This window comes from Sphingopyxis sp. GW821-FHT12C06 (genome assembly GCF_058807415.1).
This window is the reverse complement of the sequence record NZ_JBXAQR010000004.1, coordinates 393,596-504,081: the sequence shown is the minus strand read 5'-3', so window position 1 is coordinate 504,081 and position 110,486 is coordinate 393,596. Positions and strand designations below refer to the sequence as shown.

Sequence of the window (110,486 nt, the reverse complement as noted above, 5' to 3'; positions counted from 1 at the left end):
GTTTGACCATCGCCGGGCGGTTGATGCGGCCGCCCTCGTGATACCAGCTGCCGTCGGCGCGAATCTCCATCGCACTGTCGCCGGTACGCTCGGGATGCCACTCATCGACTGGCGGCAACTTGCGCGCCGCGAGCAGCTCGGCGGCCTCGGTCAGCGACAGTTGCGAAAAAGCTTTGGGGAGCGACGGGGCGGGGCTGACCATCCGTCCGACATAGGCGGACGGGCGCGCGGTGCAACCCCCGCGCGGATCAGCGCGGCCCGATCATCCCGGCCGCCATCGGCAGGTCATGCCCGTTCACCGCGCGCGCGAGCAAGCGGCGGCGCTCGAACGGGCCGGGCAGATCCCACGCACCCGTCGCATCGGCGTCGAAGCCGAAGAAGCGGCCATAATATTCGGGGTCGCCGATCATCATCAGCGCGCCGTCGGCTCTGGCTTCTGCGGCCTCCAGCATATGCGCCATCAGCGCGCGGCCATGCCCGCCGCGCTGGACGTCGGGACGCACTGCAACCGGACCGACCATCACCAGCGGCGTCTCGGTGCCATCGGCGTCGCGATGCGCGACCGGCCAGCACTGGATCGTCCCGACCAGCAGGCCGTCCTCGACCAGCGCGAAGCTGAGGTCGGGCACCGCCGCGCTTCCTTCGCGCAGGCGATAGGCGGTGCGACCGAAACGATCGGCACCAAAGGCCGCATCGAGCAAATCCTCGACCGCCTGCACATCTATCTCTGCCAATGGAAGTAACTCGACCAACGCGCACCCTTTCGCTAATGCGGCGGCGCTTTAGGGTCCGGCGTCGGTATTGCAAAGCCGAATGTCGCCCTCGTTCGACAGGATGATCGCGTGACCGACACATTGTGGCTGGAAGTGGACGGGCTGACCGTCCAGGTGCTGACCGGCATTTACTCCGAAGAAACCCATTTACCGCAGCCGCTGCGCATCTCCGTGCGCGCGAAGCTGGCGATGGCCGATCATTATGATCCGACCACGCCGCTCAGCGCGTCGAAAAATTACATGCACCTGAAATTCGCGGCGACCGACGGCATTCCGAAGGATGTCCATTTCGTGCTGATCGAAAGCGTCGCCGACCATATCATCGACACTCTGTTCCTGCAGGACGAAAAGGTCGAGGAGGTCGAGGTCAAGATCGTCAAACTCGCGATCGCCGAGGAAGGCGAACAAATCGGCATCACGATGCGGCGAACCCGGCCGGGTTCGCGCAAGTGACGCAAAAGCTGGCGCTGGTCACGGGCGGGCTGCACCGCGTCGGCGCCGCGATTGCGGCGCGGCTCGCGCACGAAGGCTATGCGCTGGCGCTGCACAAACGGACCGCGGCAGAGGCCGATCCGGTACTTGCCGACGCGCTTGCCGCAACGGGCGCGCCAAGCCACCGCTTCGCCGCCGACCTGTCCAATCCGGCCGAGGTCGATGCGCTGATCCCCTCGGTCGTCGAAAAATTCGGCCGCGCGCCCGATCTGCTCGTCAACAATGCGGCGCTGTTCGGCGAAGGTGAATGGACCGACCTGTCGGCCCACGCACTCGCGGTTATGATGCAGGTCAACCATCATGCCCCGGTGATGCTCGCCAAGGCGCTGGTCGCGGCGAGCGACGGAAACCGTCGCCCTGCGATCGTCAATATCGTCGATCAGCGCGTCGCGCAGCCGGTGCCCGACCAGATTGCCTACAGCCTGTCGAAAGCCGCGCTGTGGCAGGCGACCGCGACGCTGGCGGTGGCTTTCGGGAACAAGGCGCGCGTCAATGCGGTCGCGCCGGGACTGACGATCGCAACCGACGACTATAGCGCGGCGCAGGTCGAACGACTGGCGGTGCGGATGCCGCTCGGCGCGCTGCCGACTCCGGCGCAGATCGCCGATGCCGTCATTTATCTGGCGCGCGCCGAGGCGGTGACGGGACAGACGATCTTCGTCGACGGCGGCGCCCATCTGGCACCGATGGGGCGCGATTTCGTGGCGCTGGATCGGGATTGATCTCCGTCGCCCCCGCAAAGGCGAGGGCGACGATTTCTCAGTAAATATGCACCGCCTTGGTGACGAGATAACCCTCGAGCCCCTCGGGCCCGCTTTCGCTGCCGAAGCCCGATTCCTTGATGCCGCCGAACGGCGCATCGAGCGCCGAGATCAGGAAGCTGTTGATCCCGACCATGCCGCTTTCAATGCCATCGGCGATCCGGTTGATGCGGCGGCCATTCTCGGTGAAGGCGAAGGCGGCGAGGCCATAGGGGAGCCGGTTCGCCTGTTCCAATGCCTCTTCTTCGGTGCCGAAGGGACGGATCAGCGCCATCGGGCCAAAGGGTTCATTGTTCATCGCATCGGCGTCGAGCGGCACGTCGGCGATCGCGGTCGGCTGGAAGAAATAGCCGCCGTCGCCCGCCTCACCGCCCGCGATCACGCGCGCGCCCTTGGCCTTTGCATCGGCAACCATCGCCGCAAGCGCGGGGACGCGGCGCGCGTTGGCGAGCGGCCCCATTTGCGTATCGGCGTCGAGGCCGTTGCCGGTCTTCACCTTCGCCGTCCGCTCGGCAAAGCCCTTCACAAAGGCGTCGTAAATCCCTTCCTGCACATAGAAGCGCGTCGGCGAGATGCATACCTGCCCCGCGTTGCGGAATTTCTGCCACACGACCTTGTCGAGCGTGCTCTCGAGATCGCAATCGTCGAAGATCAGCACCGGGGCATGGCCGCCGAGTTCCATCGTGATCCGCTTCACGCCGTCGGCGGCGAGCTTCATCAGATGCTTGCCGACCGCGGTCGAACCGGTGAAGCTGACCTTGCGGATCACCGGGCTCGCCAGAAGATGGCGGCTTATCATGTCGGGGTCGCCATAGACAAGCTGGACGGCATCGCCCGGCACACCCGCATCGACGATGCAGCGCATGATCGCGCTGGTGCAGCCCGGGGTTTCCTCGGGCGCCTTCGCGATCACGACGCAGCCCGCCGCGAGCGCCGGCGCGATCTTCTTGACCATCAGATTGACCGGGAAATTCCACGGGCTGAAACCTGCGACGGGGCCGACGGGCTGTTTCAGCACCATCGCGCGCTGTCCCGCCGGACGCTGAAGCACGCGGCCGTCGATGCGTTTGCCCTGTTCGGCGAAATAGTCGAACAAACCCGCCGCTGACAGTACTTCGCCGCGCGCTTCGGCGATCGGCTTGCCCTGTTCGAGGGTCAGCAGCGTCGCGATATGGTCGGCGCGCTCGCGGATCAGCCCCGCGACCTTGTGCATCAGCGCCGCGCGTTCGTCGGGGGTCTTGGCGCGCCATGTCGGCCACCCGCGATCCGCCGCCGCGAGCGCCTCGTCGAGGTCGGCCGCGGTCGCCACCGGCAGTTCGGCGATCGTGCCCGCGGTCGCGGGGTTATAAACCGGCCGCCCCTCGCGCCCCTCGCCGCTCCGCCATGCGCCGGCGATGAAAAGTTGCAGGTCGGCGTCATAGGTTGCGGTCATGGGGGGACTTTCGTTCTAGAGCTTCGTCATTGCGCAGCGCCGAAGGCGACGTGGCAATCCAGCGTGGCGCAAACCGCCCTCGATTGCTTCGCTTCGCTCGCAATGATGAAGTGGATATAGTCGCGCTCAGCGATAGTTAAAGCTGATACTAATCCGTTCGCCCTTGCCGCTGTGCGGCATCACTTCGTGGCGCAACCAGCTTTCCCACAGGAAGACACGGCCCGCGGCGGGTTCGGCATAGACGAAGGGCAGCAGGCTTTCGGGCGCGCCGTCGGTGCGGCCCGGCGCTGCCATCAGCATGGCGAGCCGCGGATCCTCGAGCTTCAGCGCGCCCGATCCGGGCGGAACGGCGACATAGAAGGTCCCCGAGACGATGCTGTGCGGGTGGATATGCCCGCTGTGCGTGCCGCCGGGTTTCATGACATTGACCCACAGGCTGTCGAGCTTGAGCGGCTTGGCGAGGTCGAAGTGGCATAGCTTGGCAAAGGCCTTCACTTCCTTGTCGAGCAGCCGCTTCAAATCGTAAAACGCCGGATCGCGCTCGGGCAGGTCGCCGAGGCTCGCGTAGCTCGTATAGCCCTTATAGCCATGCTCGCGGCTCCACCGCCGCCCCGCGCCATCCTCTTCGGCGAACAGACGGCTGCTTTCCTCGAGCTCCTCGAGCAAGGCGGGCGAGCCGATATCGGCTTCGTAGAAATTTGTGGCGAAGAGCGTGCGAACGGGCATGATGGCCGCAAAGCACAGCAAGTGCGCGCACGCAAGGGAGACGAGGATGGCCGAGTTTGAATTGATCGCCGACGGATTGCGTTTCCCCGAGGCGCCGGTGGTGATGGACGACGGCAGCGTCATTCTCGTCGAGATCGAGGCGGGGCGGATCACGCGTTGCTGGCCCGGCGGAAAGAAAGAGGTGATCGCGAGCCCGGGCGGCGGCCCCAACGGCCTCGCCTTCGGCCCCGACGGCAAGCTTTACTGCTGCAACAATGGCGGCTTTCACTATGTCGAATCGAACGGCTATCTGGCACCGCACGGCATCGCGCAGGATTATTCAGGCGGACGGATCGAGCGCATCGACATCGAAACCGGCGTAGTCGAAACTCTCTACAAGTCGGGCGATCATGGCGTGACCTTGCGCGGCCCCAACGACATCGTCTTCGACACCCACGGCGGCTTCTGGTTCACCGACCATGGCAAGATCGATTATGCAGCGCGCAGCCACGACATCGTCGGCATCTTCTATGCCAAGGCCGACGGCAGCTTCATCGAGGAAGTGATTTTCCCGTCGAACAACCCCAATGGCGTCGGCCTGTCACCCGATGGCAGCACGCTCTATGCCGCCGAAACCTACACCTGCCGCCTGATGAAGTTCAACATCACCGCGCCGGGCAAGGTCGCCCCCGACGCCGGCCCCGGAGGCCCCGGCATCCCGCTCTATCGCCCGGCGGGCTATAAATTCTTCGACAGCCTCGCGATGGAGGCATCGGGCAATATCTGCGTCGCGACGATCGGCGAATGCGGGATCAGCATCGTCTCGCCCGCGGGCGAACTGGTCGAATTTGTCGCGACCGACGATATTTTTACGACCAATATTGCCTTTGGCGGGCCCGACCGGCAGGACGCCTATATCACCCTGTCGGGCACCGGCCGGCTGGTGAAGACGCGCTGGGCGCGGCCGGGGCTGCAATTGCAATATTGAGGGAATATGCACGAAGAAACCCACGCCGTTACGCGGATTGGCTGGCTGCGCGCCGCGATCCTCGGCGCCAATGACGGGATCGTATCGACCGCGAGCCTGATCGCGGGCGTTGCGGCGGCGGGCGCGTCCGGGTCATCGATCCTCGTCACCGGCACCGCAGGCCTCGTCGCGGGCGCGATGTCGATGGCGGCGGGCGAATATGTGTCGGTGAGTTCGCAGGGCGACGCCGAAAAATCCGATGTCGAGTTGGAGAAGCGCCACCTCGCGGCCGATCCCGAGTTCGAACTTGAGGAGCTCACGCAGATCTACGAGCAACGCGGGCTCGACCGTGCGCTCGCCGAGCAGGTCGCGGTGCAGCTCACCGAACATAACGCGCTCGACACACATCTGCGCGACGAGCTGGGCATGACCGACGCGATGGCGGCACGGCCGGGACAAGCGGCGGCGGCTTCGGCAGCGAGCTTCGCGATCGGCGCGGCGCTGCCGCTCGCAACCGTACTGCTGTTTCCGGGACCGTCGCTGCCGTGGATTGTTGCGGCCGCGTCGCTCGTTTTCCTCGCCATTCTTGGTGCGCTCGGCGCATGGGCGGGCAATGCGCCGATGGCCCGTCCGGTGCTGCGCGTCACCTTCTGGGGGGCGCTGGCGATGGCGGCGACGATGGCGATCGGGTCGCTGTTCGGCGCCGTCGGCTAGCGTCCTTCGAGCCACTCGCGAAGCGCGACGGCATTGTTCCGCTCTTCGCTCTTCGCGGCATAGAGCAGGGTCACCGGCCCCGCTTTCGCTGCGGCATCGAGGACGAAAAGCGCCGCCTGGACCTCTTCTCCGCCGGTGTCGAGTTCAGCGAAATAGTCGCGGCGGAACGCGTCCCATGCCGCGTCCGAATCGGCCGTTTCGCCATGATAGATTTTACGCAGAGCATCGCTCGGCGACAGCGGCTTCAGCCACGCCGCCAGCGCCGCACGTTCCTTCGACACCCCGCGCGGCCATAACCGGTCGACGAGGAAGCGCGCGCCGTCCACGGCGTCGGCGGGCTCGTGGATGCGCTTGACCGCGATTGTCATATATTGGTCCTCTTCGGCGATTGTCAGTGGCCACCGCTTCTGCAACTGTATCGGCCTTCCCGCGTTCGCGGGCAAGATTCTCGAATGGGAGACAGAGATGAGCGATGCCGCCTGGGCGATCGATATCGATCGCGACGACATCACCCACGCCGTGCTGTTCGCCGAACCCGCCGCGCCGCTCGAACCGGGCCAGATCCGGGTGGCGATCGACAGCTATGCGATGACCGCGAACAACATCACCTATGCGGTGTTCGGCAAACCGTCGGGCCTGTTCGGCAACGATCAGGGCTATTGGGATTTCTTTTCCGGGCGCGGCGAACCGGGGCGATTGCCGGTCTGGGGCTTCGCCACCGTGACCGAAAGCGCCACCGACGGCGTCGCGGTCGGTGACCGCTTCTATGGCTATTATCCGATGGCGAGCCATGCGGTGCTGACGGTCGGCAAGCCGGGGGCCGGCGGCTTCGTCGATGTGACGCCGCGGCGCACCACACTGCCCCCGATTTACAACAATTATCAGCGGCTGGAGGCATTGTCCGACTATCGCGCCGCCGACCATGATTATTGGCCGGTGTTCCGGCCCCTGTTCCTGACCGGCTGGCTGATCGCCGACCAGTTCGAGGACGAAGGCGACTATGGCGCCGGGCAGATTTTGATCGCCAGCGCGTCGAGCAAGACTGCGATCGGGCTGGGCTTCGCGCTGGCGCAACGCGCCGAACGGCCCGAAACGATCGGGCTGACCAGCACCGCCAATGTCGAGGCGCTCGCCGCGCAGGGCATTTACGACCGCGTCATCAGCTATGACCAGATCATGACGCTGAACGCGGCGAATCCCGCCGCACTCGTCGATATGGCGGGCAATGGCGCGGTGACGCGGACGGTGCACAGCCATTTCGGCGACCAGCTCAAAGCCTCGATCATCGTCGGCAAGTCGCATTGGGACGCGCAGGCCGATGCCGAAGGACTGCCCGGCCCCGAACGGCAGGGCTTCTTCGCTCCCGGGCGCAGCCAGAAACGTATCGCCGACTGGGGCGGCGCGGCCTTTGGACAGAAGATCGCCGAGGCGTGGCTGGCGTTCATGGAGGTCGCACCGCGCCTCGCGACCATCGACACGCGCAGCGGCGGCGAGGCCGCGCTCGCCGCCTATCAGGAAATGCTGTCGGGTCAGGCCGACCCCAAAACGGGAATTGTCATCACGCCATGAATTACACCCACGTCATTTTCGACTTCGGTGGCGTCATCACCGCCTCGCCCTTCGAAGCGTTCAACCGGCTGGAGGCGGAACGCGGCTTGCCGCGCGATTTCGTCCGCCGCGTCAACGCCGCCGACCCCGATCACAATGCCTGGGCAAAGTTCGAGCGCGCCGAGATCGACGCCGCGACATTCGACACGCTCTTTGCGGAGGAGGCCCGCACGATGGGCCATGAGCTTGAGGGCGAGGCCGTGCTTGCGGTGCTCGCTGGCGCAGTGCGCCCTGCGATGGTCGCCGCGCTCGATACGCTGAAGGCCAATGGCTTTACGGTCGGCTGCATCACCAACAATGTCCCCTCGGGCAAGGGCGCAGGCATGGCGCGTAGTGAGGAAATGGCGGCCGAAATCGCAGCGATCATGGCGCGCTTCGACCATGTCATCGAATCGAGCAAGGTCGGGGTGCGCAAGCCCGACCCGCGCATCTATCAGATGATGTGCGAAGCGCTGGGCGTCACGCCCGAAGCCTGCATCTATCTCGACGACCTCGGCATCAACTGCAAGCCCGCCGCCGGGCTCGGCATGCACGCGATCAAGGTGACGAGCGGCGAACAGGCGCTTTCCGACCTGTCCGCCGCGCTGGAGATGCCGCTCGTTTAGGCCTTGGGCGGCACCGGTCCGCCCAGACTAATGCGCCAAAAGCAGCGGAAATCCGCTGTTTTTCAGCATGTTTTGCGTCGTGCCGCCAAATAGCGTCTCGCGCAGCCGGCCGTGGCCGAAGGCGCCCATGACGATCAGCCCGGCATCGAGCGAGCGCGCTTCCTGTTCCAGCCGTTCGGCGACCGACGCGGCTCCGCGATCAAGGAGATCGAGTTCGGCGTGGATGCCATGGCGCGACAGGTAACGCAGTGCATCGGTGCCGGGAAAAGCACCGTCCTCCTCAGCGCCCACTGCGGCCAGCACGACCTGACGTCCGCCGCCGAGCAGCGGCAATGCGGCGCGCAGCGCCTGCGCGGCCTGCGCGCTGCCATTCCACGCGACCAGCGCGGGCGCGTCGAAATCGATCGCCTTTGTGGTGCCCGGCAGGGCCAGCACCGGAACCGGCGTCGCCAGCGCGAGGTCGCCGGCGAGCATCGGCGGGCCCTGGCGAAGATCATGTTTCGGACCCGTCAGGCTGACGATGGTCAAGTCGGCCAGCGCCGCCGCGCCTGCCAGGCCGCCGATGATATCACCGTCGGCCATCTCGATCGTCCACGGCACATCTTCCTTGGCGAGGCGGTCGGCCAGCCGGCTTTCGAGCGCGAGATCGTCCGCCTGCGCCTTCGCCAGCGCCTCGGCGGCGAAATAGGTGCCACCAAAAGGATCGAAGCTGACGAACTGCTGGAGCGGCGTCGCGATCATCAGCGTGACATGACCTTCGAAGTGCCGGGCGAGGTCGAGCCCGACCTGATAGCGTCCCTCGGACGCGGCGTCATTGTCGGCGTGGACCAGAATCGAGCGCATATCGGCCTCCTTTGGTTGTCTGATAATAGGCTAATGCACGGAGACGCGCATCAGTTCATTGATCGGCGTCAAAGTCCCCGCGCACCGTCGTCAGGCGCAGCCGGGCAGCCTCGTCAAATATCCGCATCAGCACCGGCTCGGTATCCGCGACGCGCATCGCAACATGGAATTCGACCGGTGCCAGCGCAGGCATGTCGGCCAGTTCGACCAGCGCGCCGCGTGCCATATCGTCGAGCACCATCGGTTCGGGAAATATGCCGACCCCGCCATCAGCCTTGGCGATGTCGATCATCATCCGGGCATTGTTGCACAGGTTCAGCGATTTCTGCGCGATGCGCGAGGCCTGAATCGCATCGCGCATCCGTCCGTGAATCGGCGAATGGCTGGCGAGCGACCACACCGGAACCGGGCCAGTGTCGCCGTCGCCGAACGCCGCTGCGACCGCGGGACTCGCCAGCCAGACGAGCGCGACCGCGCCGATCGGGCTGGTCTTGAGCGCCGGGTGCGCGATCGGTCCGGCCGCGAAAGCCAGATCGGTGCGGCCGGTGAGCAGTTGCTGGATCAGGTTCGCGGTCAGGTCGATCTCGATCTCCAGCCCGACATTCGGCATCTCGGCCTTCAGCCCGGCGACGAAGGGCGGAAGACAACTCGCCGCTGCTATCTCGCCCGCACCGATTCGTACCACCCCGCTCGCCTCGGCGAATCCCCCGCTGCCGAGCAACGCCAATTGCATGTCACGGAGCAACGGATCGCAATCGCGCACCAATTTGCGCCCCGCCGCGGTCAGCGACATGCTGCGCCCGTCGCGGCGGAACAGCTTCGATCCGAGCCGTTGTTCGAGCTCGCGCATCCGCGCCGATACCGCGGGCTGGGTCGTGTTCAGCCGCTCGGCCGCAGCCGAAAATGTCCCGAGCCGATCGATCCACAGCAATGTTTCGAGATGGTAGAGCGAGATACGATTGATAGACATTGTTTATGAATAATCTAAAATTACTAAGATTAGAATTGATGATTTAGATGCGCCACAGTCACCCCCGACAACAGGAGGAGCCCGTTTTATGGCGAACAAACGATATCCCGACGCCGCCGCCGCGCTCGAAGGCCTTCTCTTCGACGGCATGCAGATTTGCGCCGGGGGATTCGGCCTTTGCGGCATCCCCGAACGGCTGATCGACGCGATCCGCGATGCGGGCACCAGGGATCTTACCATCGCCAGCAACAACGCCGGGATCGACGGCGAGGGGCTCGGCAAGCTGCTCCGCACCAAGCAGGTCAAGAAGATGATCAGCTCCTACGTCGGCGAAAACAAGGAATTCGAACGCCAGTATCTGGCGGGCGAGCTCGAGGTCGAATTTTGCCCGCAGGGCACGCTCGCCGAGCGCTGCCGCGCCGGCGGCGCGGGCATTCCGGGCTTCTACACCAAGACCGGCGTCGGCACCGCAGTCGCCGAGGGCAAAGAGATCAAGAATTTCGACGGACAGGATTATATCCTCGAACGCGGAATCTTCGCCGACCTTGCGATCATCAAGGGCTGGAAAGCCGACGAGAGCGGCAATCTGATTTTCCGCAAGACCGCGCGCAACTTCAATCAGCCGATGGCGACCGCGGCGAAAATCTGCGTCGCCGAGGTGGAGGAAATTGTCCCCGTCGGCAGCCTCGACCCCGACTGTATCCATCTGCCCGGCATCTATGTGAAGCGCCTGATTCTCGGCGCGCCTTACGACAAGAAGATCGAGTTCCGCACCGTTCGCCAGAAGGAAGCCGCATAATGGCCCAAGAAATCAAGGGGTGGACCCGCGACGATATGGCGGCGCGCGCCGCGAAGGAACTGCAGGACGGCTATTACGTCAACCTCGGCATCGGCATCCCGACGCTGGTGGCGAACCACATTCCGGCGGGGATGGAAGTCACGCTCCAGTCGGAAAACGGCATGCTGGGCATCGGGCCCTTCCCTTTTGAGGGCGAAGAGGACGCCGACCTGATCAACGCGGGCAAGCAGACGATCAGCGAACTGCCGCAGTCGGCCTATTTCAGTTCTTCCGACAGCTTCGCAATGATCCGCGGCGGGCATATCGACCTCACCGTCCTTGGCGCGATGGAAATTGCCGAGAACGGCGACATCGCCAACTGGATGATCCCGGGCAAGATGATCAAGGGCATGGGCGGCGCGATGGATCTCGTCGCCGGGGTCAAGAAGATCATCGTCGTGATGGAGCATAATGCCAAGGACGGCAGCCCGAAGTTCATTCCGGCATGCACGCTGCCGCTGACCGGTAAGAATGTCGTCGACATGATCATCACCGACCTCGCGGTGTTCAAACGCGACGATCATGACAGCCCGTTCAGGCTGATCGAACTGGCACCCGGCGTGACCGCCGAGGAAGTGGCCGAAAAGACGACCGCAAGTTATAAAGGATTAGGATGAGGCAATAGATTGCGCCAGGGTGGACAGATGAAAAACAAAAGCCGTTCGGGTTTGGCCGCCATGCTGGTCGCGGGACTGGTGATCGGCTTGCCGGTTCCGGGCGCCGGTCTTTCAGCCAAAACGGTGGTGAAAAAGGCTGCGGTAAGGAAGCCGGTCAGGCGCGTTCTTCCTCCTCCAATGCCCGAAGCCCCAATGCTCGTCCGCGACGATCCGGAGACGACACCGCCGCCACCGGTTCCGCTACGACTGCCAAAAGGGTCTCCCGCAATCCTGGTGTCGCCTCCCGCCCACTATCCGATGGGCCTGGCGCCGCCGCCGCCGCCGATTCCGGCGAGCAAGGAGGGACCACAGATCAAGGAATTGGGCACGCTTCAGTTTGCGCCGACCGTTGCCGACGTCGAGGCGGAGGGCTGGACCGGCAGGGAAAATGAAGATGCCGACCTGATGCTCACCGTCCGGCCCGATGGCAGGGTCGAAGATTGTAAAAAGATAGAATTCTCGTCGTCCTTCAGCACCGCAATATGTGCGCTCATCATCAAGTCGGCGCACTTTCAATGGGCCGGCGAAGGCGACCGGCCTCCCTATGGTTATTTGTTCGTATCGACGCAGTGGGACATCTCACCCGATATCGATGCAAAGCTTGACCTGATGCCTGAAGATCAGGGATTGCCGGTCGACATCATGTTGCGACGCGGTAATTTTAACGATGGCTGCAACGTACTGATAAGGGGCATGTCCGCCGATCAGGAGCGCAACTTGTGCGCCAAGGTCAAGCGCACGATCGCAGGTTATGGCGGCAAAGGAACCAACGGCGTCCTGTTCGATCCGGATGATTCGGATGTCAGCGTGTGGCTGCGCCGCCGGCCGGCTGGCGAAGAGCCGACGCTGACCGTCAAATGGAATGCATTCTGGCGTGGCGGTTTTCCCGGGCCGAAATAATGCCGTTGGCGATTGATGGGGAGGCAGTGCTGACCACAATACCACCGAACCCCGGCACCGGCTTGCTGCGATTTGGCGGCTGGTTGTCGGCGGGAGCAGCATTGCTCCACTTGGGCTGCATCTTCGGCGGGGCCGACTGGTATCGTTTCTTCGGCGCGGGCGAGGGCATGGCGCGCGCCGCCGAACGCGGTGACTGGACGCCGACACTGATCACATTGGCGATCGGCGCAATCCTGTTGATCTGGGCGGCTTACGCCTTTTCGGGCGCGGGGCGCTTGCCGCACCTGCCCTTGCTGCGGACGGGGCTGATCGTCATCGCTGCCATCTATCTGCTGCGCGGGCTCATTTTTGTGCCCCTCCATATGTGGCGTCCGCAACATACGGACAGTTTCGCAATCTGGTCCTCGCTGATCGTCTTCATCTACGGCGCGGTTTACGCCTTCGGGACATGCAAGGCCTGGCGCCATCTTGCTCCCTAGATCGCTCCGAGGGTGACGACGGAGGAACTCGCAGCTAAGACGACGATCACATATAAGGTCGCATTCCAAGTCACGGGTCCATGAAGCGCGTTTTACTTGCTCTGATCGCTATCGTCGCGCTGGGTTCGGCGGGCTGGTTTGGTGTTCACGCCCTTGGCGGGAAGCACTCCCTTGCGAGTGTCCTGATCCCGATCAGGGCCGCTGAGAACCTGCCCGATACGCCCGCGGAATGGCGCGGCCGGATCGACTATCGCGCGCTCGACAAGCAATTGTCCGACCTCGCCCAGCGGCCCGAAATGGCGGGGCTGGCGGTGGCAGTCGTCGAAGACGGCGAATTGCGCTTCGTCCGCACCTATGGCGTCGCCGACAGTTCGACCGGAGCGCCGGTCACACTGAATACGCTGTTCCGCTGGGCCTCGGTTTCGAAAACCGCAACCGGTGCAATGGCAGCCGCACTGGCCCATGATGGCACCGTCGATCTGGACCGCCCGGTCGCCGACTGGCGCACATCGCTGCGCTTGCCGGGTGGCGCCGAGACGCGGGTCACGTTCGGCGATCTGCTGGCCCAGCGCAGCGGCCTCACCAAAAATGCCTATGACGAAAAGCTGGAGGAAGGGCAGAGCCCCGCCCTGCTACGCGCGAACCTTGTCGCCGCACCGCTGCAATGCGAACCCGGCACCTGCCACACCTATCAGAACGTCGTCTTTGATACCGCGAGCGAGATATTGGGCAAGGCCGCAAACAAACCCTTTTCCGATGCGGTCGAGGATCGTTTTTTCCTCCCGCTCGGGATGGTCAGCGCGGGTTACGGGATGGAGCGGCTGACGGGCGCCAAAGATTGGGCAAAGCCGCACCGCGGCGCACACGTCCTCCCGGTCAAGGAGGCCTATTGGCGCGTTCCTGCGGCCGCTGGCGTCGAAAGCGATATCGTCGATTTCGCCAAATGGATGCAGGCGATGATGGGCAGCCGCCCCGATGTGCTGTCGCCCGCCGTGTTGCAGCTTGCCCATCGCCCCCGCGTCGGCACGGCGCGGCTTTATGGCGGCGCCTTGCGTCAGGCGATTAGCGATGCGAGCTACGGCCTGGGCTGGCGGAGCTTCACCTATAATGGCCACCGGCTCGAAGGCCATTCGGGCGCAGTTTCGGGCTATCGCGCGACGATGATTTTCGAACCATCCACGCGGACCGGTGTTGTGGCCATGTGGAACAGCGATTGGGGATTTCCATTCCGCATCCCGTTCGCGGCGATCGATAGCTATCATAAGCGCGCGGACGCGCGCTGGCTCGACCTCAGCGAACTGCCCCCGCAGACCGGCGGCGCTGCCGGAGCCAATCCGGTTCCCGCCGATTCGAAGGGGTTCGCTCCCTCGCCCTGAAGTCGGATTGCACGGGGCACGCTTGTCCCCCGACCCTCTGCCTGTGTATGAGGCGCGCGTCCAAGACGGAGAGGAGAATCATCGATGCGCGTACTGCTGACCGGTTCGTCTGGCTGGCTGGGGCGCTATCTCGCTCCGCTGCTCACGGGAAACGGCCATGAGGTCACCGGCCTCGACGTCGTATCCGGAGCGTATACGCAAGTCATCGGAACCGTTGCCGATCGCGCGCTGATCGACCGGACGATGGGCGAGCACGGCATCGAGGCGATCATCCACGGCGGCGCGCTGCACAAGCCCGACATCGTCCGTTATCCGCGGCAAGCCTTTGTCGACGTCAATGTGACGGGCACGCTGAACCTGATCGAGGCCGCGGTCGCGGCGGGCAACGACCGTTTCCTCTTGACCTCCACCACCTCGCTGATGATCCGCGCCGATGTTCGCGCGGGCGCGGGAGACGACGGTGCGTGGTGGATGGACGAGGATTTCGGTCCGATCGAACCCCGCAACATTTACGGCATCACCAAGCTCGCCGCCGAACAGGCGTGCAAGCTGGTCCATCGCGAGCATGGCATATCGGTGGCGATCCTGCGCACCGGCCGCTTCTTTCCCGAGGATGACGACACGCATGCAGTGCCAAGCGGCCCCAACCTCAAAGCCAACGAACTGCTGCACCGCCGCCTGACCGTCGAAGATGCTGCAGCCGCACATCTCGCTGCGCTGGACGCTGCGCCGTCGATCGGCTGCGACACGTTCATCCTCTCCGCCCCGCCGCCTTTCGCGCGCGAGGAAGCCGAGGAACTCGCCCGCGACGCCCGTGCGGTGATCGCGCGCCACCATCCCGATGCCGCCGGAATATATGCCGCGGCCGGCTGGATACTCCCCGAAACGATCGACCGCGTCTATGACCCGTCACACGCCGAGCGCCGCTTCGGCTGGCGCGCCGCGACCGAGTTCGGCAGCGTGCTCGCCGCGCTCCGTGAAGGCACCGAACTGCCCTTCGCGCACGATCCCGATTACACATCCCCCATTGTCGCACAGGAGCAACAGCCATGTATGTGCTGATCACCGCCAATCGCAATTATTCGAGCTGGTCGCTGCGCCCGTGGGTGTTGATGACGGCCCTCGGCATCCCCTTCGACGACCAGATCGAACCTTTCACCAACCCGATCAACTATGATGAATTCCGCAGCTTTTCTCCGACCGGACAGGTGCCCGTGCTGCTTGACGAAGGGCGGACCGTTCACGACTCGCTTGGTATCGCGCTTTACCTCGCCGACCGGCACGAGGGCGTGTGGCCGACCGATCCCGACGCCCGCGCATGGGCGCAGTGCGCGGCCGCGGAAATGCACAGCGGATTTTCAGCCCTGCGCAACGATTGCACGATGAATGTCGGGGTCCGGGTGACGCCCAAGCCGGCCTCCGGTGCGCTCCGGGTCAATGTCGCCCGCATCCGCGAATTGTTCGAAGAGGGTCTGTCGCGGTTCGGCGGCCCCTTCCTCGCGGGCGACCGCTTTACCGCCGTCGATGCCTTCTTTGCCCCCGTGGCCTTTCGTATACGCACCTATGGCCTCGGCGTCGGCGCTGGGCAGGCATGGGTCGACCACATCCTCGCGCATCCGGCGATGGCAGAATGGGAGCGGCAGGCTCTACTTGAGAACTGGCGCGAGGAAAGCCACGAGGCCGAACTGATGGCGGCAGGCCTCATTACGGCAGATTACCGCATCGCCTAGTCGGCGAGCGCCTCACGGACCACCGCAATCCCTGCCTCGCGCTGCGCCTTGAGCTCGGCTTTGAGCTTTGCGGGGTCTCGCGCAAAGACGAAGCCGAAACTGACCCCGCCTTCCTTGCCGATTGTGGCATGGTGGAGTTTGTGCGCTTGCACCAACCGCTTCGCGTAGCCGCGCCTTGGCACCCAGCGGAAATAGCGCTGGTGAACCAACCCGTCGTGCACCAGCGTGTAGATGATGCCATAGAAGAGGACGCCAAGCCCGATCCACGTCCCCGGTTCCCATGCCGCCGCACCCATGATCATCGGGCTGCCGACCACGAACATCGAAATGCTCATCGCGGCGCCGAAGATCGCGAACAGGTCGTTCTTTTCGAGCCGCTTGTCGTGCGGTTCATGATGGTCGCGGTGCCACGCCCAGCCAAAGCCGTGCATGATATATTTGTGACTCGCCCAAGCGACACCCTCCATCGCCCCGACGGTGGCAAGAACGAGCGCGAGGATAGCAAGCGTGGACATGGGAGGATTATAGGCTTGTTGGGTGCCTGAAACCACCTCCCCTCTTTCGTCATGCCGGACTTGATCCGGCATCCATTCCGTCGGCCGCGCATGGCCCCCGGATCAAATCCGGAGTGACGAGACAATAGAGGCAATCTCGCAGATCCCGCGACCGAAAATTGCGTTTTCCTTCGCCACTCGCTTGCAAACTTGTGCGACAGGCTTAAGTGATCCCCATGAACCGCCCCCGCACCCTGTATGAGAAAATCTGGGACGCGCATGTTGTCGAACAGCGCCCCGACGGAACCGCTTTGATCTTCATCGACCGCCATCTGGTCCATGAAGTCACCAGCCCGCAGGCCTTCGCCGGACTACGTGCGAGCGGACGCACGGTGCGGCGCCCCGATCTGACACTCGCGGTCCCCGATCACAATCTGCCGACGACGGCGCGCAAGGATGCAGCAGGCAACAAGCTGCCGATCACCGACACCGAAAGCGCGGCGCAGCTCGCCGCGCTCGAAAAGAACGCGCCCGAATATGGCATCCGCTATATCGACGCCTTCGCGCCCGAACAGGGCATCGTCCATGTCGTCGGCCCCGAACAGGGCTTTTCGCTGCCCGGAACGACGATTGTCTGCGGTGACAGCCACACGGCATGCCACGGCGGCATCGGTGCGCTGGCGTTCGGCATCGGGACGAGCGAGGTCGAGCATGTGCTCGCGACGCAGACGCTGTTGCTCCAGCCAGCGAAGACGATGGAAGTGCGCGTCGAGGGCGAAGTTGGCCCCGGTGTTTCCGCGAAAGACATCATTCTCCACATCACCGGCAGCATCGGCGCCGCGGGCGGCACCGGCCATGTCATCGAATATACCGGCAGCGCGATCCGCAAGCTCAGCGTCGAAGGTCGTCTGACCGTCAGCAATATGGCGATCGAGGGCGGCGCGCGTGCGGGCCTGATCGCCCCCGACGAGACAACCTTCGAGTACCTCAAGGGCCGCCCTTATGCGCCGAAGGGCGCCGATTGGGATGCCGCGGTCGCTTATTGGGAGAGCCTCGCCACCGAGCCGGGCGCGACCTATGACAAGAGTGTCGTGATCAACGCCGCCGATATCGCGCCAAGCGTGACCTGGGGCACCAGCCCCGAGGATGTCGTGCCGATCACCGGCGTCGTTCCCGATCCGGCGAGCTTCGCCGATCCGTCGAAGCAGGCCGCGGCCGCGAAATCGCTGGCCTATATGGGGCTGACCCCAGGCACCCCGATGCGCGAAGTTCCGGTCGAGAATATCTTCATCGGCAGTTGCACCAACAGCCGCATCGAGGATCTGCGCGCCGCCGCCGCGGTGCTCAAGGGCCGCCACAAGGCCGACAATGTCAAATGGGCGATCGTCGTCCCCGGTTCGGGGCTGGTGAAGGCACAAGCCGAGGCGGAGGGGCTCGACCGCATCTTTACCGACGCAGGGCTCGAATGGCGCGAGCCAGGCTGTTCGGCGTGCCTCGCGATGAACCCCGACAAGGTGCCCGCAGGCGAACGCTGCGCCAGCACCAGCAACCGCAATTTCGTCGGGCGCCAGGGCCCGGGTGCGCGCACCCACCTCGTCAGCCCTGCGATGGCGGCGGCGGCGGCGGTGACCGGCAAGCTCACCGACGTGCGGGAGCTGATGGCATGACCCCGATCGAAAAAGTCGAAGGCCGCGCGATCCCGTTCGGGCTTAAAAATGTCGACACCGACGTCATCATCCCGGCACACTGGCTGAAGACGGTCAGCCGCGAGGGCATGGGCCAGGGCGCGTTCGAAAGCCTGCGCGCCGATCCCGACAATCTGTTCGACAGCGCCGAATTCAAAGGCGCGCCGATCCTGATCGCAGGCGATAATTTCGGTTGCGGGTCGAGCCGCGAGCACGCCGCATGGGCGCTTGGCGATCTGGGCATCCGTGTCGTGATCGCACCGAGCTATTCGGACATTTTCTCAGGGAACGCGATCAAGAACGGCATCCTGCCCGTCGTGCTGCCGCAGGCGGCGATCGACCGGCTGATGGAGGTCGCGAAGACCGATCCTGTCCATGTCGACCTCGACACCCAGACGGTGACAACGCCCTTTCAGGACCGATTCACCTTCGAAATCGACCCGTTCCGCAAAATGTGCCTGCTCGGCGGGCTCGACGAGATTTCGCTGACCGAAAAAAGCAACGCAGCGATCAGCGCCTATGAGGCCAAGATCGCCAAAACCCGGTCGTGGCTCCAGCCCGCAGTGGTAGGAAACTAACGATAACAACAAAGAGGAGAAGATGATGAAGGCTCTCTTGTCGACGCAAACCGGCGGCCCCGAAACACTTGAGCTCGGCGAATTGCCGCGGCCGACCGCAGGACCGGGCCAGATCGTCGTCGATGTAAAGGCCTGCGCCGTCAACTATCCCGACGTGTTGATGATCGTGGACAAATATCAGTTCAAGCCGCCCCGGCCCTTCGCGCCCGGCGGCGAAGTTGCCGGCATTGTTGCCGAAGTTGGTGAGGGCGTAACCTCCTTCAAGACCGGCGACCGCGTGATCGCCGCGTGCGGCAACAGCGGCATGGCCGAAGCCGTCGTCGTCGGCGCCGCCAATGCCTATTCCCTGCCCGAAGGCCGCGACTTTGCCGAGGGCGCATCGCTGTTGATGACCTATGGCACCAGCATCCACGCGCTCGACGATCGCGGCCACCTGAAAGAAGGCGAGACCTTGCTCGTCCTCGGGGCATCGGGTGGTGTCGGAATCGCGGCGGTCGAGCTGGGCAAGGCGATGGGCGCGCGCGTCGTCGCGGGCGTGTCGAGCGAAGCCAAGGGAGACATTGCGCGCCAGGCGGGAGCCGACGAAGTGGTTGTTTATGGCCATGCGCCGTTCGACAAGGACGCGTCAAAAGCGCTCGCCGAACAGTTCAAGGCCGCAGTCGGCCGCGATGGCGCGAATGTTATTTATGATGCCGTGGGCGGCGATTATTGCGAACCTGCACTGCGTTCGATCGCCTGGGAGGGCCGCTATCTGGTCGTCGGTTTCCCCGCCGGCATCCCGCGCCTGCCGCTGAACCTGACCTTGCTCAAAAGCTGCGACGTTGCCGGCGTCTTCTGGGGCGCCTTTGCCGCGCGCGAACCCGAGCGCAACCGCGCCAATATCGCTCGGCTGTTCCAGCTGTGGGAACAGGGCAAGATCAGCCCGCGGGTCACCGAGACCTTTGCACTGGCCGATGGCGGCAAGGCGATCGCCAAGCTGGAAGATCGCAGCGCGGTCGGCAAGCTGGTCGTCACCATCTGAAATACCGCCCCGACCCCGTATTGACGGCGGCGCTGCACGATCTGGCAGCGCCGACCGGACGGCTGGAGGTGCGGGTGACGCCGGGCGCAAACCGCGACGCGGTGGCCATTACCGACGGCGTCGTCCAGCTGCGTGTCACCGCGCCGCCCGCCGATGGTGCGGCGAATGAGGCCGTGCTGCGGCTGCTCGCCGCCGCGCTGGGCCGTCCGCCGCGCAACCTGAGTTTGCTGCGCGGCGCGACAGCGCGGATCAAGCTGATCGGGATCGCAGGCTTCGGTTAACGCTTTGGCAGGAGCTCCGCGCTATCAAGGAGCACAGGACTAGCTGGGCCAAGGTTGAAACAATGGCAATTCGCCGTTCCAAACGTGAATATAGTGACGCGAGCATCGCGAATATTTCGCGTACCCGCCGCGCGCAGCTGGTCGCCGAATTCGAGGGCGAGCTCGGCATCGACCACAAAGCCCGCGCCAAGGCGGCCGCCGACGAACGCCGCTGGATCATCATCAAGACGATCATCGTCTGGTCGATTGCGCTGATGTTTTTCAGCATTGCGTGTCAGAGGCTATGGCTGATGAGCCAGAATGCCGAGCATCCCTTCGCCGAGATCAACCCGTTTGAGCATTGGTTCTGACAGGCGCCCCGGCCGAAACCGGAGCGCCCCCGTCTGTCCTGATCAGTAAACGCGCGCCTTCGGCTTGATATACTCAACGTCGTCCGAGAGCGTATATTCGTGGACCGGACGGTAATCGAGCTTCACGCCGCCGCCCTTGCCGCCCCAGCCGTCGAACCAGCTGATCGTGTGCTTCATCCAGTTCGGATCGTCGCGGCTCGGGAAATCCTCGTGCGCGTGGGCGCCGCGGCTTTCCTTGCGGTTGAACGCCGAATGCATCGTCACCGTCGCCTGAGCGATCAGATTGTCGAGTTCGAGCGTCTCGATCAGGTCGGTATTCCAGATCAGACTGCGGTCGGTGACGCCGATATCCTGCATCCGCGCATAGGTCTTCGCGAGCTTTTCCTTGCCTTCGGCCATCAGCTCGTCGGTGCGGAACACCGCGGCGTGGGCCGACATGGCGCGCTGCATCTCGACGCGAACCTCTGCCGTCGGCGAGCCGCCGTTGGCGTGGCGGAAATGGTCGAGACGGCCGAGCGCCAGATCGGCGCTGTCGGTCGGAAGCGGCGCCTGTGCCGCGCCGGGCTTGACGATGTCGCGCAGACGATGCCCCGTCGCGCGGCCGAAGACGACCAGATCGATCAGGCTGTTCGAGCCGAGACGGTTCGCGCCGTGGACCGACACGCACGCCGCTTCGCCGACCGCGAACAGGCCGGGGACGACCGTATCGGGGCCGTCCTTGCCCAAGGTCACGACTTCGCCATGATAGTTACAGGGAATGCCGCCCATATTGTAATGGACCGTCGGCACGACAGGCAGAGGCTGACGCGTCAGGTCGACGCCCGCGAAAATCTTGCCGCTTTCGGTGATGCCGGGCAGGCGCTCCGCCAGCACAGCCGGATCGATATGATCGAGGTGCAGGAAGATATGGTCGCCGTGCGGGCCGACACCGCGGCCTTCGCGGATTTCGAGTGCCATCGAACGCGACACGACGTCGCGCGACGCCAGATCCTTGGCCGACGGGGCATAGCGTTCCATGAAACGCTCGCCCTGACTGTTGGTGAGATAACCGCCTTCGCCGCGCGCGCCCTCGGTGATGAGGACGCCGGCGCCGTAAATACCGGTCGGATGGAACTGGACGAATTCCATGTCCTGCAAAGGCAGGCCGGCGCGCAGCACCATCCCGCCGCCGTCGCCGGTGCAGGTGTGCGCCGAGGTCGCGGTGAAATAGCAGCGACCGTAACCGCCGGTCGCGAGCACGACGGCCTGCGAACGGAAGCGATGGATACTGCCATCCTCGAGGCACATGGCGATCACGCCGCGGCACACACCATTGTCCATGATCAGATCGAGCGCGAAATATTCGACGAAGAAGTCGGCGTCATATTTCAGCGACTGCTGATAGAGCGCATGGAGCATCGCATGGCCGGTGCGGTCGGCGGCGGCGCAAGTGCGCTGCACCGGGGGACCTTCGCCCATATTCTGCATATGGCCGCCGAACGGGCGCTGATAGATGGTGCCGTCCTGATTGCGGCTGAACGGTACACCGGCGTGCTCGAGCTCGTAAACCGCCTGCGGCGCTTCGCGCACCATATATTCGATCGCGTCCTGGTCGCCGAGCCAGTCGGAACCCTTGACGGTATCGTACATATGCCATTGCCAATGGTCGGGGCTGTTGTTGCCGAGGCTGGCGGCGATGCCGCCCTGCGCCGCGACGGTGTGGCTGCGCGTCGGGAACACCTTGGTGATGCAGGCGGTTTTGAGGCCCGCTTCGGCGCTGCCCATCGTGGCGCGCAGGCCCGAACCACCAGCGCCAACGACGACGGTGTCATAAATATGGTCGATAATCTTGTAGGCGTCGCTCATGCCGGCGCTCCCCCGCCAAAGGCGATACGGGCGATCGCGAACAGGCCATAGGCCGCGCCGCCGATCGCGTAGAAATTCAGGACGACCAGCGCAAACAGACGCGCCGCTTCGCCATGGGCATAGTCCTCGATCAACACCGTCAGGCCGAGACGCAAGTGCCAGAAGACGCTGACCACCATCAGCATCAGCGCGAGCGCGACGGTGGGGTTTGCAGCCCAGCGCAGCACTGCGGCATGGTCACCCAGCGGCAAACGGACGAGCGAGACGAAGAGGAAGCCGACGAGCAGGATATTGGCCAGCGCGGTCAGCCGCTGCTGCAACCAATGTTGCGAACCATGGCCCGACGAGCCGAGCCCGCGAACTTTTCCAAGATGCGTTCCGTTGCCCATCAGAGTGCCCCTGCGAGGATATAGAGCCAGGTCGCAGCGGTCGCGAGGACGCCGCTGACCATCACGACAGTCGACCAGAGCTTGTTGGTCTTGAGCTCATAGCCCGCGCCGGTGTCGAGCACCAAATGGCGCAGTCCCGAGAAGAGATGCTGGAAAAAGGCCCAAGTCAAGCCAACCAGCACGATCTTGCCGAGGATGTTGGTAACCTGATGAAAGGCGCCGCCAGCCGGATCGTGCCAGACGCAGGCAAGGAAAGCCGCATAGGCGTCGGGGCCAGCGGCGAGCGCACCGAGCCACCAGAGAAACATGCACGCGCCCACGATGGCGAGCCCGTCACCGCTGACGCGATGGAGGATCGAGACCGTCATGTGCGGCCCCCATTTATACACCTGTAAATGCGGTGCGCGCGGTCGTCCGCTTGTTTCTTTGCCAGCCATATCAGCCCCGTTTTGTGACTCTCATCGGTCGATGGGCGCCGGTTTAGCGCCGTGGCCGCGATATGCAATTGCTTAGGGCACAAATATGCGCCCCGTCGCCATACAAAGGCAGGGGGCGTCATCGACCGGGACCAGGTCCGCGGCGCGCCCTGCCTTCGCAGGGCCGACGCCGGGGATTTCGCGTCTATTTCTTGTCGCGGTTCGCGTAAAGCAGCGCGGCGAGCACCGCAGCCGATCCGATGCCGATACCGGCTGCGGCAGTTTTCCAGCCGCGACCGCGCTTGCCCGCCTTGGCGTCGGCCTCGGCGGCGTCGGCGGCGTCTTTCTGCTGCTGGCGCTCACGCGCGGCGCGCAGCACCTCATTTTCCTCGTGCTCGCCTTCCTGCCCGGGGAGGGGGTCATTTTGGTCGGTCATTATCTGTTCTGCATCCTTTTGTCAGACGAGCGCCTGTTCGACAGGCACATAATCGGTTCCGACCGCTTCCGCCACGGCTTCGAACGTCACCTTACCATTCCAAACGTTCAAACCCTGCGCAAGATGCATGTCGCGTTTCAATGCTTCTTTCCACCCGAGATCGGCGATCCGCAGTGCGTGCGGCAGGGTGACATTGTTGAGCGCATAAGTGCTGGTGCGCGCAACCCCGCCGGGCATGTTGGCAACGGCATAATGGACGATGCCGTCGACCACATAGGTCGGTTCGGCGTGGGTGGTCGCATGGCTGGTTTCGAAACAGCCTCCCTGATCGATCGCAACGTCGACGAGCACCGATCCCGCCTGCATCGTCTTCAGCATGTCGCGGGTGACGAGTTTCGGCGCCTCGGCCCCCGGGATCAGCACCGCGCCGATGACGAGGTCAGCCTCGGCGACGCATTCGGCGAGGTTGGCGCGGTTCGAGAAACGGGTCTTGGCGCGCGCCTCGAAGAAGGTGCCGACGCGTTCGAGGACTTCGGGGTCGCGGTCGAGGATGGTGACGTCGGCGCCGAGGCCCGCCGCCATCTGCGCGGCGTTGAAGCCGACGACGCCGCCGCCGATGATGCACACCTTGCCCGGCGCCACGCCGGGAACGCCGCCGAGCAGCACGCCGCGGCCGCCGTGCGCTTTCTCGAGCGCGGTCGCGCCGGCCTGGATCGACATGCGCCCCGCGACCTGGCTCATCGGTTTGAGCAGCGGCAGACCGCCATGCGGGCTGGTGACGGTTTCATAGGCGATGCACACCGCGCCCGATTTCATCAGGTCGCGCGTCTGGTCGGGATCGGGCGCGAGGTGGAGATAGGTGTAGAGAATCTGGCCTTCGCGCAGCATCGCGCGTTCAGCGGGCTGGGGTTCCTTGACCTTCACCACCATGTCGCATTGCGCGAAAATTTCAGCAGCGGTCGCGACGATTTCGGCGCCCGCCTCGACATAATAACGGTCGTGCGCGCCAATCCCCTCGCCCGCCCCCGTCTGCACCAGGACGCGGTGACCGTGGGCGTGCAGTTCGCGCGCGCTTTCGGGGGTCAGCCCGACCCGATATTCGTGATTTTTGATTTCCTTGGGGGTGCCGATGATCATCTGCCGCTCTCCACGCTGGTTTCACCCGCGACAATAGCCGCGAGGCACACGGGCTGTATAGCGCCGCGTGAAAATTCGCGACGCTGGTTAACGACGCTTTTACTATCGGCGCCGCATAGCTGACCGGTCATTCCGCCGACCAGATGCGGGCACAGACCCGCGCGTCGCAAAAGATCGTCCAGGGGAAACAGGATCATGGTGAAGGAAAATCCGATTCACAGGCAGCAAATCGATCCGGTGCTGATGGCCGATCGTTTCCCCTTTTACGATCTCGACGGACAGCTGGCCGCGAATGCCGCCGAAATTCATGCGATCATCGCCGGACGCGAAGAAGCGATCGGAAAAGCCTATTGGGATGCCTTCAACGCGCTTCCTACCATTGAGCGCCGGGTCGATGGCGAACTGCTCGCCTCCTATGTTCAGGGCAGCTCTCACCACGCCGCCGCAAAATATGCCGACCCGGCCGGGCAAGAGGTCGCAACGATCGCGTGTCAGAACACCCATATGGCGCGCCGCGTGAAAGTGCCGCTTGCGTCGGTCCTGTCGTGCCTCGCCGAAAGCCAGCGGCTGGCGATCGAATATGTCGTCGAAGCCTGCGCGGGCGACGGGCCACGGATCGCGCGGCTGACCAGCACGATCAATCGCCTCTCGATCCTCGAGGTCGATATCATGCAGCGCTACGCCGAAAAACTCGACCGCGCTGCGATTTCGAGCGACCGTCAGGCGCTGGCGGGCGATTTCGACCGCTCGATCGCATCACTGGTGCAGGACAGCGACGGAGTGCGCCAGCAGCTCGCCAAGCAGGCGGCCTCAGCCGACCAGGCGGCGAAGGGCATGATCGCCAAGACCAGCGAAGTCGCTGCGGCATCTGAACAATCAGCAATGGCGATGCGCGAAGCCGCCTCCACCGCCGCAGGGCTGATCCGCGCGATCGAGGATGCACGCAGCGAAGTCGAAGCCTCGGCGAGCGTCGCAACCCGTGCCTCCGAACAGGCCGGCGAGGCCGTCGCCATGTCCGAAACATTGTCGCACCACGCCGAATCGATCGAGTCGATTTTGGGCCTGATCCGCGAAATTGCGGGACAGACCAACCTTCTCGCGCTCAACGCCACGATCGAAGCGGCACGCGCCGGAGATTCGGGGCGCGGTTTTGCCGTCGTCGCGCAGGAGGTAAAGAGCCTCGCCAACGAAACGGCGCGCGCGACCGACGATATCGCGGGCAAGATCACCGCGATCCAGCAGGCGACGCGCGGATCGGTCAGCGCCAACCAGTCGATTCAGGCGACGATCGTCGAGGTTCAGCAGTCGGCGCAGCGCATCCGCGACGCGATGGACGCGCAGGCGCAGACGGTCACCTCGATCACCGCCGCAGTCGACGAAACCGCACTCGCCGCCGATTCCATGTCGTCGACGATCGCCAGCATCCGCAATGATTCGGGCATGGTCGCGGGCGAAATCAGTACGCTGAGCGCCGAGTTCGGCAAAATGGGCCAGCGGCTCCAGTCGCTGGAAAAGGCCGCGAGCGAGTTCAGCCGCCGCGTCGCCTGACGGCGGCTTGGCAAGCCCGCCCCCCCTGCCTAAGGCGGGGGGATGTCCACCAGAATCGCCCTCTTCGCCGCGCTTGCGCTTGCCGGCTGCGCGCCGCAGCCATCCATCGCCTCCCCCGCGCCGACCGGAAAAGCGCTCGCCGCCGCCTGCGAGGGGCGCGACGGCTGGAGCGACGCCGCGCCACCCGCGAAGATTTTCGGCAACGCCTATTATGTTGGCACCTGCGGCATTTCCGCGGTGCTGATCGATGCGCCGGGCGGGCTTGTTCTGATCGATGCAGCGACCGAGGAAGCCGCGCCGGCAATCCTCGCGAATATTCGTACGCTCGGTTTCGATCCCCGGAAAATCAGCGCTCTGCTGGCGAGCCACGAGCATCTCGACCATGTCGGCGGGCTGAAGGCCTTGCAGGACGCGACGGGCGCGCGGGTCTTTGCGCGCCGCGCGGCTGTTGCCGCACTGACCAGCGGCGAACCCGACGCGACCGATCCGCAGCGCGGCGAGATTCCGCCATTCAAGGGGGTGACAGTTTCGGGCGAGCTGCGCGACGGCGAAGCCCTGCCGATCTCCGGCATCAACCTGACGCTCCACGCGACCCCCGGTCACACGCCCGGCGGCACCAGCTGGACGTGGAAAAGCTGCGAAGGCGCCGACTGCCGCACCATCGCCTATGTCGACAGTCTGAGCGCCTTTTCCGCTGACGGTTATCGCTTCACCGACCATCCCGAATATGTTGCGGTGCTGCGCGCGACGCTGGACAAGGTCCCCGCGCTGCCCTGCGACATTTTGATCACCCCGCACCCGGGTGCGAGCAATTTGTTCGCGCGGCTGGCGGGCGATGCGCCGCTCATCGAGCCGACCGCATGCCGTACCTATGCCCAGGCCGCACGCGAACGTCTGGACGCGCGCCTCGCCAAAGAAGTTGAAGCAAAACCATGAGCTGGATCGTCTCGCTCCCCTGCACCCGCGCCGAAGCCGAAGCGCTGAACGACGACATGTCGGCGCTCGACGCGCTGGCGCAGGCGCCGGTCGTGGTGACGCACGAACTCAACGAAGATCGCGACGAGTGGCAGGTCGATGCCTATGTCGACGACAAGCCCGGCGCCGAACTGCTCAAGACGCTGCTATCGCTGGTTGCGAGCGCGAAGGGCAAAAAACCCAAGGTCGAGGAATTGCCCGAAGAGGATTGGGTGACGCTGAGCCAGCAGGGACTCGAGCCCGTGCAGGCGGGGCGTTTCTTCGTCCACACCAGCAGCTATGCCGACCGCGTCCCGCCGGGCAGCACGTCGTTCCTGATCGACGCGAGTCAGGCGTTCGGCACCGGCGGGCACGACACCACTGCGGGCTGCCTCGCGATGCTCGACCAGCTCAAGCACGCCGGCGCGAACCCGCGCAACATCGCCGACATCGGCACCGGCACCGGGCTGCTCGCCTTTGCAGCGATGGCGCTGTGGCGCCAAGCGAAGACGATCGCGTCCGATATCGACCCCGCGAGCATTTTCGTGACGCGCGACAATGCAGGGATCAACGGCGTCCCGCTGGGGCGCGGTGGCGGCGGGCTCGCCCTCGCGGTCGCGCCGGGGACCAACCATCCGTCGATCAAGCATCGCGCGCCTTATGACCTCGTCATCGCGAACATCCTCGCCGGGCCGCTGATCACGCTGGCGCCCGACATCGCCGCGGTCACCGCGCCGGGTGGCCATGCGATCCTCGCCGGGCTGATCGCGCGACAGATGGAGCCGGTGCTCGCCGCCTATCGTGCGCAAGGTTTCCGCCTCGCCGCGCGCGGCGGAAGCGCAGAGTGGCCATGCCTGTTGCTGATCAAGCGCCACCGTTACGGCTGGCGGCGGAAGGAGCGTGCGTACCACCGGGCGAGCCCGTCGGATGCGAGTTTCGGGAGCTGGTGAGGAGTCCTCCTCCTACCGCTTACGGGAGGGGATGATCGCTCAGGCCTTCGCCGTCGCATATTCCTGCGTACCGCGGGTGATCACCGCATCGTCGGGCAGGATATCGGCAATCGCGATAGGCGGCAGCGCGGCGTTGGCGACGTAGAGCGGCGCGAAATCGGTGTTCACTGTGGTGTCGAGAAGCTGATCGAGGCTGTCGATGACGAAATAATTCTGCTGGAAATCGTCGATCCGATAGTCGGTGCGCATCACGCGTGCGAGGTCGAAGCCGATGCGGTTCGGGCTGTCGCTATCGAGCGCGAACAGGCTTTCGGCAAAGGAGGAGACGATCCCCGCGCCATAGATGCGCAGGGCCCCATCTTCGCGGATCAGGCCGAATTCGACGGTATACCAGTAGAGCCGTGCGAGCTGTTTGAGCGCGTCATATTTCAGGCTGCGCAGCCCGCCCTCGCCATAGGCAACCATATAATCGGCAAACACCGGGTCGGCGAGCATCGGGACATGGCCAAACACGTCGTGAAAGACGTCGGGCTCCTCAAGATAGTCGAGCTGATCGGGCGTGCGGATGAAATTGCCCGCAGGGAAGCGGCGGTTCGCCAGATGGTCGAAAAACACCGCGTCGGGGACCAATCCCGGCACCGCGACGACCTGCCACCCCGTCGCCGCCGTCAGCCGCGCATTGAGGTCGCGATAGTCCGGAATCCCCGGCTTTTCGAGCCGCAACACATCGATCCCGCGCAAAAAGGCTTCGGACGCACGGCCCGGCAGCATGTCCGACTGGCGCGCGAAGAGGCGGTCCCACATCGCATGTTCGCCGGCCGAGAAGGCATCCCAATTTTGCGGACAAGTCCAGTCGGACGCAGCACCCGGCGGCGGATTTTGATGGACGTGGGTACCGGGCTTTTTCATGCGCGCGAACCTAGCATAAAATGGTCTCAAGTGAAACTTTACCCATCGAGCGCAATGACCTGTGTTGCCAGCCGGCCAACCTCGGCGCGGTCGTGGCTGACATAGAGAATCGGCAGTTTCAGCGTGTCGCGGATCCGCTCGATCACCGTCATGATATCCTCGCGCCGCGCGGCGTCGAGCGACGACAGCGGCTCGTCCATCAACAGACATTGCGGCGCTCGCAACAAGGCCCGACCGATCGCGACGCGCTGCGCCTCGCCCCCCGACAGGCTGCGCGGCCAACGGTCGAGCAAATGGCCGATGCCGAGGAAATCGACCGCCTCGTCCAAGCCCATCCAGCGATCCGCGGGATCGGCGAGATTGTGGCCGTAGAGCAGATTCGCACGGACGCGGCGATGCGGGAAGAGCCGTCCGTCCTGAAAGACATAGCCGATCCGCCGCGCCTCCGGCGGCAGGTCGACACCGTCGCCGAACAGGGTGCGGTCGCCGATGCGGATATGGCCACGATCAGGCTTGAGCAGTCCGGCGACCATGCCCAGAATGCTCGTCTTGCCGGCACCCGATGGGCCGAACAGCGCGGTCAGCCCTGCCCCGGCGGTGAAGCGCACACCGATGCTTCGGTCGCCCAGCCGGCGCTCGACGTCGATATCAAAGGACATGGCGATCCTGTCCCCGATGGCCGCGCCGCACCAGCCACTCCGACGCGACGAGCGCGGCGAGCGACAGCGCAACCGACAGCAGCGCGAGCCGCGTCACCATCGCCTCACCGCCCGGCACCTGCAGCGCCGAGTAAATGGCGAGCGGCAGGGTGCGCGTTTCGCCCGGAATGTTCGAGACGAAGGTGATCGTCGCGCCAAACTCGCCGATCGAGCGCGCGAAGCCGAGCACCAATGCGGCGAGGATGCCGGGGAGCGCGAGCGGCAGGCTGATCGTCCGGAAGCTGTGCCACGGACTAGCGCCAAGGGTGCGTGCAGCACCCTCGAGCCGCCGGTCAATCGCCTCGATCGACAGCCGCATCGCGCGCACCATCAGCGGCAGTGCCATGATCGCTGCCGCGAGCGCGGCGCCGGTCCAGCGGAACATCAGGCTGACCCCGAACGCACTTTCGAGCCAGCGCCCGACGGGGCCGAACGGGCCAAAGGCGATGAGCAGCAGCCAGCCGGTGACGACGGGCGGCACGACGAGCGGCAGATGAACGAGCCCGTCGAGGAGCACGCGGCCCGGAAAACGTTTGCGCGCAAGCAGCCATGCGAGCGCGAAGGCGATCGGCAAGGTGGCGAGCACCGCGACGCCGCCGACCTTCAGCGACAGCCCGACGATCCCCCATTCCTCGGCTGAGAGCATCAAGGGGCCGAAAAGCCGTGGCGAGCGAAGATCGCGCGCCCCTGCTTCGACAGCAGGAAGGCGCGGAAACCCCCAGCATCCTTGTGCTGCGACGCCTTGAGCAGCGCGACCGGATAGCGGATCGGCGGGTGGCTCGACTCGGGAAAGGTTCCGACAACGCGAACACTGCGCGACGCGCGCGCGTCGGTCGCATAGACGATGCCGAGCGGCGCAGCGCCGCGTTCGACCAGCGCCATCGCCGCCCGGACATTCTCCGCCGGGGCGACCTTCACCGCGACACTGGTCCACACGCCGAGCGCGGTCAACGCCGCCTTCGCATATTTACCCGCAGGCACCGCGTCGGGATCGGCCAGTGCGAGCCGTCCGCCACCGAGCGCCCGCGCCAGCGGAAAGCCGCGCGCGGGGGTCAGTTTCACCGTGCTGCCGGTCGGCGCGATCAGCACCAGCCGATTGCCGAGCAAGGTCGCACGGCTTTTCGCGCGCAGCAGCCCCGCCTTGGCGACCGCATCCATCCAGGGTTCGTCGGCCGACAGGAACAGGTCGGCGGGAGCACCCGCAAGCAACTGCCGCGCGAGCGCCGACGAGGCAGCGAAAGAAATGACCGGTTTCGGATGCCCCTTTGCAGTCCAGGCCTCGGCGGCTTCGGTGAGCGATTCCTGCAGGCTCGCCGCCGCCATCACCAGCGGCCCGCGCTCGGCCGCCATCGCAGCGGGGGTGAGGAGGAGGGCGAACAGGGCGAGAATGAAGCGGATCATTGCCGAGCTATAGAATGGACACCGCTGCGCGCCTAGGCCTTCGCCGCCACCCCCAGCCAGCGCGCCGCGCGCGGGAGGCGCGGTACGACCAGCCGGTCGACGATCCAGAGCAAAATCAGCGACGCCGCGAGCAACGGCAGCACCGCCGCGAGCAGCAGGACGATCGCAGCGACGCCCTTCTTCTTCGCCGGATCGCGCGCGCTGGGCGGGGCGCCGAGCGCATCCTCGGGCTTGCGGCGGCGCCACATCAGGAAACCCGACACCGCCAGCGTCATCAGCATCAGCGCAGTGAGCGCGCCGATCAACTGGCTGACGATCCCGAACAGCGCGCCTTCGTGCCACGCGATGCCGATGCCGACGATCCGGTCGATGACATGCTTGTCGGCAAAGCCGCTGCGCGACACCTCGATCCCGGTCACGACATCATAGCTGACCTTGCGGACCAACGGCCGATTCTGCGTCTGGGTGGTCAGCGTCCAGTTCTTGCCATTGGGCGGACCGAACATGTTCGGCGCGCCCGGCGGCTGGATGATTACCGGCGCAGGCAGTTTTTCGTTCCGCGCGCGCAGCACGATCCGGTCGAGCGCAACGCGCGGTTCGGACGCGGTGGCGGCGGGGCCCGGCATCGCCTTGGCCATCGCCCGATGATCGTGCGCGGCATGGTGGTCGCTCGCTCCACCCTTCCAGTCCTGTGTCCCCGCGACCCAGCCCATTTCCGCACGCACCGCGCGAAAGCCGCTCGCCCAGACGTCGGTCCACGGCAACGCCGTCAGCAGCAGCACGAGTGCGAGGCCCGATACCCAAAAGCCGATGACCGCATGCAGGTCGCGCAGCGCGGTGCGCCCGCCGCGCGACAACCGCGGCCAAACCACCCCCGCCGCCCCGCGCCCGCGCGGCCACCAAAGATACAGCCCGGTCAGGACCATCACGATCGCCCAGCTCGCCGCCAGCTCGACGATGATGCCTCCGGGCCTGCCGATCAGCAGGCTGCCATGAATTCTGGCCAGCCACGCCGAAATGCAATCGTCGGGATTGGCGCTGCCGATCACCTTGCCCTGCGGCGAGACGGCGACATCGCGCATCGCGCCGCCCGGCAGGCCGATATGGACGATGGCGGCATCGCCCGCTGCCTCCGGGATGCGGTAATAGTGAAAGCCCGCGCCCGGGAAAGCGGCGAGCGCGGCCTTCACCTGCGCGTCGGCGTCGACCGCCTGACTCGTCGGCAGCCCGCGCCATGCGCGCTCTTCCCACCGGTCGATCTGCGGCTTGAAAAGATACGCCGCACCGGTGACCGACAGGAGCAGGATGAAGGGGATGACGAACAGACCGGCATAGAAATGCCAGCGCCAGATCGTCCGATAGAGCGGAATCCGGTTGATGTCGGCCATCCCCTGTCCCCTCCGATCAGAAGCGCGCGCGAATGCCGGCCGACACGGCGCGGCGTTCGACGGGGTAATAGATCGCCGAGGTGCCGGTCACCGTGATCGCGGCGCTGATATCGCCGATCGCCTTCTTGCCGGTGATGTTGCGGACATCGACGAAGGCATCAAAACCTTCGGCAATCCGCGCACCACCGGTCACACCGATCAGCGCATAGCCGGGAGTGGTCACCCGGTTGCTATAGTCGGCGAACGGGCCGCTTGGCACCCACTCAAGGTTCGGGGCGATGTGCAGCGCGTCGGTGCCAATGCGGAGTTCGGCGCGGTACACATGCTTCGGCACGACCGGCAGGCGGTTGTCGCCATAGCTGGCGTCGCCGCGGAAGCGGAAGTTGCTGTAGGTGTATACCTGCCGCAGCCGGAGCCAGCCGGTTGCTTCCAGCTCCAGCGCCGCCTCGACGCCCTCGTGCCGCGTGCGGTAGGCGTTGAAGGTCGATGCCGGAATGTCGGGCCCAAGAGCATATTGCAGCATCTCGCCCTTGATGTCGGAGCGGTAGAAGGTCAGGTCCCAGTTGACCGGGCCTTTCGTCCCGCGCGTCCCGATCTCCGCCGTCCATGCGCGCTGTGGGTCGAGCGCGACGAAACTCGCGATTTGGGCGAGTTCGTTGAAGCCGGGGAATTCGACCGAGCGGCTGTAGTTGGCGTAGACTTGAACGTCGGTTGCAGGTTCGAACAACAGCCCGATCTTGGGCGAGAAGGCGTTGAAACTGGCGCGGCCGACCGTGCCCGCCTGCACGGGAGCGGCGGCGTTGAAGTTGATGAGCTGCCTGCGCATGCCGTCGGCGTAGATGCCACCTGCGACGAGCGTGAGGGTTTCGATCGGACGGACGCGCAGCTCGCCATAGAGCGTCGCGGTGCGCGCATCCTGATCGGCGTTGAAGCGGAGCGCGCCGCGCGTGCCCGCGAGATTGACGAAACGCTTCGAGCGGATGTCACCGATGCGCAGCTCGCCGCCCAGCGTAGCCTCGACCCGGTCACCGGCATAGTCGAGGCGAAAATAGCCACCGCGATCGAGGCTTTCCTGATCGATCACCTCGAAGATCGGATGATAGAGCGACTTGGCATTGACGAAGCCGCCGACGTCAAGCTTCACCGCTCCCCAGTCGAAGCTCGTGCGGTTCTGGATGCGCAGCGAATCGACGTCGCGCGCCTGGTTGCCCGCAACGGCGCCCGCATTCGCCATGCGCGGGGTTGTCAGCGCATCGGCCTTCGTCAGCGCACCCGGGATTTGCTGGTCGATGGTGTTGAAGCTGACATAGAGGCGGTTCGATATCGTATCGCCAAGCCGCATCCCGACATTGCCGTGGAAGCGGAAGCTGCGGCGTTTGGCATGATCGCGGTCGCCGTCTGACGTGTCAGCGCTCAGCGCGCCCCACGCATCGACGCGCTCGCCCGCGACGCCCGCCGAAACGAGGCCGCGGACACCGTTGAAGCTGCCGACATCGCCGCGCAGATAGACGCCCCCGGCGGTGCGCCCGGTCGGGGTGACGCCATTGACCGCGCCGCCGAGCGTTCCCGACCCGAAACGCAGCGCATTGGCGCCGCGATAGACTTCGAGATGGTCAAAGAAGATCGGCTCGAGTTCCTGGAAATCGCCATTGTCGTCGGCAAGGTTGATCGGCACACCGTCCTGAAGCAGCGTCAGCCCGCGCATATGGAAACCCCGCGAGAGGCCCGATCCGCGGATTGCGATGCGCACCTCCTGCCCGTAGCGCGGCTGAAGATAGACGCCAGGCGAGAAGGCGAGCGTATCGCGGAGGCTGACGATCGACTTGTCGGCATAATCCTGATGGCTGACGATATCGGCGCCGCCGGGCGTCCGGGCGACGCGCACTTCGGCGGCGTCGGTAATTTCGGGAGCGGTGACGATGATCGTCGAGTCGGCTTCCCCGGCGTGAGACGAAGCCGGGACGAACGAGAGGGCGAGCGCCAGCAAGGGCGCCGCGCGATAGGCGTGCAATGTCATGAATATTCCTTCGGAAGATACAGAATTGGGCCGCACCGCGCGGGTGCGCGAGCGGCCGGTCAGGCTGGATCAGGCGAAGGCGGGTGGTCCGGTACTCGGCGGCAACGGCGAGGCGATGCCCGGCGCATAGCCAAGCGTCGGAACCGGTGCAGGGGTCGGCTCGGCAGCCAGCGGCGCGGCGGGCAGCACCGGCGTTGCGGGGACGATCGGCGCAGCGGCGAGAGCGCCCCATGGGCAATGCTGGTCGCTCGCGGCGATATCATGGTCACCGACCTTTTCGATCGGGATGGTGATCGTGCCGCCGGGGTTGGCCGGGTCCGAACAGACGCGGACGGTGATCGAACCGCTCGCGTCGCTCTCGATCATCCAGCCCGGCGCGACGAGCACGCGTGCGGCGAGCGCAAGCAGCAGCGGCAGCAAAAGCAGGATGCCGGGGCGGCGGAAGGCGGCGAGCAGGCTCACGGGCTGGGCCTTATGCCCGTCGTCACCGACTGACAAGCGGCTATTCGGCCGGGGTTTCGTCGTTCTTCTTGCCGGTGCGCGTCCACGGATAGAGGAACTGGCCCCAATAGTTACGCGGCACATCTTCGGGGATGCCGTAATTTTCGGGCCAGCGATCCTTCGGCAAGTGGAAGGTGCCGAACATCTTGTCGATCCACGGGAAGTGGATCGCGAAATTGACGTCGAACGCCTCGCGTTCCAGCCCGTGGTGCCAATGGTGAAAACGCGGGGTCGCGATCCAGTGGCCGAGCCGGTTGAAATTGCCGCCGACATTGGCGTGAAGCAGCGACGACCAGACATAGACGAAGCCGATATAGGCCTGCATCACCGAAGGCGCGAAGCCGAGGGTGAAGAGCGGCAGCGAGGTGATCGAGCGCAGCAGGATGATCTCGACGAAATGCATCCGCGACCCCGCGAGCCAGTCCATCGACTTGGCGCTGTGGTGCACCGCGTGGAAACCCCAGAGGAAGGGATAGCGGTGGAAGGTGCGATGGAACCAGTATTGCGCCATGTCCGACGCGACGAGGACGATCGCGAACTGGACGAGCCACGGGAGGCTGGCGACCCCGGCGCGGAACGCATCCCAGCTGTTCGTGCTGTCGTTGATGATCGTCGACGGCGCGAGCGCGAGGAAACCAAGCACCTGCACGAACATCGTGCTGACCAGATAATAGAAAAGATCCTCGCGCCATTCGGTGCGGAACAGGCGCTGTTTGCGGCGATGCGGAAAGGCGCGTTCGAGCGGCGCGAACATGAATCCGGTGACGAGCAGATTGACGACGAAGAAATCGAGCCCGAAGAAAATGCCCCAGCTTTGGGTCTCGTCGGGCTGGACATTGGCGCCGCCGATCAAAGTCGCGGCGAGCCCGATCATCAGCGCGGTCGCGCCCAAGGCCTTGCGCGGGCGAAGCAACAGACTGAGCAATGCGAGCGCGTAGCTGGCCAGCAGGATCAGGTGAACGGCGCCGCGGAACCCGCCCCAATTTTTGACGATCGCGAGTTCGGGGGTCGCGAACCAGTCGGGAAAGCGCAGTGCGATGACCATGAAGAAACCGGCGACCGCGAAAAGCAGGCCGAAAAAGCCCGAGAGCCAGCCGCTACCGAAGCGCCGCACCTCGGTATGCGATTCGAGGTCGCGCATGAGTGCGTCCAGATAGTCACGTTTGGCCATGTGGTTCCCCATCCTCTCGATCGTCATGCCGGACTTGATCCGGCATCCACTGCTGCCCCGGCGTCATGGACCCCGGATCAAGTCCGGGGTGACGAGGGTAATAGATCATCTTACCCCGACGTCTGTGATGACGCGCATCATCCTTACTATCCCGCAGCGGCGACGATTTCCGCCCATTCAGCCTCGTCTATCACGCGGATGCCGAGCGCGCTGGCCTGCTTGAGTTTCGATCCCGCTCCCGGCCCCGCGACCAGCAGGTCGGTCTTTGCGCTGACGCTCCCGGCCGCCTTGGCGCCGAGCGCTTCAGCCTGTGCTTTCGCCTCATCGCGGCTCATCGTCTCGAGCTTTCCGGTGAACACCACGGTCATTCCCGACACTTCGCTGGCGCGGGTTTCGACGACATATTGCGGCGGCGAGACTTCGGAAAGAAGATCGTCCCACAGCGCGCGGTTGTGCGGCTCGTGGAAAAAATCGCCGAGCGCCTCTGCGACCGCAGGGCCGATGCCATCGGCGCGGACTTCGAGGATCGCTTTAATCGCTTCCATCTTGCGCGTCATATATTTGCCGTCGGACTCGCCCTCGCCCTGCGGATTCGCGTCGAGCCACGCCTGCATCTCCGCCGCCTTGCCCGGAAGTCGCGCGATATCGCCGAGCCCCTTGAGCAGGTCGCGCGCGGTCACCGCGCCGATGTGGCGGATGCCGAGCCCGAACAGCAGCCGCGCGGCATCGGGCGACCGTTTCGCTTCGACGGCAGCGAAGAGATTGTCGACCGACTTTTCCTTCCACCCCTCGCGCGTCAGCAGTTCGGCGCGGTGGTTCTTCAGGCGGTAGATGTCGGCGGGGCCATTCAACCAGCCCGCCTCGATAAATTCGGCGATGCTCTTTTCGCCCAGTCCCTCGATATCGAGCGCGCCGCGGCTGACAAAATGGCGGAGCCGCTCGAACTTCTGCGCGCCGCAGATGAGCCCGCCGGTGCAGCGCACGTCGACTTCGCCCTCTTCGGCGACCGCTTCGCTGCCGCATACCGGGCAATGATCGGGGAAGATGTAAGGTGCGCGATCCTCGTCACGGGTCAGGTTTTCGACGACCTGCGGGATGACGTCGCCCGCGCGCTGGACGACGACGCGGTCTCCGGGGCGGACGCCAAGGCGGCCGATCTCGTCGCGATTGTGCAAGGTGACGTTCGACACGACGACGCCGCCGACGGTGACGGGGACCAGCCGCCCGACGGGGGTGAGCTTGCCGGTGCGTCCGACCTGAATGTCGATGGCTTCGAGCGTCGTCTGCGCGCGCTCAGCGGGGAATTTATGCGCGATCGCCCAGCGCGGCGCCTTGGCAACGAAGCCCAGCCTTTGCTGCCAGTCGAGCCGGTCGACCTTGTAGACGACGCCGTCGATATCATAGGGCAGCTCGGCGCGCTGACGCTCAATGTCGGCATAATGGGCAAGCACGGCCTCGACATTTTCGAAGCGCCCGAGCAGCGGCGACACGGGGACGCCCCAGCTTTCGATCAGCCGCATCATCTCATATTGCGTCGCGACGGGAACGGCGCTGACTTCGCCCCAGCCATGCGCGAGGAAGCGCAGTGGACGCGCAGCGGTGACGCTGGCGTCCTTCTGGCGCAGCGATCCGGCGGCGGCGTTGCGCGGATTGGCGAACTGGCGGGCCTTTTCGGGATCGTCGGACTCGGCAAGCAGGCGCGCATTGAGCGCAGCGAAGTCGTCCTTCGCCATGTAGATTTCGCCGCGGATTTCGAAGATGTCGGGGATAGTTCCGTTCAATTGTTGCGGAATATCGCCGATCGTCCGCACATTCGGCGTCACATCCTCACCGACACTGCCGTCGCCGCGCGTCGCCGCCTGAACGAGAACACCCTTTTCATAGCGCAGCGAACAGGACAGCCCATCGATCTTGTCCTCGGCGGTCAGCGCAACAGCGGCATCCTCGGCGAGGTTCAGGAAGCGCCGCACCCGCGCCGCGAACTCGGCGACGTCTTCGCCGTTGAACGCATTGTCGAGGCTCATCATCCGCTGGGCGTGGGTGATTTTCGACAAGGGCGACGCCTCGACCGCCGCGCCGACCAGATTGTTCGGGCTGTCGGCGCGAACGAGATGCGGGAAAGCGGCCTCGAGTTCATTGTTGCGACGCACGAGCGCATCATAGTCGGCGTCCGAAATCTCGGGCGCGTCGTCGGCATGATAGCGCTTGTTGTGATGCGCAATCTGTTTCGCCAGCCGCATCAGTTCGTTGGCGGCTTCGGCTTCGGAAATCATCGTCACGTCCATCATATCAATTCTGCGCAGCCACCGGCTTGAATTCCGCCCGCATGCCGAAGCCTGCGATCAGCGGACGGCCTTTGGCGATCGCGGCCTGAACCACGGGGAGCTTGAGCGATGCGGTGTGAGCCGCCTTATCGGTCCAGATTTCGACGATCCACAGTGCGTCGGGGTTCGCGCTATCTTCGCCGACCAGATAGGAGAGGTTGCCCGGCATTTCGCCGGTGCCTTCGGACAGAATCGCCGCGAGCGCAGCGCGCTGGCCCGGCCGGGCGATCATCTGTCCGATCAGGCCATATTCGGGTGTCATTTCTTCCATCTGCGCCTCCAGCGCCTTTAGCTTGCCCATAGGGAGAAACATCGCCGCCATCGCGGTCAGCGCCGCCAGATGCTGGCGCCGGCCCATCATCGCGCCAGCACCAGCACATGCATCTCGCGGCGGATGCGGAAACCCAACGCTTCATAGAGCGCGATTGCGCCCGCATTGTCGGCGTAGCTGTGCAGGAAGGGCTGTTCGCCGCGCAGGGCCATTGCGCGCATGCCATGGCCGATCAGCGCACGGGCGAACCCGCGGCCGCGACAATCAGCCCAGGTCGAGACGCCGCTGACCTCGGCCATCCCCGGCATCAACATGCGCTGCCCCGCCATTGCGAGCAGGCGGCCATTCTCGCGAATCCCGAAGAAGGGGCCGTAAAGATGCGTCTTTGGCCCCCATGGGCCGGGTTTGGCATGTTCGGCGAGCGCGGCCATTTCGGCGGCATCGGCGTCGGTGAGCGCGATGATCCCGGGGTCACCCGGACGCGGCTCGGGCGGCGGGCCCTCGGCGACCATCTGCGCGAGCACTGCACGCTTTATTTCGCGCGCGCCGGGAGGAACCGGCCAGGGCTCGCCCTCGACGATCCACAATTCGCCGTCATCGGGGATGAGCGCTGCAAGTGCCGACTGCGCCTCGGCGCTCCGGTCTGTGGCTGCGCCAAACGGCCCGTAATCGCGATCGATCCGCACCGCGCGCGCGTCACCCTCGGCAATATGTGCTTGCCGACCAGTGAGCATGTTCCAGATCGGGCGGTCGAGGGGGTGCGCATCGCTCACGCCGCGACCTCCAGCAAGCGCTCCGCCTGCGCGCGCGCTTCGTCGGTGACTTCGGCGCCCGACAGCATGCGCGCGATTTCCTCGCGGCGGCCGGCATCGCTGAGTTCGTGGACGCTGGTGCGGGTGACGATGCCCTCGCTCGACTTGGCGATGACGAAATGCGCGGCGCCCTTGGCGGCGACCTGCGGGCTGTGGGTGACCGCGAGCAATTGCTTGCCCGCGCCCGCGAGGCGCGCGAGCCGGTCGCCGATCGCCGACGCCACTGCGCCGCCGACGCCGCGATCGATTTCGTCGAAGATGATCGTGTCGGCCCCGCCCTCTTCGGCGAGGGCGACTTTCAGCGCGAGAATGAAGCGCGACAATTCGCCGCCCGACGCAATTTTGGCGAGCGGCGCGAAGGGCGCGCCGGGGTTTGTCGAAATCAGGAACTCAATGCGATCCATGCCGTCAGCACCCCAGCGTTCGGCGGGCAGCCGCTCGACAAGCGTCTGAAAGCGCGCGGCGTCGAGCTTCAGCGGCACCAGTTCGCCCGCGACTGCGGCGTCGAGGCGCACCGCGGCCTTGGCGCGGAGGTCGGAGAGCGCGGTCGCAGCGTGGGTGTAAGCCGCCGCTGTTTCGGCTACGGCAAGCTCAAGCTTCGCGAGCCCCGCGCTGCCGCCCTCGATCGCGTCGAGTCGTGCCGCGAGTTCGCCCGTCAATTCGGCGAGCGCGTCAGGCTGGACATTGTGCTTGCGCGCCATCGCGCGGAGTTCGAACAATCGGGTCTCGGTCGCTTCGAGCCGCTCGGGGTCATATTCCATCGCGCGCGCGGCCTCGTGGAGCCTCGCCTCGGCCTCGTCAGCCTCGATGATCGCGCGGTCGAGCCCGGCGAGCGCTTCGGCGAGCAACGGGTGGTCGCCTGCCAGCCGGTCGAGCCGCCGCGCCGCGCCGCGCAACTGGGCGGGACCACTGTCGCTGCCCTCGAACGCCGTCATGATCGCACCGAGGTCGCCGGCAATCTTCTCGCCCTTTTGCATCGAAGCGCGCTCTTCGGCGAGTTCTTCCTCTTCGCCGGGCTGCGGGTTCAACGTCTGAAGCTCGGCAACGCAATGCATCAGCCATTCGCGGTCGCGCTCGGCCTCGGCCAATGCGCTGCGCGCCGCCGCCAGCCGCTCCTCGGCACCGCGCCACGCGGCATGGGCGGTGGAAACCCCGGCGGTGTCGGCGCGGGCATAAGTGTCGAGCAGCGCGCGGTGTCCGGCGGGCGCGAGCAGGCCGCGGTCGTCGTGCTGGCCGTGGATTTCGACGAGATAGCTGCCGACTTCGCGGAGCAGCGCCGCCGAACAGGGTTGATCGTTGAGGAAGGCGCGGCTGCCGCCATCGGCTTTCAGCGTGCGGCGGATCAGCAGTGGCTCGCCCGGCTCCTGTGCGACATCATTGTCGGCGAGCAGCACCGCGAGCGAGGTTCCGGCGGCGGGCGGCGCAAAGCTTGCAGTCACCTGCGCCTTGTCGCACCCCTGTCGCACCAGCGCATTGTCGGCGCGCATTCCGAGCGCAAGCCCGAGCGCATCGAGCAGGATCGACTTGCCCGCGCCAGTCTCGCCGGTGAGCACACCCAGCCCGGCCTCGAAATCGAGGTCGAGCCGTTCGATCAGAACGATATTGGCGATGGACAGGGCGGTCAGCACAATTCGCCCCTTACATTAGAACAAAGCGCGAATCCACGCCCTGCAAGATCAGGCGGTCGGCGCGTGCTTCTGCATCAGCTTGTAGGCGCGGTCGTACCATTTGGTGCCCGGATAGTTGGCGCCCAGCACCGCGGCCGATTTTTTCGCCTCTTCGGGAATGCCGAGCGCGAGATAGCATTCGGTCAGGCGATAGAGCGCCTCGGGAGTGTGGCTGGTGGTCTGGAATTTCTGCGTCACTTCGCGGAAACGGATCGACGCGGCGAGCCAGTTCGAGCTGCGCTGATAGAAACGGCCGATCTCCATCTCCTTGCCCGCGAGGTGATCCTGAACCAGGTCGACCTTCAACCGCGCATCGGCGGCATAGCGGCTGTCGGGATAGCGGCGGATCACTTCACCGAGTGCGTTCGACGCCTGCTGGGTGATTTTCTGGTCGCGGGTAACGTCGCTGATCTGCTCATAGTAACTGAGCCCGATCAGATAATAGGCGTAGGGCGCGTCCTTGTTGCCCGGGTGAATCGCGAGGAAACGCTGCGCCGATTCGATCGCCGGGGTATATTCGCGGTCCATATAATAGGAAAAGCTGCTCATCAGCTGCGCGCGGCGCGCCCAGGGCGAATAGGGATGCTGGCGCTCTACCTCGTCGAACAGCGCCGCGGCGATCCGGTAATTGCCCTGATCGAGCCGATCCTGCGCCGCGCGGTACAGCGTGTTGACGTCGCGCGCGACATAACGCGTGTCTTTTTTGACCCCGGCACCACCGCCGCAGGCCGCCAAAAGCGGCGTAATCACAAGAGTGGCGGCGAGCAGGCGCGTCATGGCACGCGAGGAGGAGCGCTGAGTCATGCGGGCGGTATAGACACAGCGCGGATGAACGCAAAATAAATGATCGCGCTTTTCTGAGCTCGGGCGCCGCTCCGCCGGATAATCACGGCGTCATGACGACGCAGCCCTTCGGCGCGTCGGCCGGAGCCGGAACGCGACGCGCCGATTTGATCGTCACCATCGGTGCGAGCATCTGGCCCTTCATCACGCCTTCGCCCAGCGTTTCGGACACCGGGGCGGCATAAATTTTCTCCGCCACCTCGCCGCCCGCGACGATCTCGCCGAACACCGCAAAGCCCGCATTGTCGCCGCCGAGCTTGGGATCGGCATCGAAACTCTTGATTTCGCTAAGCAACAAAAAGAAATCGCTCGTCGCGTCGCCGGGCGCCAGCCGCGCCATCGACAGCGCACCCTTGCAGTTGGTGAGGCCTGTGACGTTGGTCGGCTCGTGCGCGATCGGGGGATAGTTGAGTCGCGGATCCCCGCGATTGCCCGCCTGGATCAGCTGGCTCGCCGGCCCCCAGCTGCGCGTCGAGCGATAAAATTGAAACCCGTCCAGTCGTTTTGCATCGACATAGCGCAGGAAATTTTTCGCGGTGACCGGCGCGCGCTTGTCCTCGAGCCGCACAATCATCGTGCCGAGGTCGGTGGTGAGCGCGACATAGGGCCGCGTGTCGGGCACGCCGGGCACTTCGGGTTTGGGCGGCACAGGCAAGGGCGGCGGGGGTGGCGGCGGCGCAAAGGTCGGCATCGGGTGCATCCGCGGCGGCGGGGCAGGGGCCGGTTGTGCCGCTACGGCGGCGGTCAGGGCGAGCGCGGGCAAGAAGATGGTCAGCATGGCCCGAGCATAAACGAAAAAGACGGACGGTGGCGAGTCCGCACACATCATTCAACCAAGTGGTTGACATTAGCCTGAGACAGCTCATATTTAACCACATGGTTGAACATGATTCGCAAACACTCGATACAATCTTTCACGCGCTCGGCGACGCGACGCGGCGTGCGATGCTGGGCGAACTCGCCGCCGGCGAACGCACGGTCGGCGAGCTGGCCGAGCCCTTCGCCATGTCGCTCGCGGCGGCGTCGAAACATATCAGGGTGCTGGAAAGCGCCGGGCTGATCCGCCGCGACGTGCGCGGGCGAACGCATCATTGCAGCCTCGAGCCGGTGCCGCTGGCGAGCGCCGACCAGTGGCTCGGCATGTATCGCCGCTTCTGGACCAACCGCCTCGACACCCTCGAACAGCTGCTCCGCGCCGAGGATGCCGCCACCCATACCCCGAAGACGCCCCTTCCCCCGAAAAAAGGAGAATGACGATGAGCACGTCCCTGGCCCACGACAATTACGGCCTGTTGACCGAACCCGCGACGCTGACGATCGAGCGCCTGCTTCCCGGCCCGATCGCCCGCATCTGGTCCTATCTCACCGACGGCGAGCTGCGCCGCCAGTGGCTCGCCGCAGGCGCGATGGAAGAAAAGGTCGGCGCGCCGGTCGACTTCGTATGGCGCAACGACGAACTGACCGACCCTCCGGGCGCGCGCCCCGAAGGCTTTGGCGATGAGCATCGCATGACGAGCGAGATCACCGCAATCGACGCCCCGCGCCTGCTGTCGATCAGCTGGGGCAGCACCGGCGGCGTCACCTTCACACTCGCAGAAAAGGGCGATGAGGTTTTGCTGACGATCATCCACCGGCGCGTCGAGGACCACGGCGTACTTCTCAATGTCAGCGCGGGCTGGCATGCCCATGTCGATGTGCTGGAAGCCAGGCTGCGCGGCACGACGCCAATGCCGCACTGGGACAATTTTGCGCAGTTACGCAGCGTCTATGCCGAGCGGCTGTTCGACTGAGCGTGCCGGTATCGGATTGCGGAGGGGCCGCGAGAGCGGTCCCTTCCTTGTGTCAGGAAACGACCGGCAGGCGACATCCATATGTCGTCACCCCGGACTTGATCCGGAATCTATGGCAGTCCTCGCCTTCTGGACTCCTGATCAAGTCCGGGGTGACGCGGGTTCAAGGATAGTGACTGCTTCCCACCCTGTAGCTTCCGGTCACGGCGATCCCGGTCGCCATGCGTACAGCAGAGCGCTGCAACGTAATCCGGCCATTGAATTTGTACGCGCAAAGCCTATGTCAGGATTGCGGGCCGGGCCCCTCTGACGATCGCATCGATCGTGATGTCGGACCGCATCGAGGATACTCGATGTTGGCTCGACCTATATGCTTCCCAAGCCACATCGGTACCTCGGTTGGATCACAACCCGGAGTCTATGTGATGTCGCATTTATTTTTCGCCTCTGCCTATGGGCAGAAACCCGGCAATCGGTTTGGGCCGGCCAGCGGGAGGGCCGCGCGATGACCGGTCCCGCTGTGGGCATGCCCTGCCCCGTCTGCAAAGTGCCGCTGTCGATGAGCGACCGGCAAGGCGTCGAGATCGACTATTGCCCGCAATGCCGCGGCGTGTGGCTCGATCGCGGCGAACTCGACAAGATCATCGAGCGCAGCGTGGCCGCCGAACCGGCGCCAGCACCATCCGCCCCGCCCCCGCCGCAGCAGCCCTATCCGCAAGCCGCACCGCCCCCACCCTGGGGTCATGGACACCAGGGACATCACAAGGGATATCCCAAGCGCCGGAAATCCTTTCTGGAAGAGCTGTTCGACTAGCATAGCGGACGGGACCGGCTTGGCCGGTCCCGTCCTGCGGCGCCTTTGCCGCCCTTCCCGCAGAGCATAAAAAAGGGGCCGCTTTCGCGGCCCCTTTCTTTTATCCGATGTCGGAAGACTTAGTCCTTCAGGAAATCAGGCACATGGCCCTGATCTTCCGGACCCTCGTTGCGCTCGCGACGCGGACCGCGGTCGGCACCGCCGTCACGGCGCGGGCCACGGTCACGACCGCCACCGCCGCCACGCGGGCCGCGATCGCCACGGTCGCCGCCTTCACGGCGGGGGCCACGATCGCCGCGCGGTTCGCGGGCTTCACGCGGCGGGCGCGTGTCTTCCAGCTCTTCGCCGGTTTCCTGATTGACGACGCGCATCGACAGGCGAACCTTGCCGCGCTGGTCGATCTCGAGGACCTTGACCTTGACTTCCTGGCCTTCGCTCAGGACGTCGGCGACCTTTTCGACGCGCTCGTTGGCGATTTCGCTGACGTGGACGAGACCGTCCTTGCCGCCCATGAAATTCACGAACGCACCGAAATCGACGAGGTTGACGACCTTGCCGTCATAGATCTTGCCGACTTCGGCTTCCTCGACGATGCCCGAAATCCACGCGCGCGCGGCTTCGATCTGGGCCGGATCGCTCGACGAGATCTTGATCAGGCCTTCGTCGTCGATGTCGACCTTGGCGCCAGTGGTCGCGACGATCTCGCGGATCACCTTGCCGCCGGTGCCGATGATGTCGCGGATCTTCGACTTGTCGATCTGCATCGTTTCGATACGCGGGGCATAGTCCGACAGCTCGGTGCGGGCTTCGCCCAGCGCCTTCGCCATTTCGCCGAGGATGTGCGCGCGGCCTTCCTTGGCCTGGGTCAGAGCGGCTTCGAAGATCTCGCGCGTGATGCCCGCGATCTTGATGTCCATCTGCATCGTGGTGATGCCTTCGGACGTACCAGCCACCTTGAAATCCATGTCACCGAGGTGATCTTCGTCACCCAGGATGTCCGACAGGATCGCATAATCCTTGCCTTCGAGGATCAGGCCCATCGCGATACCCGAAACCGGACGCTTCAACGGAACGCCGGCGTCCATCATGGCAAGCGAACCGCCACAAACCGACGCCATCGACGACGAGCCGTTCGACTCGGTGATGTCGCTGGTGATGCGGATCGTGTAGGGGAACTCGTCCTTGGTCGGCAGCACGGGGTGCAGCGCACGCCATGCCAGCTTGCCATGACCGACTTCGCGGCGGCCTGGCGCGCCAAAGCGGCCGACTTCACCGACCGAATAGGGCGGGAAGTTATAGTGCAGCATGAAGTTCTGGTACGACAGGCCGTTCAGACCATCGATCATCTGCTCGCTGTCCTTGGTACCCAAGGTGCAGGTTGCGATGGTCTGGGTCTCGCCGCGCGTGAACAGCGCCGAACCATGCGAACGCGGCAGGAAGTGCGTTTCGGCAACAATCTGGCGAATCTGCGTGGTGGTGCGACCGTCGATGCGCTTGCCGTCCTTGAGGATGGCGCCGCGAACGATTTCGGCTTCGAGCTTCTTCATCAGCTTGGACGCGGCCAGCTGATCCTGCGGAGCGGCGTCGGCGAAAGCGTCCTTGGCCTTCGCGCGCGCTTCGTTGAGCGCGTTCGAACGCGCCGACTTGTCGGTCAGCTTGTAAGCGGCGGCAATATCCTTGCCGATCAGCTTCTTCAGCTTGTCCTTGGCGGCGGTCAGATCGGCCTGTTCGGCCATCGCCCAAGGCTCCTTCGCAGCCTGCTCAGCAAGCTTCACGATCGCCTTGACGACTTCCTTACACGCGTCATGCGCGAACAGGACGGCGCCGAGCATGACCTCTTCCGACAGCTCATTGGCTTCGGATTCGACCATCATCACCGCGTCGTATGTAGCAGCAACAACGAGGTCGAGATCGCCTTCGGCAACCTGCGCATCGGTCGGGTTGAGGATATATTCGCCGTCGATATAGCCGACGCGTGCCGCGCCGATCGGGCCCATGAAGGGAACGCCCGAAATCGTCATCGCGGCCGACGCGGCGACGAGCGCCAGAATGTCGGGCTCGTTATGGCCGTCATAGCTCAGAACCTGGGCAATGGCGTTGATTTCGTTGTAGAAACCTTCGGGGAACAGCGGGCGGATCGGGCGATCGATCAGGCGGGAAACCAGCGTTTCCTTTTCGGTCGCGCCGCGTTCACGCTTGAAGAAGCCGCCCGGAATGCGTCCGGCGGCCGAATATTTTTCCTGATAATGGACGGTGAGCGGGAAGAAGTCCTGCCCCTCCTTGACCTTCTTGGCGGCGGTGACGGCGCACAGGACAACCGTTTCGCCCAGCGTCGCCATCACGGCGCCGTCGGCCTGACGGGCAACCTTGCCCGTTTCGAGGGTCAGCGTTTCACCGCCCCACTCGATCGATACTTTTTTCACGTCAAACATGAGATTTCCTTCGCCCGCCGGGCCCTATGCCGGGCGGGGCCTCTAGTTCCGGGTAATCCGACCCGGGGCGGTGCGGGGCGTCTGTCTGCCCCAATGGCGGTCCCGCCGAATGCGGGAGAGCCCGTTTGGCGCCGCCATTTGCGGACGCCAATATGACAGCGGCCCCGGAAATCCGGGGCCGCCGAAAATTTCTTACTTACGAAGACCCAGCTTCGCGATGAGAGCCTGATAACGGCCCTCGTCCTTCTTCTTGAGATAGTCGAGCAAGCTGCGACGCTTGTTGACCATCATCAGGAGGCCGCGGCGGCTGTGGTTGTCCTTGTGGTGTGCCTTGAAATGATCGGTCAGGGTGTTGATACGATCGGTCAGGATTGCAACCTGGACTTCCGGCGAACCGGTATCGCCCTTTGCGCGGGCATTGTCGTTGATGACTTCGGTTTTGCGCTCGGCAGTAATCGACATATATTTTTTCCTTCGAACATCCTGATCTAAAGATTGAAGCCGCGCACGACCTTCAGCGTTCCCGCCAAAGCCTCGATCAGGGCGATGGGACGCATATCGCTGTCCCGTCCCCAATAGAGCCCGTCATCCGTGCTACCCCCGGTCCAGACGCGACCCTGACGGATCGCCCCTGCCGCTTCCGGGGAAAGGTTCAGAGCCGGGATGTCGACCAGCCCTGCCTCAAGCGGCAGAATGATTTCTGATTGGGCGGCGCCTTGGCCGAAAGCGTTCAATTTGTCCAGCGAAATCGCCTGTTCAAGCGCGAACGGGCCCGCTTTGGTGCGGCGCAGCATCGTCACATGGCCGACGCTGCCGACCGCATGGGCGATGTCGCGCGCGAGGCTGCGGATATAGGTACCTTTGGAGACATGGGCGGTGAGGGTGATGGATTCGAGCGGCCCCTCCCCTGCTTCGTCACCCCGAACTTGATCCGGGGTCCATTCTTCCGGCGCCGATATGGATGCCGGATCAAGTCCGGCATGACAAAGAGAGTGGATCGTCACCGCCCGCGGCTTCATCTCGACCACCTCGCCCTTGCGCGCCAGGTCATAGGCGCGCTGGCCGTCGATCTTGATCGCCGAAAAAGCGGGCGGTACCTGTTCGATCGGTCCGGTGAAGCGCGGCAGCACCGCCGCGACTTCGGCCAGCGTCGGCCGCACATCGCTCGTCGCGACGACCTCGCCCTCGGCATCGAGTCCGTCGGTCTGCACGCCGAACTGAATGGTAAAATCATAGGTCTTGCTTGCGTCGAGCATCCGCCCGCAGAGCTTGGTCGCCTCTCCGAGCGCGATCGGCAGCACGCCGGACGCGAGCGGATCGAGCGTGCCACCATGGCCAACCTTAACCTTGCCCAGCCCCGCCTCGCGGCACACGCGCTTGACCGCGCCGACCGCTTGCGTCGAGCCGAGCCCCAGGGGTTTATCGAGAATGATCCAGCCGTTCATGCCGCGCCGCTAGAGCATTTTCAGTCCGGGTGAAACCGGACGGTTCGCAAAATGCGGGAACAGACGCTCCGCATCGACGCGACTTGTCAATTTTGCGTGGGCGCCTTGGCGGCTTCGGCGGCCTTGCGCGCTGCCGCCTTGTCTTTCTTGGACGGCGGCGGGGCCGAGGTGACGAAGGAGCTTAGCTGACAGCGCTCACCACGCACGACGATCGACGCAAAGCGGTCGAGCCGCGAGATGCCGCGGGTATCGACCCCGATCACCTGCGCAAAATCGAGATCGCGGCAGAAGCCGGCGAAGGTGCCATAATACCAGTCGCCGCGGCGATCCTGGATCCAGATGCCGCGGTCGCGGTCGGCGCGCCAGTTGCGGATCGAGCTGTCGCTCGGAAAGACGATGCTCGATTCGACGCCGAGCGCACGCTCAGCCTTGGTGTCCTGGGGAGCGGATGCGGTGGCGGCGGCGCCGAGGGGAAGCAGCGCGGCCGCAAGCAGGATGGAAAGTGTCTTTTTCATGCCACTATCCTTAGCAACGCAGGGCTTAACCGGCTCTGACCCCCTTGTTAGGCGCCGTTCATCTACGCCGCAATCCATTCACCGACGAGCAGCGACCAGAGCCCGGTGTCGCGGGTATAGCCGGTCCAGGTGATGCGCTCCGAACGCAGCACGCCCTCCTTCGTACAGCCAAGCTTCGCGACCGCCGCCTGACTCCGCTTGTTGCGCTCATCGATGCGGAATTCGATGCGGCGGATGCCGACATCGAACGCATGGTCGATCATCAGGCGCTTCACACGTCCGTTGAAGCCGGTGCCGCGATGATCGGGGTGGATGAAGCTGTTGCCGATCTCGACTGTCTGCGCCGACGCGTCGGGACGCAGCCAGGCGGTCATGCCGACGAGCGTATCACCGTCCATGATCGCATAGGGCATTCGGCCGCCCTTTCCGGTCAGCACATCGAAGCTCGCGTCGAAATGATCGGGGTCGAAACTCGACGAATAGATCGCCCAGACGTCAGCATCGGCAGCGCAAACGGCGCCGAGCGGCGCGCGGTGCGCCTCGGTCAGCTTGACGAGTTTCAAATCGCCGTCGGCGAGTTCGGCATAAAGACGGTCAAGCATCGAGCAGTCCCCCGGCGGCCTCGCGCCGTTTTTGCATGAAGTGGCGGCGGCACATTGCGACATAGCGGTCATTGCCACCAATCTCGGTCTGCGCACCCGCGACCACCGCGCGCCCCCGTTCATCGACGCGGAGATTCATCGTCGCCTTGCGCCCGCATTCGCATACCGCCTTCAGCTCGACAAGCGCGTCGGCGATGCCGAGCAGCGCCGCCGATCCCGGAAAAAGCTCGGCCGAAAAATCGGTACGCAGGCCATAGCAGAGCACAGGGATGCCCGCCTCGTCGGCGAGCCGCGCAAGGCCGAGCACTTGCTCGCGCGTCAGGAATTGCGCTTCGTCGACCAGCACGCAGGCGAGCGGGCGTTCGGCATGTTCGGCATTCACAGCGGCCCACAGATCGCTGTCGGGATCGAATTTATGCGCCTCGGCGATCAGCCCGATGCGGCTCGTCACCTGTCCCGCACCATAACGGTCGTCGAGCGCGGCGGTCCACAGCATCGTTTCCATGCCGCGCTCGCGATAGTTGAAATCCGCCTGCAACAGCGTCGTCGATTTGCCCGCATTCATGCTGGCGTAGTAGAAATAGAGCTTGGCCATGGGGACGGCGATAACCTGTCCAGACAATCTCGTCACCCCGGACTTGATCCGGGGTGACGAAGAGAGGGGAGCCGGCTTGACTCGTTCTCTGCCCCTGTCATGCTGCCCCCAACAGAAGCAGCACAAATAGTGGGGAGAGCTGCCATATGCGCTTGATGCCGGTGAGCGACGCGATGTTCCTCGTGGGGGAGAGCCGCGAAATGCCGATGCATATCGGCGGCATCAACCTCTACACCCTGCCCGACGATGTCGATGAGACCGATTGGCTCAACGAACAGCTCGCGCTGCTGCGGCAATCGGAAGGCCTCAGGCGCCCGTTCAGCGAGGTGCTGAAACTGACCCCATTCGGCCAATATGGCCCGATCCGCCTAGAACCCGACCGCGACATCGACATGCATTACCACGTCCGGGCCGCGGCGCTGCCCAAGCCCGGGCGCTATCGCGAGATGTTCGAGCTCGCCTCGCGCCTCCATTCGGGCCTGCTCGACCGCACCCGGCCCTTGTGGGAAATCACGTTGATCTCGGGCTTGCCCAATCGGCAGATCGCGACTTTCAAAAAAGTGCACCACGCCCTGATGGACGGCGCGGCAAGCATCCATTTCTATAATTCGATGCTGTCCCCCGACCCAAAGGAACGGCGCACCTGTTCGCCGCTCTCGGTCGAGGCGTATGAAGCCTATAAGCGTCAATTCCCCATGGCGAAAAAGCCGCCGCGCCCCAGCCTGACCGACATCAAGGCGATCGGCGATTTCCTGAAGGAGCAATGGGGAAACAGCGTCGGGGTGACCAAGGCACTGAACCAGTATGTCGCGGCGATGTTCGGCATCGGTGGCGACGGGCTGACCACACCCTTCAGCGGCGTACCGCGCACCAGTTTCAACCGCAACATCACCGGCGCGCGCCGCTTCGTCGCGCAAAGCTGGTCGCTCGAGCGCGTCCGCGCGATGGGCAAGGCCTATGACGGGACGATCAACGATGCGGTGCTCGGCATGTGTGCGGGGGCGATGCGCAAATATCTGCAATCGCTGAACGAATTGCCCGACAAGCCGCTCAAGGCCATGGCTCCGGTCTCGATCCGTCCCAAGGGCGATGTCGATTCGGGCAATTCGGTTGCATCGGTCACCGCCAATCTTGCGACCCATATCGACGACCCGGCCGAGCGTATGGCGACGATCCAGGCGTCGATGAATTCGGCAAAGGCCCAGTTGCGCGCGATGACCGCGGGGCAGATTCAGCTCTACACCGCGATCACCAGCTTCCCGATGATGCTGACCGCACTGACGCGCACCGCGGACCGCTTTCCCGCTTACTCAGTGACGATTTCGAATGTGCCGGGACCGCGCGAGCAAATGTACTGGAACGGCGCCCGCCTCGACGGCATGTATCCCGCGAGCATCCCGGTCGACGGCATGGCGATGAACATCACCCAGGTGTCGAACAACAAGAATATCGATTTCGGCATCACCGCCTGCAGGCGAAGCGTGCCGCATGCGCAGCGGATGATCGATTATCTGGAGGAAGCGCTGGTCGAACTGGAGCAAGCCGCGGGGATCAAGAAATAAGCGCCGCCCCTGCGAAGGCGGGGGCGAGGGCAATTATTCGTCGCCGTCGCGTTCACCCAAATCACGTGCGACCTTCGGGTCGCGCAGCAGCTTGTCGATGTGGCTCGCCTCGTCAAAGCTTTCGTCCGACAGGAATTTCAGCTTCGCGGCATATTTCATCGTCATTTTTTCGGCGACGCTCTTTTGCAACCAGGCAGTGTTGGTGCGCAGCGCCTTCAGCACCGCTTCCTCTTCCTTGCCGAGCAGCGACTTCACGAACACCGTCGCGTGGCGCAGATCCGATGACATACGCACTTCGGTAACGCTGACCGGATGCTTGACCAGAAGATCGTCGTGCACGTCGCCGCGCGCGAGGATTTCGGACAGGATATGACGCACCTGTTCGCCGACGCGCAGCGCGCGGACCGTGGGGCCCTTTTCATTTTCGGTTTTCATCGGGCGTCCTTTGCCTCTTCGTCCAGTTTTGCGACGATCCGTGCGATCGAGCGCATGTTGCGCGCGGTGCCTTTGTGGCCAAGGCGCTTTTCGATCCACGCACCGGTCAGCTTGCTGTCGGCCACCCCGTCGCCAAAATCGATGAATAGCGCACGATCGCCCAGCGCCAGCTTTTCATTGCCGCGCCCTTTGTGATCGGCAACCAGCGTGTCGAATTGCGCCTGCGTCGGTTGGCCGTCGAGAAACATCGTGTGGACGAATTTGTCCTCATTCGTTCCCGCGAACGGATTGTCGGCAATCGCGGCAGCGAGTTCGTCACGGCTGCGCACCAGGGCGGCGGTGGCCATGTCGAAACGCTCGTCGACCATCAGCGTCAATTTCTCTTCGAGCCCGCGCGTCGGCCGTTCGTCATGGTCGAACAGGACGTTGCCGCTCGCAACGACGGTCTCGACCGAGGTGAAATCCTCGGCCTCGAACGCCGCGCGCAGATCGGCCATCTTCAGCCGGTTTCCACCGACATTGATGCTGCCGAACAATGCCACATAGCGAGCCATGCAGGCGCCTCCTGACCCGCGCGGAGCGGACGCCTTTTATAGCGTCCGGTCGCGCAGTTCGACTTCGAAGACTTCGAGGTTGTCGCCCGCCTTGATGTCGTTGGTATCCGACAGCACGACACCGCATTCGAGACCGGCGCGCACTTCGGCGACATCGTCCTTGAAACGACGCAGCGAGGCGATGGTCGTCGCCGAGACGATGACATCGGCACGCGTGAGACGCGCATGGAGTCCCTTGCGGATGACACCTTCGAGCACGAGCAGGCCTGCGGCCTTGTCGCGCTTGCCGGCGGGGAAGACATCCTTGACTTCGGCGCGACCGACGACGGTTTCGATCCGTTCGGGGCCCAGCTCGCCGGCCATTTCCTTCCGGATTTCATCGGTCAGGTGATAGATGACGTCATGATACATGAAGCGCACTTTTTCACGCTTCGCGATATCGCGCGCCTTGGGGTTCGGACGGACGTTGAAGCCGATGATCGGCGCATTGGTCGCCGCCGCCAGCGTCACATCGCTCTCGGTGATCGCACCGGCGCCCGACTGGAGCACGCGGACGCGGATCTCGTCGGTCGACAGCTTGTTCAGCGCATTGACGATCGCTTCGACCGACCCCTGCACATCGCCCTTGATGATCACCGGGAACTGGATGACGTTCGCCTTGTCGGCGAGCGCCTCGAACATGCCTTCGAGGCTGACCGGCGCCTGCACGGTGCGCTTCTTGAGCGCCTCGCCATGACGATAGGCCGCAACTTCGCGGGCGCGGGCTTCGTTCTCGACGACCGTGAGCGTATCGCCCGCCATCGGAACGCCGCCCAGACCGAGCACTTCGACCGGCATCGATGGCGTGGCCGATTTGATCTGCTTGCCCTGATCATCGACGAGCGCGCGGACGCGGCCGCTTTCGGCACCGCAGACGAAGATGTCGCCGACCTTGAGCGTACCACGGCGGACGAGGATCGTCGCGACGGGGCCGCGGCCCTTGTCGAGCTTGGCCTCGATCACCGTGCCTTCGGCGGCGCGGTCGGGATTGGCCTTGAGCTCCATGATCTCGGCCTGCATCGCGATCGCTTCGAGCAGCTTGTCGAGACCGGTCTTTTTCAGCGCCGAGACTTCGACATTCTGGACGTCACCGCCCATTTCCTCGACCACCAGTTCATGTTCGAGCAGGCGTTCGCGGACGCGCTGCGGATTGGCGCCTTCCTTGTCGACCTTGTTGATCGCCACGATGATCGGCACGCCAGCCGCTTTCGCATGCTTGATCGCTTCGATCGACTGCGGCTTCAACCCGTCGTCGGCCGCGACCACCAGGATGACGATGTCGGTGACATTGGCACCGCGCTGACGCATCTCGGTAAAGGCTTCGTGGCCCGGAGTATCGAGGAAGGTGACGATGCTGCCATCGGGGGTTTTCACCTGATAGGCGCCGATATGCTGGGTGATGCCACCGGCCTCACCCGCAACGACATTGGCGCCGCGGAGCGCATCGAGCAGCGATGTCTTGCCGTGATCGACGTGACCCATGATCGTGACGACCGGGGCACGCGGCTTCAGATGCTCGGCATCGTCGACGTCCTCGTCGTGACGGATGTCGACGTCGCCTTCGCTCACGCGCTTGATCTCATGACCGAATTCGGTGACGAGCAGTTCGGCGGTGTCCTGATCGATCGTATCGACGCTACTGGCCGGGCTGCCCATTTTGAACAGCGCCTTAGTCAGGTCGGTGACCTTTTCGGCCATACGGTTGGCGAGATCCTGCACCGTGATGCTTTCAGGCACGACGACTTCGCGGACCTGCTTCTCGCGCGGGCCCGACGAAGCGGTGTGCGAACGCTTTTCCTTCTCGCGGGCGCGCTTCAACGCCGCGAGGCTGCGTGCACGTGCACCCTCGTCCTCGTTAAGCGCGCGCGTGACGGTCAGCTTGCCCGACTGGCGACGGCTGTCGCCACCACGGGTTGCCTTCGGCTCGGGGCGCTTGGGTTCGGGGCGCGGCGGCGCAGCAACGGGCGTGAAGCGGCGCGGCGCAGGCGCGGCGCTGGTCGTGGCACGCGGTGCGGGAGTGGAGGCAGGAGCCGCCGCAGCAGGCGCAGCAGCCGTTTCCGCCTTGACGACGGGAGCCGGCGCAGCGGCGGCCACGGGTTCGGCGGCGGGCGCAGCCGCAGCCGGCTCCGGCGCAGCGGCAGGTGCTGGCGCTGTCTTTTCGGCGGCGCGTGCCTTTTCTTCCTCAAGGGCACGGGCGCGCGCAGCTTCTTCGCGGCGGCGCGTTTCCTCGAGCGCGTTCATGCGCGATTCCTCGGCCTCGCGCAGCAACTGAACCTGGCGCTCCTGGCGCGACATCAGGCTGTTCGCTTCGCTGACGCGCGGCGCTGCAGCCGGCCTCGGCGGCGGCGGCGGAGCTACGGGAGCGGCAGCGACCGGTGCGGGCGCAGGAGCGGCGGGCGCCGGAGCCACCTCAACCTCTTCCATTTCGGGCGCGGCGGTTTCGCCGGGACGGCCGAGCACACGGCGACGCTTCACCTCGACCACCACCGTGTTGCGGCGGCCATGGCTGAATTGCTGTTGCACCTGGCCGGATTCGACCGTCCGCTTCAGCCCCAGCGGCTTGCGGGTCAGCGTCGGCTTGTCCTGTTCGTCACTCATCGAAAACCATCATTCCTTCAAAACGCGTCCGAAGCGGCGGTGCCAGCTGGCGCCGTCCCAATTTCTTCCTCGCCGGCGGGCGGCGGAGTCTGCGGATCGGAATCGCGGTTGGACGCGTCCCTACTCCATCCTGTGAAAAACTGCCAGCGGCTCAAATGCGCAAGCACACGGGCCGCGGCGCGGGCGTCGGTCAACGCCAGATGCACCGCATTCTCGCGCCCTAATGCCATAGATAGGGTGCCGCGGTCCACCGGCAAGACCAGACCCTCGCGGCCGGAGCCTTCGGCATCCTCGCCGACGCGCCATGCCTGCGCCAATTTCTTGCGCCCGTCCTCGCCTGCATCATTGGCATGAAGGAGCAGGCGAACCTGTCCCTTGCGCGCCGCCTGCTCGATGCGCTCGTTGCCGCTGATCAACGTACCGGAGCGTGCCTCGAGCCCCAGCCGGTCGAGCGTCGCGCGCATTAACTGCGCCTCGATCCGCGCGCCCAGGTCATCGGGAATGACCATGATATTTTCGTGCAAGGCGCGGGCGAGCCCGCCTTTCAGCTTGCCCTTTGCCTGCGCGGCTTCGAGTTCGGCGCGCGGCACGCCGATCCACGCGCCGCGTCCGGGCGCCTTGCCATGCACATCGGGCGCGATCTGACCATCGGGGCCCAGCGCCAGACGCACGAGCTGGCCCGCCGGCGCAACTTCGCCGGACAGCACACAGCGCCGCTCGGGCACATGTTGGCCGCGCCGACCAGCGCGGTCTGGTTCGCTCAGCTGATCATTGTGCGGGGTCCGCATCGGCGGCCTCCCCGGCTTGCGGCGCAGCTTCCTCAGCCGGTTCGTCGTCGAACCAGTGAGCGCGCGCCGCCATGATGATCTCGTTGCCCTGCTCTTCGCTCAGGCCATATTCGCCCAGAACGCCGCCCCGATCCTCTGCGCGCTCGGCGCGTTCACCGCGCGGCGGACCGCGGCGGTTGTCGGTGCGCTTCTTGGCGATAAGCTCGTCGGTCGCGAGATCGGCGAGGTCGTCGAGCGTCTTGATCCCGGCCTTGCCAAGGATGACAAGCATCGCCTCGGTCAGGTGCGGAATTTCGGCCAGCGCATCTTCGACGCCCAGTTCGCGGCGTTCGGCGCGCGCGGCTTCTTCACGGCGCTCGAGCCCTTCGGCGGCGCGGCTTTGCAGTTCCTGCGCCAGTTCCTCGTCGAAGCCTTCGATGCTCGCGAGTTCGTCGATGCCGACATAAGCGACTTCTTCGAGTTCGCCGAAGCCTTCGGCGACGAGCAGCTGGGCGAGGGTTTCGTCGACGTCGAGTTCTTCCTGGAACATCGACGAACGCTCGACGAATTCGCGCTGGCGCTTTTCGCTGGCGTCGGCCTCGGTCATGATGTCGATCTGGCTGCCGGTCAGCTGACTGGCAAGACGGACATTCTGGCCGCGACGGCCGATCGCGAGCGACAGCTGGTCGTCGGGAACGACGACTTCGATGCGGCTGTCATCTTCGTCGATGACGACGCGCTGGACCGTTGCCGGCTGAAGCGCGTTGACGACGAAAGTCGCGGTATCTTCCGACCAGGGGATGATGTCGATCTTTTCGCCCTGCATTTCCTGGACGACCGCCTGAACGCGGCTGCCCTTCATGCCGACGCAGGCGCCGACGGGATCGATGCTGCTGTCATAGCTGATGACGCCGATCTTGGCGCGCGAACCCGGGTCGCGGGCAGCAGCCTTGATCTCGATGATGCCGTCGTAGATTTCGGGCACTTCCTGCGCGAACAGCTTCTTCATGAAGTCCGGGTGCGCGCGGCTCAGGAAAATCTGCGGACCGCGGGTTTCGCTGCGCACCGACAGGATAAGCGCACGGACGCGATCACCGACGCGCATCAATTCGCGCGGGATCTGCTGGTCACGGCGGATCACACCTTCGGCGCGGCCAAGGTTGACGACGATGTGGCCGAATTCGACCGACTTCACCACGCCGGTGATGATTTCGCCGGCGCGATCCTTGAACTCCGCATATTGGCGCTCGCGGTCGGCTTCGCGGACCTTCTGGAAGATCACCTGCTTTGCCGACTGGGCGTCGATGCGGCCGAGATCAACCGCGGGCAGCGGATCAACGATGAAGTCGCCGATCTTGGCGTCCTTCTGCAGCTTCTGACCAGCGGCCAGGTCGACCTGCTTGAAATAATCCTCGACCTGCTCGACCACCTCGACGACGCGCCACAGGCGCAGGTCGCCGGTCTGGACGTCGAGCTTGGCGCGAATGTCATTTTCGGCGCCGTAACGGGCGCGCGCGGCGCGCTGGATCGCTTCTTCGATCGCCTCGATGACGATCGCCTTGTCGATCATCTTCTCGCTGGCGACGCTGTTGGCAATCGCCAGCAGTTCGGCGCGGTTGGCAGAAATGGCAGTGGCCATCAGTCCTGTCCTTCTTCTTCCAGTTCATCGGCGCCGTCGCTCGACAGCGGGATGGTTGCGGCAATTAATTTGTCGGTGAGAACGAGCTTTGCGGTGTCGATCGCGTCGAAAGGCAATTTATGCTCGACCCCTTGCGTATCCTGTATCGTCACGACATCGTCCTCGATGCCGATCAAAATGCCACTGAAGCGCTGGCGCCCGTCGCGCTTTTCTTTAAGCGCGATCTTGGCCTCATGCCCCGCCCAGTCGGCGAAGTCGGTGCGGCGCGTCAGCGGGCGGTCGATGCCGGGCGACGACACTTCCAGCCGGTACGCCTGCTCGATCGGGTCCTTGCCCGCTTCCTCGAGCGCGTCGAGCTGGGCCGAGATGCGGCGCGACAGGTCGGCGCAATCCTCGATCGTCAGCTGGCGCGTCGCGGGACGCTCGGCCATCACCTGCAGCGTCGGGTCGCTCTCGCCGCCGAAAAAGGCGACGCGCACGAGCGCAAGGCCCATCGCCTCGGCTTCGGGTGCGATGATCGCATTCAGGACGTCGAGATTGGCCAATATATTATCCCAAAAACCATGATCGAGAAGCCATGCAGGAATAGCCGCCGCGGCCCGCGGCCCCGACGTCCCAACTGGCTAACCATGTCAAGAAGTAGGCGGCATATAGGCCGGGGCGCGTGAGTCGGCAAGGGGGAATGCGGATTTGCCTCCGCCCGTCGGGACAGAATTGCCCCGACATATTTTATAGGATAGGGGGGTATCCTATGTCGCATACACACGCCAACAAGAGCCAGCTTCTCGCACGCACCCGGCGGATCGCCGGACAGATGGCAGCGATCGAGCGCGCGATCGCCGACGACGCGGGATGCGCGATCATATTGCACCAAGTCGCGGGGGTGCGCGGCGCGGTGCTCGGACTGATGGACGAACTCGTCGAAGACCATATGCGCGAACATGTCGTCGCCCCCGCCCTGACCGACGCCGAGCGCGCGCAAGGCGCCGACGAACTGCTCGCGGCAATCCGCCGTTATGCGAAATAGGGCCAACACGAATGTCATTCGATGACGAGGTTGAGGCGCTGACCCACGACCATATGTTTCTGGGCGCCCGGCACGACGAAAATGCGCGGCGGACATTGTGGGTCGTCGCGCTGACCGCGGCGATGATGGTCGGCGAAATCGTCGCAGGCATCGCCTTCAACTCGATGGCGCTGCTCGCCGACGGCTTTCACATGGCGACCCATGCCGGCGCGCTCGGCATTGCCGCCATCGCCTACGCCTATGCAAAACGCCACGCGCATGGCGGACGCTATAGCTTCGGCACGGGCAAGGTCGGCGATCTTGCCGGCTTCGCATCGGCGCTCATCCTCGGGCTGGTTGCGCTCGGCATCGCCTTCGAATCGGTCCTGCGCCTTGTCGACCCGAGCCCGGTCGCCTTTACCGAGGCAACGATCATCGCCGCCATCGGGCTGGCGGTGAACCTCGCCAGCATCGTCCTGCTCGGCGGGCACGGGCATCATCACGGCCATCATCACGATCATGACCACGCCGATCACCACCACGGCGACGACAATAATATGCGTTCGGCCTATATGCATGTCATCGCCGACGCCTTTACGTCGCTTCTCGCGATCGCCGCATTGCTCGGCGGCCGCTATCTTGGCTGGGCCTGGCTTGACCCGGCGATGGGCCTTGTCGGCGCGGTGGTTATCGCCGCCTGGGCATGGTCGCTGATGCGCGACACGGCATCGGTCCTGCTCGACGCCACCGACACCGGGCTCGAGTCCGAGATAAGGCAATTGGTCGAAAGCCCCGGCGACGCCCATATCGTCGACCTGCATGTCTGGCGCCTCGGCCCGGCAGCGCATGGCGCGATCATCGGCGTCACCGGCGCCGACCGCGACACCATCCGGCAGCGCGTCCGGCCGGTGCATGAAATTGCGCACCTCACCATCGATGTGCGGCAACCCTCGATCCGGAGCTAGCCGCCGCGACGCAACCAGCGCTTCGCCGCGAGCGCGACAAAGCCGGCGAGCAGCCCCCAGAAGGCCGAACCCAGACCAAAGGCCGCGAGCCCCGATCCGGTGGCGAGGAAAGTCAGGATTGCGGCATCGCGTTCGTCGACGCGCGACAGCATCGTGTCGATCGCGCCGACCAGCGCCGGGATCAGCGCGACACCGGTCAGCCCCGCAATCACTTCGGGCGGCAGCGCAAGGAACAGGCGCACGAGTGCGGGAGAGAAGAGCGCAAGGAGAAGATACAAGCCCGCATAGATCATCCCGACCACCCAGCGCCGTGCGTGATCGGGATGCGCATCCTCATTGGTGCAGATCGCGGCGGTGATCGCGGCGAGGTTGACCGCATGGGCGCCGAAGGGCGCCATCAGCATCGACATCACCCCTGTCCCAACAATCAATTTGCCCGCAGGCGGCACATAGCCCGCAGTCCTGAGCACGACGATCCCGGGAAGATTCTGCGACACCAGTGTCACGAGGAACAGCGGCACCCCGACGCTGAGAATCGCGTGCGCATCGAACTGCGGCCAGACCGGAAGCAGCGCGCCGAAAACCGGCCCCGACGGAAGATACGCCCCATCGCCGCGCGCCAGTGTGAGCAGGAATCCGGCACCGAGCACCAATAGCAGCGCATAAAGCGGCACCCGCTGCCGCGCGATCACGAACACCCCGACGAGCAGCGCGACGAGCGCGGGGTCGCCGGTGCCGACACGGAAGAGCCCAAGACAAAAGGGCAGCAGCACCCCCGCGAGCATCGCTGACGCAACCGACGCGGGAATCCTCCCGGCGATTCGGCCCAGCACGGGAATCGCACCAAGCCCAAGCATCAGCAACGCTGCGGCGAGAAAACAGCCGACGGCGACCGGCCACGGCAGGCCAGGGACCGTCGCGGCGAGCAACGCGGCGCCCGGCGTCGACCAAGCAAGCACCACCGGGATGCGCAGCCGCAGCGACATCAGCGCGCCCGCGACCGCGATGCCGAGGCACAGCGCGGTCACCGCGCTCCCGGTTTGCTCGACCGAGGCGCCGAGCGTCCGCATCGCCTGCACGACCAGCGCGATCGTCCCGCCGAATCCGACCAACGCCGCGATCAGCGCGGACGACCAGGCATTGACGGGAGGCGATCGAAGCATCGCCATCCCCCTAGCCATGTGGTAGATGACGGGATAGCCCCGCCGTCGCCATAACTGCCATAGCACCACACATCTCCCGCGCGCCCGGGCCAATGCCGGGCGCTCACCGGTAAATATTCGCACGAGAAGCCGGGCCGATTCGTCCGAATTCGCAACGAACCTTGACTTTTCGGCAAAATAACGCCAAGTTACTCGTGCTAACGTCGCCTGCGACGGAAATTTGATGCCTCCAGGCTGATCCTTCCCTTCACACGCTACCAGCTCCGCCGGTGCTTTTGCCGGTGGATACCCCTGTTTTCGTGAAAGGAAACATCCATGCCCATCGGCACCGTAAAATTCTTCAACTCGGACAAAGGCTATGGTTTCATCGCCAATGAGGACGGCTCGGGCGACAGCTTCGTGCACATCACCGCCGTCGAGCGCGCCGGTATGGCGACGCTGAACAAGGACCAGCGCGTTTCGTACGAACTGGAAACCGACCAGCGCGGCAAGACTTCGGCTGTCAATCTTCAGCCGGCCTGATCTTGGCCAAAGAAGAAATTATAACCTTCGATGGTGTGATTGACGAAATCCTGCCCGACGCCCGTTTTGGTGTCGTGCTGGAAAATGGTCATCGCATCATCGCCTATACCGCCGGCCGGATGCGACGCTTTCGCATCCGGTCGGTCGTGGGCGACGCGGTTCGCGTCGAAATGACCCCCTATGACCTGACCAAGGGTCGCGTGATCTATCGTGAACGCGGCGCAGGGGCCCCTGTCGGCGCGCAGCGCAAGCGCCGCTGACCAACAACAAAACAAGACGTAAAATTACAGGAAAACATGATTCATCAATACCAGGACTATCCGCAAAATTCCGCGGGCCGGCCGGCCCCTATGGCGACAACCGCCAAGCCGGCCCGGCGATCGCCGACCCTCTCGCGCCGCGAGCTGCAACGCCTGATCGCCCATATGATCGACTGAACGCCACACGGCGTTCGGTGTAACCCCAAAGGAGCAAGGCCGTGTCGACCACCAGCGACTATTATCTGGCGCAAGCCGCCAAATGCGCTACCGACGCGGCCGCTTCGTCCCTGGTTCAGGTACGCGATCGCAGCCTGCGCGCCGAACAGGCGTGGCTGTCGATGGCCGACCGGCTGATCCGCACCGAAGAGGCCCGCGCCGAAAAGGAAAAAAAGGCGGCCGCCGCCGGCGAATAACGCCGGACCGCGGCCGACCTCAAAGCTCCGGCACTCCGCTCCGCGCCCCTCTGCGGGCGTATCAAATTCCCGTTTCTCGATGCCCGCATCCAAGCCCGACCAAGGCTATGGACGCTCTTGCTGCCCGGGACATTCGCTGCCCCGGCACCTCCTTTGCGAAAGGGAGCGCTATTACCGCCCGCACCGACCGGCCCCTCAACGACGAACAAATGAAATCAGCTATACTGTGATCCGATTCGGATATTCTGCGCCGGAAATATTCGAAGACTATTGCACCGTCGGCGATCGATACACTAGTTGTGGCCGCATCCCGCTCGCGATTCCCATGTAACTTGATGTTAATCCGCGTTCTTTATCGTCGTCGCGGACATTCGGAAGGCGAGAATAAAGACGATGCGAACTCCGAAAATCAGCGTCGTCATGTCGGTGTACAACAACGCCCCCTATCTCGCGAAATCGATCGAGAGCATCCTGGACCAGACATGCGGCGATTTTGAATTCATCATTATCGACGATGGCTCGACCGACGGTTCGGGCGCGATCATCGACGGCTATGCCGCCCGCGACGCACGGGTGCGCGCGGTGCATCAGGAAAACCGGGGGACCATCGCCGCAGCCACCCGCGGGCTGGAACTGGCGCAGGCCGAACTGATCGCGCGCATGGATGGCGACGATATTGCCGATCCTGTCCGATTCGAAAAACAGGTCGCCTTTCTGGATGCCCATGACGATGTCGGCGCGCTGGGAACGTGGATTTGGGTGATCGACGAAGACGACGCCCCCCGCTTGCCCGGCGGAGACCCCGCAACCGACCCGGCGGTGATCGCCGAATCGCTGCGACACAGTAGCCCGATCATGAATCCGACCGCGATGATGCGCAAATCGGTGGCCAACCGGATCGGCGGGTATCGCCCGGCGTATCGGCATTGCGAAGATTATGACTATTGGCTGCGCTTTTCGGAACAAGCGAAGCTCGCCAACCTGCCCGAACGTCTGCTCCTCTATCGCTATTATGGCGGGCAGGTCAGCCAGAAGCACGCGACCACCCAACTGGTTGGCACCGTCATCGCCTATGCCGCCCATCAGGAGCGTATTGCGGGACGCAGCGACCCAACCGAAGGCCTGACCGAAATGCCCCGTGTCGACGCGCTTCCCGGCTTGTTCGGTCGCGACGACCTGCCCCGCCTCGCTCGCGAATTCGTGCTGCCACAGATCGAATATCGCCCCGACGCTTTTCAAAATGGCGGCACGGAATTGCTGGTCGAAGCACTACGCCAGCGCGAGGTGACCGACCTTCCCCGCACGATGAAGGTCGCGGCGCGACTGCTGCGCGCGGGACAATATGGCAATGCAGTCCGAATCGCCAAAGCGGCGATATTAGGGTAAGGGGCGGCAACCCGGCCATGAAACCCGAACTGAACCTCACCGCCCGCGCGACGTGGCGCGACCCGGTGCCGGAAAAGCCTGCGGGGCCGGGGCGCAATTTCTGGGCGGCGCTGGCGGCTGCGGTGGTCGTCGCCTGCCTTGCGTTCCTGCTGTCGAGCGGGCAGCTGCGTACGCCCGCCGGTTTCGGCCCATATAGCGTCAGCGTTCCGGTCGCCTTCAAACCCTATGACCCCGCACGCTGGGCGATCATGAATGCCGAGGATTATGCGGCAGCATTGAAAATCGACCCGACGCTGCCCGATCCGAACAGCGTCGGTTATGGCGATGCTGCCGCATTGCCGCCGACCGATCCCGCCCTGCTGCGCGACGAGGCCTTTGTTGGCCCGCCGGCCAAAAGCTACGCCTTCCGCGGGGTCACCGCGCTCGACCGCGAGCGCGCCCATTATTGTCTGACTGCCGCCATTTATTACGAAGCCGCATCCGAAAGCGACGACGGGATGCGCGGGGTCGCGCAGACGATCATAAACCGCGTTCGCCACCCGAGCTTCCCCAACACCGTGTGCGGAGTAGTCTTTCAGGGGTCGCAGCGTGCGGGCGTGTGCCAATTCACCTTCAGTTGCGACGGCGCGATGGCGCGAGCTCCGAGCAAGCCCAACTGGCTGCGCGCGAGCCGCATCGCGTCGGCAGCGCTGGGCGGATATGTCTTTCCCAAAGTCGGGCTGGCCACTCATTATCACACGCAGGCGATCTGGCCGCGCTGGGGCAAGAGCCTGGTGATGACCAACATCGTCGGCGCGCATATCTTCCACCGCTGGCGCGGTCGCTGGGGCATGCCCGACGCGTTTCGCGCGCCCTATCTGGGCCGCGAGCCGGTTCCCGGCCCCTATCTGCCGGTCGCACAGCAAGTCGCGATCCTGCGCGGCGGTGCGGTCGCGCCCACCGGCCTGTTACCAGACGGCAGCGGCGCACTAGCGGCACCTCTCCCGAATATCGCTGCCGCACCGACACCGGGCGCGGTGGCGCAGCAGAACGCCGCGCCAATTGTCTCCGCCCCCGCCGCGCCGTCCAACACCTATAACGACCCACGGCTGGGCCAGTCGGGCCAGGTCCGTGAGGAATTCAGCAAGAGCGGGGAGTGGATTCGCTAGGGCGAACGGCCTAGGCTGCACCTTCACCGGCAAGGAGGCTTTCCATGGGACATGTGAAGGGTATCGGCGGGTTGTTTTTCCGGGCGCGCGACCCTGATGCGCTGAATAGCTGGTATCGCGAACGGCTGGGCATTGGCGCCGGCTGCAACGCCGACGACAGCGGCCCGATCGACGAATGGGCATGGAATGTCAGCGCGGGGCCGGTGGTCTTCGCGCCGTTCAAGGCCGACACCGACTATTTCGCCGCTGACCGCCAATTTATGATCAACCTGCGCGTCGATGACCTCGACGCGGTGCTCGCGCCTTTTCATGCCGCGGGCGACGTTGTGATCACCAAGCCCGAATGGAATGACCCGGCGATCGGTCGCTTCGCCCGGGTCCACGACCCCGAAGGCAATCCCATCGAACTTTGGGAGCCGCCAAAAGCCACCTCCGTCTGATCGTCACCCCGACGCGGGCCTGGTCTCGACGATGATGGACCGCGCAGCGTGGAAATCCCGGCTTTCGCCGGGACGACAGGAAGCTACCGCCCCTGACTGCGCCAGCGCTTGACGACACGCTCCAGCATCTCGGGTTCGCCGCCGGTTTCGCGCCACAGCCTGGAGAAGAGCGGATCGCTCGACGCCGGGCGCTTGTCCTCGTCCAGCGTGTCGAGATAGATGCGCATAGGGATCGACACACCCTCGCCGCAAACGATGCATTCGCGGTTGCGCAGCGCCGGGATCGAATCGATGAAACCGCGCGCACCCTCGGGCATCGCCGCCTTCACGAAATGCTGGTCGCGTTCGTTGTTGAGACGCATCGAAATGATCGTGCCGCACTGCGACAACACGCCTTCGGCAAGGTCCGACGGACGCTGGGTGATCAGCCCCAGTGACACGCCATATTTACGGCCTTCCTTGGCGATCCGCTCGAGAACCTTGCGGACGGCCTGCCCTTGGCCGACGTCTTTTGCCGGAATATAGCGGTGCGCTTCCTCGCACACGAGCAGGATCGGGCGCTGCGGCTCGCCGCGCGACCAGATTGCATAGTCGAAGGTCAGGCGCGAGAGTACCGCGACGACGACCGACGTAATATCGCTCGGCACCCCCGACACGTCGATGATCGAAATCGGCCGGCCGTCGGACGGCAGGCGGAAAATCTTGCCGATGAAAGCCGACATGGTGTCGGCGACGAGCATCCCCGAAAACATGAAACCATAGCGCGGATCGGCGCGCATTTCTTCTATCTTGCCCTTGATCCGCATGAAGGGCGCGCTGGACGTCGCCTTGTCGAGCTTGCCCATTTCATTCTGCAGGATGTTGAGCAGGTCGGAGAGAAGATAGGGAATCGGCGAATCGACCGTCAGCTTCGACATCCCCTCGGCAAGCCGGTTCCTTTGCCGCGCCTGGAGCAGACATTTGGCGAGCACGTCGCAATCGCTCTGCCGGTCGCGGCCTTCGCTGGTGATGAAAACCTCGCAATGTTCCTCGAAGTTCATCAGCCAATAGGGCATCGCCAGATTGTCGACATCGAACAAGGCGCCGATCCCCTTGAACGCCGCCGAATATTCACCGTGCGGATCGATCATCACGATATGACCCTGCGGCGCGAGCTCGCAAATCTTGTGCAGGATCAGCGCAGCGCTGGTCGACTTGCCCGTACCGGTCGAGCCGAGCAGCGCAAAATGCTTGCCGAGCATCGCATCGATATAGAGCGAGCCGCGAATATCCTTGGTCGGATAGACGGTGCCGATTTCGACATGCGCCCGCTCGTCCGCGGCGTAAATCTGCTTCAGGTCGGCACCGGTCGCGGCATAAACCTGGCTGCCGGGCACCGGAAAGCGCGTGACGCCGCGACGGAAATTGTGAATGCGACCGGTGATCTTCTCTTCGTCGCCTTCGCCGAGGAAGTCGATCGACGCAAGGACCAGCCCTTGCCCCTTTTCATGAAGCTGCTGGTCGCGGATGCTGCCGAGCAACCATATGTTGCCGACGCGGACCTTGACCTGCGCGCCGACCTGGCCCGCCATCGCCACTGCGGGGTCGCTTGAGGTCGTCAGGGCAGCGATCGCCGCCGAATCGAGAAGCAGGCGCGACGCCGAACCGGAAATGTCGATCACTTCACCGATCAGCAGATCGTCGCGGTGATGGGTGGTCGCGGCCGCGACGGGCGCGGCGGTGCCGCCGCCCGCCAGCCGAACATGCTGCGCCGCCGTCATATCCCCGGAGCCGAAGCCGCCGCTCTGCATGTCCATAATTCGCCCCGCCTGTTGATTGTCCAAGGTCCGTTATCGCAGCACAGGGTAAACAAAGCGCTTATGATAGCGCGTAGGCGGGTTCAGCGGCGGCGGAAAATCGCCGATGCGCCGACGCCGAGAAGCAGCGACAGCGCGACAGCGCTCAGGCCATAAAGAAAGCCATGCTGCTCCGCCGCGAGCGCCACGAAACGTTCGAAGCCGGCCTTGCGAATCTGGACATCGCGCGACGCGACGGCGAGCACGCGGCCCCGGCTGATCAAATAGGTTTCGGCACGATAGGTGCCGACGGGCACCCGCGCCGGCACCGGGATGCGGGCGCGATAGAGCACGCCTTCGCTAATCTCGACCGCCGCCGGATTTTCGTAGAAGAGACCAAGGCGGGTATAGAGATCGATCAGCCCGGCCTCGAAACGCTGAAGCTTTTTCGCTTCCGAAAAACCGGTCGGCGACATCGACAGGTTGTTGAGCCCGAGTTCGAAGATCGCAGCGGTGCGTTCGTCGACCAGCTTGTCGATCGGGCGCGACGATCCGATAGCATAAAAACCCGGTGAGGTACGCAAGCGCAGGCTGTTGGCATTGACCCAGATGCCCGCGACGCGCCGCTTTTCGCGGAGGATAACGGGCCGCACCGGCCCCTTCAGCACGACAACGATATCGGCACGGTCATCAGGCAACCGCTGGCCAGGATAGAGGATCGCGCCGAACAGCAGCAACTCCTCGCCGGTAAAGCTGTACTGGATGTCGATCGCGCGGCTAGACACGTCGGGCACCAGACGCGGGTCAACCGCCTGCGCCGCGCCAACAGGCAGCAGCAGGAGTGCCGCGAGCCACAAAAGCAAGGCGCCCCCACGGGTCATTGCACGGTGTAAATTTCAGCGGGGCGGATGAAGAGACCAACCGCCATCTGCAGCGCCACCAGCAGGACGATCGCCGCCAGTGCGAGCCGCAAATATTCGGGCCGTATCTTTTGCGCGAAGCGCGCGCCAACCTGCGCGCCGGTGACGCTGCCGAGCAGCAACAGCCCGGCCAGCACGATATCGACCGCACCGGTGGTCATCGCATGGACCATCGTCGTCGCGATCGTCACGAACAATATCTGGAACAACGACGTGCCAACGACCACCTGCGTGCCCATGCCGAGGAGATAGATCATCGCCGGGACCATGATGAAACCGCCGCCGACCCCCAGCAACATGGTGAGGATGCCGACCACGACGCCGAGCATCAGCGGAGCGAGCGGGGAAATATACAGGCCCGAGCGATAGAAGCGCCAGCGCATCGGAAGATTGGCGACCATCGGATGGTGGCGCCGCTTGCGCGCCGGCGCGGGCATACCCGCTCTTGCCAGGCGTAGCGCGCCCACTGCCTCGCGTCCCATGATCGTCCCGACCGAGCCAAGCAGCCCGACATAAAGAATGGCAATGACCGTATCGATCTGGCCCCAGGCGGTGAGCAATTCGAACAATCCGGCGCCAAGCACCGAACCGACCAGACCACCCGCGACGAGTACGCCGCCCATGCGCAGATCGACGCCGCCGCGTTCGAGATGCGCCATCGCACCCGACACGCTCGCACCCGTGACCTGCGTCGCCGCCGACGCCGCCGCAACCGTGGGCGGGATGCCGTAAAAGATCAGCAGCGGGGTGGTCAAAAAGCCGCCGCCGACGCCGAACATCCCCGACAGGAAGCCGACCCCGCCGCCCAGCAGAACGATGACCAGGGCATTGACCGACAGATTCGCGACAGGAAGGTAAAGATCCATGGGCCCCGGTTGACCTATATGGCCCCAGGACGGGGCCGTTGGCGACGACCCTAGACCATTTTTTCGGGTCGGGGAATCGGCTGTAGCGCCGAAATTTCAGTGCATTTCAGAAGTCGGCGGCCAAGGTTAGCGCCACCCCGCTTTCGGGGGCTGCGTCGCCCGCGATGCGTTGCCGCCAGTCGAGCGCGATCCGGCTGCCTTCGCCGACGTGCGGAAGGCGCAGCGTCAGGCGCGGCCCCACATCGATACGCGCCGCTCCCGGCTGCACCGCCCCCGCCGCGAGGCCGCCAAGCCGCAGCCGCGCATCCTCGTCAGACCCCAACCGACGGTCGATCACCACCGCACCGTCGGCAAAGCCGTCGCGCTGCCGCCCGCCGACCACGCCCGCCTGGCCATAAGCGTCGAGCCGAAAGTCACCGGCCAGCGTCACTCCGCTGACCCCGCCGGTCACCATCCCGGCGATCGCGGTGCGTCCTTCGCTCCCCACGGCCAGCCGCTGCTCGACCGCAACATCGACCGGCCATCGCCGTACAGGGGCAAAAGCGATTCCCAGCGCCAATTCGCGCTGCTGTGGACGCTGCAACGCCACGGTCGCCCGGCCATATCCGCGAAGCCGGCCCGTTTCCCCGAAACCATAAGCGATCCGCAGGCCGCCCTGGCTGGCGCCAAGCTGGCTCGCCGCCGCAATGCCACCCGGCGTCGCCGAGGATATATCCCGCGCATAGAGCCAGCCGCCGAGCGACCAGCCCGCCATCTGCCGTCGCATCCAATAAGGCTGGCCATGCCCCGGCGCCGCGCTTGCCACCGACGGCAACCCCATGCCCCCCGCCACCTGCGGCACGGCGCGAGCGCTACCGCCGCCGACCATCATCACCGACAGATAACGCGCCGCGAGGGCGAAGCGAAGCTTGTGACGACCATCGCCCAGGCTGCTGCCGCCCCCGACAACCGCCGCGATGCCCCTGCCATCCACCAAAGGGACAAGCCGCGAGAACGAGCGGCGCGGCGCCGCCGGTCGCGGCACAGCACGGGCCAGGGGCCGGCCCACCCGCAGCTCCGGCCCGCGCCCTGGCGGGGTCATCGCAAATGGCGGCGATGCCCAGGGTGTCCGGATGGCGGCGGGCAGCATCGGCGGCGCCGGATTCCAGACCACCATGATCCGCAAGACCACCCAGCCACCAAGGCACAGCGCCAGAAAGCGGAGCGCCGGCGCTGCATGCCGCGAACGCTGCACCGAAACATGGGCTATCATCGCGTCCGCACCCGCATCGTCACAGGCTCATGGACGCCATCACCTTCCAGATGCGCGGTTTTGTCCCAAACGACCTGACCCGAACGCAGCATCTGATAATAAAGTGCCACGGCGCGACGCGCCGCGAGAATTGCAATGACATTGGCGACAAAGGCGCGCGGCAGCGCCATCGTCGCCTGCCGCCAGCCATACCATCGCGCAGTAAAATGGCCGCGCATCCCCAGCCGCCACATCAGCAGCGCCGCGTCGAGCACAAGCAGCAGGCGCATACCCTCGCCGATCTCCGGCGTCTGCCAGCCGATCAGACCATGGCCCGCCCAGCCCAGCGAGGTGAGCAGAAACCCGGCATAAGCGGCGAGAAGCACCACCGCCGCGAGCGGCGCCCGGCGGTCGCGCCACAACATCCAGCGCGCAAGCCAGGAGCGGTGGCCGGCACCGCCAGTCGATCCGTGGCCCGTCGTCAGCCAGCCGAGATGATCCCATCCGGCCAGTGCGATGCCTGCGATCCAGCGCGATTTCTGCCGAACCGCTGCGTCGACGTCACCGGGGAACGTACCGCGCGACACGATGCGATCGCCCGCGCTGCCCACCACATCGACGAAGCATGCACGCAGACCATAAGCGCCGATCAGCATGCCGACCTCATAGTCCTCGGTGAGACTATCGGCGCGAAACGGCTGTCCGCCGCGCTCGATCGCGAGCAGCGCCAGCGCGCTGCGCGTCAGCGCGCAACCGACCCCGGCCGACGGAATCGGCACGCCAAGTTCGGACCGCAGCATTAGTTCCTTGCTATGCGCCTCGGCAAATTCATCGCCATAGTGGCCGCCGATCCATTCGGCCCCGCTTCCAATGAACGGCACCACGGGAATCTGCACCATCGCATGATCGACGAGCATGCGGCGATAAAGCGCCAGTTCCTCGGCGTGGACATAATCCTCTGCATCATGGAGGACGACCGCGGCAAAACGCATCGCTTCGGCGCGCTCGTCCGCTCCCAACGCCGCCCACATGCGGTTCAGATTATCGCCCTTGGTGGTCGGGCCATCGCCCGCGCCGATGACGAGGCGCAGCCGCGGATCGCGCGCGACCAGCGGCGACACCGCGAACAGCGTCGCCGCATCATTCGGATAGCATCCGACATAGAGGCGAAAATCCTCGCCATCCCAGGCCGTAAGGGTGCGGCGCAGCATCGCCGGCAGCACGCGAGCCTCATCCCATGCCGGAACGAATATCGCGATGCGGCCGTCGAGCTGCGCGTGCTCGCGATGGAGGCGTGGCGTGGCGCGGCGGCGGGTCAGCATCCATCGAATATCGAAGAACAGATCGTCGAGGCCGATCAGCAATATGCCGACCGATGCGAAGAGCATCAGTTCATAGCCGGCGCCCAGCACCAGCCATTCCAGCCACGCAGTCGATCGATCCACCCTGCCAGTCCGCCCCACAACGGCTTTGCGCCATCCGATGTGAACAAAACCTAGCGACGAGTATCTATTTGTAAAGCGTGACGGCTGTGGGTCTGCGCGCTAGGAAGGCCCGCGCAAACCCCATCCAAAAGCAGGTGCTTTTCGCTCTATGCCTCCCAAATCCCCATCCGGTTCGGCTTTGCGCGACTTTCTTGAAAGCGAAAGCGCTGGCGGAATGTTGCTGATTTTCGCAGCCATATTGGCGATGATCGTCGCCAATTCGGCGTGGGGCGACACTTACAGCCATTTCATCCACGCGGTGACCGGGCCGGTGCTCACCGACAAGCTGGGGCCGATGACCGTCCATCTGTGGATCAACGACGGGCTGATGGCGGTATTTTTCCTGCTCGTCGGGCTGGAGATCAAGCGCGAGTTCGTCGACGGCCGCCTCGCAAGCTGGGACCGGCGGCGGCTGCCGTTCATCGCCGCCGCAGCGGGCATGGCGGTGCCGGCAGCGCTTTATATGTTCTTTGCCGGCGGCACACCGGGTCTCGCGCAGGGCTGGGCGATCCCCGCCGCGACCGACATCGCTTTTGCGATCGGGGTGCTCGCCTTGCTCGGCAAGCGGGCGCCGACGTCGCTCAAGCTATTCCTCGTCACCGTCGCGATCGTTGACGACATGGGCGCGGTGGCGATCATCGCACTCTTCTACACCGCCAAGCTCAACTTTGTCGCACTCGCCGCGGCGGCAGCAATCCTCGCCGTCATGACGCTCTGCAACCGTTCGGGCGTGCGTCACCTCGCCATCTATCTGCTGCTGTTCGTGCTGCTCTGGTACGCCATGCTGCTGTCGGGGGTCCATGCAACGATCGCAGGTGTGCTCGCGGCGATGACCATCCCCTTCGACCGTACCCCGGGCGCACCCGACAGCGTGACCTCACCGCTCCACCGGCTTGAACACGGGCTGCACCCCTGGGTCGCTTTTGCCATCGTGCCGCTGTTCGGCTTCGCCAACGCCGGGGTCGATATGTCGGGACTGACCGTCGACCAGATCCTCGCGCCGCTGCCGATCGGCATCGCGGCAGGCCTGTTCATCGGCAAGCAGATCGGCATCTTCGGCAGCGTCTGGCTTAGTGTCAAACTCGGCATCGCCGGCCGGCTGCGCGGTGCGACCTGGTTACAGGTCTATGGCGTGTCCCTGCTCTGCGGCATTGGTTTCACGATGAGCCTGTTCATCGGCGGCCTCGCCTTCCCCGGCGATCCGTTGCTGATCGAAGAGGCGAAGATCGGCACGCTGATGGGCTCGCTCGTCGCCGCACTGGTCGGTTTTGCGGTGCTGCGCTTTGCCCCGCCCCATCCCGATCACGACGCGACCGAGGCGGCATCGGATGCCGAGATTGCCGACGATGGCGATGTCCGCGACACGTCCGAAGCCCCGGTGGCGGTGTGATACGCGGATCGCTGATCCTGTTGCCGATGGCGGTTGCCGCCCTGTCAGGCTGCGCCGCAACCGACAGCCTGCGCCCGGCGGGAACCACGCAGGTTCCAGCGGTCGCGGTACGGCACACGCCCGCATCGGCAGAGCCGATGAACGCGATCGCCACCGACTATCTCTCGCTCAGTCTCGAAATCGGGACGCATGAAGCGGGCTATATCGACGCCTATTATGGCCCCGCGGAGCTGCGCGCCGCAGCCGAGGCGAACCCCCGCGACAAGCCCGCACTGCTCGCCGCGACGCGCGCACTGATGGCCCGGCTCGATACCGCCGCGCGGCGGCTCTCCGATCCGCTCGACCGCCGCCGCGCGACCTTCCTGCGCGCGCAATTGCGCGCCGCCGAAACGCGGCTGATGATGATGCAGGGCACGCGCTTCACCTTTGCCGACGAAGCCGAGCGGCTGTTCGGGGTGCGCCCGGTGCTGAAACCGCTCGCCAGCTATGACGGCGAGCTGGCGAAAATCGCGGCGCTGGTTCCCGGCGACGGACCGCTCGCGGCGCGGGTCGAGGCCTGGCTCGACGGCTTCACCATCCCCAAGGACCGGCTGCAGAAAACCTTCGATGCCGCGATCGCGCGCTGCCGGGGGCGCAGCATGGCGCATATCGCGATGCCCGACGGCGAGAGTTTTCGATTAGAGTTCGTCACGGGCAAAAGCTGGAGCGGCTATAATTATTATGAGGGCGGCTATCACAGCCTGATACAGGTCAACACAGACTTGCCGATCCGCCTGTCGCGCGCGCTCGATCTGGGCTGCCACGAAGGGTATCCGGGCCACCACCTCCTCAACATGAAGCTCGAGGAGAAGCTGGTGAAGGGACGCGGCTGGGCCGAGTTTAGCGTCTATCCGCTCTACAGCCCGCAGAGCCTGATTGCCGAGGGCAGCGCCAATTACGGGATCGACCTTGCCTTTCCCGAAGCAAACAGGGCCGAAACCGAGCGCGATATATTGATGCCGATCGCCGAAATCACGGTGCCCGCCGACGATCGCTATTGGCAGCTTTTGAAAGCGATCGACCGCGCATCGGGCGCACGACTGACGATCGCCCAGCAATATCTCGACGGCCAGATCGATCGCCCGACCGCGGTCGCGCTAACGCAGAAATATCTGCTCGTCTCACCCGCGCGCGCCGAGCAGTCCGTCAGCTTCACCGACCAGTATCGCAGCTATGTGATCAATTACGGGCTCGGCGAAGCGATGGTCCGCGGCTATATCGAGCGCGGCAAACCGACCCGCGAGGAAATGTGGCACCGCATGGCGAAGATCATCAGCGAACCCACTTTGCCTTCGGATTTGTCCGCACGATAAGGCACCGGCAGCGCGGGGCGAACCCGCGCTGCGCCCGGGACGTTTACTCCGCCGCCATGGCCATTTCGACGCGCTGCGGGCCGCGGATGACACCGCCGGGGGTCGGCCCCTGCATTTCGCCATCCTTGAAGGTCACGACCCCCGATTTCACCGTCGCGACATAACCGTCGGCCTTTTGCAGCAGGCGCTTGCCGCCCGCAGGCAGATCGAACGCCAGCCACGGCTTGCCGAGCTTGATCGCATCCATGTCGATGACATTGAGGTCGGCGAGATAGCCCGGTGCGAGTACGCCGCGATCCTCGAGCCCGTAAAGGATCGCGGTGTCGCGGCACTGGCGCTTGATCGCATGTTCGAGCCCGATGCGGTTGCCGTTGCGGTCGCGGACCCAATGCTGGAGCATGAAGGTCGGCGAGGCGGCGTCGCAGATCGTCCCGCAATGCGCGCCGCCGTCGGACAGACTGTTCACCGTGTCATCGGCGGCCTGCAAATCCTCGAGGAAATTGAGGTTGCCGTCGCGGTAGTTGAGGATCGGGAAATAGATGAAGCCCTTGCCGTCGTCCTTCATGAGGAGGTCATAGGCATATTCGGACGGCGAAACACCCGCCACGGCGGCGCGCGCCATGATGCTTTCGTCCATCTTGGGCTCATAGTTGAAATCGGGGTCCATCTCGAAATGCACCGGCCAGCCCAAGGCGACGACTTTGAGGAAGTCGATGATGTCGCTTTCGGGCCAGATATTTTCCTCTTCGATCATCCGCGCCTTGAATGCGGGATCGCGGAGCTTCGCGAGCTGCTGATCCCACGGCAGGTCGATGATCTCGTTCCATGCGGGTTTGAAACGGAAGGGATGCACCGTCCCCTGCCACGCCATGATGATGCCGTTGCCGCGCAGCGCGATCTGCGCGACGATATTCGCGCCGGTCGCATTCTGCTTCCGCATTTCGGAGATTTGTTCCTCAAGAGGCAATTCCTTGGCGATCGACTGGAGCGCGGCGAAGGTCACCGGCAGTCCGGTTTCGCGGCTGAGGTCGCCCATCCACTGAAACTCGTTCCACTCGCGCTTCATGTCGCTCGCCATTTCGAACACGCCATAACCGACGCGGCCCATCGCGCGGCCGATCGCAATCAGCTCTTCGGCGGTCGCGGTGGTGCCGGGAACGAGTTCGCCGTCGATCGATTTGTGGAGCACGGTGCGGCTGGTCGAAAAGCCGAGCGCGCCGGCGCGCACGCCTTCCTCGACAATCCGCGACATTTCGGCGATGTCTTCGTCGGTCGGAATAGCGCCGGGCTTTTCACGGTCGCCGAGCACATAGGCGCGCACGGCGCCATGCGGGACGTGGCAGGCGACATCGACGGTGCGCGGCAATTTCTCCAGCGCATCCATATATTCGGGGAAGGTTTCCCAATCCCACGACATGCCCTCGGCAAGCGCGGTGCCCGGAATATCCTCGACGCCTTCCATCAGCGAAATCAGCCATTCGTGACGGTCGGGCTTGGCGGGGGCGAAGCCGACGCCACAATTGCCCATCACGACGGTGGTGACCCCGTGCCAGCTCGACGGCGCCATTTCCTGATCCCACGTCGCCTGACCGTCATAATGGGTGTGGACGTCGACGAAACCGGGGGTGACGATCTTGCCGCCTGCGTCGATTTCCTTGGCGCCGGCGGCGAGATTTTCGCCCACCGCGACGATGCGATCGCCATCGACCGCGACGTCAGCAACAAAGGCATTTCCGCCCGTTCCGTCGACGATCGTGCCGCCGCGAATCACCAGATCATACATGTCCGCTCTCCCATTTTTTAGTTTCACCCGAAAACCTATCATCAAAATCGCGATATGCAAATCTGCGCGCGACTCTCGCCGGGAAGCGCTATGATGGCGCGATAAAAGCCAAGGGAGTCGATGCCATGATCCGCCCGCTTACCTCCACCCTCCTGCTCGCCACCCTGCTCGCCATCACCGCGACCCCGCTCGCCGCGAAGCAGGCCAAAGCCCCCGACTATAGCGCCGCGCTCGCCGATCCGGCGCGCCCCGCGGCCGACCGGACACGCGACGCCGCGCGCAAGCCCGCCGAACTGCTCGCCTTTGCCGAGGTCGCCCCCGGCAAACAGGTCGGCGATTTCGTGATGGGCGGCGGCTATGTCACCCGCCTGCTCGCCGCCGCGGTCGGCCCCAAGGGCCGCGTCTATGCCTTTCAGCCTGCCGAATTCATCGGCTTCAAGAAGCAATATGGCGACGATCAGGCTGCGGTCGATGCCGCCTATGCCAATGTCGATGCGGTGAATGGTCCGTTCGCTGCGCCAGCCTTTCCGGCGCCGCTCGACACGATCATCACGGTACAGAATTTCCACGACCTGTACCTCAAACCCTTCCCCGAGGGGACGGGCGACAAGACGAGCGCGGCGTTGTTCGCGGCATTGAAGCCCGGCGGGACATTGGTCGTCGTCGATCACAGCGCCGCCGACGGCAGCGGCACGAGCCTGTCCGACAGCCTCCACCGCATCGACAAGGCGGCGGTCGTCGCCGTGCTCACCAAAGCGGGCTTCAAGCTTGAAGCATCGAGCGATCTCTATAAACGCAGCGACGACCCGCGCACCGCGAACGTGTTCGACGACGCCATTCGCGGCAAGACCGACCAGTTCGCACTGCGCTTCCGCAAACCGAAATAGGGACCAACATGGCCGACGATGATTATGTCTATGACGAAGCAAGCGGCGAGTGGATGTCGGCCGGCGATATCGCCGCGCGCGATGCCGCCGCAGCGGCGGGCCCCGAAGTGCGCGACGCGGTCGGAAATTTGCTCGCCGACGGCGACTCGGTCGCGCTGATCAAGGATTTGACCGTGAAGGGCGCCGGCCAGACGTTGAAGGTCGGCACGGTGATCAAATCGATCCGCCTGACCGGCGACGCGCAGGAAATCGACTGCCGCCACGAAGGCATCAAGGGGCTGGTCCTGCGCGCGGAATTTGTGCGGAAGCGGTAAGAACCACCTTATCTTCCCTGTCGCGAAGCGATGGGGAGGGGGCAGCGCGAAGCGCTGACGGAGGGGCTTTGGCGCTGGCGTCGCGGCCCCTCCACCACCGCTTCGCGGCGGTCCCCCTCCCCACGGCTACGCCGCAGGGAGGATCTTGAGATTAGCCCAACGTCCCTTTGCGCGGCCCCAGATACCCAAACAGATACGCCCCAACCTTACGCATCTGAATCTCTTCCGCCCCCTCGGTGATGCGGTAACGGCGGTGGTGGCGGTAGATATGCTCGAACGGCTTGTGGCGCGAATAGCCGATGCCGCCATGGACCTGCATCGCGCGATCGGCGGCTTCGCAGCACAGCCGGTTCGCCCAATAATTGCACATGCTGACCTTGTCGGACAGATTATGCTCGACCTCCTTGTGCGGCATATTGTCCATGTCCCACGCGGTCTTGCGGATCAGCAGGCGCAGCATTTCGGCCTGCGTCGCGAGCTCGACGAGCGGGAACTGGATCGCCTGATTCTTCGCCAGCGCCTCGCCGAACGGCTTGCGCTCGCGGGCGTAACGCACGCTTTCCTCGATGCAGAAAACCGCCGCGCCCAGCGATGACGCCGCCTGGCGGATTCGGTTCTGGTGGACGAAGCTCTGCGCGATCGACAGCCCGCCATCGACCGGGCCGAGCCGCGCGCTGTCCGGAACCCAGACATCGGTGAAGGTCATGCGTGGATGATCGGTCGGCATGTTGAAGGTCCACATATATTCGTCGACCGTCATCCCCGGCGTCCCGGTGGGGACGAGCAGGCACGAAATCCCCTTCGCATCACCGTCCTTGCCGCTGGTGCGGCAGAAGGTCGCGCAGTGGGTCGCGACGTGCATGCCGGTGATCCACATCTTGCGCCCGTTGATCAGCCAGCCGTCGACGCCGTCGCGAGTCTCGCGCACCGCGCGGGTTTCCATATGCGTCGCGTCCGACCCGTGATCGGGCTCGGTGAGGCCAAATGCGGTGCGGCGCTTGCCCTCGAACCCGCCGAGGATGAATTCCTGCTTCTGCTCCTCGCTCGTCGCGAATTGTTCGAACATCTCGACAAAGGGGAAATTGCCGACGATGCTATGTTCGTTCTGAAGGTCGTTGTGGAGCCCGAGACCCTTGGCAGCGAAATGCTCGCGGATCACTGCCATCCACAGGTTCGATCCGTCCTTGCCGCCATATTTCTTCGGCGCCGAGAAACGCCAGTGGCCCGCGGCGTCGGCCTTGCGCGTCGCCTGTTTCAGCAACTGCTCCCAATCGTGGCGCGGCAGGCCCTGATTGTCCCAGTCAGTGCGCGCATGTTCGCGGCGGTGGTCGAAGAAGCGGATATTGTCGTCGGCGTCCTCCAACGGTTGAATTTCGGCCGCGATGAACGCGTCGAGCTCATCGAGATAGGCCTGAAGGCCCGCAGGCATCGCAAAATCCATGTGTCTCTCTCCCGTGTTTTCTTATTCGCCCCACGCATCGCGGGCGCGCGCGAGCGCGGCATATTTGGGGCTGTCGATCGTGCATTTGTCGAGCGCGGCACGGCGCAGCTTCGCGAGCAGGCCCGGTTCGGCGAGCGTCGTGGTGCCCGACAAGAATGCCTCGGCGAGCGCCTTGTCCTCGGCGCGCACCCCGGCATCGAGATCGCGCATGATGATCCCGAGCGCGTTCATCGCGACCGCGACCTCGAACTTCGCATGGCCTTCGGCACGCGGCTTGATCGTGTCACCCAGCCAGTCGCGCACCGCCTGCACCATTTCGGCATTGGTCGGCTCGCCGACCGGCGCCGGAGTTGCGGGCGGCGACGGCGGCAGCCCGCGGGCGCGTTCGGCCGCAGGCGCCTCATCCTCGAGCAGCAACAGCAGATCGAGTTCCTGTTCGGCGGTCCGCCGCCCGATCACCACACGCTCGACCGTCGCGTCGGCGCCGCTGCGCCACGCCTGTCCCATCTGCAAGCAGCCGAGCGCCCACCACAGGGTGCGATAGACAAGCCAGAAGTGGAAGCGGTCACGGTCGACGGGCACGCCGCCCGCGGCTTCATAGGCAGCGAAATAATCATCGAGGCTGCCGATGCCGAACGCGGGCTTGTCGAGCTGCCCGAAACGCCACACGGTCATGCAGCCGAACGCCAGATCCTCATGCGCGTCGCCGCGATGCGCAAGTTCCCAGTCGAGCACGGCCGCCAGGCCATCAGCGTCGACCATGATATTGCCCATGCGATAATCGCTATGGACGAGCACCGGTTCGACCGGCGCGGGCAGATGATCCTCGCACCATTTGATCGCGAGCGCGATAGCCGGGCGGTCGCCGCCATAGGTCAGGAAACGCCTTTTGAGTTCGGCCAGCGCTTCGGCGGTGTCCATCAGCGGGATCGCCGCCGGGATGACATCGGCCGACAGCGCATGGATGCGCGCCAGTTCGCGACCGAGATCGGCGATCAGCGAAGGCGGCGGGTTGGCGAGAATTTTCGCCGGGCTGACCTCGGCGATCACGCGCCGCATCACATAGCCGGTACCCATGCCGTCATCATCGCCCAGCACCCCGACCACTTCGGGCGCCTTCACTCCGCCGGCGTGCGCCGCCATCACCAGCGCCGCCTCGTCGACATGGGCAAAGGGCCGGTCGGCCATATATTCGGCCGAGGGCGCACGGCGCAGGACAAAGGCGACGTCCGCCCACTCGAACGCCCAGCTTTCCATATTGGCGCCGCCCGACAGGCGCGCGAGGCCCGAAAGCAGGCCGGGTCCAATGGTGCGGGTCATGAAGGCGGGCAGGAGATCGTTCAGTTCGGCCATTTACTTACCTTGCTAAGTATTTTGCTCTACCGCAAGGCCAATCGGCTTTCGGTGTGACGCCTTCGCACCACGATGCGCTATATGCGGAAACGCACACGATTCAGATAATAGGAAACCACGGGCTTACCCGTCGCATCGAGCGCCGGCTCAAATTCGGCGCGGCGCATGATTCCGTTGCACACCGCCTCGTCAAACTCGACCGGCCGCGTCGATTGCTGGATATGGCAGCTGGCGGGCTTGCCCGCCGCATCGACAATCAGGCGAAAATTGACAAGGCCCTGATAGCCGCGCGCGCGCATCTCGGGCGGATAGTCGCTGTTATTCAACCATTGTTCCGGCTCGCCCACCGGAGTCGCCCGGCGCGACAAATTCTGATGCGCTGCGACATCAATTTTCCATCCGCGCAGCAGGTCGTCGGTACAGGCCGCCAGCGCCTGTTCCGCCGCCATCATCGAACCCGTTTCCAGATGGATCGCCTGCTTGCCGGCGATACGCAACTCGAGAAAACGGATCGCGGCGTAAAGCGCCGGATCAATATCTGGCTGTTTGAGCGATTTTCCTGCATTCTCCCGGGCGGCACGGGCCGGATCGTACCCCGTGATCCACAAATCGCCGTCGACGATCAGCGCCGCATTTCCATTGTCGAGCGATCCGGTCGTGAAGCCCTTTTCGAACGCGGGGTCGTTGGGGCCGAAACGAAGGGTGATCCGGCGTGTTTCGCTGCGGACTTTCACCGGCTGACCGGTAAGCGTCATGCCGACCTTGGGGCCCGGCTGAAAGCGGTCGAAGACGAGAACGACCTCTTCATTGCCGGTTCCGAAAGACCGCGCCAGGCGGCAACTGTCGTCGGCATAATTGATGTGCCAGTCAGACGAAGGGGACAACCGCAAGGGTTCGCCCGCATATACCGGCATCGTCATGGCCGCCGCTGCGGCAAGCCCGGCAAGAGCAGCACAACGATGCATCATAATCCTCTCCCACAACCCTCTTCTTCGGAGGCACCGAACTTATAGGCTGGAATCGGAAAGGCAATCTCAGCCGATGGCACCGTAGGACACATAATCCCCGGCATGGGCATTGGACCGGCGAAAGCTGGTAAAACTCATGCTCGCCGACAGGTCGAGGGCTTCGACCTGATGCCACCAGCCGACGGGCAGGAAGATCGCTTCGCCGGGGCCGATTACCGCCTCCAGCACCGGCGGTGTGTCGGCGTCACCCACCCCGGCGGGCAGCGCTTCATTGCCCCAGTCGGAAAAGCAATGAAGGCGGTTCTTCATCCGCGAAAAAGCCCAGGGCGGCGCCATGCGCACCCGCTTGCGGCCCATCACCTGAACGAGCAGATTGTTGGTCAGGTCATGATGCCAGGGCGTCAGCGTGCCGCGTGGCCCCAGCCAGAAAAAGCCGTCGCGCGCGCCGCGATCGTCGAGCAAATCGATCGGCGCCAGATCGTCCCACAAGAACCCGAGCGCCGCGGCGTTGGTCCCGCTGTTATAGGCGGTCAGGTAAATATCATTGCTCGCCTCATACTTGCGAAGCCAGTCGATCAGTTCGGCGAAGCGGATCAGGCGGCGGTGATCGTCCTTCGCCAGTTCATAATCGGGGTCATGCGTCCGCTCGACCTGCGCCTCGACCACGGCGTCGCCACCGGCGGCCGCGAAATGGTCGAGCGACCAGCACTGGAGCGCGGGCCAATGATCTATCAGTCCGACGAGCTTCGCCGGCCGGTTCGCTTCATAATGATGGCGATAGAAATGATCGGGATCGGGGCGCTCCAGCGTGTCGAGCGCAAAGCCGCCATCGGCCTCAAAAGCCAGCCGCTGTTGATTGGCGAGCAGCCAGCCCTGCTTCGCCATCCGCGCTGCCTGCCGTCGCAGCGCCGCCGCCAGCGGATCCTTCGCCAGCCGCTCGATCTCGTATTTCGCCGACGCCACCGAGACGCCCGCCGCGACCAGCCGCGTGCGAAGGGCAGCGTCATCTTCGCCTTTCGCCAATCCCTCGGCGATCAGGCCGCGCTTGTCCGTCTGCGCCATGGGATGGGTCTCCTCACCGTCTTCCGCGATGCGCGGTGGTGGGCGATGCTCAAGCCCATGTCGATGACAATTTGGTGACGGCCAGAATCGACAAAGCGGCCGCAGGCATCGCCCACGACCGCTTTGTTATTATCACCCTGCCCGGCATAAACCGGACGGATCGCGGATCAGATCTTGCCGGTCAACTCGGGAACGGCATTGAACAGATCGGCGACGAGGCCGAAGTCGGCGACCTGGAAGATCGGGGCGTCTTCATCCTTGTTGATCGCGACGATCGTTTTCGAATCCTTCATGCCCGCGAGATGCTGGATCGCACCCGAAATGCCGATGGCGAAGTAAACTTCCGGGGCGACGATCTTGCCGGTCTGGCCGACTTGATAATCGTTGGGGACATAGCCCGCATCGACCGCTGCGCGCGATGCACCGAGCGCGGCGTTCAGCTTGTCCGCGAGCGGAACGATCACTTCCTGATATTTCTCGGATGAGCCCAGCGCGCGGCCACCCGACACGATGATCTTGGCCGAGGTCAGCTCGGGACGATCCTGCTTCGCGATTTCGGCGCCGACGAAGCTCGAGATGCCGGCATCGCTGCCTGCACCCACGGCTTCGACCGCCCCCGAACCGCCCGAAGTCGCGGCCTTTTCGAACGCGGTGCCGCGCACGGTCAGGACCAGCTTGGCATCCGACGATTCGACAGTCGCAATCGCGTTGCCGGCATAGATCGGGCGGGTGAAGGTCTTGGGACCTTCAACCGACAGGATTTCCGAAATCTGCATGACATCGAGCAGCGCGGCGACGCGCGGCGCGATGTTCTTGCCGGTCGTCGTCGCGGGCGCGAGGAAGGCGTCATGCGATGCCATCAGTCCGGCGACGAGCGGCGCGACATTTTCGGGCAGATTGTGAGCGAAGGCGGCGTTATCGGCGACATGCACCTTGCCGACCCCGGCGATGCCGGCGGCTTCCTTGGCGACCGCATCGACGCCCGAACCGGCGACGAGCAGATGGACTTCACCGAGCTTCGACGCGGCGGTGACCACCGCGAGCGTGGCGTCCTTGACGGCCTTGCCGTCATGTTCGACCCAAACGAGCGTTTTCATGAGTGCACTCCCATCGCCTTCAACTTGGCAACCAGTTCATCGACATCGGCGACCTTCACGCCGGCCGAACGAACCGGCGGCTCGCTGACCTTGATCGTCTTGACGCGCGGTGCGGTGTCGACGCCATAATCGGCGGGGGTCTTGTTATCGAGCGGCTTCGACTTCGCCTTCATGATGTTCGGCAGCGAAGCATAGCGCGGCTCGTTCAGACGAAGGTCGGTGGTGACGATCGCCGGAAGCTTGAGCTTCACCGTTTCAAGACCGCCGTCGACTTCGCGGGTCACGCTGACATGATCGCCATCGACGTTCACAGCGCTGGCGAAAGTGCCCTGCGCCCAGCCGGTGAGGGCTGCGAGCATCTGGCCGGTCTGGTTGTTGTCGCCGTCGATCGCCTGCTTGCCAAGGATCACGAGACCCGGCTGTTCGGCTTCGGCAATCGCTTTGAAGATTTTCGCGAGCGCCAGCGGTTCGACGTCATCGTCGGTCTGGACGAGGATCGCGCGGTCGGCGCCCATCGCGAGCGCGGTACGAAGCGTTTCCTGCGCCTTTGCCGGGCCGACGGACACGGCGACGACTTCGGTCGCGACGCCCTTTTCGCGGAGGCGAATCGCCTCTTCGATCCCGATCTCGTCGAACGGGTTCATCGACATTTTGACATTGGCGAGGTCAACGCCGGTACCGTCGGATTTGACCCGCGGCTTCACGTTATAATCGAGCACCCGCTTTACGGGGACGAGGATTTTCATGGCTTCAAAAGCTCCTCTCGAGAAATTGTGCACCGCGTCATAATTGCGGTTTACGTAAACGTCAACCTCACCCCTCCCCCCTCATGGCGGGGAGGGGCTGGCGAGGTGTCAGGCCGCCTTGGCGACCTCTGCGACGATCTTCTTCGCCGCGTCGCCCAGGTCGTTGGCCGCCACGATCGGCAGGCCCGAGTTAGCAAGGATATCCTTGCCTTCCTGGACGTTCGTGCCTTCGAGGCGGACGACGAGCGGAACCGACAGGTTCACTTCCTTCGCTGCGGCGACGATGCCGTCCGCGATGATGTCGCACTTCATGATACCGCCGAAGATGTTGACGAGGATGCCCTCGACCGCCGGATCCTTCAGGATGATCTTGAACGCCGCGGTGACCTTTTCCTTGGTCGCGCCGCCGCCAACATCGAGGAAGTTGGCCGGGAAGGCGCCGTGCAGCTTGATGATGTCCATCGTCGCCATTGCGAGGCCCGCGCCATTGACCATGCAGCCGATGTTGCCGTCGAGCTTGATGTAAGCAAGGTCATATTCCGACGCTTCGACCTCGGCCGGATCTTCTTCGGTCAGGTCGCGCAGCTCGGCGATATCCTTGTGGCGGAACATCGCATTGCCATCGAAGCCGACCTTGGCGTCGAGCACCAGCAGTTCGTCGCCGTTCGCACCTTCGCAGACGGCGAGCGGGTTGATTTCGATCTGCTCGGCATCGGTAGCGAGGAACGCGTTGTAGAGGCCCGCAAGGATCTTCGCGGCCTGCTTGGCGAGATCGCCCGACAACTCGAGCGCCGCGGCGACGCTGCGGCCGTGGTGCGGCTGCAGACCTGTAGCGGGATCGATAACGATCGTGTGGATTTTTTCGGGCGTGTTGTGCGCGACGGTTTCAATGTCCATCCCGCCTTCGGTCGAAGCGACGACCGCGATGCGGCTGGTGGCGCGGTCGACGAGCAAAGCGAGGTAGAATTCCTGCTTAATGTCGGCGCCGTCGGTGATGTACAGGCGGTTGACCTGTTTGCCGGCATCGCCGGTCTGGATCGTCACCAGCGTGTTGCCGAGCATGTCCTTGGCGTGCGCTTCGACTTCTTCGAGCGTCTTCGCCAGGCGAACGCCGCCCTTCGCATCAGCAGCCAGTTCCTTGAACTTGCCCTTGCCGCGGCCGCCGGCGTGGATCTGCGATTTGACGACATAAAGCGGCCCGGGGAGCTGCTTCGCCGCCGCAACGGCTTCCTCGACGCTCATCGCGGCGATGCCTTTGGGAATAGCGACGCCAAATTTTGCGAGCAGTTCTTTCGCCTGATATTCGTGAATGTTCATGAGGTCTGCCGGGCCTTTCGAGTCTGGGGCGGGGAGAATTGGCGCCGCCTAAGCACAAGTTTGGCGGCAAGGCTACCCCTACGGCGCCCAGTTTATCTTGTGCGCCGACAAGCCGGACCCGATGCGCCCGGCGTTTCTTTCACGATGCTGAAACAGGGTGCGGCAACCGGCCGCGTGCAAACGCGACCTAGTTGAACGCGCAGACCGCGGCCGAGCTGATCGTCACCGTCAGTATCTCGGGGTCCCTGAGCGCCCGAATCTTGCGCGTGAACTGGGTCAGCGTCAGATTGTCGACGCGCTTGTCCTTCAGGCTGGCCAGCGATCCGATGCGGCGCAGCTGGGTCAGCGACAGCCGGTCGACCATGCGTTCGGCCATGCATGCAGCGATCGGTTGCGACAGACCGGCATCGACCAGCCCGGTGCGCAGCCGCGCCTCGGGAGTCGCGCAGGCGGCGAGCGCGAGCGGCAGGGTCAGCAAGGGAAGAGCGGCCCATTTCATATTGCGATTCTACCTTCCGTGATATTCGGCAACTGCGCCCGAAACCGCCTGCATCAACGCCATGCGGGCGGGAATGGGCGAGGTCGTGCTGCCGAGCATTACCACGATGGCATAGCGGGTTCCATCGGGCGCGGTCGCGATACCGATATCGTTATAACCGGCCGTCATCCCTTTGAAATCCTGACCAGTTCCGGTCTTGTGGAGGAATTGCCAGCCGGGGGGAAGGCCAGCCTTCAGCCGCCGCGGACCGCTCCGGGTGCGGCTCATCACACCGAGCAGATATTCGCTCGATTCGGGCGACAACAACGTACCGCGCGCAAGCCGGGTCAGCGCGCTGGCGATCGCCGCCGGGCTCGCGCCATCGACCGGATTCGCGAGATAGGCATCCATCGCAGCCTTGCGCTTCGCTTCGGGCAACGCGGCGCGCGCGGCCTCGAAGGCGCGGCCAACCGAATAGCTTTGCTGCCAGCTCAGCCCCGCCGTGCCGCTTTGCAACAAGCGCTCGCCGGGACCAAAGCGAATCGACCCCAGATCCTTTTTCGCGATGAAACGCCGCACCGCTTCGGGGCCGCCCGCCGTGCGCAGCAGGCTGTCGTTCGCGGTGTTATCGCTGTGGGTGATTGCTGTTTCGATAAGATCGCGAACGCTCATCGTCACCGACCCTTCGGTCCGGACGCGCGCTGCAAGCGGCTGGTGAAACAAGGTCAGATCCTGCGGACCGATGCGCACCGGTTGGTCGAGGCGAATCCGCCCCTGATCGACCGCATCGAGTATGGTCAATGTGACCCACAGTTTCGACACGCTTTGTTGCGGAAACAAATCGTCGCCGCGCTGGTCGAAAGCCCATTCGCCGTCGATGCGCTGGACGGCGATTCCGGTCTTGCCGGGAAAAGCCTTCCAAAGCTGGGTGATGCGATCGCTGAGTCCCGCAGGCGGGCGACGAAAACCGGGATCCGTCGTTCCACGCGGCGCAGGAGCGGCAGAACGCACCGGCTGTCCGATGGGGACCGAAACCGATCCGCCCGGCCCGCGCGTCACCGGAGGCGAGGGCGCCTGGCGCGGCGTCTCGCGGGACTTGGGCACGATCGCGGCGCCGCTAACGCAACCTGCGAGCACAACGGCGCTCACCATCATCGCAAGCGACGGCTTGCCGGAAAACCTGATCTTCATTCAAACCCCGCGGCTGCGACCGTCATCTCTTATCCCCACCCAATCGGCGAAGCCATTCGTCCCGCACACGGCCAAGGGGAGCCAGCGATTTGCGGTGAATGATTCCTCTGTCGCGACCAGTGGCGGAACCCGCCCGTTCAGGGCGCGGGCGTGGCCCTTATCCGCGCCGGATAAAGCCGCTTCAGCGCCGCGAGCTTCGGCGCATCCCAGCGCAATATATAGCCGTTCGACGGGTTGCGGCGCATGAAATCCTGATGCCCCGCTTCGGCCGGATAGAAACGCTTGTAGCTTTCGATCGGCACAACGACGGGTTTGGCGAAATATTTGCCCTTGCCGATCTGCGCCAGATAGGCGGTCGCAACCTGGCGCTGGACCGCGTCCATCGGAACGATCGCGGCGCGATATTGCGGCCCGGCATCGGGGCCCTGACGGTTTTTGAGCGTGGGGTCCGCGACCACCGAAAACAGGATGCGGAGCAAAGTGCCATAGCTGACCTGGCTTGGGTCATAGATAATCCGCACCGCCTCGGCATGGCCCGACGCGCCATCATGCGTCAGCTCATAGCGCGCGGTCGCGGCGCTGCCGCCATGATAGCCCGATTCGACCGAGATCACGCCTTTGACGTTCGAGAACACGCCCTCGACGCCCCAGAAGCATCCGCCCGCGAGGATCGCGGTGGCGCGCTTGACATTGACGGCAGGATCAACAGCCGCTGCGGGAAGCTGAACAGCACCCTCCGCCTGCGCCGATGTGCATTGGGCGACGATCGCGCCGACAAGCAGCGCCGCGAAGGCGCGAGAGAAAAAATGGCGACGCCGCGCCGTCACAGCGCCAGCGAAAGCGCCGGATGCTGGAATACGACAATCAGACCGCCGATGGCAAAGCCAGCGAGCATCATCAGGAACCAGTCGGAGCGGAGCGTGGCAAGCATGGGGAGAGCCCTTTTTTCTGTCTTCCGGTTTTGCGGCCAAGGCCGCCCTGTTCACACCCACGATATGGCACACCCCAACCAGCCGCGCAGTGATGTCCATCACCCTAGGCATCGAGGCTTACTATACGGTGAACCGGGCGCTTAGCCGTCGTTCATGTCTGAAAATGGGAACCCTCGACGCGATTACAAGACCGGTCGGTACAGAATTATGTCGCGCGACGAATTTTTTTTCGCCCCGGCGAAAAGGGCACAAAACCTGCCCTTCGCCGGGATCTCCAATTTTATGCCAGCGCGGCGCACGCCTGCTGGATGCGTACGCAAGCTTCCTTGAGCACCGCTTCCGACGTCGCGTAGGAAACACGGAACGCCGGCGACAAGCCAAAGGCGCCGCCGTGAACCGCGGCAACGCGCGCCGAGTCGAGGAAATAGTCGATCAGCGCTTCGTCGCTGTCGATCAGCTTTCCGTCGGGGGTCTTCTTGCCCATGCAGCCGCTCGCGTCGGGATAGACATAGAAAGCGCCGTCGGGGGTTGGGCAGTTCAGGCCCGGTGCGTCGTTGAGCATCGCGACGACCATGTCGCGGCGCTTCTTGAACGCCGCGTTGCGGTCGTCGAGGAATTGCTGCGGTCCGCCGAGCGCGGCAGCGGCGGCGGCCTGCGCGATCGAGCAGGGGTTCGACGTCGACTGCGACTGGAGCTTGCCCATCGCCTTGATGATCCATGCGGGGCCGCCCGCATAGCCGATACGCCAGCCCGTCATCGCATAGGCCTTCGAACAGCCGTTCACGGTCAGAATGCGGTCGATCAGGTCGGGGCAGCGCTGCGCCAGCGTCGAGAAGGCGAAATCGGCGTACCAGACATGCTCGTACATATCGTCGACCATCACCATTACATGCGGGTGACGGCGGACGACTTCGCCGATCGCGTCGAGTTCCTGCGGCGAATAGGCGGCACCCGACGGGTTCGACGGCGAGTTGAACATGATCCAGCGTGTCTTCGGCGTGATCGCCGCGTCGAGCTGCGCCGGGGTGATCTTGTAGTTCTGTGCCGCGGTGCCTTCGATGATCACTGGCGTGCCGCCGCAGAAAGCGACGATGTCGGGGTAGCTGACCCAATAGGGCGCGGGGATGATCACCTCGTCGCCCGAATCGACCGTCGCCACCAGCGCGTTGAACAGAGTATGCTTGCCGCCAACGTTGACCGAGATCTGGTCGAGACCGAAGTCGAGGCCATTGTCGCGGCGGAACTTGCCGCGGATCGCGTCCTTCAGCGCCACCGTGCCATCGACCAGCGTATATTTGGTCTGACCGTTGCGGATCGCCTCGATCGCCGCTTCCTTGACGAAATCGGGAGTGTCGAAATCGGGCTCGCCGGCGCTCAGCCCAATGACATCGACGCCGTCCGCTTTCAGCTTGGTCACGCGCGCGGTCATCGCGAGCGTTGCCGAAGGCTGGATACGACCGAGTGCGGCCGAGACATGGGGCTTGAAAGTCGACATGGCGAAGCGTCCTTGCGAGAGGGCGGGTGACAGGAAATTGGCAGAAAATTGCGCGCGGCCGCGCCTATCGCGTCCTACCCGATTAGGCAAGGGATGCGGTAGACAATTTACGAATGCGAAGCGATTTCCGCGCGATGAGAGCCCGTGCTGCTTTGGCAGAAGAAGCTGTGTAGTCCTGCGAAGGCCGGAGTCCATACTTCGGCCTGTGTCGCGTCGAACCGGCAGGAGATGGATCGCGTTGGGCGGCGCGCGACTCCCGCCGCCCTTCGCAGGGACACGCGCACTTCAACCAAAGGTGACCGGCGCTCCGGATTCCCGGGCTAGAATTCGATGATGATCCGAACCCTGTCGGCGCTGATGCCGATGGCGCGCGCGATCTGTTCGCGGCTGCGGTCGATCAGCTCCTGCGGCTCCCGCATCCCCTCGGGCACAACGTCGTCGAACTGGTCAGCGGTCTGCTCGGGCGCAGCGCCATCGAGCAGGTCGGAGGCCTGGACGCCGAGAATTGCGGCGAGCTTCGCCATGCCGCCACGCTTGGGGAGCGCGCGACCATTTTCCCAACTCGAGACCGACGGTGTGCTGACGCCCATGCGTTCGGCGATCTCGGCCTGGTTGAGCCCGGCCCTGGTGCGGAGCCCCTGCAAGCGGACGCCGAAGGCTTCGTCGATCACCGCTGCCGCGTCATCTTCGTCGATGCCGGGTGCCGGATCGATGGCGGGCGCAGGGGCAAGGGCGCTCTTGAGTTCCACGGCGCTCAGCGTTGCCGGTGAGACAGGGCCCTCAAACTGGCATCCGAAAAACCGTCCGCTTGCCCAGATAACGACCGCGGTTATGTCGCCGGCATGCGGAAGCTCAATGTCGATTCGGTCGCCGGCGGCCAGTTTGATGTCACTTTCGAGCAGCAGGCCCGTTCCCGAGATATTGTGAATCTGGACCTCGATGGCGGTGCCATCTTGCTGCGAGCCCCGGGCGAGAAGGCTAAGTTTTCGACGCGCTTCGTGACGTTTGTCGGCGCGGGGCGCCGATGGCAGAAAATGTCCGAAAATAGGCACAGGCGACTGTTGGAGTTTGCTGGTTAAAAGAAGGTTAGCAGCAGCACCGAAAGTTGGCATGTCGGCACAAAATACGCGGATGCCGGCTCCCTCGGTGAAAGCGGCTGCAGATCGTCGTGGGAGTCCGTACTCGCGGGACCGGTCGCGCCAGCGCGTACCGAGTCTAAGCGTCCTCGATCAACCGCGCCGGGATCAGCCCGCGCAGCGAATTGCCGATGAAAAACCCCTCGCCCAGATCCGCAAGGCGCAGGTGTGATTCGACTGCGCGCCCCTTGTCGATCAACTCCGCGCGCAGCACCCCGGGGAGCAGCCCGAGCGACAGCGGCGGGGTGAGAAGGAGACCATCGCGCTCGACGAAAATATTGCTCCAGCTGCCCTCGGTTACAAAGCCCGGCTCGTCGACGAAGACGATCTCGGCCGCGCCGCTTTCGCGGCGCGCGCCATCATAAGCGGCGCGCTGGCTGGTCTTGTGCGCGAGGCGATAATCATCCGCCGCCATCGGCGCGGGGCTGACGGCAACCGGCACCGGCAGTTCGGCAAGCCGCGGCAGCGGCGACACCTCGACCGCGAGCGCCCCCGACGGCGCAAGCCGCATCCGCACCCGCGCCGCCCCGCGCAGGCGGAAGGTCGCCGATTGCAAGCTGTTGCGCGCACCATGGCGGTCGAAACGAAAACCCAGCGCGGCGGCGCTTGCGGTCAGCCGCGCCAAATGCCCCTCGAGGCGCAGGACGCCATCGACCGGATCGAAATACATTGTTTCGAGTAGGTCGAAATTTTCGCCCGCTGCGCTCACAAATTCCCCTTTGGCCAGACATTCGCGCCATTCCTCGGCGGGCACGCTGTCGGCGACGATTCCAGACCCCAGACCCAGCGTGGCGGACAAGCGCCCATCCTGCAAGTCATTGGAATGCGGAAATACCAATGTCCGAATCGCGACGTTGAACGCCGCATCACCCCCCGGCTCGATGAAGCCGATCGATCCCGTATACAGTCCGCGCGGCCCTTCTTCCAGCGTGTCGATAATCTCCATCGCGCGGACCTTGGGCGCGCCGGTGATCGACCCGCACGGAAAGGCAGCGCGCAGCACATCGACCGCGCCGACGCCGTCCGGCAGCCGTGCGCTGACGTCGGACACCAGCTGATGGATCGTCGGAAAGCTTTCGACCCGAAACAGGTCGGGCACCGCGACCGACCCCGGCACCGCGACGCGCGACAGGTCATTGCGAATGAGGTCGACGATCATCAGATTTTCGGCCCGCTGCTTGGGGTCTTCGGCCAGCTCGCGCGCAGCGCGGGCGTCAGCCCCGGAATCCTGCCGCCGCGCTGCGGTCCCCTTCATCGGCCGCGCCATCGCCTGGCCGCCCTTCAGCGCGAAGAAGAGTTCGGGCGACAACGACGCGATCGCCTGCGCGCCCGTCCAGATGAAGCCGCCATAGCCCGCACACGCCGTCCGCCGCAGCCGCGCATAGGCAGCAAGCGGATTGCCCAGCACCGGCACATCGGCGCGAAAGGTCAGGTTCGCCTGATAAATGTCGCCGGCGCGGATCAGCCCGAGCACCCGTTCGACCGCCGCTTCATAGTCCGCGCGTTCGACCCGCGGCTTGACGCCGCCGATCCACGCACCCGCCGGATCGGGGAGCAGGTCGGCTACCGCATCGGCCTCGATCCGCTCGACCCGCTCAAACAGTCCGAACCAGCCGAGCGGCGCGTCGCCGGCCTCTTCATCAACCATCCCTCGCCACGCGGGGCCGAGCGCCTTGCCCGCTTCATAGGCCAGATAGCCAGCGGCATAGAGACCGCGCGACTGCGCCATCTCCAGCGCGTCGAGCAGCGCAGGAACCTCGGCTATGGTCGGGGCACTCAGCACCTCGACCGGATCGCGAAACAGACGCGCCGGCACTGCACCGTCCGACCGTGCGTCGTCGAGCAGGACAAAGGGTCGGCAGCCCGTTTTCACGACAGGAATCGAAAGCGCCCCAATCATCGGCTTGTCACAATGATCCCGCCCAAGGAGCCCGGTCAGCGCTCGCGACGGACACGAATGGAAGGGCGCCCTTCGAGACTGAGAAAATAGGTTCCGAGCGAGGCCGCCTTGATCCGGATCTTCTGCCCCGGGCGCGGCGCCAGCGGCATGCGCTTGTTGTCGATCTGCACCCAGACCGATCCGTCGGCCATCGCGATGCGATAGCCGCCGTCGCTGGTGCCGGAAGCCGACTCAACGCTGGTTTCGACGCTCTGGACCGCCTCCTCCTCGTCGCCGCCTCCAAACAGGCCCAAATCGGGCAGGTCGAATCCGAACAGGCCGCGACGCGTCTTCTTGATCGTTTCCTTGTCGGCAAAAGAAATTTCGCGCTGGGTGTCGGCCGTCTGCAGCTCGCCGACCTCCCGATCGAAACAGGTCAGACGTGCGGCAGCATCGGCAATATCGCGGCAGTCATAGAGCTGCTGAATCTGTGCCGGACGTGGCGGAGGCGCCTTATCCTTGGCGGATGCCGGCATGGCGGCGGCGTACGCGACAATGGCAAATGGCGCGAAGATCCGCAGTGACAGGTGCAGCACGGCAATCCCCCTGAAAATGGCTCCGGCCCTTGCCTAGACGCCGCAGCGATACGCTGCAAGCACCCCCGATTGCACAGATCGCTTACTTACCTTAGTGTCAGGAGCTTGCCCCTGTTTCAAAAGGACATAGTGCGCCGATGAACACGCCTTACGACTGGTCGACTGACTACCATCATCCGACGGACTGGGACCAGTTGTTCGCGCCGCTATCGCTGCCCGACATGCTTGCGGCCAGTGTCGCGCGCCGAGGCGATACGCCGATGCTCGATTTTCTCGGGCGGCAATTTGGCTATGCCGAAGTCGCGCGCGGCGTCGCACGCGTCGCACGCGGTCTGCAGCAGCGCGGTATCGGCAAGGGCAGCCGTGTCGGCCTGTTCCTGCCCAATGTGCCCCATTATGTCGCCGCCTATTATGGCGCGCTCGCCGCCGGGGCAACCGTGGTCAATTTCTCGCCGCTCTATACCGTCGCCGAACTCGAGGCGCAGGTCGAGGATTCGGGCACCGACACTTTGTTCACGGTCAGCGCGACGGCGCTGCTGCCCACCGCGCTCAAGGTGCTCGACGGGTCGAGCCTGCGGCAACTCGTCGTCGGATCGGTCGCGGGCGGCCTGCCTGCCGCCAAGTCGGTCCTGTACCGCCTGTTCAAGCGCGACGAAGTTGCGGCGCTCCCCGACGATCCGCGCGTGATCCGCTTCTCGACCCTGATCGACAATGACGGACTGCCCGCCCCGGTGCCGATCGACGCGGAAAAGGACATCGCCCTCATCCAGTATACCGGCGGCACCACCGGCACGCCGAAGGGTGCAATGCTGACCCATCAGAATCTGACCGCCAATGCACGGCAAGTGAATGCGATCGATCCCGATCATGAGGCGGGTGACCGCATCCTCGGCGCGCTGCCCTTCTTCCATGTCTTCGCCAACACCTGCGTGCTCAACCGTACCATATTGAATGGCGGGATGATCGCGATGCTGCCGCGCTTCGACGCCAAGCAGGCGCTGCAGGCGATCACGCGCACCAAAACGACCGCCCTGCCCGGCGTCCCGACAATGTATCAGGCACTGCTCGACCATCCCGATCTTGCCAGGACCGATTTTTCCAGCCTGCGCATCTGCATTTCGGGTGGCGCACCGATGCCCGCCGAGCTGCGCGAGAAATTCGTGGCGGCGACGGGGGCTTCGCTCGTCGAGGGCTATGGCCTCACCGAAAGTTCGGGGGTCGTCTCGACCAACCCCTATGAAGGCCCGGTCAAACCCGGCACGATCGGCCAGCCGCTTCCCGCAACACACCTTCGCCTCGTCGACAAGGAAGATCCGTCGCGCGACGCCCCCGCGGGCGAGCCCGGCGAGCTGGTGGTCAAGGGGCCACAAATCATGCAGGGTTACTGGAACCAGCCCGGCGCCGACGCCGACAGCTTCACCGCCGACGGCTGGCTGCGCACCGGTGACGTCGCGGTGATTGACGACGACAAATATGTCCGCATCGTCGACCGGTTGAAGGACATGATCGCAGTCGGCGGTTTCAAAGTATACCCCAGCGTGATCGAGGCGCATCTCTACGAACATCCGGCGGTCAAGGAAGCGATCGTCCTCGGCGTCCCCGACGCTTATCGCGGCGAAGCGCCCAAGGCGTTCGTGACGCTGGAGGATGGTTTTAACATCTCGGGCGAAGCGCTCGCCGCGTGGCTCAATCCGCAACTCGGCAAGCATGAACGGGTGAGCGCGGTCGAGGTGCGGCTGAATCTGCCCAAGACGATGATCGGCAAGCTGGATCGCAAGGCATTGCGGGCGGAGGAAGGCGCGTAACAGTCACGCTGCCTGCGCGGGAGTGAAGAGATCGATGTTGTCCAGACACGCCCCTACCCCCGCGCCTTCATGATCGCCTTGTTGCGCGCCTCCAGCGTGCGAAAGGCCGAAAAGACGCTCAGCCTTTCATCAGCCCGCCCGTCTTGGCCGAGCAACCAGAGCTGCTGATAAAACCAGTAGATGCCGGCAAAGCCGTCGATCGCCTTGACCAGCTGAAACCGCTTCAAAAAGCTCAGCCAGGCGGGCAGCAGCCCGCGATCATCTTCATAACGCGGCAATTGCTCCGCCCCTTCGAGCAAGTGCTTCGGCGCATCGGTCATCAGACACATCGGCCGGCCAAGTCCGATCACATCGGTCGCCCCACCCACGAGCGCCTGCTCCATCGCGGCACGCGTCCGAAAGCCGCCAGTGACCATCAACGGCACCGTCCCGCGCGCCTGCATCCCCAGTGCGAAATCGACGAAATAGGCCTCGCGCGCCAAGGTCGAGGGCGCGACATTTTGCACCGCGCTTTCCTCCATCCCCTCGATGCCCAGCAATTTGGGCTGCTCGTAGCTACCGCCCGAAATCTCGATCAGGTCGACGCTCGCTGCCTCCAGCCAACCGGCGACCGTCAAACTATCCTCAAAGGCGAAACCGCCTTTCTGGAAATCGGCGCTGTTGAGCTTGACCGAGACCGGAAATCCGGGTCCGACGGCCGCGCGGATCGCGGCGATCACCTCCAGCAACAACCGCGCCCGATTTTCCAGGCTGCCGCCATAATTGTCAGTCCGACGGTTGGAGAGCGGACTGAGAAACTGCGACATCAGATAGCCGTGCGCGGCGTGGACCTGCACCCCGGTGAAACCCGCATCCTGACACGCCCTGGCCGCGACCGCCCAGCGCTGCACCAGATCGGCGATCTCGCCCAAGGTCAGCGGCTCGGGCTGGCCGAACTGTCCGCCGGGCAAAGCCAGTTTGATGTCGGACGCCGATTTGGGATGGCGGTTGACGATCGCCGGCGTCTGCCGCCCACTGTGGCTGATCTGCGCCCAGAAATGATTGCCACCGCGCGTCGCGGCCTTGGCCCAGCGGGTCAGCGCCGCCATCATCTCCGCATCGGGCGCGCGGTCGATCACGACATTGCCGGGGCGCTCGAGATGATCGCGGTCGATGACCAGATTGCCGCCGATCAGCAGCCCCGCCCCGCCGTCGGACCATAGTCCATAAAGCCGATCGAGCGCCGCGGTCGGCCGCCCCTCGGGAGTCGCCATCCCCTCGGTCATCGCCGCCTTGGCGATCCGGTTCGGCAAGATCGCGCCGCATGGCAGCGTCAGCGGTTCGGCCAGACCGGTCATCATACCACTCTCCAATGATTTTATTCTGAAACCCACCCTGCCCCGCCCGCCCGATTGGCGAAAGCGATGATTTGCGCCATGAGACGTTGTAACCTTGGTCATGTTATGCCATATCAATCGCCATTGTCGTTGAACGGAGAATCGGGTGACCCAAGTCGCCAGCCATGCCCCTGTCATGACGCGCCTCGGCGCGGTGGTTCGGGCTGCGCGCGATTCGCGGCCGCTGACCGCGCTCAGCGGTGACCAATTGGCGATGGGCCTGTCGGGCCTGTGTCTTGTCCATTGCCTCGCAACAACGATCTTCTTCGCCTCGATCGCGTCGGTCGGCGGCGTGTTCCTCGAAAATCATCTGTTCCACGAGATCGGCCTGATCGTTGCGATCGGCTTTGCGCTCATCACCCTCGTCTCGGGTGTGCTCACTCATGGCTATATGATGCCCTTCGCGGTCGGCAGCTTCGGGCTCGGCATGATGGCGGGCGCGCTGTCCCGGCCGCACGACGGCAGCGAAGTGCTCGCCACAATGATCGGCGTTGCCGTCGTTGCACTCGGCCACGACCTCAACCGCCGCGCGCGACACTGACGGCATAGCCGGAACGGGCCGTCCGCTCCTTGCGGGCGCCCCCCAAACAGCCTACATTGAACGAACAGTCAGCGCGGAATTATCCGCGCAAGGGATACGCCAATGGGCAAGCATGATCATCCGCACGTCGAGGCCAGCGGCGCCTCGCTCGCCAAGGCCGCGCAAACCGCGCTCGAGAGCGCGGGCGAAGCGTGGACCGACATGCGCGCGCAAATTTTCGACGCCGTCGCCGAAATCGGCAAGCCCGCAAGCGCCTATGAAATCGCCGACATCGTCTCGCAGAAACGCGGCAAGCGCGTTGCGCCGAACAGCGTTTACCGCATCCTCGACCTGTTCGTCGCGAACAACCTCGTACGCCGGGTCGAGAGCGCCAACGCCTTTGTCGCCAACAGCCACCCCGGCTGCCTCCACGACTGCATCTTCCTGATTTGTGACAGCTGCGGCAGCGCGGTGCATGTCGACAATGATGCCCTATCGGGCGGCGTCCGCGCCGCGGCCGAGGCAACGGGCTTTGCCGCCGAACGCCCGGTGATCGAAGTGCGCGGCAAATGCGCCGAGTGCCAATAGGCTAAGCCCCCCGGCTCGCCCCGCGGCGCGCGCCTTTCCCGCTAGGCTCTGGACCATCGCCCTGCCCCGGGTCTAGGGAGGCGGCGAATCCGAACCACGGACAAAAGGGCTGCACCCATGAATACTGTCATCATCCGCGAAGACGACCTGATCGAGACCATCGCCGACGCGCTCCAGTACATCAGCTATTTCCACCCGATGGACTATATCCGCGCGCTGGGCGCCGCCTATGAACGCGAAGTCTCGCCCGCCGCGAAGGACGCGATGGCGCAGATTCTGTCGAACAGCCGCATGTGCGCCGAGGGGCATCGCCCAATCTGCCAGGACACCGGCATCGTCACCGTGTTCATCAAATGGGGCATGGACTGCCGCCTCGACAGCCCGCGCAGCCTACAACAGGTCGTCGATGAGGGTGTCCGCAAAGCCTATCTCCACCCCGAAAACAAGCTGCGCGCCTCGATCCTCGCCGACCCGGCGTTCAGCCGCGTGAACACCAAGGACAACACCCCGTCGGTGCTCAACGTCGAAATGGTCCCCGGCGCGAAGGTCCATATCGACGTCGCGGCCAAGGGCGGCGGCAGCGAGAACAAGTCGAAGTTCAAGATGATGAACCCGTCGGATTCGATCGTCGACTGGGTACTCGAAATGGTCCCGCAAATGGGCGCTGGCTGGTGCCCGCCAGGCATGCTCGGCATCGGCATCGGCGGCACCGCCGAAAAGGCGATGCTGCTCGCCAAGCAGTCGCTGATGGACCCGATCGACATGACCGAGCTGCTCGCGCGCGGGCCGTCGTCGCCGACCGAGGAGCTCCGCATCGAGCTCTATGAAAAGGTCAACGCACTCGGCATCGGCGCGCAGGGGCTCGGCGGCCTCGCCACCGTGCTCGACATCAAGATCGCCGACTGGCCGACGCATGCGGCGTCGAAGCCCGTCGCGATGATCCCGAACTGCGCCGCGACACGCCACGCCCACGTCACCCTCGACGGCAGCGGCCCTGCGTTCCTCGAAGCGCCGAAGCTTGCCGATTATCCCGAAATCGACTGGAAGCCCGACCAGGCGGCGATCCGCGTCGATCTCGACAATCTCACCTCCGACGTCGTCGCCAGCTGGAAACAGGGCGACCGCCTGCTGCTCAACGGCAAGATGCTCACCGGCCGCGACGCCGCGCACAAGCGCATCGCCGACATGCTGGCCAAGGGCGAACAGCTTCCCGTCGAGTTCAAGGGCCGCGTGATTTACTACGTCGGCCCGGTCGATCCCGTCGGCGAGGAAATCGTCGGCCCCGCTGGCCCCACCACCGCGACGCGCATGGACAAGTTCATGGACATGATGCTCGATCAGGGTCTGCTCGCCTGCGTCGGCAAGGCCGAGCGCGGCCCCGCCGCGACGCAGGCGATCGCCAAGCACAAGAGCGCCTATATGATGGCGGTCGGCGGCGCGGCCTATCTCGTCGCGCGCGCGATCAAGGGCAGCAAGGTCGTCGGTTTCGCCGATCTCGGCATGGAAGCAATTTACGAATTCGAGGTCCACGACTTCCCCGTCACCGTCGCGGTCGACAGCGAAGGCCAGAATGTCCACGTCAACGCACCCGCGCTGTGGCAAAAGCGGATCAAGGACGAAGGGTTGCTGGAGAAGGCATAAGGACCGAGAACGCACACGCGTTCAGGTTTGATCCGGGGGAGGGACATCATGATCAAAATGGGGAAAGGCGCATTCGCCCTTGCCGCTTGCGTAGCGATGCTCAGCGTTTCGGCTCCGGCACAGGCGGGAGATGCTTTCGCCGACATGATCGCAGGCAAGTCCGCAATGAAAGGCAAGAAGCTCGAAAAGGCGATCGAGAAAGCCGACGCTCACCCGCTTGGCAGCGAACAAAATCCCGTGCGCGCGGCGATGCCGCAAGGACAGCGCGCCTATCTTGCGCAGCTTCGCTGCGCCGATGGGAAAGCACCGAAATTTGACCGCATTGGCAATATGGGGATCGGGACATTCGGCAATATCGTCGATGCCTATAGCCTGAGCTGCGAGGGCAGCACCCCGGAAACCAGTACGGTCTATATGGACATGTATCACGCCGGTTACCGCGAGGCGCGAACCGTGCCGGGCTTCACCCTGGCCGAGCCCGAATAGCGGCGGGCGGGTCATCCATGATGGCCCGCCTCGTCTTTAAAACCCGTACACCAAAGTAAAGCGCGTCAGCGTATCGACATTCTCGACCCCCGCCGGCGGGTGCGAAGCGATTTCAGCCGAATAGGCGATGCGCGCCGACAATCCGCCGGTCAGCTTTGCGTTGAGCGCGGTCAGCGAACTGGTCGAGGTGTTGCTTTCGCCGACGATCGTCGACGCCGTCTGCGTCAGGCGCAAGGTCGGCGACAATTGCCAGCCGAAGTCGACCCCGGCGAGCCCGGAGATTTCGCTATCCCGGCCAGTCCGGACGAAGTCAGTCTGTCGCCACGCCGGGCCTGCCTTCAGGTTCAGCGACATCTGCTTGCTGTCGATCACCTTGTAACCGAGCCCGCCCGACGCGTTCCAGCGCGCGGTATAGCCGAGCATCCGGTCGCGCTCCCAGCGCCCGAGGCCAAAGGCAAAGGCGCGGTCGCTGACTTTCACTTGCGGCTCATATTCGACAAGATAGCGCTCCAGCGTCGTCCGGCCACTCGTGCGCTGATAGTCGGCCTGCGCGCGCATCCGCTGGCTCCAGTCGATCCCCTTGCGCGCCAAAGCGATGCCCACATTGAAGCCGGTCGATTTGTTGTTACCACCACTGTGCGAGGCGCCGACCTGCCCCTCACCCTTCCAGTTCTGCCAGAATTTGGCCTGTGCCAGCCGGGCGCGTTCAGCGGCCGCGGCCTCGTCCTTCAACCGCTTTCGCTCGGCGCGATAATCGGCGAGCAATATGTCGATTTCGGCGACATCCTCGGGACTCGCCGTTTTGGCGAGCTTTCCTACCGCTTCCACATCGCTATCCTTGCCGCTGGCGATCGCGGCGTCGAGCATGACACGCACCGGATCGGGCGGCGGGATCACCGGCACTTCGATGAGCGGAGGAAGTCCGCGCTCGTAAACGCCGAGCAACAGGTCGATTTCGATCTGGTCGGCCGGATTGGTCAGCTTTGCCAGCTCGGCAACCGTTTCCACATCGGCGGCGTTGCCGCGCGCCATCGCGGCATCAAGCATCGCGCGAACCGGAGGGGCAAGCTGGGCGTGAACCGGATGGGCAACGCCAAACAGCAGGCCAAGCGCCGCAAGGCGTGGGAGAGCGGTCATCGAAGAGATCCTTCTTTGGGGGAGGGTCCGGGTGTCGTTCGATCAACGAGGCGTTGGCCGGGGCCTTGCCTCGTCGCCCTATAACCCTAAAGCCACTGGCATTTCCACCCCGCCTGCTCCATTTGCAGACCTATGTGGATCGCGATCATCGCCATTTTCTGCGCCGGCATCGGCAATTTCGCAATGCACCGCGCCTTCATGGAAAGCGACGATCCGCTGGTGCAGCAGATGGTCAAACCGCTCGCCGACAAGATCGGACCGCACGCCACCTATATTTTCGAATTCATGCTGCTCGTCGGCGCCATGGCAATCGCGACCCGCAACTGGTTCACCGCGCTGCTGCTCTACGGCCTCTACACGATCTTCAACGCAATGGCGTTCAGCTGGATCATGCAACGGCCACAGTAGTTACTGCCATGCCGGTCCGCTGATCGGCAATCCCTGATTTTTGAGCCGATCGAGCACCCCGTCCTTCTCGGCGAGGACACGCAAGGGGACAACCGCCAGCGTCACTCCGGGCTGCGCAGCGGCACCCTGAATCGCACCGGTCCAGCTTTGGCGCAGCTCCGGCCCAAAGCCATCATTCGTCCACGGCCAGCAGCGCCCAAGCGCTTCCTCGAGCGGACTGGCCATCACCGCGGGCACGTCAAACCCGGTCCACGCCCGGCCGCGCTCGATCACAATGTCACCCCCCGCCTCGGTCGCCGCCATCGCCGCCTCAAGGCATGGAATATGCGTTTCGGGCGCCGCCGCGAACAGATTGTCGAGCATATCCTCGCCGCGCACTTCGCCGACGGGCTGGGTCGGAATTTTCGACTGCCGTGCCGCCTTGCGCACGACGTCGGACGCGTCGTCAGCGGTATCCTTGTTGAAGGAAAGGCGCTTCGACAAAAGATCGAACGCCGTCATCAGGAAATTCTGCCGCGCATAGTCCTGCCCGAAACGGCTCTCGAGCGCGCGCAACCGCTTCATCTGGGCCGCGTTCAGATAATCCGCCGCGACACGCCCCTTCGGCAATTTGGTGAACCCGCCGCCCTTGAAGATCAGTCGCAAAATATCGCCGGGCGACACTTTCGCCCTGGTCCCCAGAATGACGCGCTGCGCGCGGTCGGTCGCGCCTTCCAGCCGCTCGGGACGCCACGGCGTCGCTTTCGGAACCTCGGCGATTTCGCCGACCAATATGACCACGCCGGCGGATGTCTGGATCGTCCACATCGGCGCGCCCGAACGCCGCGCGGTTACGACGATCTCGTCACTGGCATCGTCGGCCGCGGGCGTATCCGTCGCCAAGGCAGTGTGCGGCGCCATCATCGCGACCCCGGCTGCAAGCGGGATAGCCATCAGCCACCGCATGCTGCGCATCACGCGACCCCGTGATACCACCACACACCGTCGCGATCTTCCTTGCGCACCCGACCCTCGACCTCGAGCCGCTTGAGATGCGCGAGCGCCTCGCCGGTCGCGAGCCCCTGATTATGTTCGCCGATCGGGCGATTGAACAGCAAGGGGAAGCTGTCGACCGCGCGCATCGGCGCCTTCGCGATCGATTCGGCCAGATTATAAAGCCGCATCCGGTGCTCGTCGCGCAACGCCATCAGACGGACGTGCAAACCCTTGAACGGCTCGCCATGCGCCGGGCAGACAATCAGGTCTGATGGCAGGACGCGAAGCAATTTGTCGATCGAGTCGAGCCATTCGCCCAGCGGATCGGCGTCGGGTTCGGTGATATTGACCGACACGTTCGAGCTGATCCGCGGCAACACCTGATCGCCCGACACCAGCACGCCCTCGCGCTCGTTCCACAGGCACGCATGTTCGGGGCTGTGCCCCGACCCGGTGACAACGCGCCACTGATGTGCCCCCATGTCGACGACGTCGCCATCCTTCATCCGCACGTAGGAACGCGGCAGTGGATAGACCATCATGCCGAAACGGCCCCAGCCTTCACTTTTCTGGCGCTCGATAGCTGCATCGTCCCAGCCCGCGGCACGCGATTGCACCAGCACCTCGTCCGGCACCGTCTCGCTGGTGTCGGCAACGATCGCCCGCGCGGTCAGCATTTCGCCGCGCGTCATCCACAGCTTCACGCCGAGCTTTTTCGCAATCCAGCCGGCAAGGCCGATATGGTCAGGGTGCAAATGCGTGCCGACGACGCGGGTGATCCGCACGTCCTTCAGCGCGCCTGCGTAGAGCGCCTTCCATTCGTCCGAACACATGGTGAGACAGATGCCGGTATCCACGATCGCGACACCCTCACCATCCGCGTCGGCATCGTCGAGCAGCCAGCTGTTGATATGGCCAAGCGACCCTGGCATCGGGATGCGCGCCCAGCTGATGCCCGGCGCGATACGGATCGTCTCGCCCGTCGCCGGCGCGGCTTCGCCCCACGGATAGGTCAACCCGGCGTGGCTCGTCGCGGTAAAGCTGTCGTCCTGCGTCAGCGAGGCATCCGGCGAGCCGCTGGCCGCCGGGATATGATCCTCATCCTGCCCTGACGCCACCCGTCAGACCGCCGTTTCGTCGTTGCCGGCGGCTTCGCTGGCTTCTTCGGCAGCGCGCGCTTCATTGGCGGCGGTGCGTTCGGCGCGCAGCTCTTCGAGCAGCGCTTCGCGGTCGCCCTCGAAGCGGCTGTCCTCGGGGGCCTTGATGCCCGCCTTCTTCGCCGCTTTCGACACCAGCGCGTCAAGCTCGCGCTGCGAGCAAAGACCCAAAGTCACCGGATCCTTGGCGACGATGTTCGAGCTGTTCCAGTGGCTACGGTCGCGGATCGCGGCGATCGTGTTGCGCGTGGTGCCGATCAGCTTGCCGATCGCGCCATCCGACACTTCGGGATGGTTCTTCAGGATCCAGGCGATGCCGTCGGGTTTGTCCTGGCGCTTGCTGACCGGGGTATAGCGCGGACCGCGGGTACGGCGGATCGTGTCCTGCGCCTGCTTGGTCATCTTGAGCTTGTACTCGGGGTCGTTCTGACCCTTTTCAATCTCTTCCATCGACAGCTCATGCGCGCGCACCGGATCGCGTCCGGTATATTTGGTCGCTGCGGTCTCGTCGGCGATCGCCTGCACTTCGAGGATATGGATGCCGCAATAGTCGGCGATCTGGACGAAGGTGAGGCCGGTGTTGTCGACCAGCCAGGCGGCGGTCGCATGCGGCATCAACGGGGTGGCATCGGCATTGGCCATGACAAAAAGTCTCCAAGCGGAAATAATAAGGGCCGCCCCTCGCGGGGCGGCCATTCGGCGGTCGGTGTAGACCCGTTTTCTGCGGCGGGCAAGTCGTGGATTTCGGCCACCTGACGGGCACGCCGCCACTCCTGGCGCACGATAGAACTGGCAAAGCAATTGCGAAGTCTTGATAAGAGACGCGGATGACGCCCTTCCATAAACTTCAGACCGCGTTTTTGCTGCTATTATTTCCCACGGCGGCATGGGGTATTGTGATCCGGCACGACGTTGCCGACGCACAATATCGGGTAACGGCGGACAGCTATCCGCAACTCGCCGACTTGCCGGGCGAAGGGCACGGCGTACTGATCGCCCGCAACTGGATCGTCACCGCAGCGCATGCGGTGAGCTGGCAGCACGAACCGATCGACAGCCTCATGCTCGATGGGCGATCGCGCCGGATTGCGCGGATCATTGTGCATCCCGGATACCAAAGGCCGCCGTCCGAATTGGCCACCGGTGACGCCGCGCCACTGATGGGCTTTCTTTTTCGTCAGGACGACATCGCGCTGATCGAACTCGCCGAACCAGTCGACGATGTTGTGCCCGCCGCGCTGCTGGACGACCGGCGGGTGCACGGCCGGGTCGCCCTCATCATCGGGCACGGCGCGACCGGTGACGGCCTTCGCGGGCAGGCAGCCGATGCCCCGCACCGCACGGCCTTGCGCCGGGGCTATAACCGGGTTGCTCGCGATGAAGGCCGCTGGCTGACGTACCGTTTCGATCGCGGCCGGCGGGCGTTGCCGCTGGAAGCCATGCTGGGCAATGGCGACAGCGGCGGCCCACTGCTGATCGAGGATGCGGGTGCCTGGAAACTGGCGGGTCTCGCCTCCTGGAAATCATGGAAAGGTGATCTTTCGACCTTCCGCGGCGGCGTCTACGGTCAGGAAAGCCATTATGTCCGCCTCGCCCATTATCGCGACTGGATTCGCGCCAATCTGGCCGCCGACGCGACCGAGTGACAGCCGTCACATGACCCGAACCCCAGCTGGCTTAAGAGCGTGCGGCACGGCGCCCCTTGCGGTCGCGTCGCTTCGCTGATGACAATAAACCAATATATTCTGTATGTTGGTCCGAAACAGAGGAACCGGACTTCCATGTCAAATCGTCGACACCGCTTTCTGGCGCTAATCCTTGCCGCCCCCCTGCTGACCGTCGCGCCGATGGCCGTCGCGCAGGACCAGCCGCCGGCCACGCTCGACGCCGATCAGCAGAAAATGCTCGACCTGATCAACAAGGGCATGGATTTCGACCGCACCGGCAAATCGCGCGATGCCGAGGCGGTGTATCGCCGCTGGATCGACGAAGCGACCAAACGCTACGGCGCCGACGGCCTGCTCACCAGCCTCGGCTATCGCCTCATCGCCGGCAATCTGGAAGATCAGGGCCGGGCAAAAGAGGCCGAACCCTATTGGCGCCACCTGCTCGACATCAACAAGGCAGTGCTCGGCGACAGCGATGACGAGACGCTGACCGCGACCATCGCCCTCTCCTCCAACTTCATCAAGCAGGGCCGCCCCGCCGAAGCGCTGCCGCTGCGCCGCGCGATCCTCGCGACCCGCATCGCCCAGCGCGGCGAGCGCGATCCCAAGACGATCATCGCGACGAGCAACCTCGCATCGGTGCTGACCGAGATCGGCGACTATAAGGAAGCCGAAGCGCTCTATCGCAAGACGCTCGAGACCAGCCGCGCGGTCAATGGCGAGGGGCATAGCGAAACCGCATCGGCCTATGGCAATCTCGCCGTCGTGCTGCGCAGCCTCGGACGCTTTGACGAAGCCGCACCGATGCTCGAAAAGGCGCGCGAGATCGACACCGCGCTCACCGGCCCCGACAGCGCGAATGTCGCGCTGCGCCATTATAACAGCGCGGTGAATTTCGGCGACATGGGCCGCTTGGCCGATGCCAAGGCCGCCGCCGAAAAGGCGCTGACTATCTGGCGCACAGCCAAGGGCGACGACAGCATCGAAGCAGCGCAGGGCTATACCGCCGTCGGTTACAGCCTGATGGCCGAAGGCCGCTTCGCCGACGCCGACGCCGCCTATCGCAAGGCGCTCGACATAAGGGTCAAGCGGCTCGGCGACGCGCATCCCGCAACCGGTGAAGCCTATAATAATCTCGCACTCAACATGGACAAACAGGGTCGCCCGCCCAGCACGATCGAACCGATGCTGCGCAAGGCGCTCGACATCACCCGGTCAACGATCGGCGAAGGCAGCGAACGCGCCGCGACCCTTTATGCCAATGTCGCGCATAATCTGAATTCGCAGGGCCGTTACACCGAGGCCGATTCGATGTACCGCCGCGCGCTCGACATTCAGAAGGGCGTCGCGGGCACCGACCACCCCTCTTACGCTTCCATGATGATCAACCTCGCGCTCAACATGCGCGACAATGGCCATCCCGAACAGGCCGAGCCGCTGATGCGTCAGGCGCTCGAAATTTTCCGCGCCAAATTCGGCGAGAATAATCCCGAAACCGCCTGGGCCTATACCAGCCTGTCGTCGACCCTCGGCGCACTCGGCCGCCATGCCGAAAGCGCCGATATGGCGGCCAAGGCACTCGAAATCCGCCGCCGCCTGCTCGGCGAGGATCATCCGCTGACCGCCATCGCCTATAATATCGTCGGCGCGGCGCTGACCCGCGGCGGCAATGGCGACAAGGCAGCTGAACCCTATTACCGCCAGTCGCTCGCGATCCTCCAGCGCAGCGTCGGCGAAGCCCATATCGACACCGCGCGCGCATATGACAGCCTCGCCTCGAACCTCCAGCGGCAAGGCAAGGCCGCCGAGGCCGAAGCGGCGGCCACGAAGGCGGTCGCGATCTTGCGCCGCATGACCGATCAGGCGGCGGCGGGCGGCAATGCGGTGACGCTGTCGGCGCTCGACCGCCAGCAGGCGAACCCCGACCGCGGTATTTTCACCACCTATATGAACGCCGCCTTCGCGCTGATGAGCGATACACCGGACGCCGCCGGACAATCAGCGCTCCAGAACCGCGCCTTCCTCGCGGCACAGGACGCGATCAGCTCGGCCTCGGGCCGGGCGGTGCTGCAAACCGCCGCGCGCACCGCCGCCAAGACCCCCGAAATGGCCGAAGCCGTGCGGCAGGAACAGAATCTCGCCGCCAGAGCGAATATGCTCGACAAGAATCTGCTCCGCGCCCTCGGCGAGCGCAATCCGGTCGAGGCGACGCGGCTGCGCGGCGACCTCGACAGCGTCCAGGCGCAGCTCGCCGACGTCAGCGCGCTGATCGACAAAAAATATCCCTCGTACCGCCAGCTCGTGTCGCCACGCCCGATCGGCCTCGCCGAAGCGCAGGCGGCGCTCCGTCCCGGCGAAGCGCTGCTCTTGATGACCGAGGCGGCGAACACCTTCCACCTCTTCGTCGTCACCCCGACCGCGGTAGGATGGAGCCGCCCGAACCGCGAGGTCGACGAAATATTGGGGCAGATTTCGAACCTGCGCTGCGATGTCGATTTCGCGACCTGCACGGCGGCGCGCAAGGCCGAGCTCGATGCGATGCCGATGACCGCAAAGGAAATGGACGGCCGCCGCCGCTTCGACCTCAACGCGTCGCACGATCTCTACAAGGCGGTGATGCAGCCGATCGAACCGCTGCTGAAGGATACCACCCGGCTCTTCGTCACCAGCTCGGGCAAACTTGGCGACCTGCCGCTCGCGATGCTGTCGGCGTCGCCGCTGCCCGAGGGGGCCGACCTCGCCGATCCCGACACGCTGGCGCGCGCCGCGTGGCTCGCCGACCGCTATGCCTTCACCAGCCTGCCGTCGGTCGCCGCGCTCACCCTGCCCCGCGAGCCGCGCAAGGCGCGCCGCGACAAAAGCTTTCGCGGCTATGGCGCGCCGGTACTGCTCGGCGGCGACACCGGGTCGCGCGCCGCGGTCGGCATCGGCGTGTTCGACGGCGTATCGGCGTCGGGAACCCCGCTCGCCGATCCCGAGGCGCTGCGCAAACTCGCGCCGCTCCCCGGCACCAGGGTCGAACTCGCGGCGATGGCCGACCTGTTCGGCGCCCGCCAGACCAGCCTGACCCTCGCCGGTGGCGCGACCGAGGCGGCGCTGCGACAGGATGCATCGCTGGCGACGAGCAACATCATCGCGATCGCGACCCACGGCCTGCTCCCCGACCCGACGCTCGGGCTCAGCGAGCCGGGGCTTGTGCTCACCCCGCCCACCGCGCCCAGCGACATGGACGACGGCCTGCTCACCGCGACCGAAGCCGCCCGGCTGTCACTCACGGCCGATTGGGTGATCCTGTCGGCCTGCAACACCGCCTCGGCCGAAGGGTCGGGCGGCGGCGACAGCCTCTCGGCGCTCGCACGCGGTTTCCTCTATGCCGGCGCCGACGCGCTGCTCGCGAGCCACTGGCGTGTGTCGGACGAAGCGACCGCGGTTCTTACCGTCGAAACCCTGCTCGCGCGGCAAGCGAACCCCGACATGACCCGCGCGCAGGCGCTGCAACTGGGGATGCAGGCGGTGCGCAGCGGCAAGCGCGCCGACGGCAGCGCGGTCAAGGGCTGGAAAGCCGACTGGTCGCACCCCGCCGCCTGGGCCGCCTTCACCAATATTTCGAACCGCGACGACTGATCAGGCTTTCAAGCCGCTCCGTCATTCCCGCCTTCGCGGGAATGACGGAAAAGAGAGTTCGCTTAAGCCGTCAGCAGCACGATCTTTCCGACATGTTCGCCCGCCTGCATCCGCGCATGCGCGGCGCCGGCCTCGGCGAGCGGGAAGCTCTGGTCCATCGCGGGCTTCCACGCGCCCTCGATCAGCCGCGGCCAGACGGTGCGGTGAATCTCGTCAGCCAACGCCGCCTTGAAATCGACATCGCGCGCGCGCAGCGTCGAACCGGTCAGCGTCAGGCGGCGAAGCATCACCTCGGCGATATTCAGCTCGACCTTCATGCCGCGCTGGAAGGCGATGGTGACATGACGCCCATTGTCGGCGAGGCAGGCAATGTTGCGCGGCAGATAATCGCCGCCAACCATGTCGAGCACCGCATGGACGCCCTTGCCGCCCGTAAATGCCTTGACCGCCTCGACATAATCCTCGGTCGAATAATCGATCGCCAGATCCGCACCGAGCGCCCGCGCCGCATCGCATTTCTCCGCGCTGCCGCACGTCACAATGATCCGGATGTCGAACAATTTGCACAGGCCGATCGCGGTCGTCCCGATGCCGCTGGTCCCGCCATGGACGAGCACGGTTTCGCCGTCGCGCACCCAGGCGCGCTCGAACAGATTGTGCCATACGGTGAACAGCGTCTCGGGCAGCGCCGCCGCCTCAGCCATCGAAAACCCCTTGGGCACCGGCAGGCAGCTTCCCTCCGGCGCGACGCAATATTCGGCATAGCCGCCGCCTGCAACGAGCGCGCACATCGCCTGCCCCAGCAATTCGGGATCGCCCCCCGGCCCGACCGCGACGATCGTCCCCGCGACCTCCAGCCCCGGCAGGTCCGATGCCCCCGGCGGCGGCGGATAATGACCCATGCGCTGCAACACATCGGGGCGGTTCACCCCGGCGGCAGCGACGCGGATCAACACCTCGCCCGGTCCCGGCTGCGGCACCGGCCGCTCGACAGGTTGCAACACCTCGGGCCCGCCGGGTTCGCTGATTGCGATGGCGGTCATATTCACTGGCAAGCTGGTCACGCTTAAAAATCCCCCACTGGTCGTCTCGTCCCCATGGCCCGCCTTATTGACAGTGCAGCGACACGGGTCAACAGTCGCGCGCTTTCAGGGACCAGCGAGAGAGGACACGCCATGGACGATGACGACCTTCCCCGCCGCCGCGACGATATTCTCGCGGCACTGATCAAACAGCCGCTCGATCCTTTGTCGGTCGACGAACTGGGCGAGCGTATCGAAACGCTCGAGGCCGAGATCGAACGCGTCAAGGCGCACCGCGCCGCTGCGACAAGCCACAAGGCGATCGCCGAGTCGCTGTTCAAAAAGAGCTAGCGCCGGAGTTTCCGGCTCGGTCGATGCGGACGGACAGGCGACGCACGAGCCAAAGGACGCCCCCATCCTTCGCCACCCCGGGCTTGACCCGGGGTCCCGCTTGCGCGGGGAAAAGCTGGCCCCCGGGTCGAGCCCCGGGGTGACGGTGCCAGATACAGCAACACTCATGCTCTAACTGGCACCTTGTGCCATTTTCCTGATATTACAGCAGCATGCCATCAAGTCAACAATCGTTGACATATACCACCCTCCCATCCTAATCTGGGCGCATCACCGAACGCGGCCTCCCCCGATACCCGCGCCACCCCCACCCCAAAAAGGAGACCAAAGATGCACGCCGCCGAACAGACCGAAGCGCTGGAACTCCACCGCACGCTGGACTTCATCGGACTGCGCGCCCACGCCGCGACCGTCGGCCTGATCCAGCTTTGCGAGGAACTGATGGCGGTCGGAATCATCGACGGCGCCGCGATCCAGCGCATCAAGGATGCGATCCACATGGAAATCAGCGTGACGCGCAGCCGGATGACCGGTCACGACAGCTTCGACCACACGCTGCGGACCCGGCTCGACGCGATTTTCCCGCAGGCGGCTGAAGGCGAACCCAAGACCAGGGTCGGCTCGCTCGACGACCTGGCACAGGCACTCGAAGGCGGCGCGGGCATCTGACGCCCGCTTTTCCCATCCGCATCTTGCCAAGCAGTGAAACTCGGCCAAGGAAGGCGGCATGGATTTCGACGATCAACTCCGCCGCTATTTCGGCACCGCCGATCTGGCCGCCATCCACCCCGAAGCCCACGCCGCGGGCACCGAACGCATGCGCGTCGACTTCGGGCTGGAAACCAACCCCGGTCGCCGCTTCGCTTTGTGGGCGCTGATGTACATGCTCGGCGTCGCGCCCGATCTGGACGTTGCGTTCAAGGATGAAGGTGAGCGCAACACGGCGCGTGATTTCATGGATATGGTGGATCGCGCGCAGGAGGGCTGATCCGGAACGTCAGAAATGGGCCG

Annotated in this window: 114 protein-coding genes and 1 pseudogene (1 of these 115 cut by a window edge); 48 read left to right on the top strand and 67 right to left on the bottom strand. The window is 64.6% G+C overall.

The features are described 5' to 3' along the window. Both AC1RRJ_RS14705 and AC1RRJ_RS14700 read right to left on the bottom strand, forming a co-directional pair. A protein-coding gene (locus AC1RRJ_RS14705; RefSeq protein ID WP_493123939.1) for a DUF1285 domain-containing protein crosses the window boundary here: on the bottom strand, window positions 1–202 show its 5' end (the start). 383 nt of this gene lie to the left of the window's left edge; only the first 202 of its 585 coding nucleotides appear in the window; its start codon is at window positions 200–202; its stop codon lies off the left edge, out of view. A gap of 46 nt (window positions 203–248) precedes the next feature. Beyond that, window positions 249–752 carry a GNAT family N-acetyltransferase gene (locus AC1RRJ_RS14700; protein WP_493123937.1) on the bottom strand — a complete coding sequence of 168 codons (504 nt, stop codon included), beginning with the start codon at window positions 750–752 and terminating at the stop codon, window positions 249–251. 90 nt (window positions 753–842) lie between these two features. Between AC1RRJ_RS14700 and AC1RRJ_RS14695 the strand changes: the two genes are divergently transcribed. Then, a complete protein-coding gene (locus AC1RRJ_RS14695) occupies window positions 843–1,226 on the top strand; it encodes a dihydroneopterin aldolase (protein ID WP_493123935.1) in 384 nt (127 codons plus the stop codon). Then, a complete protein-coding gene (locus AC1RRJ_RS14690; RefSeq protein WP_493123933.1) occupies window positions 1,223–1,987 on the top strand; it encodes an SDR family oxidoreductase in 765 nt (254 codons plus the stop codon). The genes AC1RRJ_RS14695 and AC1RRJ_RS14690 overlap by 4 nt, the downstream gene beginning before the upstream one ends. Window positions 1,988–2,024: 37 nt before the next feature. On the opposite strand, the gene AC1RRJ_RS14685 is transcribed toward AC1RRJ_RS14690, so the two are convergent. Together AC1RRJ_RS14685 and AC1RRJ_RS14680 are read right to left on the bottom strand one after the other, a co-directional pair. Next, window positions 2,025–3,458 carry an NAD-dependent succinate-semialdehyde dehydrogenase gene (locus AC1RRJ_RS14685; RefSeq protein WP_493123931.1) on the bottom strand — a complete coding sequence of 478 codons (1,434 nt, stop codon included), beginning with the start codon at window positions 3,456–3,458 and terminating at the stop codon, window positions 2,025–2,027. Window positions 3,459–3,584: 126 nt separating this feature from the next. After that, window positions 3,585–4,184 carry a TIGR02466 family protein gene (locus AC1RRJ_RS14680; RefSeq protein WP_493123929.1) on the bottom strand — a complete coding sequence of 200 codons (600 nt, stop codon included), beginning with the start codon at window positions 4,182–4,184 and terminating at the stop codon, window positions 3,585–3,587. Between the two features lie 46 nt (window positions 4,185–4,230). On the opposite strand from AC1RRJ_RS14680, the gene AC1RRJ_RS14675 reads away from it, so the two are divergent. Both AC1RRJ_RS14675 and AC1RRJ_RS14670 read left to right on the top strand, forming a co-directional pair. Further along, the gene (locus tag AC1RRJ_RS14675; protein WP_493123927.1) at window positions 4,231–5,151 is read left to right on the top strand and encodes an SMP-30/gluconolactonase/LRE family protein; all 921 of its coding nucleotides are present in this window, start codon (window positions 4,231–4,233) and stop codon (window positions 5,149–5,151) included. Window positions 5,152–5,157: 6 nt separating this feature from the next. After that, the gene (locus tag AC1RRJ_RS14670) at window positions 5,158–5,844 is read left to right on the top strand and encodes a VIT1/CCC1 transporter family protein (RefSeq protein ID WP_493123925.1); all 687 of its coding nucleotides are present in this window, start codon (window positions 5,158–5,160) and stop codon (window positions 5,842–5,844) included. On the opposite strand, the gene AC1RRJ_RS14665 is transcribed toward AC1RRJ_RS14670, so the two are convergent. After that, entirely contained in the window at window positions 5,841–6,212 is a 372-nt protein-coding gene (locus tag AC1RRJ_RS14665) for a DUF488 domain-containing protein (RefSeq protein ID WP_493123923.1), read from the bottom strand. The two genes, AC1RRJ_RS14670 and AC1RRJ_RS14665, sit on opposite strands and share 4 nt — an antisense overlap. A 97-nt stretch (window positions 6,213–6,309) precedes the next feature. On the opposite strand from AC1RRJ_RS14665, the gene AC1RRJ_RS14660 reads away from it, so the two are divergent. Further along, window positions 6,310–7,413 carry a DUF2855 family protein gene (locus AC1RRJ_RS14660; RefSeq protein ID WP_493123921.1) on the top strand — a complete coding sequence of 368 codons (1,104 nt, stop codon included), beginning with the start codon at window positions 6,310–6,312 and terminating at the stop codon, window positions 7,411–7,413. Continuing rightward, entirely contained in the window at window positions 7,410–8,057 is a 648-nt protein-coding gene (locus AC1RRJ_RS14655) for an HAD-IA family hydrolase (protein WP_493123919.1), read from the top strand. Before AC1RRJ_RS14660 ends, AC1RRJ_RS14655 begins: the two co-directional genes overlap by 4 nt. 27 nt (window positions 8,058–8,084) lie before the next feature. On the opposite strand, the gene AC1RRJ_RS14650 is transcribed toward AC1RRJ_RS14655, so the two are convergent. Together AC1RRJ_RS14650 and AC1RRJ_RS14645 are read right to left on the bottom strand one after the other, a co-directional pair. Further along, complete coding sequence (locus tag AC1RRJ_RS14650; RefSeq protein WP_493123917.1) at window positions 8,085–8,900, bottom strand: universal stress protein; 816 nt, start codon at window positions 8,898–8,900, stop codon at window positions 8,085–8,087. Window positions 8,901–8,955: 55 nt separating this feature from the next. Then, on the bottom strand, window positions 8,956–9,870 hold the full coding sequence (locus tag AC1RRJ_RS14645; protein WP_493123915.1) for a LysR family transcriptional regulator: 915 nt from the start codon (window positions 9,868–9,870) through the stop codon (window positions 8,956–8,958). Window positions 9,871–9,958: 88 nt separating this feature from the next. Here AC1RRJ_RS14645 and AC1RRJ_RS14640 point away from each other — a divergent pair, with 88 nt between their 5' ends. The 7 genes from AC1RRJ_RS14640 to AC1RRJ_RS14610 all read left to right on the top strand — a co-directional run bounded on the left by AC1RRJ_RS14640 (window position 9,959) and on the right by AC1RRJ_RS14610 (window position 15,849). Next, a complete protein-coding gene (locus AC1RRJ_RS14640) occupies window positions 9,959–10,669 on the top strand; it encodes a CoA transferase subunit A (protein ID WP_493123913.1) in 711 nt (236 codons plus the stop codon). Then, on the top strand, window positions 10,669–11,325 hold the full coding sequence (locus AC1RRJ_RS14635; RefSeq protein ID WP_493123911.1) for a CoA transferase subunit B: 657 nt from the start codon (window positions 10,669–10,671) through the stop codon (window positions 11,323–11,325). The genes AC1RRJ_RS14640 and AC1RRJ_RS14635 overlap by 1 nt, the downstream gene beginning before the upstream one ends. Before the next feature lie 27 nt (window positions 11,326–11,352). Next, the gene (locus tag AC1RRJ_RS14630; RefSeq protein WP_493123909.1) at window positions 11,353–12,264 is read left to right on the top strand and encodes a hypothetical protein; all 912 of its coding nucleotides are present in this window, start codon (window positions 11,353–11,355) and stop codon (window positions 12,262–12,264) included. Then, window positions 12,264–12,743 carry a hypothetical protein gene (locus AC1RRJ_RS14625; RefSeq protein WP_493123907.1) on the top strand — a complete coding sequence of 160 codons (480 nt, stop codon included), beginning with the start codon at window positions 12,264–12,266 and terminating at the stop codon, window positions 12,741–12,743. Before AC1RRJ_RS14630 ends, AC1RRJ_RS14625 begins: the two co-directional genes overlap by 1 nt. 80 nt (window positions 12,744–12,823) lie before the next feature. Next, complete coding sequence (locus AC1RRJ_RS14620) at window positions 12,824–14,119, top strand: serine hydrolase domain-containing protein (RefSeq protein ID WP_493123905.1); 1,296 nt, start codon at window positions 12,824–12,826, stop codon at window positions 14,117–14,119. 84 nt (window positions 14,120–14,203) lie between these two features. Beyond that, window positions 14,204–15,181 (top strand): NAD-dependent epimerase/dehydratase family protein, encoded by a 978-nt coding sequence (locus AC1RRJ_RS14615; protein ID WP_493123903.1) that lies wholly within the window; start codon window positions 14,204–14,206, stop codon window positions 15,179–15,181. Beyond that, window positions 15,169–15,849, top strand: coding sequence for a glutathione S-transferase N-terminal domain-containing protein (locus AC1RRJ_RS14610; protein ID WP_493123901.1), 681 nt, complete (start codon window positions 15,169–15,171; stop codon window positions 15,847–15,849). Before AC1RRJ_RS14615 ends, AC1RRJ_RS14610 begins: the two co-directional genes overlap by 13 nt. Here the strand turns inward: AC1RRJ_RS14610 and AC1RRJ_RS14605 are convergent. Further along, complete coding sequence (locus AC1RRJ_RS14605; RefSeq protein WP_493123899.1) at window positions 15,846–16,364, bottom strand: sterol desaturase family protein; 519 nt, start codon at window positions 16,362–16,364, stop codon at window positions 15,846–15,848. The genes AC1RRJ_RS14610 and AC1RRJ_RS14605 overlap by 4 nt on opposite strands. Before the next feature lie 215 nt (window positions 16,365–16,579). Between AC1RRJ_RS14605 and leuC the strand changes: the two genes are divergently transcribed. The 5 genes from leuC to AC1RRJ_RS14580 all read left to right on the top strand — a co-directional run bounded on the left by leuC (window position 16,580) and on the right by AC1RRJ_RS14580 (window position 20,258). Then, entirely contained in the window at window positions 16,580–18,010 is a 1,431-nt protein-coding gene (leuC, locus tag AC1RRJ_RS14600) for a 3-isopropylmalate dehydratase large subunit (RefSeq protein WP_493123897.1), read from the top strand. Further along, complete coding sequence (gene leuD / locus AC1RRJ_RS14595; protein ID WP_493123895.1) at window positions 18,007–18,606, top strand: 3-isopropylmalate dehydratase small subunit; 600 nt, start codon at window positions 18,007–18,009, stop codon at window positions 18,604–18,606. The genes leuC and leuD overlap by 4 nt, the downstream gene beginning before the upstream one ends. A 25-nt stretch (window positions 18,607–18,631) precedes the next feature. Next, the gene (locus tag AC1RRJ_RS14590; protein WP_493124151.1) at window positions 18,632–19,627 is read left to right on the top strand and encodes an NADPH:quinone oxidoreductase family protein; all 996 of its coding nucleotides are present in this window, start codon (window positions 18,632–18,634) and stop codon (window positions 19,625–19,627) included. A 20-nt stretch (window positions 19,628–19,647) separates the two neighbouring features. Then, complete coding sequence (locus tag AC1RRJ_RS14585) at window positions 19,648–19,908, top strand: DUF167 domain-containing protein (protein ID WP_493123893.1); 261 nt, start codon at window positions 19,648–19,650, stop codon at window positions 19,906–19,908. A gap of 62 nt (window positions 19,909–19,970) precedes the next feature. After that, complete coding sequence (locus AC1RRJ_RS14580) at window positions 19,971–20,258, top strand: hypothetical protein (RefSeq protein ID WP_088472830.1); 288 nt, start codon at window positions 19,971–19,973, stop codon at window positions 20,256–20,258. 42 nt (window positions 20,259–20,300) lie between these two features. On the opposite strand, the gene sdhA is transcribed toward AC1RRJ_RS14580, so the two are convergent. The 5 genes from sdhA to ald all read right to left on the bottom strand — a co-directional run bounded on the left by sdhA (window position 20,301) and on the right by ald (window position 24,481). Continuing rightward, window positions 20,301–22,103: a succinate dehydrogenase flavoprotein subunit gene (gene sdhA, locus AC1RRJ_RS14575; RefSeq protein WP_493123891.1), complete on the bottom strand. Its 1,803-nt coding sequence runs from the start codon at window positions 22,101–22,103 to the stop codon at window positions 20,301–20,303. Next, the gene (sdhD, locus tag AC1RRJ_RS14570; protein ID WP_493123889.1) at window positions 22,100–22,492 is read right to left on the bottom strand and encodes a succinate dehydrogenase, hydrophobic membrane anchor protein; all 393 of its coding nucleotides are present in this window, start codon (window positions 22,490–22,492) and stop codon (window positions 22,100–22,102) included. The genes sdhA and sdhD overlap by 4 nt, the downstream gene beginning before the upstream one ends. Beyond that, complete coding sequence (gene sdhC / locus AC1RRJ_RS14565; RefSeq protein WP_493123887.1) at window positions 22,492–22,929, bottom strand: succinate dehydrogenase, cytochrome b556 subunit; 438 nt, start codon at window positions 22,927–22,929, stop codon at window positions 22,492–22,494. Before sdhC ends, sdhD begins: the two co-directional genes overlap by 1 nt. Before the next feature lie 184 nt (window positions 22,930–23,113). Beyond that, a complete protein-coding gene (locus AC1RRJ_RS14560; protein ID WP_493123885.1) occupies window positions 23,114–23,344 on the bottom strand; it encodes a hypothetical protein in 231 nt (76 codons plus the stop codon). A 21-nt stretch (window positions 23,345–23,365) separates the two neighbouring features. Next, on the bottom strand, window positions 23,366–24,481 hold the full coding sequence (gene ald, locus AC1RRJ_RS14555) for an alanine dehydrogenase (protein ID WP_493123883.1): 1,116 nt from the start codon (window positions 24,479–24,481) through the stop codon (window positions 23,366–23,368). A 195-nt stretch (window positions 24,482–24,676) separates the two neighbouring features. On the opposite strand from ald, the gene AC1RRJ_RS14550 reads away from it, so the two are divergent. From AC1RRJ_RS14550 to AC1RRJ_RS14540, 3 genes are read left to right on the top strand one after another with little or no spacing between them, the layout of a single operon-like run. After that, window positions 24,677–26,029, top strand: a complete 1,353-nt coding sequence (locus AC1RRJ_RS14550) for a methyl-accepting chemotaxis protein (protein ID WP_493123881.1) — start codon at window positions 24,677–24,679, stop codon at window positions 26,027–26,029. 42 nt (window positions 26,030–26,071) lie between these two features. Further along, window positions 26,072–26,965, top strand: a complete 894-nt coding sequence (gene bla, locus AC1RRJ_RS14545) for a subclass B3 metallo-beta-lactamase (protein WP_493123879.1) — start codon at window positions 26,072–26,074, stop codon at window positions 26,963–26,965. Continuing rightward, window positions 26,962–27,933 (top strand): 50S ribosomal protein L11 methyltransferase, encoded by a 972-nt coding sequence (locus tag AC1RRJ_RS14540; protein WP_493123877.1) that lies wholly within the window; start codon window positions 26,962–26,964, stop codon window positions 27,931–27,933. Before bla ends, AC1RRJ_RS14540 begins: the two co-directional genes overlap by 4 nt. 39 nt (window positions 27,934–27,972) lie before the next feature. Here AC1RRJ_RS14540 and phhA read toward each other — a convergent pair whose 3' ends face one another. The 14 genes from phhA to AC1RRJ_RS14470 all read right to left on the bottom strand — a co-directional run bounded on the left by phhA (window position 27,973) and on the right by AC1RRJ_RS14470 (window position 42,713). Beyond that, complete coding sequence (gene phhA, locus AC1RRJ_RS14535) at window positions 27,973–28,842, bottom strand: phenylalanine 4-monooxygenase (protein ID WP_493123875.1); 870 nt, start codon at window positions 28,840–28,842, stop codon at window positions 27,973–27,975. Window positions 28,843–28,880: 38 nt separating this feature from the next. Further along, on the bottom strand, window positions 28,881–29,501 hold the full coding sequence (locus AC1RRJ_RS14530) for a molybdenum ABC transporter ATP-binding protein (protein WP_493123873.1): 621 nt from the start codon (window positions 29,499–29,501) through the stop codon (window positions 28,881–28,883). Continuing rightward, on the bottom strand, window positions 29,491–30,186 hold the full coding sequence (gene modB / locus AC1RRJ_RS14525) for a molybdate ABC transporter permease subunit (RefSeq protein WP_493123871.1): 696 nt from the start codon (window positions 30,184–30,186) through the stop codon (window positions 29,491–29,493). The genes AC1RRJ_RS14530 and modB overlap by 11 nt, the downstream gene beginning before the upstream one ends. Continuing rightward, complete coding sequence (modA, locus tag AC1RRJ_RS14520; protein ID WP_493123869.1) at window positions 30,186–30,941, bottom strand: molybdate ABC transporter substrate-binding protein; 756 nt, start codon at window positions 30,939–30,941, stop codon at window positions 30,186–30,188. The genes modB and modA overlap by 1 nt, the downstream gene beginning before the upstream one ends. A gap of 32 nt (window positions 30,942–30,973) precedes the next feature. Then, the gene (locus tag AC1RRJ_RS14515; protein WP_493123867.1) at window positions 30,974–32,329 is read right to left on the bottom strand and encodes a PepSY-associated TM helix domain-containing protein; all 1,356 of its coding nucleotides are present in this window, start codon (window positions 32,327–32,329) and stop codon (window positions 30,974–30,976) included. A gap of 16 nt (window positions 32,330–32,345) precedes the next feature. After that, entirely contained in the window at window positions 32,346–34,346 is a 2,001-nt protein-coding gene (locus AC1RRJ_RS14510; protein WP_493123865.1) for a TonB-dependent receptor family protein, read from the bottom strand. A 69-nt stretch (window positions 34,347–34,415) separates the two neighbouring features. Beyond that, window positions 34,416–34,808 carry a hypothetical protein gene (locus tag AC1RRJ_RS14505; RefSeq protein ID WP_493123863.1) on the bottom strand — a complete coding sequence of 131 codons (393 nt, stop codon included), beginning with the start codon at window positions 34,806–34,808 and terminating at the stop codon, window positions 34,416–34,418. Window positions 34,809–34,848: 40 nt separating this feature from the next. Beyond that, window positions 34,849–36,018, bottom strand: coding sequence for a sterol desaturase family protein (locus AC1RRJ_RS14500; protein ID WP_493123861.1), 1,170 nt, complete (start codon window positions 36,016–36,018; stop codon window positions 34,849–34,851). Window positions 36,019–36,164: 146 nt separating this feature from the next. Next, window positions 36,165–38,306, bottom strand: a complete 2,142-nt coding sequence (ligA, locus tag AC1RRJ_RS14495; RefSeq protein WP_493123859.1) for an NAD-dependent DNA ligase LigA — start codon at window positions 38,304–38,306, stop codon at window positions 36,165–36,167. 1 nt (window position 38,307) lies between these two features. Then, a complete protein-coding gene (locus AC1RRJ_RS14490) occupies window positions 38,308–38,703 on the bottom strand; it encodes a putative quinol monooxygenase (protein ID WP_493123857.1) in 396 nt (131 codons plus the stop codon). Continuing rightward, a complete protein-coding gene (locus tag AC1RRJ_RS14485; RefSeq protein WP_493123855.1) occupies window positions 38,700–39,386 on the bottom strand; it encodes a GNAT family N-acetyltransferase in 687 nt (228 codons plus the stop codon). Before AC1RRJ_RS14485 ends, AC1RRJ_RS14490 begins: the two co-directional genes overlap by 4 nt. Then, window positions 39,383–41,053, bottom strand: coding sequence for a DNA repair protein RecN (gene recN, locus AC1RRJ_RS14480; protein ID WP_493123853.1), 1,671 nt, complete (start codon window positions 41,051–41,053; stop codon window positions 39,383–39,385). Before recN ends, AC1RRJ_RS14485 begins: the two co-directional genes overlap by 4 nt. Window positions 41,054–41,101: 48 nt before the next feature. Beyond that, window positions 41,102–41,896, bottom strand: coding sequence for an outer membrane protein assembly factor BamD (locus AC1RRJ_RS14475; protein WP_493123851.1), 795 nt, complete (start codon window positions 41,894–41,896; stop codon window positions 41,102–41,104). Between the two features lie 82 nt (window positions 41,897–41,978). Beyond that, complete coding sequence (locus tag AC1RRJ_RS14470; protein ID WP_493123849.1) at window positions 41,979–42,713, bottom strand: peptidylprolyl isomerase; 735 nt, start codon at window positions 42,711–42,713, stop codon at window positions 41,979–41,981. Window positions 42,714–42,811: 98 nt separating this feature from the next. Between AC1RRJ_RS14470 and AC1RRJ_RS14465 the strand changes: the two genes are divergently transcribed. The 3 genes from AC1RRJ_RS14465 (at window position 42,812) to AC1RRJ_RS14455 (ending at window position 44,539) form a co-directional block, all read left to right on the top strand. Beyond that, a complete protein-coding gene (locus AC1RRJ_RS14465; protein WP_493123847.1) occupies window positions 42,812–43,189 on the top strand; it encodes an ArsR/SmtB family transcription factor in 378 nt (125 codons plus the stop codon). 2 nt (window positions 43,190–43,191) lie between these two features. Next, window positions 43,192–43,725 carry an SRPBCC family protein gene (locus tag AC1RRJ_RS14460; RefSeq protein ID WP_493123845.1) on the top strand — a complete coding sequence of 178 codons (534 nt, stop codon included), beginning with the start codon at window positions 43,192–43,194 and terminating at the stop codon, window positions 43,723–43,725. A gap of 505 nt (window positions 43,726–44,230) precedes the next feature. Beyond that, window positions 44,231–44,539 carry a TFIIB-type zinc ribbon-containing protein gene (locus tag AC1RRJ_RS14455; RefSeq protein ID WP_493123843.1) on the top strand — a complete coding sequence of 103 codons (309 nt, stop codon included), beginning with the start codon at window positions 44,231–44,233 and terminating at the stop codon, window positions 44,537–44,539. 119 nt (window positions 44,540–44,658) lie between these two features. On the opposite strand, the gene pnp is transcribed toward AC1RRJ_RS14455, so the two are convergent. The 6 genes from pnp to AC1RRJ_RS14425 form a co-directional block, all read right to left on the bottom strand. Then, on the bottom strand, window positions 44,659–46,971 hold the full coding sequence (gene pnp / locus AC1RRJ_RS14450) for a polyribonucleotide nucleotidyltransferase (RefSeq protein WP_493123841.1): 2,313 nt from the start codon (window positions 46,969–46,971) through the stop codon (window positions 44,659–44,661). 192 nt (window positions 46,972–47,163) lie between these two features. Continuing rightward, window positions 47,164–47,433 carry a 30S ribosomal protein S15 gene (gene rpsO, locus AC1RRJ_RS14445; RefSeq protein WP_088472857.1) on the bottom strand — a complete coding sequence of 90 codons (270 nt, stop codon included), beginning with the start codon at window positions 47,431–47,433 and terminating at the stop codon, window positions 47,164–47,166. Between the two features lie 26 nt (window positions 47,434–47,459). Next, entirely contained in the window at window positions 47,460–48,416 is a 957-nt protein-coding gene (truB, locus tag AC1RRJ_RS14440; protein WP_493123838.1) for a tRNA pseudouridine(55) synthase TruB, read from the bottom strand. Between the two features lie 86 nt (window positions 48,417–48,502). Next, window positions 48,503–48,931, bottom strand: a complete 429-nt coding sequence (locus AC1RRJ_RS14435; RefSeq protein ID WP_493123836.1) for a DUF6491 family protein — start codon at window positions 48,929–48,931, stop codon at window positions 48,503–48,505. Window positions 48,932–48,993: 62 nt separating this feature from the next. Then, a complete protein-coding gene (locus tag AC1RRJ_RS14430) occupies window positions 48,994–49,533 on the bottom strand; it encodes a GNAT family N-acetyltransferase (protein ID WP_493123834.1) in 540 nt (179 codons plus the stop codon). After that, a complete protein-coding gene (locus AC1RRJ_RS14425; RefSeq protein WP_493123832.1) occupies window positions 49,526–50,128 on the bottom strand; it encodes a thymidine kinase in 603 nt (200 codons plus the stop codon). Before AC1RRJ_RS14425 ends, AC1RRJ_RS14430 begins: the two co-directional genes overlap by 8 nt. Before the next feature lie 146 nt (window positions 50,129–50,274). Between AC1RRJ_RS14425 and AC1RRJ_RS14420 the strand changes: the two genes are divergently transcribed. Next, the gene (locus AC1RRJ_RS14420; protein ID WP_493123830.1) at window positions 50,275–51,690 is read left to right on the top strand and encodes a WS/DGAT/MGAT family O-acyltransferase; all 1,416 of its coding nucleotides are present in this window, start codon (window positions 50,275–50,277) and stop codon (window positions 51,688–51,690) included. A gap of 33 nt (window positions 51,691–51,723) precedes the next feature. Here the strand turns inward: AC1RRJ_RS14420 and rbfA are convergent, their stop codons facing one another. Genes rbfA through rimP form a run of 6 tightly spaced genes read right to left on the bottom strand, consistent with a single transcriptional unit; the run spans window position 51,724 to window position 58,267 of the window. Next, window positions 51,724–52,125 carry a 30S ribosome-binding factor RbfA gene (rbfA, locus tag AC1RRJ_RS14415; protein ID WP_493123828.1) on the bottom strand — a complete coding sequence of 134 codons (402 nt, stop codon included), beginning with the start codon at window positions 52,123–52,125 and terminating at the stop codon, window positions 51,724–51,726. After that, window positions 52,122–52,679 carry a DUF1697 domain-containing protein gene (locus AC1RRJ_RS14410; protein ID WP_493123826.1) on the bottom strand — a complete coding sequence of 186 codons (558 nt, stop codon included), beginning with the start codon at window positions 52,677–52,679 and terminating at the stop codon, window positions 52,122–52,124. Before AC1RRJ_RS14410 ends, rbfA begins: the two co-directional genes overlap by 4 nt. 36 nt (window positions 52,680–52,715) lie before the next feature. Then, on the bottom strand, window positions 52,716–55,316 hold the full coding sequence (gene infB / locus AC1RRJ_RS14405) for a translation initiation factor IF-2 (protein ID WP_493123824.1): 2,601 nt from the start codon (window positions 55,314–55,316) through the stop codon (window positions 52,716–52,718). Window positions 55,317–55,333: 17 nt separating this feature from the next. Next, a complete protein-coding gene (locus AC1RRJ_RS14400; protein WP_493123822.1) occupies window positions 55,334–56,104 on the bottom strand; it encodes a DUF448 domain-containing protein in 771 nt (256 codons plus the stop codon). Continuing rightward, complete coding sequence (nusA, locus tag AC1RRJ_RS14395) at window positions 56,085–57,722, bottom strand: transcription termination factor NusA (RefSeq protein WP_493123820.1); 1,638 nt, start codon at window positions 57,720–57,722, stop codon at window positions 56,085–56,087. The genes AC1RRJ_RS14400 and nusA overlap by 20 nt, the downstream gene beginning before the upstream one ends. Beyond that, a complete protein-coding gene (rimP, locus tag AC1RRJ_RS14390; protein WP_493123818.1) occupies window positions 57,722–58,267 on the bottom strand; it encodes a ribosome maturation protein RimP in 546 nt (181 codons plus the stop codon). The genes nusA and rimP overlap by 1 nt, the downstream gene beginning before the upstream one ends. A 206-nt stretch (window positions 58,268–58,473) precedes the next feature. On the opposite strand from rimP, the gene AC1RRJ_RS14385 reads away from it, so the two are divergent. Both AC1RRJ_RS14385 and dmeF read left to right on the top strand, forming a co-directional pair. Further along, window positions 58,474–58,749, top strand: a complete 276-nt coding sequence (locus tag AC1RRJ_RS14385) for a metal/formaldehyde-sensitive transcriptional repressor (RefSeq protein ID WP_493123816.1) — start codon at window positions 58,474–58,476, stop codon at window positions 58,747–58,749. An 11-nt stretch (window positions 58,750–58,760) separates the two neighbouring features. Continuing rightward, window positions 58,761–59,693 carry a CDF family Co(II)/Ni(II) efflux transporter DmeF gene (gene dmeF / locus AC1RRJ_RS14380; protein ID WP_493123814.1) on the top strand — a complete coding sequence of 311 codons (933 nt, stop codon included), beginning with the start codon at window positions 58,761–58,763 and terminating at the stop codon, window positions 59,691–59,693. Here the strand turns inward: dmeF and AC1RRJ_RS14375 are convergent. Then, complete coding sequence (locus tag AC1RRJ_RS14375; RefSeq protein WP_493123812.1) at window positions 59,690–60,862, bottom strand: benzoate/H(+) symporter BenE family transporter; 1,173 nt, start codon at window positions 60,860–60,862, stop codon at window positions 59,690–59,692. The two genes, dmeF and AC1RRJ_RS14375, sit on opposite strands and share 4 nt — an antisense overlap. Window positions 60,863–61,171: 309 nt before the next feature. Here AC1RRJ_RS14375 and AC1RRJ_RS14370 point away from each other — a divergent pair, with 309 nt between their 5' ends. From AC1RRJ_RS14370 to AC1RRJ_RS14345, 6 genes are all read left to right on the top strand, one after another. Beyond that, complete coding sequence (locus AC1RRJ_RS14370) at window positions 61,172–61,378, top strand: cold-shock protein (RefSeq protein ID WP_088472870.1); 207 nt, start codon at window positions 61,172–61,174, stop codon at window positions 61,376–61,378. A 2-nt stretch (window positions 61,379–61,380) separates the two neighbouring features. Then, complete coding sequence (gene infA / locus AC1RRJ_RS14365; RefSeq protein WP_088472871.1) at window positions 61,381–61,638, top strand: translation initiation factor IF-1; 258 nt, start codon at window positions 61,381–61,383, stop codon at window positions 61,636–61,638. 218 nt (window positions 61,639–61,856) lie between these two features. Then, on the top strand, window positions 61,857–62,051 hold the full coding sequence (locus tag AC1RRJ_RS14360) for a hypothetical protein (protein ID WP_088472872.1): 195 nt from the start codon (window positions 61,857–61,859) through the stop codon (window positions 62,049–62,051). Between the two features lie 393 nt (window positions 62,052–62,444). Next, window positions 62,445–63,437: a glycosyltransferase family 2 protein gene (locus AC1RRJ_RS14355; protein WP_493123809.1), complete on the top strand. Its 993-nt coding sequence runs from the start codon at window positions 62,445–62,447 to the stop codon at window positions 63,435–63,437. Window positions 63,438–63,454: 17 nt separating this feature from the next. Continuing rightward, a complete protein-coding gene (locus tag AC1RRJ_RS14350) occupies window positions 63,455–64,585 on the top strand; it encodes a cell wall hydrolase (protein ID WP_493123807.1) in 1,131 nt (376 codons plus the stop codon). 44 nt (window positions 64,586–64,629) lie between these two features. Continuing rightward, a complete protein-coding gene (locus AC1RRJ_RS14345; RefSeq protein WP_493123805.1) occupies window positions 64,630–65,025 on the top strand; it encodes a VOC family protein in 396 nt (131 codons plus the stop codon). A gap of 83 nt (window positions 65,026–65,108) precedes the next feature. On the opposite strand, the gene AC1RRJ_RS14340 is transcribed toward AC1RRJ_RS14345, so the two are convergent. From AC1RRJ_RS14340 to AC1RRJ_RS14320, 5 genes are all read right to left on the bottom strand, one after another. Beyond that, a complete protein-coding gene (locus tag AC1RRJ_RS14340) occupies window positions 65,109–66,785 on the bottom strand; it encodes an ATP-binding protein (protein WP_493123803.1) in 1,677 nt (558 codons plus the stop codon). 119 nt (window positions 66,786–66,904) lie between these two features. Next, the gene (locus AC1RRJ_RS14335; protein ID WP_493123801.1) at window positions 66,905–67,681 is read right to left on the bottom strand and encodes a TIGR02186 family protein; all 777 of its coding nucleotides are present in this window, start codon (window positions 67,679–67,681) and stop codon (window positions 66,905–66,907) included. Next, complete coding sequence (locus AC1RRJ_RS14330) at window positions 67,678–68,586, bottom strand: sulfite exporter TauE/SafE family protein (protein WP_493123799.1); 909 nt, start codon at window positions 68,584–68,586, stop codon at window positions 67,678–67,680. The genes AC1RRJ_RS14335 and AC1RRJ_RS14330 overlap by 4 nt, the downstream gene beginning before the upstream one ends. A 106-nt stretch (window positions 68,587–68,692) precedes the next feature. Further along, window positions 68,693–69,559, bottom strand: a complete 867-nt coding sequence (locus AC1RRJ_RS14325) for a hypothetical protein (RefSeq protein WP_493123797.1) — start codon at window positions 69,557–69,559, stop codon at window positions 68,693–68,695. A gap of 275 nt (window positions 69,560–69,834) precedes the next feature. Next, window positions 69,835–71,262 carry a glycosyl transferase family protein gene (locus tag AC1RRJ_RS14320; RefSeq protein WP_493123796.1) on the bottom strand — a complete coding sequence of 476 codons (1,428 nt, stop codon included), beginning with the start codon at window positions 71,260–71,262 and terminating at the stop codon, window positions 69,835–69,837. A 148-nt stretch (window positions 71,263–71,410) separates the two neighbouring features. Here AC1RRJ_RS14320 and nhaA point away from each other — a divergent pair, with 148 nt between their 5' ends. Both nhaA and AC1RRJ_RS14310 read left to right on the top strand, forming a co-directional pair. After that, a complete protein-coding gene (nhaA, locus tag AC1RRJ_RS14315; protein WP_493123794.1) occupies window positions 71,411–72,691 on the top strand; it encodes a Na+/H+ antiporter NhaA in 1,281 nt (426 codons plus the stop codon). A 26-nt stretch (window positions 72,692–72,717) separates the two neighbouring features. After that, the gene (locus AC1RRJ_RS14310) at window positions 72,718–74,043 is read left to right on the top strand and encodes a hypothetical protein (RefSeq protein WP_493123792.1); all 1,326 of its coding nucleotides are present in this window, start codon (window positions 72,718–72,720) and stop codon (window positions 74,041–74,043) included. Window positions 74,044–74,086: 43 nt separating this feature from the next. Here the strand turns inward: AC1RRJ_RS14310 and AC1RRJ_RS14305 are convergent, their stop codons facing one another. Continuing rightward, window positions 74,087–75,826, bottom strand: coding sequence for an N-acyl-D-amino-acid deacylase family protein (locus tag AC1RRJ_RS14305; protein WP_493123790.1), 1,740 nt, complete (start codon window positions 75,824–75,826; stop codon window positions 74,087–74,089). Window positions 75,827–75,951: 125 nt separating this feature from the next. Between AC1RRJ_RS14305 and AC1RRJ_RS14300 the strand changes: the two genes are divergently transcribed. Together AC1RRJ_RS14300 and AC1RRJ_RS14295 are read left to right on the top strand one after the other, a co-directional pair. Continuing rightward, window positions 75,952–76,713: a class I SAM-dependent methyltransferase gene (locus AC1RRJ_RS14300; protein WP_493123788.1), complete on the top strand. Its 762-nt coding sequence runs from the start codon at window positions 75,952–75,954 to the stop codon at window positions 76,711–76,713. 8 nt (window positions 76,714–76,721) lie between these two features. Continuing rightward, on the top strand, window positions 76,722–77,027 hold the full coding sequence (locus AC1RRJ_RS14295) for an alkylphosphonate utilization protein (protein ID WP_493123786.1): 306 nt from the start codon (window positions 76,722–76,724) through the stop codon (window positions 77,025–77,027). A gap of 151 nt (window positions 77,028–77,178) precedes the next feature. Here the strand turns inward: AC1RRJ_RS14295 and AC1RRJ_RS14290 are convergent, their stop codons facing one another. The 15 genes and pseudogenes from AC1RRJ_RS14290 to AC1RRJ_RS14220 all read right to left on the bottom strand — a co-directional run bounded on the left by AC1RRJ_RS14290 (window position 77,179) and on the right by AC1RRJ_RS14220 (window position 92,658). Further along, window positions 77,179–78,468, bottom strand: a complete 1,290-nt coding sequence (locus AC1RRJ_RS14290; RefSeq protein ID WP_493123784.1) for an acyl-CoA dehydrogenase family protein — start codon at window positions 78,466–78,468, stop codon at window positions 77,179–77,181. 21 nt (window positions 78,469–78,489) lie between these two features. Then, the gene (locus tag AC1RRJ_RS14285) at window positions 78,490–79,821 is read right to left on the bottom strand and encodes a phosphotransferase family protein (RefSeq protein ID WP_493123782.1); all 1,332 of its coding nucleotides are present in this window, start codon (window positions 79,819–79,821) and stop codon (window positions 78,490–78,492) included. A 77-nt stretch (window positions 79,822–79,898) separates the two neighbouring features. Further along, a complete protein-coding gene (locus tag AC1RRJ_RS14280; protein ID WP_493123780.1) occupies window positions 79,899–80,741 on the bottom strand; it encodes an energy transducer TonB in 843 nt (280 codons plus the stop codon). 114 nt (window positions 80,742–80,855) lie between these two features. Then, window positions 80,856–81,851 (bottom strand): cupin-like domain-containing protein, encoded by a 996-nt coding sequence (locus tag AC1RRJ_RS14275; protein WP_493123778.1) that lies wholly within the window; start codon window positions 81,849–81,851, stop codon window positions 80,856–80,858. A gap of 167 nt (window positions 81,852–82,018) precedes the next feature. Beyond that, window positions 82,019–82,948 (bottom strand): electron transfer flavoprotein subunit alpha/FixB family protein, encoded by a 930-nt coding sequence (locus AC1RRJ_RS14270; protein ID WP_493123777.1) that lies wholly within the window; start codon window positions 82,946–82,948, stop codon window positions 82,019–82,021. Further along, window positions 82,945–83,694 carry an electron transfer flavoprotein subunit beta/FixA family protein gene (locus AC1RRJ_RS14265; protein ID WP_493123775.1) on the bottom strand — a complete coding sequence of 250 codons (750 nt, stop codon included), beginning with the start codon at window positions 83,692–83,694 and terminating at the stop codon, window positions 82,945–82,947. Before AC1RRJ_RS14265 ends, AC1RRJ_RS14270 begins: the two co-directional genes overlap by 4 nt. Window positions 83,695–83,802: 108 nt before the next feature. Next, a complete protein-coding gene (sucC, locus tag AC1RRJ_RS14260; RefSeq protein WP_493123773.1) occupies window positions 83,803–85,011 on the bottom strand; it encodes an ADP-forming succinate--CoA ligase subunit beta in 1,209 nt (402 codons plus the stop codon). Window positions 85,012–85,198: 187 nt separating this feature from the next. Continuing rightward, on the bottom strand, window positions 85,199–85,510 hold the full coding sequence (locus tag AC1RRJ_RS14255; RefSeq protein WP_088472893.1) for a hypothetical protein: 312 nt from the start codon (window positions 85,508–85,510) through the stop codon (window positions 85,199–85,201). A gap of 9 nt (window positions 85,511–85,519) precedes the next feature. Next, complete coding sequence (locus AC1RRJ_RS14250; protein ID WP_493123771.1) at window positions 85,520–86,680, bottom strand: serine hydrolase; 1,161 nt, start codon at window positions 86,678–86,680, stop codon at window positions 85,520–85,522. 137 nt (window positions 86,681–86,817) lie between these two features. Further along, complete coding sequence (gene msrA, locus AC1RRJ_RS14245; protein ID WP_493123769.1) at window positions 86,818–87,507, bottom strand: peptide-methionine (S)-S-oxide reductase MsrA; 690 nt, start codon at window positions 87,505–87,507, stop codon at window positions 86,818–86,820. Window positions 87,508–87,892: 385 nt separating this feature from the next. Continuing rightward, window positions 87,893–89,107 carry a pyridoxal phosphate-dependent aminotransferase gene (locus AC1RRJ_RS14240; RefSeq protein ID WP_493123767.1) on the bottom strand — a complete coding sequence of 405 codons (1,215 nt, stop codon included), beginning with the start codon at window positions 89,105–89,107 and terminating at the stop codon, window positions 87,893–87,895. A gap of 320 nt (window positions 89,108–89,427) precedes the next feature. Continuing rightward, window positions 89,428–89,856 (bottom strand): helix-turn-helix domain-containing protein, encoded by a 429-nt coding sequence (locus AC1RRJ_RS14235; RefSeq protein WP_493124149.1) that lies wholly within the window; start codon window positions 89,854–89,856, stop codon window positions 89,428–89,430. Window positions 89,857–89,931: 75 nt separating this feature from the next. Further along, a pseudogene (locus tag AC1RRJ_RS14230) lies at window positions 89,932–90,219 on the bottom strand (PilZ domain-containing protein); the annotation flags it as partial. Window positions 90,220–90,322: 103 nt separating this feature from the next. Continuing rightward, on the bottom strand, window positions 90,323–92,143 hold the full coding sequence (gene pabB / locus AC1RRJ_RS14225; RefSeq protein ID WP_493123765.1) for an aminodeoxychorismate synthase component I: 1,821 nt from the start codon (window positions 92,141–92,143) through the stop codon (window positions 90,323–90,325). A 35-nt stretch (window positions 92,144–92,178) separates the two neighbouring features. Further along, complete coding sequence (locus tag AC1RRJ_RS14220) at window positions 92,179–92,658, bottom strand: hypothetical protein (RefSeq protein WP_493123763.1); 480 nt, start codon at window positions 92,656–92,658, stop codon at window positions 92,179–92,181. A 197-nt stretch (window positions 92,659–92,855) separates the two neighbouring features. Between AC1RRJ_RS14220 and AC1RRJ_RS14215 the strand changes: the two genes are divergently transcribed. Continuing rightward, window positions 92,856–94,523: an AMP-binding protein gene (locus AC1RRJ_RS14215; RefSeq protein WP_493123761.1), complete on the top strand. Its 1,668-nt coding sequence runs from the start codon at window positions 92,856–92,858 to the stop codon at window positions 94,521–94,523. A gap of 53 nt (window positions 94,524–94,576) precedes the next feature. Here the strand turns inward: AC1RRJ_RS14215 and AC1RRJ_RS14210 are convergent, their stop codons facing one another. After that, entirely contained in the window at window positions 94,577–95,863 is a 1,287-nt protein-coding gene (locus tag AC1RRJ_RS14210) for an NADH:flavin oxidoreductase/NADH oxidase family protein (protein ID WP_493123759.1), read from the bottom strand. A gap of 142 nt (window positions 95,864–96,005) precedes the next feature. On the opposite strand from AC1RRJ_RS14210, the gene AC1RRJ_RS14205 reads away from it, so the two are divergent. The 4 genes from AC1RRJ_RS14205 to AC1RRJ_RS14190 all read left to right on the top strand — a co-directional run bounded on the left by AC1RRJ_RS14205 (window position 96,006) and on the right by AC1RRJ_RS14190 (window position 99,134). After that, entirely contained in the window at window positions 96,006–96,440 is a 435-nt protein-coding gene (locus AC1RRJ_RS14205; protein ID WP_493123757.1) for a MerC domain-containing protein, read from the top strand. 102 nt (window positions 96,441–96,542) lie between these two features. Further along, a complete protein-coding gene (locus tag AC1RRJ_RS14200; RefSeq protein WP_493123755.1) occupies window positions 96,543–97,007 on the top strand; it encodes a Fur family transcriptional regulator in 465 nt (154 codons plus the stop codon). Between the two features lie 117 nt (window positions 97,008–97,124). Then, on the top strand, window positions 97,125–98,648 hold the full coding sequence (locus tag AC1RRJ_RS14195; protein ID WP_493123753.1) for a fumarate hydratase: 1,524 nt from the start codon (window positions 97,125–97,127) through the stop codon (window positions 98,646–98,648). 48 nt (window positions 98,649–98,696) lie between these two features. Then, window positions 98,697–99,134, top strand: a complete 438-nt coding sequence (locus AC1RRJ_RS14190; protein ID WP_493123751.1) for a hypothetical protein — start codon at window positions 98,697–98,699, stop codon at window positions 99,132–99,134. A gap of 36 nt (window positions 99,135–99,170) precedes the next feature. On the opposite strand, the gene AC1RRJ_RS14185 is transcribed toward AC1RRJ_RS14190, so the two are convergent. Then, window positions 99,171–100,271, bottom strand: a complete 1,101-nt coding sequence (locus AC1RRJ_RS14185; RefSeq protein WP_493123749.1) for a DUF481 domain-containing protein — start codon at window positions 100,269–100,271, stop codon at window positions 99,171–99,173. A gap of 132 nt (window positions 100,272–100,403) precedes the next feature. On the opposite strand from AC1RRJ_RS14185, the gene AC1RRJ_RS14180 reads away from it, so the two are divergent. Further along, complete coding sequence (locus AC1RRJ_RS14180) at window positions 100,404–100,679, top strand: hypothetical protein (RefSeq protein WP_493123747.1); 276 nt, start codon at window positions 100,404–100,406, stop codon at window positions 100,677–100,679. Here AC1RRJ_RS14180 and AC1RRJ_RS14175 read toward each other — a convergent pair whose 3' ends face one another. From AC1RRJ_RS14175 to AC1RRJ_RS14165, 3 genes are read right to left on the bottom strand one after another with little or no spacing between them, the layout of a single operon-like run. Next, window positions 100,680–101,633: a TraB/GumN family protein gene (locus tag AC1RRJ_RS14175; RefSeq protein WP_493123745.1), complete on the bottom strand. Its 954-nt coding sequence runs from the start codon at window positions 101,631–101,633 to the stop codon at window positions 100,680–100,682. Beyond that, a complete protein-coding gene (locus tag AC1RRJ_RS14170) occupies window positions 101,633–102,772 on the bottom strand; it encodes an MBL fold metallo-hydrolase (protein ID WP_493123743.1) in 1,140 nt (379 codons plus the stop codon). The genes AC1RRJ_RS14175 and AC1RRJ_RS14170 overlap by 1 nt, the downstream gene beginning before the upstream one ends. Window positions 102,773–102,775: 3 nt before the next feature. Then, the gene (locus AC1RRJ_RS14165; RefSeq protein WP_493124147.1) at window positions 102,776–103,426 is read right to left on the bottom strand and encodes a cell cycle transcriptional regulator TrcR; all 651 of its coding nucleotides are present in this window, start codon (window positions 103,424–103,426) and stop codon (window positions 102,776–102,778) included. Between the two features lie 281 nt (window positions 103,427–103,707). Between AC1RRJ_RS14165 and AC1RRJ_RS14160 the strand changes: the two genes are divergently transcribed. Beyond that, window positions 103,708–104,457, top strand: coding sequence for a S1 family peptidase (locus AC1RRJ_RS14160; protein ID WP_493123741.1), 750 nt, complete (start codon window positions 103,708–103,710; stop codon window positions 104,455–104,457). A 135-nt stretch (window positions 104,458–104,592) separates the two neighbouring features. Continuing rightward, window positions 104,593–108,102: a CHAT domain-containing tetratricopeptide repeat protein gene (locus tag AC1RRJ_RS14155; protein ID WP_493123739.1), complete on the top strand. Its 3,510-nt coding sequence runs from the start codon at window positions 104,593–104,595 to the stop codon at window positions 108,100–108,102. A 62-nt stretch (window positions 108,103–108,164) separates the two neighbouring features. Here AC1RRJ_RS14155 and AC1RRJ_RS14150 read toward each other — a convergent pair whose 3' ends face one another. After that, window positions 108,165–109,145 carry an NAD(P)H-quinone oxidoreductase gene (locus AC1RRJ_RS14150; RefSeq protein WP_493123737.1) on the bottom strand — a complete coding sequence of 327 codons (981 nt, stop codon included), beginning with the start codon at window positions 109,143–109,145 and terminating at the stop codon, window positions 108,165–108,167. 132 nt (window positions 109,146–109,277) lie between these two features. Between AC1RRJ_RS14150 and AC1RRJ_RS14145 the strand changes: the two genes are divergently transcribed. The 3 genes from AC1RRJ_RS14145 to AC1RRJ_RS14135 all read left to right on the top strand — a co-directional run bounded on the left by AC1RRJ_RS14145 (window position 109,278) and on the right by AC1RRJ_RS14135 (window position 110,463). Further along, on the top strand, window positions 109,278–109,475 hold the full coding sequence (locus AC1RRJ_RS14145; RefSeq protein ID WP_493123735.1) for a DUF1192 domain-containing protein: 198 nt from the start codon (window positions 109,278–109,280) through the stop codon (window positions 109,473–109,475). A gap of 330 nt (window positions 109,476–109,805) precedes the next feature. After that, window positions 109,806–110,144 carry a hypothetical protein gene (locus AC1RRJ_RS14140; protein ID WP_493123733.1) on the top strand — a complete coding sequence of 113 codons (339 nt, stop codon included), beginning with the start codon at window positions 109,806–109,808 and terminating at the stop codon, window positions 110,142–110,144. 58 nt (window positions 110,145–110,202) lie between these two features. Continuing rightward, window positions 110,203–110,463 (top strand): hypothetical protein, encoded by a 261-nt coding sequence (locus AC1RRJ_RS14135; protein ID WP_493123732.1) that lies wholly within the window; start codon window positions 110,203–110,205, stop codon window positions 110,461–110,463. Window positions 110,464–110,486 lie beyond the last annotated feature (23 nt).

What these genes read in the sequence shown, in the direction of transcription:
- AC1RRJ_RS14685 (WP_493123931.1), bottom strand. Translation starts at nt 3,458, where the DNA reads ATGACCGCAACCTATGACGCCGACCTGCAACTTTTCATCGCCGGCGCA.
- AC1RRJ_RS14680 (WP_493123929.1), bottom strand. Translation starts at nt 4,184, where the DNA reads ATGCCCGTTCGCACGCTCTTCGCCACAAATTTCTACGAAGCCGATATC.
- AC1RRJ_RS14675 (WP_493123927.1), top strand. Translation starts at nt 4,231, where the DNA reads ATGGCCGAGTTTGAATTGATCGCCGACGGATTGCGTTTCCCCGAGGCG.
- AC1RRJ_RS14670 (WP_493123925.1), top strand. Translation starts at nt 5,158, where the DNA reads ATGCACGAAGAAACCCACGCCGTTACGCGGATTGGCTGGCTGCGCGCC.
- AC1RRJ_RS14665 (WP_493123923.1), bottom strand. Translation starts at nt 6,212, where the DNA reads ATGACAATCGCGGTCAAGCGCATCCACGAGCCCGCCGACGCCGTGGAC.
- AC1RRJ_RS14660 (WP_493123921.1), top strand. Translation starts at nt 6,310, where the DNA reads ATGAGCGATGCCGCCTGGGCGATCGATATCGATCGCGACGACATCACC.
- AC1RRJ_RS14655 (WP_493123919.1), top strand. Translation starts at nt 7,410, where the DNA reads ATGAATTACACCCACGTCATTTTCGACTTCGGTGGCGTCATCACCGCC.
- AC1RRJ_RS14650 (WP_493123917.1), bottom strand. Translation starts at nt 8,900, where the DNA reads ATGCGCTCGATTCTGGTCCACGCCGACAATGACGCCGCGTCCGAGGGA.
- AC1RRJ_RS14645 (WP_493123915.1), bottom strand. Translation starts at nt 9,870, where the DNA reads ATGTCTATCAATCGTATCTCGCTCTACCATCTCGAAACATTGCTGTGG.
- AC1RRJ_RS14640 (WP_493123913.1), top strand. Translation starts at nt 9,959, where the DNA reads ATGGCGAACAAACGATATCCCGACGCCGCCGCCGCGCTCGAAGGCCTT.
- AC1RRJ_RS14635 (WP_493123911.1), top strand. Translation starts at nt 10,669, where the DNA reads ATGGCCCAAGAAATCAAGGGGTGGACCCGCGACGATATGGCGGCGCGC.
- AC1RRJ_RS14630 (WP_493123909.1), top strand. Translation starts at nt 11,353, where the DNA reads ATGAAAAACAAAAGCCGTTCGGGTTTGGCCGCCATGCTGGTCGCGGGA.
- AC1RRJ_RS14625 (WP_493123907.1), top strand. Translation starts at nt 12,264, where the DNA reads ATGCCGTTGGCGATTGATGGGGAGGCAGTGCTGACCACAATACCACCG.
- AC1RRJ_RS14620 (WP_493123905.1), top strand. Translation starts at nt 12,824, where the DNA reads ATGAAGCGCGTTTTACTTGCTCTGATCGCTATCGTCGCGCTGGGTTCG.
- AC1RRJ_RS14615 (WP_493123903.1), top strand. Translation starts at nt 14,204, where the DNA reads ATGCGCGTACTGCTGACCGGTTCGTCTGGCTGGCTGGGGCGCTATCTC.
- AC1RRJ_RS14610 (WP_493123901.1), top strand. Translation starts at nt 15,169, where the DNA reads ATGTATGTGCTGATCACCGCCAATCGCAATTATTCGAGCTGGTCGCTG.
- AC1RRJ_RS14605 (WP_493123899.1), bottom strand. Translation starts at nt 16,364, where the DNA reads ATGTCCACGCTTGCTATCCTCGCGCTCGTTCTTGCCACCGTCGGGGCG.
- leuC (WP_493123897.1), top strand. Translation starts at nt 16,580, where the DNA reads ATGAACCGCCCCCGCACCCTGTATGAGAAAATCTGGGACGCGCATGTT.
- leuD (WP_493123895.1), top strand. Translation starts at nt 18,007, where the DNA reads ATGACCCCGATCGAAAAAGTCGAAGGCCGCGCGATCCCGTTCGGGCTT.
- AC1RRJ_RS14590 (WP_493124151.1), top strand. Translation starts at nt 18,632, where the DNA reads ATGAAGGCTCTCTTGTCGACGCAAACCGGCGGCCCCGAAACACTTGAG.
- AC1RRJ_RS14580 (WP_088472830.1), top strand. Translation starts at nt 19,971, where the DNA reads ATGGCAATTCGCCGTTCCAAACGTGAATATAGTGACGCGAGCATCGCG.
- sdhA (WP_493123891.1), bottom strand. Translation starts at nt 22,103, where the DNA reads ATGAGCGACGCCTACAAGATTATCGACCATATTTATGACACCGTCGTC.
- sdhD (WP_493123889.1), bottom strand. Translation starts at nt 22,492, where the DNA reads ATGGGCAACGGAACGCATCTTGGAAAAGTTCGCGGGCTCGGCTCGTCG.
- sdhC (WP_493123887.1), bottom strand. Translation starts at nt 22,929, where the DNA reads ATGGCTGGCAAAGAAACAAGCGGACGACCGCGCGCACCGCATTTACAG.
- AC1RRJ_RS14560 (WP_493123885.1), bottom strand. Translation starts at nt 23,344, where the DNA reads ATGACCGACCAAAATGACCCCCTCCCCGGGCAGGAAGGCGAGCACGAG.
- ald (WP_493123883.1), bottom strand. Translation starts at nt 24,481, where the DNA reads ATGATCATCGGCACCCCCAAGGAAATCAAAAATCACGAATATCGGGTC.
- AC1RRJ_RS14550 (WP_493123881.1), top strand. Translation starts at nt 24,677, where the DNA reads ATGGTGAAGGAAAATCCGATTCACAGGCAGCAAATCGATCCGGTGCTG.
- bla (WP_493123879.1), top strand. Translation starts at nt 26,072, where the DNA reads ATGTCCACCAGAATCGCCCTCTTCGCCGCGCTTGCGCTTGCCGGCTGC.
- AC1RRJ_RS14540 (WP_493123877.1), top strand. Translation starts at nt 26,962, where the DNA reads ATGAGCTGGATCGTCTCGCTCCCCTGCACCCGCGCCGAAGCCGAAGCG.
- phhA (WP_493123875.1), bottom strand. Translation starts at nt 28,842, where the DNA reads ATGAAAAAGCCCGGTACCCACGTCCATCAAAATCCGCCGCCGGGTGCT.
- AC1RRJ_RS14530 (WP_493123873.1), bottom strand. Translation starts at nt 29,501, where the DNA reads ATGTCCTTTGATATCGACGTCGAGCGCCGGCTGGGCGACCGAAGCATC.
- modB (WP_493123871.1), bottom strand. Translation starts at nt 30,186, where the DNA reads ATGCTCTCAGCCGAGGAATGGGGGATCGTCGGGCTGTCGCTGAAGGTC.
- modA (WP_493123869.1), bottom strand. Translation starts at nt 30,941, where the DNA reads ATGATCCGCTTCATTCTCGCCCTGTTCGCCCTCCTCCTCACCCCCGCT.
- AC1RRJ_RS14515 (WP_493123867.1), bottom strand. Translation starts at nt 32,329, where the DNA reads ATGGCCGACATCAACCGGATTCCGCTCTATCGGACGATCTGGCGCTGG.
- AC1RRJ_RS14510 (WP_493123865.1), bottom strand. Translation starts at nt 34,346, where the DNA reads ATGACATTGCACGCCTATCGCGCGGCGCCCTTGCTGGCGCTCGCCCTC.
- AC1RRJ_RS14500 (WP_493123861.1), bottom strand. Translation starts at nt 36,018, where the DNA reads ATGGCCAAACGTGACTATCTGGACGCACTCATGCGCGACCTCGAATCG.
- ligA (WP_493123859.1), bottom strand. Translation starts at nt 38,306, where the DNA reads ATGATGGACGTGACGATGATTTCCGAAGCCGAAGCCGCCAACGAACTG.
- AC1RRJ_RS14490 (WP_493123857.1), bottom strand. Translation starts at nt 38,703, where the DNA reads ATGATGGGCCGGCGCCAGCATCTGGCGGCGCTGACCGCGATGGCGGCG.
- AC1RRJ_RS14475 (WP_493123851.1), bottom strand. Translation starts at nt 41,896, where the DNA reads ATGACTCAGCGCTCCTCCTCGCGTGCCATGACGCGCCTGCTCGCCGCC.
- AC1RRJ_RS14470 (WP_493123849.1), bottom strand. Translation starts at nt 42,713, where the DNA reads ATGCTGACCATCTTCTTGCCCGCGCTCGCCCTGACCGCCGCCGTAGCG.
- AC1RRJ_RS14465 (WP_493123847.1), top strand. Translation starts at nt 42,812, where the DNA reads ATGGTTGAACATGATTCGCAAACACTCGATACAATCTTTCACGCGCTC.
- AC1RRJ_RS14460 (WP_493123845.1), top strand. Translation starts at nt 43,192, where the DNA reads ATGAGCACGTCCCTGGCCCACGACAATTACGGCCTGTTGACCGAACCC.
- AC1RRJ_RS14455 (WP_493123843.1), top strand. Translation starts at nt 44,231, where the DNA reads ATGACCGGTCCCGCTGTGGGCATGCCCTGCCCCGTCTGCAAAGTGCCG.
- pnp (WP_493123841.1), bottom strand. Translation starts at nt 46,971, where the DNA reads ATGTTTGACGTGAAAAAAGTATCGATCGAGTGGGGCGGTGAAACGCTG.
- rpsO (WP_088472857.1), bottom strand. Translation starts at nt 47,433, where the DNA reads ATGTCGATTACTGCCGAGCGCAAAACCGAAGTCATCAACGACAATGCC.
- truB (WP_493123838.1), bottom strand. Translation starts at nt 48,416, where the DNA reads ATGAACGGCTGGATCATTCTCGATAAACCCCTGGGGCTCGGCTCGACG.
- AC1RRJ_RS14435 (WP_493123836.1), bottom strand. Translation starts at nt 48,931, where the DNA reads ATGAAAAAGACACTTTCCATCCTGCTTGCGGCCGCGCTGCTTCCCCTC.
- AC1RRJ_RS14430 (WP_493123834.1), bottom strand. Translation starts at nt 49,533, where the DNA reads ATGCTTGACCGTCTTTATGCCGAACTCGCCGACGGCGATTTGAAACTC.
- AC1RRJ_RS14425 (WP_493123832.1), bottom strand. Translation starts at nt 50,128, where the DNA reads ATGGCCAAGCTCTATTTCTACTACGCCAGCATGAATGCGGGCAAATCG.
- AC1RRJ_RS14420 (WP_493123830.1), top strand. Translation starts at nt 50,275, where the DNA reads ATGCGCTTGATGCCGGTGAGCGACGCGATGTTCCTCGTGGGGGAGAGC.
- rbfA (WP_493123828.1), bottom strand. Translation starts at nt 52,125, where the DNA reads ATGAAAACCGAAAATGAAAAGGGCCCCACGGTCCGCGCGCTGCGCGTC.
- AC1RRJ_RS14410 (WP_493123826.1), bottom strand. Translation starts at nt 52,679, where the DNA reads ATGGCTCGCTATGTGGCATTGTTCGGCAGCATCAATGTCGGTGGAAAC.
- infB (WP_493123824.1), bottom strand. Translation starts at nt 55,316, where the DNA reads ATGAGTGACGAACAGGACAAGCCGACGCTGACCCGCAAGCCGCTGGGG.
- AC1RRJ_RS14400 (WP_493123822.1), bottom strand. Translation starts at nt 56,104, where the DNA reads ATGCGGACCCCGCACAATGATCAGCTGAGCGAACCAGACCGCGCTGGT.
- nusA (WP_493123820.1), bottom strand. Translation starts at nt 57,722, where the DNA reads ATGGCCACTGCCATTTCTGCCAACCGCGCCGAACTGCTGGCGATTGCC.
- AC1RRJ_RS14385 (WP_493123816.1), top strand. Translation starts at nt 58,474, where the DNA reads ATGTCGCATACACACGCCAACAAGAGCCAGCTTCTCGCACGCACCCGG.
- dmeF (WP_493123814.1), top strand. Translation starts at nt 58,761, where the DNA reads ATGTCATTCGATGACGAGGTTGAGGCGCTGACCCACGACCATATGTTT.
- AC1RRJ_RS14375 (WP_493123812.1), bottom strand. Translation starts at nt 60,862, where the DNA reads ATGGCGATGCTTCGATCGCCTCCCGTCAATGCCTGGTCGTCCGCGCTG.
- AC1RRJ_RS14370 (WP_088472870.1), top strand. Translation starts at nt 61,172, where the DNA reads ATGCCCATCGGCACCGTAAAATTCTTCAACTCGGACAAAGGCTATGGT.
- AC1RRJ_RS14355 (WP_493123809.1), top strand. Translation starts at nt 62,445, where the DNA reads ATGCGAACTCCGAAAATCAGCGTCGTCATGTCGGTGTACAACAACGCC.
- AC1RRJ_RS14350 (WP_493123807.1), top strand. Translation starts at nt 63,455, where the DNA reads ATGAAACCCGAACTGAACCTCACCGCCCGCGCGACGTGGCGCGACCCG.
- AC1RRJ_RS14345 (WP_493123805.1), top strand. Translation starts at nt 64,630, where the DNA reads ATGGGACATGTGAAGGGTATCGGCGGGTTGTTTTTCCGGGCGCGCGAC.
- AC1RRJ_RS14340 (WP_493123803.1), bottom strand. Translation starts at nt 66,785, where the DNA reads ATGACGGCGGCGCAGCATGTTCGGCTGGCGGGCGGCGGCACCGCCGCG.
- AC1RRJ_RS14335 (WP_493123801.1), bottom strand. Translation starts at nt 67,681, where the DNA reads ATGACCCGTGGGGGCGCCTTGCTTTTGTGGCTCGCGGCACTCCTGCTG.
- AC1RRJ_RS14330 (WP_493123799.1), bottom strand. Translation starts at nt 68,586, where the DNA reads ATGGATCTTTACCTTCCTGTCGCGAATCTGTCGGTCAATGCCCTGGTC.
- nhaA (WP_493123794.1), top strand. Translation starts at nt 71,411, where the DNA reads ATGCCTCCCAAATCCCCATCCGGTTCGGCTTTGCGCGACTTTCTTGAA.
- AC1RRJ_RS14310 (WP_493123792.1), top strand. Translation starts at nt 72,718, where the DNA reads ATGGCGGTTGCCGCCCTGTCAGGCTGCGCCGCAACCGACAGCCTGCGC.
- AC1RRJ_RS14305 (WP_493123790.1), bottom strand. Translation starts at nt 75,826, where the DNA reads ATGTATGATCTGGTGATTCGCGGCGGCACGATCGTCGACGGAACGGGC.
- AC1RRJ_RS14300 (WP_493123788.1), top strand. Translation starts at nt 75,952, where the DNA reads ATGATCCGCCCGCTTACCTCCACCCTCCTGCTCGCCACCCTGCTCGCC.
- AC1RRJ_RS14295 (WP_493123786.1), top strand. Translation starts at nt 76,722, where the DNA reads ATGGCCGACGATGATTATGTCTATGACGAAGCAAGCGGCGAGTGGATG.
- AC1RRJ_RS14290 (WP_493123784.1), bottom strand. Translation starts at nt 78,468, where the DNA reads ATGGATTTTGCGATGCCTGCGGGCCTTCAGGCCTATCTCGATGAGCTC.
- AC1RRJ_RS14285 (WP_493123782.1), bottom strand. Translation starts at nt 79,821, where the DNA reads ATGGCCGAACTGAACGATCTCCTGCCCGCCTTCATGACCCGCACCATT.
- AC1RRJ_RS14280 (WP_493123780.1), bottom strand. Translation starts at nt 80,741, where the DNA reads ATGACGATGCCGGTATATGCGGGCGAACCCTTGCGGTTGTCCCCTTCG.
- AC1RRJ_RS14275 (WP_493123778.1), bottom strand. Translation starts at nt 81,851, where the DNA reads ATGGCGCAGACGGACAAGCGCGGCCTGATCGCCGAGGGATTGGCGAAA.
- AC1RRJ_RS14270 (WP_493123777.1), bottom strand. Translation starts at nt 82,948, where the DNA reads ATGAAAACGCTCGTTTGGGTCGAACATGACGGCAAGGCCGTCAAGGAC.
- AC1RRJ_RS14265 (WP_493123775.1), bottom strand. Translation starts at nt 83,694, where the DNA reads ATGAAAATCCTCGTCCCCGTAAAGCGGGTGCTCGATTATAACGTGAAG.
- sucC (WP_493123773.1), bottom strand. Translation starts at nt 85,011, where the DNA reads ATGAACATTCACGAATATCAGGCGAAAGAACTGCTCGCAAAATTTGGC.
- AC1RRJ_RS14255 (WP_088472893.1), bottom strand. Translation starts at nt 85,510, where the DNA reads ATGAAATGGGCCGCTCTTCCCTTGCTGACCCTGCCGCTCGCGCTCGCC.
- AC1RRJ_RS14250 (WP_493123771.1), bottom strand. Translation starts at nt 86,680, where the DNA reads ATGAAGATCAGGTTTTCCGGCAAGCCGTCGCTTGCGATGATGGTGAGC.
- AC1RRJ_RS14240 (WP_493123767.1), bottom strand. Translation starts at nt 89,107, where the DNA reads ATGTCGACTTTCAAGCCCCATGTCTCGGCCGCACTCGGTCGTATCCAG.
- pabB (WP_493123765.1), bottom strand. Translation starts at nt 92,143, where the DNA reads ATGATTGGGGCGCTTTCGATTCCTGTCGTGAAAACGGGCTGCCGACCC.
- AC1RRJ_RS14220 (WP_493123763.1), bottom strand. Translation starts at nt 92,658, where the DNA reads ATGCCGGCATCCGCCAAGGATAAGGCGCCTCCGCCACGTCCGGCACAG.
- AC1RRJ_RS14215 (WP_493123761.1), top strand. Translation starts at nt 92,856, where the DNA reads ATGAACACGCCTTACGACTGGTCGACTGACTACCATCATCCGACGGAC.
- AC1RRJ_RS14210 (WP_493123759.1), bottom strand. Translation starts at nt 95,863, where the DNA reads ATGATGACCGGTCTGGCCGAACCGCTGACGCTGCCATGCGGCGCGATC.
- AC1RRJ_RS14200 (WP_493123755.1), top strand. Translation starts at nt 96,543, where the DNA reads ATGGGCAAGCATGATCATCCGCACGTCGAGGCCAGCGGCGCCTCGCTC.
- AC1RRJ_RS14195 (WP_493123753.1), top strand. Translation starts at nt 97,125, where the DNA reads ATGAATACTGTCATCATCCGCGAAGACGACCTGATCGAGACCATCGCC.
- AC1RRJ_RS14190 (WP_493123751.1), top strand. Translation starts at nt 98,697, where the DNA reads ATGATCAAAATGGGGAAAGGCGCATTCGCCCTTGCCGCTTGCGTAGCG.
- AC1RRJ_RS14185 (WP_493123749.1), bottom strand. Translation starts at nt 100,271, where the DNA reads ATGACCGCTCTCCCACGCCTTGCGGCGCTTGGCCTGCTGTTTGGCGTT.
- AC1RRJ_RS14180 (WP_493123747.1), top strand. Translation starts at nt 100,404, where the DNA reads ATGTGGATCGCGATCATCGCCATTTTCTGCGCCGGCATCGGCAATTTC.
- AC1RRJ_RS14175 (WP_493123745.1), bottom strand. Translation starts at nt 101,633, where the DNA reads ATGCGCAGCATGCGGTGGCTGATGGCTATCCCGCTTGCAGCCGGGGTC.
- AC1RRJ_RS14165 (WP_493124147.1), bottom strand. Translation starts at nt 103,426, where the DNA reads ATGCCGCATGCGACCGCCGCCTGGCTGGTCGACAACACCGGCCTCACC.
- AC1RRJ_RS14155 (WP_493123739.1), top strand. Translation starts at nt 104,593, where the DNA reads ATGTCAAATCGTCGACACCGCTTTCTGGCGCTAATCCTTGCCGCCCCC.
- AC1RRJ_RS14150 (WP_493123737.1), bottom strand. Translation starts at nt 109,145, where the DNA reads ATGACCGCCATCGCAATCAGCGAACCCGGCGGGCCCGAGGTGTTGCAA.
- AC1RRJ_RS14145 (WP_493123735.1), top strand. Translation starts at nt 109,278, where the DNA reads ATGGACGATGACGACCTTCCCCGCCGCCGCGACGATATTCTCGCGGCA.
- AC1RRJ_RS14140 (WP_493123733.1), top strand. Translation starts at nt 109,806, where the DNA reads ATGCACGCCGCCGAACAGACCGAAGCGCTGGAACTCCACCGCACGCTG.
- AC1RRJ_RS14135 (WP_493123732.1), top strand. Translation starts at nt 110,203, where the DNA reads ATGGATTTCGACGATCAACTCCGCCGCTATTTCGGCACCGCCGATCTG.